The organism is Kitasatospora sp. NPDC088861 (assembly GCF_044750105.1).
Classification (GTDB): domain Bacteria; phylum Actinomycetota; class Actinomycetes; order Streptomycetales; family Streptomycetaceae; genus Kitasatospora.
The window spans coordinates 251630-366972 of the sequence record NZ_JBIVJF010000001.1 but is presented as its reverse complement, the minus strand read 5'-3'; the positions used below and the strand labels follow the sequence as shown (position 1 = coordinate 366972).

Here is a 115343-nt window from a genome sequence, read left to right as displayed (position 1 = left end):
TGGGCGTCGGCCACGATCAGCGGCGGTTGGATGACACGGATGATGGCGAGATCCGATCGGCGGGTATCCAGATCCGTGCCCGCGAGATCCGCAGCAGGCAGCGTGGCGGTATCGGCAATCTGACCGGGGGCTTCTCTGGAACCTTTGTCAGTGAACCGAGCGGTCCGGTGCACACGGGCAGCGGACACCAGTACACGGCCCCGCGGTTCTCCGGCGACGGGATGGGTGTCAACTACATCGCCGGCAAGCACTCCGGCACCGTCCGTACCAACATCGACAACAGTCGCTGCCCTGAGGACGGAGACAGGTGAGCGAAGGGGCCTACAGCTGGGTCAACGACTCACAGGGACCGCTCCACAGCGGAAGCGGACCGCAGTACAACTTCTGGCACACTACCGCGACGTCCGATCGACTGGTCAGAACGGGCACCAATCCGCTGGTGATCGCTCACCAGCACCGGTTGCGACTCAGCCGCTGGTTCGTGCCGCCGGATCGCTACGGCACCGCCGTGGAGAGGCTGGCCACCCCCGGTTCCGTTGTCCTCTTGGACGGCCCGGAAGGCAGCGGTCGCCGTGCCGCCGCCACCATGCTGTTGCACCAACTCGACCTGCCAGCGGGGAGGTTCGAAGAACTGTCGGTGGAACGCGAGGAAAGCGGCCTGGATATCGCACCGGACGACCGCTTCCTTCTCGACCTGTCCAGTACGCCCGACGACGCCTACCTGGGCGCTCAGCGCGTTCTGACCTCTTACCGGGCGGTTGTTGAACAGAACGCCGCACGCATGGTCGTCGTTCTGCCAGCCGGTCTCGGCTATCTGCTGGATGCCGAGTTCGCGCCGCTCGTCGTGCATGTAGGACGACCTCACGGGCCTGCGGTGCTCAGCCGCTACCTCCGAGTGGGCGGCATCGACTTCGTGCCTGAACATTTGAGCGTACCGGAGCTGAAACACCTGCTTCACGAGTCACCTATGCGTGAGCTGGCCAGGTTCGCGGAGATGGTGTGCCGTGCGCGGGACAGTGGCGCCTACGGCTCCGACTTCTCTGCCTGGCGGGACGAGGCGGTTGCCGTAGTCACCAATTGGACGGGCGAGGTGGCCAGGCAGGTGAGTGCCCACCGCACGGTGAAGGAGCGGGCGTTGCTACTCACCGCGGCCATGCTCAACGGTGCCACCGCTGACGCTGTCTTCCACAGTGCAGCCAGCCTACTGGCCGAGCTGCGGCACAACGGTGATGAGACACCCCGACTGGCTCAGGCCGACTTGGGCGAGCAGCTGACGTCGTTGCATATTCGGCGCGACCACGACGGCCGGGTCCGCTTCGAGCGGCTCGCATACGATGGCGCTGTACGAAACCACTTCTGGGTCAACTTCCCGGACCTGCGACAAAACTTGCGGGACTGGGTCGGCCGGTCAGTCGCGTTGCCGGAACTTACGGGCGACGACCGGACGAACCTGGTTGTGCGTTTCGCAGAGCAGTCACTCGCTGCGGGACGACCTGGCGACCTCTCCACTCTGGCTGAACTCTGGACACGATCCGGTACCTCCAGACGGTGGAACGCTGAGGCGGCGGCCCTCCTTGAGCAGGGACTCAATCACGAACGGTACGGCGCCAGGATCCGTTCGAAGATCTACGACTGGGCGGTCGGGCCAAGGCTCTCTCCAGATCTTCTACGCGTGCTGACTGGCCTGTGCCGCCACGTCATCGGCGCCAGCCACCCCGATCAGGCAGTAGTGCGGCTCCATCACTTGGCGTTGCGGTCCGGCGGTGAGGAGATCGATGTCGCTCGGGCGGAACTCCTGGAGCTGGCCAGGGCGGACCGGCGCCTCTACGAGCAACTGATCGACCGGTTGCTCGCCCGGTCAGGTACGTCGCCGACTCCCAACCTGACGCTGCTTCTCGCACTCCTCAAGCCGGCCGGGATCCTGTTCCCACCGCCGTGGCAGGCCCTTCGTGCCAGCTGGCAGGCAGTGCTGGCCTTGCCCACTGACAGCTGGGCGCCCACAGCACACCAGTGGTTGACCGCGGCAGACGGCGCGCGCGGATGGCGGAATGCATTGGACGTTGTGCTTCAGGCCGCCGAGGGCCGCCAGTCCGTTCTGAACCACCTCTACCTGATCACTCGCGACTGGGCCGTGGCAGAGACTTCGGCTCCGAATGGGTCCTCGGACTCTCGGAAGGCGACCGCCTACCGGTTTTGGCAGAAGATCGACTTCGCTCAGGGCATTGAGACCCTTGATAGTCGTCCTGGCGTACCAGAGAGGGAGCCTCGATGAATTACCGAAACAAGGCCCTACCCGTCTTCCTCGTCTTCGTCTGTGCATCGGTTCCTGCTCTGGTCGGTCGGCTGTTCAACTGGCCGGCCTGGGTGGGCATCTTTCTTGCGCTGACCGTGGCAGCTGGCCTGGGTTTGTTGGTGGTGCGTCAGAGTCCACGCCATTCACCCGTGGCAGAGCCGCTGTCGGAGCCGTTGTACATCAGGCCAAATCCTCCCGCAGAGCCGCTTCAAGAAACCCACGTGGATGGTCTGACCCTTCCGAGTGCGCTACCTGACTACGACTTCGTGTTCTCTGCCACTGTGCGTTGGCGGCCGACGCGAAGTCATCCGGACCTCCCACACGCCAGCCTGGGAAACCTTGCCGTGTCGGCTGTACTGAAGCGGGCGCAGCTCATCACCAGTCAGGAACACCCCTACCACTGGGACGCCGCCCGATACCGGTTGGTCGGATCGCTGGGTGCTGAGGCCGTCGATGCGTCGGGGCTCTTCACCGCACTGGCGACCAATGCCACGTTGACCCTGAACCAGTCTGACCGTGACCGGCTGGAGAAGTTGGCCAGGCTTCGCAAGACAGAGGACGCCTGGGAACAACACCAGCAGTACGAGCGAAACAGGCGGTCCTATATCGGCGAGGAGGTGCTGAAGAGCCCCGGTAGTGCGGTGGTGTGGTGGCTGACGCGTCACGAGGATGAAGTGGAGAAGGCAGTGGAAATGATCGGGCCTCTCGCCCAGTTGTCCGCCGCTGCGAATGACACCGAGGTGCCTGAACCGTTTCGACGTTTGGTGGCCGGTTTTCCCACCTGCGAGTCGACACCTGCGCCGGGCATCCCAGGGTATGGATCGGGTGGTCCGGAGTGCTCGGCTGAGGAGCGCGATGGAGAGACGATCCCCGTCGATTCCGTTGCTCCGTCACTGGTGGATCCGGACTCGACCGTGGTCGAACGCGTGCGCGAACTGCTGGAGGAGCTCGGGTTGGAGGAGGGATCTGTCGAGCGGGAGGTGCTTGTGCACCGGATCGCACGCTCAACGGACGCCTCCGGCCGAGTCGTGGCGGCCGAACGGATCCGACAGCACTTGTCGGGTCGGTGGGCCGGTGAGACGCGGCTCGAAGAAGAGGCATCGGCTGCGACACACCCCGCTCGCGACAAGCCCGAACAGCCGAAGACGGACTCTCGACTCGCGGACTCCGGGGGAACCGGCCCGGATCCGCGAGTTGGGTACCAAGATCGGCCGCACCTCGATGACCGCGTCGGCCAGGCATCAGACGCAGACCGAATTGGGGGGCCGAACATCGCGGACGACTACCACGACACGACCAGCGTGATCTGGGGTACCTCGTCGCGGCGTGGAGCGACCAACGAATCCAGGCCGTCACCAGATTCCGGGAGTTCCGTTGGAGAGAATCCGTTGGCGCATGGCTGAAACAGCGCGATTTAACGTGGCCCCGGCCGGTCGACGTTGGCAGGGGGCGGGATTCGAATTCGTGAGGAGCTGCCCCAGCCGCGCCTTCCCAATGTTCGTCTGGGCGTTGTCGGCGAACGTGGGCGCCCTGATCTGTTGGAGACGACTTACTGGACGTGTTCCGAACCTCGCCGGAACGGGGGTGAAGACAGCCAGGACTGGAACCACGGCGGGTCGTCCCTGCACAGCTCGGAGCTCATGTTCAGTAGGCCCGCGGGTTCATGCACGGGGGACCTGACGGATCCCCTCTGGTAGCCAGAGACCTGCGCCAGGGGTCCGCATCTGGGCAAGCCACTCGATCAGTGTGTCCTGGTTCGCTTCGTCTACGGGGTAGCTCCGCGCGTCCACCGTGGAGCGAGCGCCTGGCGACCAGGCGGAGGTGGTAGCCACCATTCCCCGGCGAGCCCCTTCAAAGATCACGTCTGCAGCCAACGCCTTGACGACCACGCGTTCGATCTTTTGGCGGGTTCGCTTGCACTGCACCAGTAGGACCGCTGGTGCATCCGCTGGTGCGTCAGGATCCCATGCGCGGACGTCCACGCCCTCGTCGGCGCGGCCGGGGCCAAGGCCTACCTTCAGGCCTTCACGGCGCAGCTTCTCTGCAACGAGTCCCTCGAACTGTCGCCAGTGCATGCAAGCCAACTCTTTGGTGTTGGCGTCGAGGTAGTCGATGAACCGCTGATCGATGAACACGCCCAGGGGCAGGGGCAGCGACTCCGAGTCGAAGAGATCGCGAAGGTCGACCCGGGAGCTGTGTTCCGTCCGCCGAACCCGGGTCCAGAGGTTGGATGTGAGACGCGCATTGACGGTTCCCATGAGCCGCAGGGCCACTGCCACTCCGTCCACCCCCCACCGCCGGGATACCTCTTCGAGGAGCGGGGCCGGATCCAGCGCGTCTCCCTGATCGTTCAGAGGTAGTTCCGGAAGGCCGTTCATGACGAACTTGAGCGCTTCGTCAAGATCGCCGAAATCCGCGAACTCCTTCAGGAGAGGAGCGATCGCCAGGGGCGAGTCCCGGACGTCGGCGGCATCCGGGTCGCCGAACGCGGTGAGGAGCGTGTGGCCGAGGTACTCCATGGCTTCGGACCGGTAGCGGTAGGTGACTTCGAGGTCATCCGGCCATAGCTCCAGCGCACCATGCGTCCTCACCGCCTGCGCGAGCTGTTCTGCGGAGACGGTCAGTCCGAGCTTGAAGCCGACGAATTCGCTCATATACTCGATGACTTCCTGCCCTTTGACCCACACGCTGCCCATATCGCCCATCTTCGTGACCGGAGCCGCTGAGATCTCGGATCCTAGGCGGATCCGGAGGCTCCCAAGACCCGATCCGGCGGTGGACCAGCCACACGGATAGTCACGCGGCTCTTGGGTCGAAACAGGAAGCGTGCGCGGCACAGCCGTTCGCCTTCAGCGCGATGAAAGGCCCGGAACAGGTGGGGAACGGCGAGCTTCCGCGGCCCGCAACGGTTGTCGCCGGGCTCAGGTCGAGGAACCTGGTTGGGGTGGCGGAAGGACGCGAAGTGGCCGGCGCCCCGGATGAGTGCGAAGTCTTGACCGGGGCGGTCACGTCGAAGAGGCGCTTGGCCGGGCGGGCTGGGTGAGCACGTCGCCGTCGCCCTGGAAGATGAAGAACGGGAGGTGGAACGTGATGCCCTCGGCCCGTTCGTCGATGGTCACGGCTTCGAGCGCAAGCGGCTCGGAGTCGGCGCCCATCAGCAGTAGCTCGACTTCGACGAGGAGCACAGCCAGGAGTGGGCCCGCCTCAGCGGTGCACTGCTCGACCGGCATGCCGACCGCTTTCCCACCCTGATCCGCGCCATCGCCGCTGGCGCTTTCGTCCCCGAGACCGTCGACCCGCTGGAGTTCGGCCTCGACCGCATCTTCGACGGCGTCCAAGCCCTCATCGACCGCGCCTAGCGAGGCCGGGCAGAACGACGAAGGCCCGGACCGTCGAAACGGTCCGGGCCTTCTGCCGGCGGAGGATACGAGATTCGAACTCGTGAGGGGTTGCCCCCAACACGCTTTCCAAGCGTGCGCCCTAGGCCTCTAGGCGAATCCTCCGTGGGAGAGCTTAGTACATGTTCGGGGGTGGTCGCGACCAGCGATCCCGTAGGCGTGAGGGTGGGGTTGCCTGTGGATCGTCGGGGCTCGGATCCGGTAGTGTGGGGGTCAGCCCCTCGTGTGGCGTTATCTCTCTGAACCCCCCCAGGGCCGGAAGGCAGCAAGGGTAAGAGGGCTCTGGCGGGTGCACGGGGGGTCTTTGCGTTCCCGGGCGGTCGCCGGGGGGCGGTGGGGGACGGCGGTGAGGCGAGGGGCGACGCGTTTGTCGGCGCGTCCCGATATCGTCGGGGGTGTGTCCCTAGCCCTGTACCGCCGCTACCGCCCCGAGACCTTCGCGGAGGTCATCGGGCAGGAGCACGTGACCGCTCCGCTCCAGCAGGCCCTGCGTAACAACAGGGTCAACCACGCGTACCTGTTCAGCGGGCCGCGCGGCTGCGGGAAGACGACGAGTGCGCGCATCCTGGCCCGCTGTCTGAACTGTGAACAGGGGCCGACGCCGACGCCCTGCGGGGAGTGCCAGTCCTGTCGCGACCTCGCGACCGGCGGGCCCGGCTCGATCGACGTGATCGAGATCGACGCGGCCTCGCACGGTGGTGTGGACGACGCGCGCGAGCTGCGGGAGCGGGCGTTCTTCGCGCCGGTCCACAGCCGCTACAAGATCTTCATCCTGGACGAGGCGCACATGGTGACCTCGGCCGGGTTCAACGCGCTGCTCAAGGTGGTCGAGGAGCCTCCGGAGCACCTCAAGTTCATCTTCGCGACCACGGAGCCGGAGAAGGTGATCGGGACGATCCGGTCCCGGACGCACCACTACCCGTTCCGGCTGGTCCCGCCGGGCACGCTGCGCGACTACCTGGCGGAGGTCTGCGGCCGGGAGGGCATCCAGGTCGAGGACTCGGTGTTCCCGCTGGTGGTCCGGGCCGGGGCCGGGTCGGTGCGTGACTCGATGTCGGTCATGGACCAGTTGCTGGCCGGCGCCGCCGAGGGCGGCGTGACGTACCAGATGGCGACCTCGCTGCTCGGGTACACCGATTCGGCGCTGCTGGACGAGGTGGTGGACGCCTTCGCCGCGCACGACGGGGCGACGGTGTTCCAGGTGATCGACCGGGTGGTCGAGGGCGGGCACGACCCGCGCCGTTTCGTCGCCGACCTGCTGGAGCGGCTGCGCGACCTGGTGATCCTGGCCACCGTGCCGGAGGCGGGGGAGAAGGGGCTGATCGACGCCCCGGCGGACCGGGTCGCGATCATGCAGGCGCAGGCGGACGCGTTCGGCTCGGCGGAGCTGAGCCGGGCGGCGGACATCGTCAACACCGGGCTGACCGAGATGCGCGGCAACGCGGCGCCGAGGTTGCAGCTGGAGCTGATCTGCGCCCGGGTGATGCTGCCGGGCGCGTACAGCGACGAGCTGTCGTTGCAGGCGCGGCTGGACAAGCTGGAGCGCCGGGCGGCGGCCGGCGGGTTCGCCGCGCCGATGGCGGTGGGGGTGCCGGTGGCGGCGCCCATGGCCGCGCCCGTTCCGGCGCCGGCGCCGGTGGCGGAGGCCGCCCCGGTGCAGGCCGCGCCGGTCGCGACGGCCCCTGCGGCGGCTCCTGTACCGATTGCGCCAGTCGCACCGGCAGCACCGGCAGCCCCCGCGGCGCCCGCCGGGCCCGCGCCGGGTGCCTGGCCGATCCCGCGCAGCTTCCCGCCGGCGGGCGGGGCCCCGGCCGCGGCCCCTGCGCCGCAGCCGCCGGCCCAGGCCGCCGAGGCCGTCGAGGCCCCGGTGTCCGCCCCCGCCCGCGCCCCCGCGGCGCCCGCGCCCGCCCCGGCCGGGCAGCCCGCCGAGCCGGCGTCGGCCGCCGCGCAACAGGGCGCGGCGCAGGTCCGGCAGCTGTGGCCGCAGATTCTGGAGGCGGTGAAGAACCGCCGCCGCTTCACCTGGATCCTGCTCAGCCAGAACGGCCAGGTGGCCGGGTTCGACGGCAGCGTGCTCCAGGTGTCCTTCATCAACGCGGGCGCCCGGGACAGCTTCGTCGGCAGCAACAGCGACGACGTGCTGCGCCAGGCGCTGACCGACGCGCTGGGTGTGGACTGGCGGATCGAGTGCATCGTCGACCCGTCCGGGGGCGGTTCCCTCGGTGGCGGTACGGCCATCGGTGGCGGTGGCCTGGGCGGTGCCGCCCCGAGCGGTGGCGGCTGGGGGGCCCCGGCCCGTCCGGCGGCCGCCGCGCCGCCGGTGCCGGCTCCGGCTCCGGTGCCCGCGCCGGTCCGGTCGCAGCCGTCCCCGCAGGTGCAGGCCGCCCCGGCGCCCGCGCCGGTCCAGGCCCCGCCGCCGGTGGCTGCGCCGCCGGCCCGTCCGGTGCGCGCGGTGGCGCCGGAGGACGACATCCCGGAGGAGGACGACCCGGACCTCAACGAGGAGGCGTTCTCCGGTCAGGAGCTGATCATCCGGGAGCTGGGCGCGACGGTTCTGGAGGAGATCCACCACCGCGGCAACTGAGCGACGGCCCGCCCCGGCAGCACGTAGGCTCGGCCGTGACGACGCGAGCGGGACTGCAAGCGGACGTGACCGCAGGCAGGACGGCGACGCAGGACAGCAAGCACGAAGCGAGGAGTGAGCCGTGTTCCCCGGTGGTGGCCAGCCCAACATGCAGCAGCTGCTGAAGCAGGCGCAGAAGATGCAGCAGGATCTCGCGCAGGCGCAGCAGGAGCTGGCGGAGACGAAGGTGAGCGGTTCGGCGGGCGGTGGCCTGGTCGAGGCCACGGTGACCGGTGCCGGTGAGCTGGTGGCGCTGACCATCGCCCCGGCGGCCGTCGACCCGGAGGACACCGAGACCCTGGCCGACCTGGTCCTGGCGGCCGTGCGGGACGCCAACCAGTCGGCGCAGAAGATGCAGGCCGAGCGCATGGGCCCGCTGACCCAGGGCCTGGGCGGGGGCATCCCCGGTCTGCCGTTCTGACCTGGGGGAGCTCCCGGACGGGGGCTCCGACCAGGCAGGTCTGAGGTCCTGAAGTTCTGAAGTTCAGACAACGGACCCATGTGATTTATGTGGGAGTCGGGCGTCGGGCGGTGTGTCCGGCGCCCGATTCGTTGGATGATGGCACCGGAGCACCACCGACCATCCGAGGGAAGGCGCGACGTTGTACGAGGGCGTGGTTCAGGACCTGATCGACGAACTGGGCAGGTTGCCCGGCGTCGGGCCCAAGAGCGCCCAGCGGATCGCCTTCCACATCCTGCAGTCCGACCCGACCGACGTGCGCCGCCTCGCGCACGCGCTGCTGGAGGTCAAGGACAAGGTCCGGTTCTGCGCGGTCTGCGGCAACGTCGCGGAGGCCGAACGGTGCCGGGTCTGCCTGGACCCGCGCCGCGACCTCGGAGTCATCTGCGTGGTCGAGGAGTCCAAGGACGTCGTCGCCATCGAGCGCACCCGCGAGTTCCGCGGCCGCTACCACGTGCTGGGCGGCGCGATCAGCCCCATCGAGGGCGTCGGCCCGGACGACCTGCGGATCCGCGAGCTGCTGGCGCGCCTCGCGGACGGCACGGTCACCGAGCTGATCCTGGCCACCGACCCCAACCTGGAGGGGGAGGCGACCGCCACCTATCTGGCCCGGCTCTGCAAGCCGATGGGCCTGAAGGTGACCCGGCTGGCGAGCGGCCTGCCCGTCGGCGGGGATCTGGAGTACGCGGACGAGGTCACCCTCGGTCGCGCCTTCGAAGGGAGACGACTTCTCGATGTCTGACCGGACGCTCGACCAGCAGCCCCACACGCCCCACCAGCCGTCCCACGGGCAGGCCCACCAGCCGGCCCCCGGACAGCCGCACGGGGAGCCGCAGAGCCACACCCCGCACATCCACGCGCACGGTTCGGAGCCGGACGACTTCGCCGTGCAGATCGCCGACTCGGTGGAGAGCTTCGTGCTCGCCGTCACCGAGGTCGCCAAGGGCGACGAGCCGGGCAGCGCGGTCTCGCTGCTGCTCCTGGAGGTCTCGCAGGTGCTGCTGGCCGGTGGCCGGCTGGGCGCCATCGAGGACGTCGTCCCGGAGGACCGCTTCGAGCCCGACGCGGGGCCGGAGCCGGACGGCGAGCAGCTGCGCGAGCGGCTGGCCGAGCTGCTCGCGCCGATCGACGTCTACCACGAGGTCTTCGACCCGTACGGCCCGCCGGAGAAGCCGAACGCCTTCCGGATCTCGGACGACCTGGCCGGCGTGGTCGGCGAGCTGCAGCACGGGCTGACCCACTACCGCGAGGGCCGGGTCAGCGAGGCGCTGTGGTGGTGGCAGTTCTCGTACCTCTCCAACTGGGGCACGACCTGCACGGCGGTGCTGCGGGCGCTGCAGTCGCTGATCGCGCACGTCCGGCTGGACAGTCCGATCGGCGCGGTGCCGGACGGAGCCGACACCGACGACGACGGGCTCACCGACGAGCAGCTGGAGCAGCAGGCCGGCGACCTGATGGCGGCGGAGCTGGGCCTCGGGCGGTAGCGCCGCCCTCCGCTGCCCGTGCCATTCCGGCACGTCCGCGCGATTCCGGCACGCCCGAACGTCGCCCCCGGCGCGCGCCGGTTTTCGGTGCGCCCCCCGGCGGTCGTCGGCCCGGCATCTGCCGGGCATCGGCCGGTCGTCGGCTGATTGTGACGAATGCCTCAGCATTCCGCGCGGAAAAGAAATCCCGCCGGATCACCGTCCGTTGATCCGCCGATTCTTCGGGGCGGTGGCGAATTGCCCGCAGACCTGCCGGTGGTGCCGCCCGTTTCGCCGACCACCTGCTGAAACGGGCGTCTCATCATATGGAAAGCGCCGGTTGTGGCACCCCTGCTCGGTAGACTGGCGCCGACCGCACAGCCCCTTTTCCCCGGGGGTGCGGGGGCCTGGTGCCCCCGGAAGACGACACAAGTCGAGGAGCGCACGTGGGCCTTGTCGTGCAGAAGTACGGCGGCTCATCCGTTGCGGATGCCGAAGGCATCAAGCGCGTTGCCCGCCGAATCGTTGATGCCAAGAAGGCCGGCCATGAGGTCGTCGTCGTGGTGTCCGCAATGGGCGACACGACGGACGAGCTCATCGAACTCGCGGAGCAGGTGTCACCGCTTCCTGCCGGCCGTGAGTTCGACATGCTGCTGACCGCTGGAGAGCGCATCTCCATGGCGCTGCTGGCCATGGCGATCAAATCGCTGGGGCACGAGGCGCAGTCCTTCACGGGCAGCCAGGCCGGCGTCATCACCGACTCCGTCCACAACAAGGCGCGCATCATCGACGTGACGCCTGGTCGCATCCGCACCGCCCTGGACGAGGGCAACATCGCGATCGTGGCCGGCTTCCAGGGCGTGTCGCAGACCAGCAAGGACATCACCACGCTGGGCCGCGGCGGCTCGGACACCACCGCCGTCGCCCTCGCCGCCGCGCTCAAGGCCGAGGTCTGCGAGATCTACACCGACGTGGACGGCGTGTTCACCGCCGACCCGCGCGTGGTGGCGAAGGCCCGCAAGATCGACTGGATCGCGTACGAGGACATGCTGGAGCTGGCGTCGTCCGGCTCCAAGGTGCTGCTCGACCGCTGCGTGGAGTACGCCCGGCGCTACAACATCCCGATTCACGTACGCTCGTCCTTCTCGGGTCTTCCCGGGACGATCGTCAGCAACGAGAACCCGCACAAGCCCGAAGGGGGCGAGATGGAGCAGGCCATCATCTCCGGAGTCGCCCACGACACGTCCGAGGCCAAGGTCACGGTCGTCGGCGTGCCCGACAAGCCGGGCGAGGCGGCCCGCATCTTCCGCGCCATCGCGGACGCCGAGGTCAACATCGACATGGTGGTGCAGAACGTCTCCGCCGCGTCGACCGGGCTGACCGACATCTCCTTCACCCTGCCCAAGGCGGAGGGCCAGAAGGCCATCGACGCGCTCGGCCGGGTCAAGGAGGGCATCGGCTACGAGTCGCTGCGCTACGACGACGCGATCGGCAAGATCTCCCTGGTCGGCGCGGGCATGCGCTCCAACCCGGGTGTCACGGCGGCCTTCTTCGAGGCGCTGTCCGCCGCGGGCGTCAACATCGAGCTGATCTCCACCTCGGAGATCCGCATCTCGGTCGTCACCCGCGCCGAGGACGTGCCGGAGGCCGTCCGCGCCGTGCACAGCGCCTTCGGACTGGACAGCGAGACGGACGAGGCCGTCGTCTACGGAGGCACCGGGCGATGACCCGGCGGCCGAACCTCGCCGTCGTCGGCGCCACCGGCGCGGTCGGCGAGGTGCTGCTCGGCCTGCTCTCCCTGCGCCAGGACGTCTGGGGCGAGATCCGACTCGTCGCCTCCCCGCGTTCGGCCGGCCGCAAGCCGGTCGTGCGCGGGGTGCCGGTCGAGGTCGTCCCGCTGGCCGAGGAGGCCTTCGAGGGGATCGACGTCGCCGTGTTCGCCGTCCCCGACGAGGTCTCCGCCCAGTGGGCGCCGATCGCGGCCGCCAAGGGCGTCGTGGTGGTCGACGACTCCGCCGCCTTCCGCACCGCCGAGGACGTGCCGCTGGTCGTCCCCGAGGTCAACGCGGCCGCGCTGCGGCTGCGCGCCCGCGGCATCGTCGCCAGCCCCGCCAGCACCACCCTCGCGATGATCGCGGCCGTCGGCGCCCTGCACGCCGAGTACGGGCTCGTTCAACTCGTCGTCGCCTCCTACCAGGCCGCCTCCGGCGAGGGCCGGATCGGCGAGGCGGCGCTGCGCGAGCAGACCGCCCTGGTGGCCGGCACCGAGGTCGGCCGACAGGCCGGCGACCTGCGTGCGGTGATCGCCGACCACGGGCCGTTCGCCGCCCCGCTCGCGCTCAACGCGGTGCCCTGGACCGGCTCCCTGGTGGACGGCGGCTGGTCCTCCGAGGAGGTCGGCATCCGTGCCGAGGCCCGCAAGATCCTCGGCCTGCCCGCCCTCAAGGTCTCCGCGACCTGCGTCCGCATCCCGGTCGTCCGCACCCACGCGCTGGCCGTGCACGCGCTCTTCGAACGCGAGGTCACCCAGGAGCACGCGCAGCAGATCCTCCGCGACGCCCCCGGGGTCGTGCTGTACGACGATCCGGCGGCCGGCGAGTTCCCCACGCCGAACGACGTGGTCGGGACGGACCCGGTCTGGGTCGGACGGGTGCGCCGGGCCCTCGACGAGCCGGCCGCGCTCGACCTCTTCCTCTGCGGCGACAACCTGCGCAAGGGTGCGGCGCTCAACCTGCTGCAGATCGCGGAGCTGGTGGCGGGTGAGCTGACGGTGACGCAGGAAGGCGCGCCGGGAGCGGCGTAGGAGAAGGCGCGGGAAGAGGCCTGGCAGGAAGCCCGGGAGAGACGCGGGAAGAGGCCTGGGAGAGGGCGCAGGAAGAGGCCTGGTAGGAGGCCTGGGAGATGGCCCGGGAAGGCCTGGAGCCGCCCGCTCCCGGGCCCGCGCGGCCCCCGATCCGGGGAGGACGTGTCCGCTCCTCGACACAATCTGTCCGGAATCCCGATGGAATCCCCTGGAGGCCTCTTCCGCCGATGCGGAAGAATGGCCCCCGGGCTGGGCAACCATGACAGGGGATCGAGTGTCCAACGGGCGTGGCGAACGTGATGGTGGGAGCAGGGGCGGGCATCCCGGCGAGAGCCGTGGTGGCCTTCCCCTCGCGCGCCCCGTGGCCGGCGAGTAGGCCGGAAGACGACCAGATGACCGCGGTCGCACCCGGTGCGGCGGGCTCCGGTGCCGGTACCGACGCGGGTACCAGCGAAGACCTGCTCACCGAGACCTACCAGGCCCACTACGGCTCCCTGCTGCGGCTCGCCGCGCTGCTCCTGGACGACCTCTCGACCTGCGAGGACGTCGTCCAGGAGGCGTTCATCCGGGTGCACGCCGCCCGGCGCCGGGTCCGCGAGCCCGAGAAGACCCTGGCCTACCTGCGGCAGACCGTCGTCAACCTGTCCCGCTCGACCCTGCGCCGACGGATCCTCGGCCTGCGCCTGCTGCCCAAGCCCATGCCTGACATGGCCAGTGCAGAAGAAGGCGCTTACGATGCGCTGGAGCGCGACCAGTTGAAGGCCGCGCTGCGTGGTCTGCAACGCCGTCAGCGGGAGGTTCTGGTGCTGCGTTACTTCGTGGACATGACGGAGGCGCAGGTCGCCGAGACCCTCGGCATCTCGCTCGGATCGGTGAAGGCCTACGGCTCGCGCGGACTCGCCGCCCTGCGCATCCAGATGGAGGCCGGGCATGGCTGACGGCGCCGGGCGGTGGCCCTCGGACGGTGAGGGCGACGGGCTCTCCGCCGAGGAACGAAGCGTCCGCGACCTGATGCGCGGCGCCGTCGCCGGCATCCAGCCCGAACCCGGCGGCCTGCCGCGGATCCGGTACGCCGTACCCCGCCGCCGGGCCGCCCGGCGCGGAGCCTGGACCGGCGCCGTCGCCCTCGCCCTCGCCGTCGCCGTCGCCCTGCCCGCCCTGCACGACGGTGAGCACCTGGGCCTGTCCGGCGGCCCCGGCTCGGCCGACGCCAGCAGCCCGGCCCCCGCCGCACCGACCGGCACCAGGGCCGGCGGCGCCCCCGGCACCGGCACGCCCTCGCGGCCCGGCCCCAGCGGCACCGGCGACACCGCGTCACCCTCCGGCACCCCCACCGCCTCACCCAGCCCCGGCGCCAGCACCACCCGCGCCGATGGCACCACCGCCCCGGCCGCCCCCGCCGCCAGTACCGGCGACAGCCCGATCACCCCGCTCTGCACCCGGGCCGACCTCGGCCAGGGCGGCGCACAGGTCGGCCCGGCCGACGCCGACGGCCGGATCCACGGCTCGTTCACCGTGTACAACGTCTCCGGCCGCAGCTGCCGGCTCGGCGGCCCCGGCGCCGTCGCCGTCACGGCGGTGAGCGGGACCGACCGCAGCCGCGTGCGCACCGCCGACCACGCCGCCGGCGACCCGGCCGGCGACCTGCCCGCGATGGACGCGGAGCCCCCCGTCCTCGCCCCGCAGGCCGGCTACCGGGTGTCGTTCGACTGGATCCCCGACCGGACCTGCCCCACCTCCGGCGGCAGCACCGCCACCACCGGCCCCACCAGCCAGGGCGGCGCCAACCAGGCCGCCGGGGCCTCCCAGGCACCCGCCGCCGCCACCGGTGCCGCCCCGGCGGCCTCGGACGCCTCGGCGGTCCCCAGCACCAACCCCCAGGCCAGCTCGTCCCCCAGCGCCGGGCCCACCAACGCCCCCAGCCCCACCGCCACCCCGACCGGCAACCCCACCACCGCGCCGGCCACCGCCACCATCGCCCACACCCCCGCCCCCGGCAGCCCTGCCGTTGCCACCGCCACCTTCCCCGTGGCCTGCGCCGGCACCCTGTACCGCGGCGGCGTCCAGGCGGTGGGCGCACCGGCGTCGCAGCCGTCGGACACGCCCCCGGCGGGCTGACGGGTTTCGCGGTCCGGCGGCGGTCAGGGGGCGGTCAGGGGGCGGTCCGGCGGCGGGCGGTCAGGGGAGGCGGTCGGGGCCGGGCGGGCAGGGTCGGACGGGCGACCAGCCGGTCCGGAGCGGCCGATGGCGGACCCCTGCGGCCGGGACGGGTGTGAGGAGTGGTTACCGTGGGGGTGTGTACCGGTTCCTCCTGACTCCGCGCTGGCTCGGCGGCACCGCGCTGGCCGTCGCGGCCGTGGCGGTGTGCGTCTGGCTGGGCTCCTGGCAGCTCGGCCGGTTCGAGGACCGGTTCTCGTCGCACCAGGAGACCAAGCAGACCGTCACCGCTTCGAGTGATGTGCGGCCGATCGACGACCTGCTCAACCAGGCCACCCCGCAGGTGACCACCGAGACCGTCGGCAAGCCCGTCACCGTGACCGGCAGCTACGACGCGGAGCATCAGCTCCTCGTCCCGAACCGGATGGTCGACGGCAAGCAGGGCTACTACGTGCTCACCCCGCTGCGCACCGCCGACGGCCGGTTCGCCGCCGTGGTCCGCGGCTGGGCGCCCGGTGCGCCCGCCGAGGGCGCGTCCGCGGCCGCGCCGCCGCCTCCCGGCCAGGTGACCGTCACCGGGCGGTTGCAGGCCGGTGAGTCCAGTGGCAGCAACGGCGCCGTGGCGGGCGGTCTGCCGGCCGGTCAGCTCGGCACGGTCAACCGGGCGGCGCTGCTCAACGCGCTCGCGTACGACGGCTGGTACGACGGCTGGGTCGCCGCCGACGCGGTGCCGGCCGGGCTGACCCCGGTGCCGACGGTCCAGCCGCAGGGCGGCGACGGGCTCACCCTGCGGGCGTTCCAGAACCTCGGCTACACCCTGGAGTGGTTCGTCTTCGGGGGCTTCGTCATCTTCATGTGGTTCCGCCTGGTGCGCCGCGAGGGGGAGGCGGAGCAGGACCGGGCCCTCGGACTGGACCCGGTCCTGGACTGACCTCCGCGGTTCGGCGCCCCTGCTCGGCCGGCCCGCCCCCGCTCGGCTGGCCCCTGCTCGGCCAGCCCCTGCTCGGCCGGCCCGCCTCAGCGGGTTGGCTTGCCGGGGACGGAGGGAGCGGACGGCAGGGCCGGGACGACCGGTGCGGTCGTCGGCTTACCGGGCGCCGTCGGGGAGGACGGCACCGGTGTCGGCGACTCGGTGAACGCCGGCTCGTCGTGGCACCGGCCGTGGCCGCCGCTCACGTCGTCGTTCGAGTCGTAGCGGTCGATGTGGTGGTGCACGGTGCGCCCGGTCTTCGTCCCCTTGGAGCCGGAGCCCTTCGACCCGGAGCCCTTCGAGCCGGACGAGCCCTTCGACCCGCTGGATCCCCTGGCGAGCTGGACCGCGTCCTCGCCCGCCGCAGGCGCGTACGCCGCCCGGGCGACGGCGGGCCCCGGCCCCGGCGCGTTCGGCCCCGCTGCGCTCGCGCGGGTCGCGGTGGCGGCCGGTGCGGCCGGTGCGGTTGGCGCGGCCGTGGTCGGCGTGGGGCCGGCCGGGGGCGGGCAGGCGGCCTCGGCGCCGTGCCCGCCCGAGCAGCCGGTGAGCACCAGGGCCCCGGCCACCGCCACCCCCGCGAGCGTCAGCAGACGCCTCACACCGTCTCCCCGTTGCCGGCCTCGGTCCCGGTCTCGGTTACGGCCACGGCCTCGGCCTCCGACGCCGCGGCGAGGTGCCGCCGGACGAAGTCGATCTCCAGCCGCAGCTGCTTGATCCGCTCCTCCACCACCAGCGACCCGTGCCCGGCGTCGTACCGGTAGACCTCGTGCGGCTTGCCCAGCTGCTCCAGCCGCCCGACGTAGTTCTCGATCTGCCGGATCGGGCAGCGCGGGTCGTTGACCCCGGCGCTGATGTAGACCGGCACCCGCACCTGCTCGACGTAGCTGAGCGGCGAGGAGGCGGTGAAGCGCTCCGGGACCTCCTCCGGGGTGCCCCCGAAGAGGGTGCGGTCCAGCGACTTGAGCGCTTCCATCTCGTCGGCGTACGCGGCGTGGTAGTCCGCGACGGGCACGGCGGCGACGCCCAGCGTCCAGCTGTCCGGCTGGACGCCGATGCCCAGCAGGGTCAGGTAGCCGCCCCAGCTGCCGCCGGTGAGCACCAGCCGGCGCGGGTCGGCGAGGCCGCTGGCGACCGCCCACTCCCGGACGGCCGCGATGTCCTCCAGCTCGATCAGGCCGACCCGCTCGTGCAGGGCGTCGGTCCAGGCCTGGCCGTAGCCGGTGGAGCCGCGGTAGTTGACCCGGACCACCGCGAAGCCGTGGTCCAGCCAGGCGGCCGGGCCGGCGGCGAAGGAGTCGCTGTCGTGGTGGGTGGGGCCGCCGTGGATCTCGAACACGGTCGGGAAGGGCCCCTCGCCCGCCCCGGCCGGACGCTGCACCAGGGCGTGCACCCGCCCGCCGGGCCCGTCCACCCAGATGTCCTCGACCGGGACGGAGCCGGGCGGCACCGCGCCGGGCGCCCGCAGCACGACCGTCCCGGCGGTGGAGCGGACGGCGGAGGGCTCGGCGGCGGAGGACCACAGGTACTCGACGGTGCCGTCCGGGCGGGCGGTGGCGCCGCCGACGGTGCCGCGCGGGATGTCCAGCCGGGTCAGCCGACCGTCGGCGAGCGTGTACGAGAACAGTTCGCTGCGCGCCTCGTACTCGTGCTCGACGAGCAGCGCCTCGGCGCCGGGGCACCACTGCGCGGAGACGTCGCCGGGCAGCTCGCGCCCCTGCTCGTCGCGCAGCGGCAGTGCGGTCTCGGCGCCGGTGGCGACGTCCCAGATCATCGGCTCCCAGCGGCCGGTGCGCTGGTGGGCCACCAACAGCCGGGTGTCGCCGTCGACCGGGGCGAAGCCGAGGCAGGCGACGCCGCGCGGCTCGTCCCGGCCGGTCACCTCGTCGAGTTCGGCGACGGTTTCGACGGTTTCGACGGGTTCGGCGGGCTCGCCCGTCGTGCCGCTCGTGCCACTCGTGCCGTCCGAGAGGCGGACGATCCGGATCGCGGAGTGCATCGCGTCGCCGTGCTCGGTGTGGTCGATGGCGAGCAGCGTGCCGTCGTAGCTGAGGTCGCCGACGCCGCCGTACTCCGCGTGCCGGTAGATCTCGACGGCCTCGGCCGCTCCGGGGCGGCGCAGGTGCAGGGTGGTGCCGTCCTCGTCGGTGGAACGTCCGACGACCACCGTGCCGTCGCGGCCGAGCGCCAGGCCGGCCGAGTAGGAGGGGGCGAGGCCGGGCACGGCCTCCTCGTCGGGGGTGCCGGCGCTGCGGTCCGCGGGCCCGCCGGCGAAGGGCTGGCGGCGCCAGACGCCGAACTCGTCCCCGTCGTGGTCGTCGAACCACCACACCCAGGCGCCGTCGGGGGACAGCTCGGCGTCGGTGGTGCCGTTCGGCCGGTCGGTGACCTGCCGGTGGGTGCCGGTGACCCGGTCCCAGGCGTAGACCTCGTAGGTGCCGGTCGCGTTGGACACGTACAGCGCCCGGTCGGGGGCGTCCTCGGCCCAGTCGGGGAGTGACACCCGTGCTGCCCTGAACCGCTGCTCCCACGCCGGTACGGCGCTCTTCTCCTCGCTCATCCGACCATCCAACCCGATCGGGGGGACAGAACGGAACGGGCGGGCGACGGAACGGGGCGGGCGGGGGACGGAACGGGGAGGGCGGGTGGCCGCAGCTCACCTGCCCGCCCCACCCGCCCCGTCCCTCCCACCCCCGTTCCCGGGATCCCGTCCGCTCCTGGGAGCCCGTCCGCTCGTGCGCGCCCGCTCGGTCCCGCTAGCCCTTCCGCGGCAGCAGCCGGACCAGGCCCACCAGCACCAGCTCCAGCGCCGCCAGCGCCGTCACGCTGCGGCCGAACGCGGCCGCCGGATCGCCTCCGCCGTAGTAGAGCAGGCCGATCAGTGCGATGCCCAGCGCCCCGCCGACCTGCTGCACGGTGGCCAGCACCCCGGCGGCCGACCCGACCAGCTGGGGCTCGACCCCGGCCAGCACCACGGAGGTCACCGGGGCGATCACCAGGCCCATTCCCAGGCCGTCCACGAACAGCCCCGGCGTCAGCCACCACACGCTCCCGCCCGGCGCGCCGTACACCGCGAGGGCGAGCAGGCCCAGCCCGACGGCCATCAGCAGCCCGCCGACGGCGATCGTCCGGGCCCCGCCGAGCCGGGCGGCGACGCGGTGGGTGGCGTTGGAGGTGAGCAGGTAGCCGAGGCCGATCGCCGTGAACACCAGTCCGGCGCCGAGCGCGTCCAGGCCGCGGCCCAGCTGGAGGTACAGGGCGAGCACCAGGAAGAAGGACGCCTGGCCGAGCCAGAAGGCGAGCTGGGCGAGCAGACCGGCGCCGAAGGCCCTGGTCCGGAACAGCCGGGTGTCGACCAGCGGGGCGACGGGGCCGGAGCCGCTGCCGGAGTCGGTGGCGGTGGCGGAGCCGGTGGCGGTGGCGCGGGTCCGGGTGCGGTGCTGATGCACCACGAAGCCGGCCAGCAGGGCGACCGCGCCGCCCAGGCAGAGCCAGGTCCACAGCGGCCAGCCCTGCGCGGGGCCCTGGATCAGCGGCAGCACCAGGGCGGTCAGCGCGGTGGTGACCAGCAGCACGCCCACCGGGTCCAGGCCCGGCCGTTGCGGGGCGCGCGACTCCGGCAGGCAGCGGCGGACCAGGGCCAGGGCGGCCAGGCCGATCGGCAGGTTGATCAGGAAGCAACTGCGCCAGCCGAGGCCGAAGAGGTCCGCCCGGATCAGCAGCCCGCCGATCAACTGGCCGAACACCGCGCCGACGCCCATGGTCAGCCCGTACCGGGCGAAGGCCCGCGCCTGCGCCGCGCCGCTGAACGCCGTCCGCAGGATCGCCAGCACCTGCGGGCCCATCAGCGCCGCCGCCAGGCCCTGCACCACCCGGGCGCCGACCAGCGCGGCGGCGGTGGGGGCGAGGCCGCAGCCCGCGGAGGCGAGGGTGAACAGGGCCAGGCCGAGCCCGAACACCCGGCGCCGGCCGTACCGGTCGCCGAGTCGGCCGGCGGTGACCAGGCCGGCCGCGAGGGCCAGGCTGAATCCGGCGATCACCCACTGGACGGCGGCCGGTCCGGCGCCCAGGTCGGCCTGGACGGACGGGACGGCGACATTGACGACGAAGAAGTCGAGGGCGGTCATGAAGGTGGCGGTCAGGACGACCGCCAGCAGGCCGCGCGGGGCGCCGGCCGCCGCCTCGGCCCCGGGCGCGGTGGTGCTCGCGGCGGTGCCGGGCGCATTGCCGGTCGCGGTCGATGGGCGGGCGGTCAGGGCGGAGCTCATCTCGGCTTCTCCTTAGTGGGGTTGGGGGGAGTGGGTCGGGGGCGGTGGGGGTCGCCCCCGACCCGTCCGGCCTGCCGTCAGGCGCCCGGGACGCGGTCCAGGAAGCCGTACACCGAGCCGATCCGCCCGTCCGGAGAGGCCACCAGGACGTCGAAGCCGATCACCACCGGCTCGGCGCCGGCCGGCCCGAGGTTCCAGGTGAACCGGGCGATGTCGTGGTGCGCGTCCACCGGGCCGAGGGTGAACTCCAGCCCGGGGAACTGGGCCTGGGCCGCGCCGATCAGCGCGTCGATCGCGTCCCGGCCGGCGACGGCGGCCAGCGGGTCGGTGTACCGGCCGTCCACGGCCCACACCTCGTCGATCAGCTTGCGGCGGGCGCCCGGGTCGGTCTCGTTCCAGACCGCGAGGTAGCGCTCGGCGAGCTGCTGGAGGGCGGTGGCGGTGATCTCGGTCATGGTCTTCTCCCGTGTCCCGGTGGGTGGTTGAGCGGCTCGTTCCCGCTGCTCACCAAGGTAGGGACGGGCCGGCGCGGGCGAATCAGTCACGTATCGGCATGGGGGTACGTAGCGTCCGGCGGGGGGTACGTAGGTGTGCTCGGCGGGCCCGCCCGCACCTGCGGCCGGGAGGGCCTCGGTAGGGTCGGGGGCATGCTGTACGGGAGGGAACACGAACAGTCCGTCGTGGCGGGACTGTTGGACGCGGCACGCGAAGGCCGCAGCGGGGTGCTGCTGCTCCGGGGCGAGCCCGGGATCGGCAAGACCGCGCTGCTGGACCACGCCGTCGGGCGGGCGGGCGAGGCGTTCCGGGTGATCCGGGCGGCGGGCGTCGAGTACGAGGCGGAACTGCCCTTCGCCGGGCTGAGCCTGCTGCTCGCGCCCGGCCTCGACCGGCTGCACGCCCTGCCCGGGCCGCAACGGCGCGCCCTGGAGGCGGCGTTTGGACTCTCCGAGGAAAGCGCCCCGGTCGACCGGCTGCTGGTCGGGCTCGCCACCCTCGGACTGCTCGCCGAACTCGCCACCGAACAGCCCCTGTTGTGCGTCCTCGACGACGCACAGTGGCTGGACGACGCCTCCCTCGACGCCTTGCTGCTGGCCGCCCGCCGGCTCCAGGCCGAAGGAGTCGCCCTGCTGTTCGCCGCCCGCACCGGCGGCGGCGCACCGGAACTCCCGACCACGGGCTTCCCCGAGCTCCGGCTGACCGGCCTGCCCGAGCCCGACGCCGCCCGGCTCCTGGACCACCGGGCCGGCCCCGGCCTGCCCGCCGCCGTCCGCGAGCGGCTGCTCGTCGAGGCGGCCGGCAACCCGCTCGCCCTCACCGAACTCCCCATCGCCGCCGGGACGCAGGCGAACACCCACGGCTCGCCGCCGCCCGCGCCCGGTGGCCTGCCGCTCACCAGCCGGCTGCTGATCGCCTTCCACGGCCAGGTCACCGGCCTGCCCCCGGCCACCCAGACCCTCCTGCTGGTCGCCGCCGCCGAGGAGACCGGCGAACTCGACGTCGTCCTGCCCGCCGCGGCCGCCCTCGGCGTCCCCGCCGAACACCTCGGCCCCGCCGAGGAATCGGGCCTGGCGAGCGTCACCCCCGACCGCCGGATCGCCTTCCGCCACCCGCTCCTGCGGGCTGCCATCCTGCAACGCGCCCCGCACCACCAGCGGCTGGCGATTCACCAGGCCATCGCCGGAGCACTGCCGGACGGCGACCGCCGCACCTGGCACCAGGCCCACGCCGCCACCGCCCCCGACGCCGCCCTCGCCGACGCGCTGGAACGCACCGCCGTCCGCGCCGAGGCCCGCGGCGCCCACGGCGGCGCCGCCGCCGCGTACGAGCGGGCCGCCCGGCTCACCCCGGACCGCGACGCCGCCACCCGCCGCCTCGTCCTGGCCGCCGAAGCCGCCACCGAAGAAGGGAAGTTGGTGCGGGCCGAGACGCTCGCCGACGAGGCCGGGGCCCGCACCGACAACCCCCTGGCACACGCACTGCTCGACCAGGTCCGGGCCACCGCGCACTTCTGGCGCGGCTCCTACCCGACCGCCTACCGGCTGCTGCTCGACGCCGCCGGCACCGCCATCGAGGCGCCACACGCCGCCCGGATGCTGTTCCAGGCCTTCCACACCGCCTGGTACGCGGGCGAGGAACCGGTGATCGCCGTCCTCGACCGGCTGGCCGCGCTACCGCTCGCCGACGACGACCCGCTCGCCCCGCTCGCCCGCCACCTGCCCGCCGCCGTACTCCCCGCCCTCGGCCGGCCCGCACCACAGCCGCCCGCCGCCCGCGACACCGCCGCGGCAGCCCGCAAGGCCGGCGCCGAAACCCCCGTCGACCTCGTCCAACTCTGCGGCGCCACCCTCATCCTCGGCCGCGACGACGAGACCGCCGAACTCGGCGGCGAACTCGTCACCGAAGCCCGCGCCAAGGGCACCATCGGTGTGATGCCCACCCTCCAGTTCTTCCTCGCCGAGGCCGAACTCTTCCACGGCCGCCACCGCGACGCCGAAGTCACCGCCACCGAAGCCCTCGCCCTCGCCCGCGACACCGGCCAGCACCAGTGGACCAGCCAACTCACCGCGCTCCTCGCCTACCTGGCCGCCCTCGACGGTGACACCGACCGCTGCACCCGGCTCACCGCCGAATCCCTCGCCACCACCGGCCCGCAGACCGCCGCCCCCGCGGCCGGCCGCCCCTGGGCCCACTGGGCACTCGCCCTGCTCGACCTCGGCCACGGCCGCGCCGGCGACGCCGCCGACCGCCTGCACACCCTCACCACCGGCCCCCACCGGCACCACGTCAGCGCCACCCGGGCCGTCCCCGACCTGGTCGAAGCCGCCGTCCGGTTCGGCACCCCCGAGCGCTCCGCCGAACCCTACGAACGCTTCGCCCGCTGGAGCGCCGCCGCCGACCGCCCCTGGACCGAAGCGCTCCGACTCCGCTGCCAGGCCCTGCTCGGCCCCGACGAACTCGCCGAATCCGCCTACCGCGCCGCCCTCGACCTCCACGAAGGCACCCACCGCCCCTTCGAGCAGGCCCGCACCGCCCTCCTCTACGGCGAATGGCTGCGCCGCTCCCGCCGCCGCACCGACGCCCGCCCCCACCTGCGCGCCGCCCTCGAAACCTTCGAACGCCTCGCCGCCCACCCCTGGGCCGCCCGCGCCCGCACCGAACTCACCGCCACCGGCACCCCGGCCCCCACCACCAGCCCCACCGGCACCCCCGACTCCCCCCTCACCCCCCAGGAACTCCAGATCGCCCGCCTGGCCGCCCAAGGCCTCACCAACCGCGAGATCGCCGCCCAACTCTTCCTCAGCCCCCGCACCATCGCCCACCACCTCTACAAGGCCTACCCCAAACTCCACATCACCTCCCGCACCGACCTCCCCACCACCCTCTGACACCCCACCCACACCAAAGGGCCCTCCCGAACACCTCCGGCAGGGCCCTGCTCTCCACTCGCCGACGCCGCACCCACCTTCGTCGCCGCCCCCCGATCCCAGGGAACTCCGCGAGGGCTGCGGCACAGGAGGGTGCTCCACACTGAGGCTCGGTCACTCAGTCGGTCACGCACAACGTTGGTCACGCACAACGCCAGAGGGCCCACCGGATTTCTCCGATGGGCCCTCTGTACTGGGTCGGGGTGGCGGGATTTGAACCCACGGCCTCTTCGTCCCGAACGAAGCGCGCTACCAAGCTGCGCCACACCCCGGTCCTGCGGTTTGTTGCTCCGTCTCCTTCGCAACGAGTAGAACTCTACCGGACGCTCGCCGAGACACGAAATCCGGTTCTTGGCGGGCGTCCGGTGCAGGTCAGCGGGGGGCCGGGGTGAGGGTGAGGAGGGTGGCCTCGGGGGGGCAGGCGAAGCGGACGGGGGTGTAGCGGTTGGTGCCGCAGCCGGCGGAGACGTGGAGGTAGGAGCGGCGGCCGCCGGCCTGGTGGGTGGAGAGGCCCTTGACCCGTCGGGCGTCGAGGTCGCAGTTGGTGACCAGGGCGCCGTAGAAGGGGATGCAGAGCTGGCCGCCGTGGGTGTGGCCGGCCAGGATCAGCGGGTAGCGGTCGGCGGTGAAGGCGTCGAGGACGCGCAGGTAGGGGGCGTGGACGACGGCGAGGGAGAGGTCGGCGTCGGGGGAGGGGCCGCCGGCGACCTCGCTGTAGCGGTCGCGGCGGATGTGCGGGTCGTCGAGGCCGGTGAATTCGAGGTCGAGGCCGCCGATGGTGAGCCGGCCGCGGGTGTTGGTGAGGTCGAGCCAGCCGGCCGCGTCGAAGCCGTCGCGGAGCTTCTCCCACGGGTTGTGGACGGCGCCGGTGATGCCGCGGCGGCCGGTGCCGTCGGCGTTGTTGAGGCCGTGGGCGCCGCTGCGCATCGCCTGGAGGTAGCGGGCCGGGTTCTTGCGGGCCGGGCCGTAGTAGTCGTTGGAGCCGAAGACGTAGACGCCGGGGAAGTCCATGAGGGGCCCGAGCGCGTCCAGGGCGGCGGGGACCCCGAGGGGGTCGGAGAGGTTGTCGCCGGTGTTGACGACGAGGTCGGGGCGCAGGCCGGCGAGGCTCTGCAGCCAGCGCTGCTTCTTGCCCTGCCCGCTCACCATGTGGATGTCGGAGACCTGCAGTACCCGGATGGGCCGGGCGCCGTGGGGCAGGACGGGGACCTCGACCCGGCGGAGCCGGAAGGAACGGACCTCGTACCCGACGGAGTAGGCGAGGCAGGCGGCGCCGGCGGCGGCGAAGCCGAGGGGAACGGAGTACAGCGGTCGCATCGCTCCATGCTCTCAGACGGTGGATCAGCCGGTGAACGTCCGGTGGCCGTGCGCGGATACGGGGCCGCAGGCGGGTCCGCTACGTGCCAGCGGGCCCGTTGCCTGCCGCCGGGCCGGTTAATGGCAAGCGACCGAACGTCGCAGGTGGGAGACTCGGGGCCATGACGACGCTCAAGGCGAAGCTGCACGAGGACCTCACGGCCGCGATCAGGGACCGGGACGAGCTGCGCTCGTCCACCATCCGGCTCACGCTGGCCGCCGTCACCAGCGAGGAGGTGGCGGGTAAGGCGAAGCGCGAGCTGTCCGATGACGAGGTGCTGAAGGTGATCGGCCGCGAGGCGAAGAAGCGCCGGGAGGCGGCGGAGGCGTTCGACACCGCCGGCCGGGTGGAGCAGGCGGCCCGGGAGCGCGAGGAGGGCGAGGTGCTGGCGGGGTACCTGCCCAAGCAGCTCTCCGACGAGGAGCTGACCGCGATCGTGGCGGACGCCGTCGCCGAGAGCGGGGCGGCCGGTCCGCAGGCGATGGGCGCCGTGATGAAGCTGGTGAAGCCGAAGGTGGACGGCCTGGCGGAGGGCGGCCGGGTGGCCGCCGCGGTGAGGGCGGCGCTGACGGGCTGAGCCCCGCCGCAAGGCCCGAAGGGCGCCAGCCGGCCAGGGCCCGGATGGCACCGTCCGCCGAGCCCGAAGGGGCGCCCTCCGAGAGTGATCTCGGAGGGCGCCCCTTCGTCGTGTCGTGCCCGGGTCGGGGCCGGTCAGCCGTTGTTGCCGCCGTGCTTGCCGCCGTTGCCGTTTCCACCGTTGCCGCCGTTGCCGCCGTTGTTCCCGCCGATGACGCCCGGCGGGAAGGTGAACCCGCCGCCGATCATCCCGCCGGCGTTGTTGCTGCCGCCGCCAGGGTTGCCCCCGCCCGGGTTGCCGCCGCCGGGGTTCCCGCCCGGGTTGCCACCGGGGTTGCCGCCCGGGTTCCCGCCCTGGGGCGGCGGGTTGCCGCCGGGCTGCTGCTGGGCGGGGTCGGCCGGCGGCGTGGCCCCGCCGGTCTGGTTGGCGTTGGGGTCGGTCTTGGGCGCCGGGTCCGGGATGTTGATGGTCTGGATCTGCTCCGGGGACGAGCCCTTGAGGGCCTGGTTCATCGCGAGCTGCCAGATCGGACCGGGGCCGTCGGCGCCGAACACCTCGTCGAAGTGCTTGCCGCCGATGTTGATGTTCTTCATCTTGACGCCGCCGGCCGGGCCGCCGAGCCAGACGGAGGTGGCCAGCGACGGGGTGTAGCCGCTGAACCAGGCGGCCTTCTTCTCGTCGGTGGTACCGGTCTTGCCGGCGATCTGCCGGCCGTCGTCGAGCTTGAGCGCGGCCGCGGTGCCCTTCTCGGTCACGTTGAGCAGGACGGTGTTGAGGGCGTCCGCGGTCTGCTCGGAGAAGGCCTGGCTGCAGGTGGTCTGCGGGACCTTGACGTCCTTGCCGTCGACCGTGCTGATCTTGTTGATCGCGATCGGGGTGCAGTACTTGCCGCGGGCCGCGAAGGTCGCGTAGACGTTCGACATGGTCAGCGGGCTGAGCTCCAGGGTGCCGAGGACCATCGAGGGGACCTCCTGGAAGGCGTCGCCCTTGGCGGACTGGGTGATGCCCAGCTTGTTGGCCATCTGCTTCATCGCGCAGAGGCCGACCTGCTGTTCCATCTGCACGAAGTAGGTGTTGACCGAGAGGGCCATGGCCTGCTTGAGCTCGTACGGGCCGATCTCGCCGGCCGACTCGTTCTTCACCGTGGCCTTGGGCTTGTCGGTGTTCCTCCAGGTGCCCGTGCAGGTGGTCATCTGCGGGTAGTCGATCTTGTTCTCGGAGGGGAACGGCTGGGTGGGCGACAGGCCCGACTCCAGGGCCGCCGCAGCGAGGATCGGCTTGAACGTCGAGCCGGTCTGGAAGCCGTTGCCGCCGCCCATCGCGGAGTCGACGTTGAGGTTGACGACGGTCTGGTTCTTGTTCGGGTCCAGGCCGTACGGGCGGGTCTGGGCCATGGCCAGGATCTTGCCGGTGCCGGGCTCCATCATGGTCGCGGCGGCCGAGACCGTGTCCGTCACGTTGACCTTCTTGGTGACGGCGTTCTGGGCGGCGGCCTGCTTGTCCGGGTCCAGCGTGGTGTAGATGTTGAGGCCGCCGGTGTCCCACAGCTTCTTGCGGTCGGCGGCGCTCTTGCCGAACGCCGGGTCCTGCTTGACCACGTGGCGCACGTAGTCGCAGAAGAAGCCCATGCCGGCCTGGGCGGTGATGCAGCCGTTCTGCGGGTCCTTGAACTTCAGGCCCAGCGGGGCGGCCTTGGCCTCCTTGGCCTGGTCCGCGGTGATGTGCTTGTTCTCGAGCATCTTGTCGATCACGACGTTGCGGCGCTTGACCGTGTTGTCGGGATAGCGCACCGGGTCGTAGGACGACGGGTTCTGCACCATGCCGGCCAGGGTGGCGGCCTCGGCGACGGTCAGGTCCTTGTTGCTCTTGCTGAAGTAGCGCTGGGAGGCGGCTTCGATGCCGTAGGCCTGGTGGCCGTAGAAGGTGATGTTGAGGTAGTTGGTGAGGATCTGGTCCTTCGACAGGTCCTCTTCCAGCTTGATCGCGACCTTGAGCTCCTGGATCTTGCGACCCAGGGTCTTGCGCTGCGCCTCCAGCACCGCGGCCTGGTCGTCGCCGGCCTTCTCGACGTTGACGTTCTTCACGTACTGCTGGGTCAGCGTCGAGGCGCCCTGCGAGGTGGTGCCGCTCTCGGCGTTCTTGCCGATGGCGCGGAGCACGCCCTTGAGGTCGACGGCGCCGTGCTCGTAGAAGCGGGCGTCCTCGATGTCGACCTGGGCGTGCCGCATGAACGGTGACATCTGGTCGGCGGTGAGGACGGTGCGGTCGCGCTCGTACACCTTGGCGATCAGGCCGCCCTTGGCGTCGAAGATCTGCGTCGCCTGGGTGAGCGGCGGGGTCTTGAAGTCGTCGGAGATGTTGGAGAAGCTCTCCGCCGTGTCCTTGGCGGTCAGCCCGATGGCGCCGACGGCGGGCAGGGCGAGGCCTGCCAGCAGGACTCCGGAGAGCACGCTGACGCCCAGGAACTTCACTCCGTGTCCCGCGATGTCGAGCGGCGACTCGCGGCGCTTATCGCGCGGAGCTCCGGTGTTGCCTGGGGGCTGGGATGCCTGGGGGCGCTTCGGTGCCATGAGGAGAACCCTACGTCGCGGAATCCCGCCCACAGGGGCAGGTGTTCCCCTACGCTTGTCACAAGCTTGCGACAGCTTCGGTGCGTCAACACCATTCACTCTTGTGAGTGCAGAGACTTGCCCGAATTGCCCGATATTAGAGGGTTTTTGAGGCAGCTGTGGCCTGCTGTACCCGTGTGAACGGTAGCGCTCCGTGATGACACGCGTGGCGAGAGTTGCCGCGCCGCGATTGACAAGGCTTGCGACCTGCGATCACTCCAACGAGTGAGCTGACCGGTACCCATAGTCCAATCGGGTCATTCGAGATTGAGCCCGGAGGGGCTGTTGCTCGCTGTCGTTCTTCCGTAACGTCCTCAACTGGCAACGGTGAATATGCCGTTGCCGCCGTGGGGGAGCCTCGATACGGGAGAGGACGGCGCCGGGATGGGCTGGGTTGACGACTGGAGTGCGCAGGCCGCCTGCCGCACGAGTGATCCGGACGAGTTGTTCGTCCAGGGGGCGGCGCAGAATCGCGCCAAGGCGGTGTGCAGCGGTTGCCCCGTCCGCACGGAGTGCCTGGCGGACGCACTGGACAACCGGGTCGAGTTCGGGGTCTGGGGCGGGATGACGGAGCGCGAGCGCCGGGCGCTGCTGCGCCGCCGCCCGACGGTCATCTCGTGGCGGAGACTGCTGGAGACGGCCCGCACCGAGTACGAGGAGTCCCTCGCGACCGGCGTGATACTGACGGACTACGCCCAGGCGGGCTGAGCACACCGGCGCGGTGCGGACCCGCGCCGTGGCAGACCGGTGCCGGGGGGCCATCGGGCTGAGGACATCGGTGCCCAGCGCACCCGTGTCCGGCGCACCCGCGCCGAGGACGTTCGCGCCGAGGACGTTCGGGCTGAGGACATCCGTGCCGACGACGTTCGCGCCGGGCGCACCGGTGTTGGGCGCCCGGGCCGGGCCGGTGCCTACGCGGTGCCGCTGAGCCGGTCCCCGATGGCGCGCAGCCCGTCCAGGTCGTGCACGTCGCCCGGCAGCGCGGCGACCTCCACGATCGGCACGTCCGGGTACACGGAGACGAAGCGGTCGCGGGTTCGGCGCTCCCGCCCCATGATCTGCATCCGTTCGGCGTGCAGCCTCAGCAGCCCGGCCGCGAGCAGTTCGGCCTCGGGCGAGGCGTGCTCCGAGCCGTTCTCCTCCAGCGCCTCGGCGGCCGCCAGCGCCCGTTCCGCGGTGAGCTGCGGCGCGCCCGAGCCGTGCACCCGGTTGAGCACCAGACCGGCCAGCGGCATCCGGTCCGCGGCGAGCCGGTCGACGAAGTACGCCGCCTCGCGCAGCGCGTCCCGCTCCGGCGCGGCCACCACCAGGAACGCCGTGCCCGGCGCCTTGAGCAGCTGGTACGTGCGGTCGGCGCGCTCGCGGAAGCCGCCGAACATCGAGTCCATCGCGCTGACGAAGGTCTGCACGTCGGTGAGCAGCTGGGCGCCGAAGATCTTGCCCAGGGTGCCGGTGATCAGGCCCATGCCGGCGTTGAGGAACCTCATCGCACTGCGGCCGCCGACCTTGGCCGGGGCGGTCAGGATCCGGATCACCCGGCCGTCGAGGAAGGAGCCGAGCCGGTTGGGCGCGTCCAGGAAGTCCAGTGCGGAGCGGGACGGCGGGGTGTCGACGACGATCAGGTCCCATTCCTCGGCATCGCGCAGCTGCCCGAGCTTCTCCATCGCCATGTACTCCTGCGTGCCCGCGAAGCCGGCCGACAGGGACTGGTAGAACGGGTTCTCCATGATCGCCTTGGCCCGTTCGGGCTCGGCGTGGGCGAGCACGACCTCGTCGAAGGTCCGCTTCATGTCGAGCATCATGGCCTGCAGCTCGCCGTTGCCGGTGACCCCCTTGACGACCCGGGGGGTGTTGTCCAGTTCGGTGAGGCCCATCGACTGGGCGAGCCGGCGGGCCGGGTCGATGGTCAGAACGACGACCTTGCGGCCGCGTTCGGCGGCCCGCAGGCCGATCGCCGCGGCGGTGGTGGTCTTGCCGACGCCGCCGGAGCCGCAGCAGACGATGATCCTGGTCCTCGGGTCGTCGATCAGCCCGTCGACGGCGAGCCGGCTGCCGGCGGCCCGGACACCGCTGCCGCCGTCGCCGACCCCACCGCTGCTACCGCCGCCGTGGGCCCGGCCGGCCCCGCCGTTCCCGCTGGTTCCGTTGGTGGTCACGCCGCCCCCTGCCGCTTCAGCTCGCCCGCCAGCCGGTACAGCCCGCCGAGGTCCACGCCCTCGCCCAGCAGCGGCAGTTCGTACGTGGGGAGCCGCAGCTGCTGGAGGTCGGCGCGCTGCTCGCGCTCCAGCTCGACCCGCTCGGCGTGCTCCCTGGCCTGCTCCAGCAGCGGGTCGAGCAGCGGCTCCACCGCCGCCCGGACCGTCTCCGGCTTGCGCGAGCGCCCGCCGAGCCCGGCCTCGCCGAGGGCCAGGGCGACCTCCTCGCGGTGGTTCCCGTCCACCGCGGCCACCGCCGCGGCGTCCAGCACCGGCGGCCGGACCATGTTGACCATCACCCCGCCCACCGGGAGCCTGGCCTCGCGCAGCTCGGCGAAGCCGTCGACCGTCTCCTGCACCGGCATCTCCTCCAGCAGGGTGACCAGGTGCACCGCGGTCTCCGGCGACTTCAGCACCCGCATCACGGCCTGTGCCTGGGTGTGTATCGGCCCGATCCGGGCCAGCCCGGCGACCTCGGCGTTCACGTTCAGGAACCGGGTGAGCCGCCCGGTCGGCGGCGCGTCCATCACGACCGCGTCGTAGCGGCGGCGGCCGTCCGGGCCCTTGCGCCGGGCCGCCTCGCAGGCCTTGCCGGTGAGCAGGACGTCCCGGACGCCGGGCGCGATGGTGGTCGCGAAGTCGACGAAGCCGACCTTCTGCAGCGCCTTGCCGGCCCGGCCGAGCTTGTAGAACATCTCCAGGTACTCGAGCAGCGCCTGCTCGGGGTCGATGGCCAGCGCGAGCACCTCGCCGCCGCCTCCGCCGCCCCCGTCGTCGGGGGGCAGGCCCAGCTGGGCGCGGGAGACCGCGGCGATCCGGCGCTCCTCGTACGGGAGGGCGGCGATGCCGAACAGCTCGGCGATGCCCTGGCGCCCCTCGACCTCGATCAGCAGCACCCGGCCGCCGTCGGCGGCGAGCGCCAGCGCCAGCGCGGCGGCCAGCGTGGTCTTCCCGGTGCCGCCCTTGCCGCTGACCACGTGCAGCCGGACGCCCTCCCAGTCGGGGTCGCGCCGGGCCGCCTGGCCGGGGGTGCGTGCCACGCTCCGTCTCCGTCCGTCTCGTGGGCCGGGGCCGCTCCGTCGGCCGGCCCGAACTACCGGTGCCCTCTCGCGAGGGTAACCAGGGAGCGCGCCGGATGCCCGGAGCACCAGGGGGGCCGGGCCTGAATCATGCCCCCTTTGTGGGCCACCTCACACGCCGGTCCGTGGGCGGCGCCGATCGCCGTGGCCGCTCGTCTAGAGTCTGGCCATGACCAAGTGGGAATACATGACGGCGCCTCTGCTCGTACACGCCACCAAGCAGATCCTGGACAACTTCGGCGAGGACGGCTGGGAGCTCGTCCAGGTCGTGCCGGGCCCGAACCCGGAGCAGCTGGTGGCCTACTTCAAGCGGGAGAAGAACGCATGAGCAAGGTCGAGGCCAAGCTCGCCGACCTGGGTCTGACCCTGCCGCCGGTGGCCGCTCCGGTCGCCGCGTACGTGCCGGCCCTGCGCTCGGGCGAGTTCGTGTTCACCTCCGGCCAGCTGCCGGTCGTCGGCGGCAAGCTGCCGAGCACCGGCAAGGTCGGCGCGGAGGTCTCCCCGGAGGAGGCCAAGGAGCTCGCGCAGACCTGCGCGCTGAACGCGCTGGCCGCGATCAAGTCGGTGATCGGTGATCTGGACCAGATCGAGCGGGTCGTGAAGGTGGTCGGCTTCGTCGCCTCCGCCCCCGACTTCACCGGTCAGCCGGGCGTGATCAACGGTGCCAGCGAGCTGCTGGGCAAGGTGCTGGGCGAGGCCGGGGTGCACGCCCGCAGTGCGGTCGGCGTCGCGGTGCTGCCGCTGGACGCCCCGGTCGAGGTCGAGCTCCAGGTGCGCGTCAAGAACAGCTGAGCGTGATCGCGAAAGGCGGGGTTGGGCCTGTCCAACCCCGCCTTCGTACGCTTAGCATCCGGGCATGGACCATCGAGCGACGACGCTCCCGATGCCGCCCGGTTGGCCCGCCCGGATCCGGGCGGTCGACTCCGGCGTGCTGACCCCGCCGGTGCCCAGGCTGGCCGCGACGGTCGTGCTGCTGCGCGACGCGGCCGCCGGGCCGCAGGCGTACCTGCTGCGCCGGCGCACCTCGATGGCCTTCGCGGCCGGCATGTACGCCTACCCGGGCGGCGGGGTGGATCCGCGCGACGCCGAGGTGGAGACGGGCTGGGCCGGACCGGCACCCGAGGAGTGGGCGCGACGGCTCGGGGTGGACGCCCGGACGGCACGGGCGGTGGTCTGCGCGGCCGTCCGCGAGACCTTCGAGGAAGCCGGCGTCCTGCTGGCCGGCCCGGACGCGGACAGCGTCGCCGCGCCGCGCGACTGGAGCGCCGAGCGGGCGGCGCTGGAGGCGCACGAGCTGTCCTTCGCCGAGTTCCTCCGCGACCACGCTCTGGTGCTGCGCAGCGACCTGCTGGGCGGCTGGGCCCGCTGGGTCACCCCGGAGTTCGAGGAGCGCCGCTACGACACGTGGTTCTTCGTCGCGGTGCTGCCGGCCGGGCAGAGCGCGGCCCTGGAGGTCGGCGAGGCCGACCGGGTGGCCTGGCTGACGCCCGCCGAGGCCGTTCTCGGCTACCGGGAGGGCCGGTTCGGGATGCTGCCGCCGACCGTGACGGTGCTGCGCGAGCTGGCGCCGGTGCGCACCGCCGCGGAGGCGCTGACCGCGGCCTCCGGGCGGTCGCTGGAGCCGGTGCTGGGCCGGGCCGAGGTCCGGGGCGACCGGATGACGGTCCGCTGGCCCGGGTACGACGAACTGACCATCGACGGGGACTTCCCCGAGGACGCCTGACCGACCGGCGCCGCCCTCGTCGGCACTGTCGCCCGACGACGCCGACGACGCCGACGACGCCGCCGAACAGACTCGAAACAGAGAGGACCGACGCCCGATGACCCACAACGCCGTGGCTCGCCGGACGGCACCCGAGCTGCCCGCCCGCCGCCTGATCCCCCGTACCCCGGCCTGCGAGAGTCCGGTCCCGTTCGTCGAGGCCCAGCGGCCGCTCGTCCGGGTCCTGCCGCTCAGGGCCCTGCACCGGCCCGGCGGGGACAACCGGTGAGCGGGCTCCTGCCGGGCGACCCGGCCGCCACCATCGACGGCGAGGCCACGGCCCGGGCGCTGTGCGTGCTGGCGCCCAACCCGTCGCCGATGACGCTGGACGGCACCAACACCTGGCTGCTCTCCGAGCCCGGCTCGGACCTCGCCGTGGTGGTCGACCCCGGCCCGCTGCACGAGGGCCACCTGCGCCGGGTGGTCGACCTCGCGGAACAGCAGGGCAAACGCGTCGCGCTGACCCTGCTCACCCACGGCCACGCCGACCACTCCGAGGGCGCGGCCCGCTTCGCCGAACTCACCGGCACCGAGGTGCGCGCGCTGGACCCGGCGCACCGGCTGGGCTCCGAGGGCCTGGTCAACGGCCAGCGGCTGGACGTCGGCGGCCTCGACCTGCGGGTGGTCGCCACCCCTGGCCACACCTCGGACTCGCTGACCTTCCACCTGCCCGCCGACGGCGCGATCCTCACCGGCGACACCGTCCTCGGCCGCGGCACCACGATGGTCGCCCACCCCGACGGCCGGCTCGGCGACTACCTGGACTCGCTGCGCCACCTGCACACGATGGCCTCCGCGCACGGTGTGCGGACGGTGCTGCCCGGCCACGGTCCGGCGCTTGCGGACGCGCTCGGCGCCGTCGACTACTACCTCGCCCACCGGGCCAACCGGCTCGCCCAGGTGGAGACCGCGGTCGAGGCCGGCTGCCGGACCGCGGACGAGGTGGTGGCCCGGGTCTACGCCGACGTCGACCGGGCGCTCTGGCCGGCCGCCGAGCTCTCGGTCCGGGCGCAGCTGGAGTACCTGGAGGAGCACGGGCTGATCCCGGGCCTCGACTGATCCCGTCGCGCGCGGGGCGGGCAACGGAACGCCGAAGGGGAATGCCGAAGGGGAACGCCGAAGGGCCCGTCCGAGCGGACGGGCCCTTCGGCGTTTACGGCGTGAAGGCGTGAAGACGTGCGCGCCGAGGTCAGCGCGAGCGGCGCGACAGCCGCTCGACGTCCATCAGCACCACCGCGCGCGCCTCCAGCTTCAGCCAGCCGCGGCCGGCGAAGTCGGCGAGCGCCTTGTTGACCGTCTCGCGGGAGGCGCCGACCAGCTGGGCCAGCTCCTCCTGGGTGAGGTCGTGGGCGACGTGGATGCCCTCCTCGGACTGCACGCCGAACCGGCGGGAGAGGTCCAGCAGGGCCTTGGCGACGCGGCCGGGCACGTCGGAGAAGACCAGGTCGGACATCACGTCGTTGGTCCGGCGCAGGCGGCGGGCGATGGCCCGCAGCAGCGCGATGGAGACCTCGGGGCGGGCGTGCAGCCAGGGCTGCAGGTCGCCGTGGCCCAGGCCGAGCAGCTTGACCTCGGTCAGCGCGCTGGCGGTCGCGGTGCGCGGGCCCGGGTCGAACAGCGACAGCTCGCCGATCATCTCGCTGGGGCCGAGGACGGCGAGCATGTTCTCGCGTCCGTCCGGCGAGGCGCGGTGCAGCTTGACCTTGCCCTCGGCGACGACGTACAGCCGGTCGCCCGGGTCGCCCTCGTGGAACAGCGACTCACCACGGGCGAGGGTCACCTCGGTCATGGAAGCGCGCAGCTCGCCGGCCTGTTCGTCGTCGAGTGCCGCGAAGAGTGCGGCGCGCCGCAGAACGTCGTCCACGTGCTTCCTCCTTCTCGGCCGTTCGGCGGGTGGGCCGTCCGGCGCAAGTTCCGTACCGTGCTCTGCATCACCAAGCATGGCGCATGTCGCTCCGATCATATGAGGAGGGGGTGTGCCGAGGTGTGCGGTGCGGGGCCATTCGTACCGGCGGGTCACCGGGTGGGGCGTCGCGGGGGCGGCACCGGGTCGAACGCGTCATCGGACGGTTCGAACAGTGAATCGCCCACCGCCGTACGGGCGTAGAGGACGCTGTGACCGGCCCGGTGGGCGCTGGTCAGACCCGCCGCGCGCAGGGCGGTCAGGTGCTGCGATACGCCGGCGGCGGACAGACCGGTGCGGCGGGCCAGCTCGGTGGTCGAGGCCGGGGAGTCCAACTCGGCCAGCAGCCGGGCCCGGGACCGGCCCAGGACGGCGGCCAGCGCGTCCGGGCGCCCGTTCGGGCGCGGCTCCCACAGGGTGGCCGCGCCGCGCGCCGGGTAGCTCAGTTGCGGCGGGTCCGGCGGTAGCACCCGGGTCAGCACCCGCGGCCAGGCGAAGGCGGACGGCAGGAGCAGCAGCCCGGCCCCGGCGCTCAGCCGGGCGACCGCGCAGTGCCGCCGCTCCAGACGCAGCGCCGCGCCGTCCCAGCGGACCGTCTCGTGCAGGTCGTCCAGCATCCGCGCGGTGCCGTGCTCGGCGGCCTGCCGGGAGCGGTGGAACACGTCCGCCTCCAGCAGGGCGCGGATCCGGGCCCAGTACGGGGCGAGCGCGAGCTGCCAGTACGCCTCGATCTCGGCGGTGAGCCGGGGCAGCTGCGCCGCCGGGTCGCGGTACAGCGGCTCCAGGACGGGCGGCAGGCGGCCGCCGGCCTCGGCGGCGAGGATGTCCAGGTCGGCGCGGACCTGCCCGGCGCCGGTGGCGGCGATCGCGGCCAGTTCGTCGGCGAGGGCGGGGGAGAAGCCCGCCGGTGCGGGGTTGAGGAAGTCGGGCAGGTGGCCGACGGCCGGGACCATGACGGCCAGCCGGCCGCGGTCGAGTCCGGTGGCGGCCAGCCGGTCGCGCACCTGGTCGGCCCAGCGGCGGTGCAGCGCGGGGACGGGGGAGTGGGCGAGGGCGCGGAGGCTGGTCACCACCTCCTGCAGGGGGGAGAGGGCGAAACGGGTCAGCGCCAGGTCGTTCGCGGAGAAGTGCAGTGCCGTCCGCATGCCGGGCCCCTCCCAGAAGATTCGGGCCCAGCTTAATCAGTGGTGACCCGCCCGGGCCGGGCCGCACGATGCGGGGGAACCGAGGCAGCACCCGACGGCACGGAAGAACGGTGACCCCGCATGTCCATTCCCCCTCAGGCCCCCACCCCCACCCCCACGCCGCGCGAGCGGGCGCTGCGGCTGCGGGAGCTCGTCGTGGACGGCCCGCTCGTCCTGCCCAACGCCTGGGACGCGGGCAGCGCCGCCGTCATCGCCTCGGCCGGCGCCCCGGCGATCGCCACCACCAGCGGCGGCGTCTCCTGGTCGCTCGGCCACGGCGACGGCCACCGGCTGGACCGGGCGCAGGCCGTCGAGGCGGCCCGCCGGATCGTCGCGGCCGTGGACGTGCCGGTCACCGTCGACGCCGAGGGCGGCTACGGGCCGACGCCCGCCGACGTGGCCGCGACCGTGGCGGCACTGGTCGGGGCGGGTGCCGTCGGCGTCAACCTGGAGGACTCGACGGCCGTCGGCGGCCCGCTGTTCCCGGTGGCCGAGCAGGCCGACCGGCTGCGGGCGGCCCGGACGGCGGCGGCCGCGGCCGGGCTGCCCGAGCTGGTGGTCAACGCCCGCACCGACGTCCTCCTGTTCGGGCTGGGCGGTCTCGACGACGTGTTGGCCCGGGCCGAGGCCTACGCCGAGGCGGGCGCCGACGGTCTGTTCGTCCCCGGGCTGCTGGACCTCGACGCCCTCGCCGAGCTGTGCGAGCGCTCCCCGCTGCCGGTGAACGCCATGGCCGTCGCGGGCGGGCCGACCGTCGCCGAACTCGCCGCCACGGGGGTGCGGCGTGTCAGCGTCGGCACCGGGCTCGCCCAGCTCGCGTACACCGCGGCGCGCCGCGCGGCCGCCGAACTGCTCGGCGCCGGGACGCTGGCGGAGCTGGACGGCGCGCTCGGCTTCGGCGAGCTGAACGGGCTGTACCGGGGCTGACCACGGGCCCGCCGGGAGCACGGCCGCTCGGCCCCGTTCACCCGGCCCGTTCACCCGGCCCGTTCACCCGCCCTGTTCACCCGCCCTGTTCACCCGGGCCGGGCTCGCCGGGCAGGGGGTCAGCCGGTGAAGCCCAGTTCGCCGAGGGTCTTCTCGATCCGGGTGCGGTGCGCCGCCTCCCAGTCGTCCAGCGTCTCGGCGGCCTCCTTGGCCAGCTTGGCGCGGGCCGCCTCCAGGGCCTCGGCACGTCGGTCGGCGGGCACCACCACGACCCCCTCCTCGTCGGCCACCACGATGTCACCGGCCGCCACCAGCACGCCGCCGCAACGCACCCGGGCGCCGTGCGTGCCGAGCTCCCGCTTGGCCCCCGGGATCGGGATCACGCCGCGGGCGAAGACCGGGAAGCCCAGCTCCCGCACCTCGCCCAGATCCCGGATCAGGCCGTCGGCGACGAACGCCACGACGCCCCGGCGCTGCGCGACGGCGCACACGTTGCCGCCGGCCAGCGCGTAGTCCAGGTCTCCCGACTCGACGACGATCACGGTGCCCGGCTCGGCCCGGTGGATCGCCGCGTGCAGCATCAGGTTGTCGCCGGGCGGGCACTGCACGGTGAACGCCGGGCCGGCCACCCGCGGCGCCCCCGCCCACAGCGGACGGATGCCGATGTCCATGACCTGGGCGCGCCCGAGCACGTCGGCCAGGGTGGTGGTGGGGATGTCCTTGAAGTCCTGGTCCATGCTTCCTCGTTCTTCGGTGGGCAGGCGGCGGCCGGCCGCCGCCGGTCACGCTAACCCGCGACGGTTCGGGCGAGGAAGGCCCTTCGGCCGGAGAACTGCACCGGCTCGGGCGCGGTGGGCTGCGTCGCCGCGCACCCGCGCACCCGCGCACCCGCGCACCCGGGCGGCCGTGCCGGACGACCGTGTCGGACGACCGTGTCGGACGGGGGTTCAGACGCGGAAGGCCGCGACGTAGCGGTGGGGGTCGCGGCGGAGGTCGGTGTCCCAGCGGGCCGTGCACTGCTCCGCGAAGGTCTGCCCGGTGCGCAGCACCTCGTCGAGCGGGTCGAGGTAGTCCAGCACCTTCGGCTGTTCCAGGCCGGCGCGAACCCGGGCCCGCAGGCCTGCCCGGGCGAGCCGGACGAGTTCCGCCGCGAGTTCACGGACCCGGTCGCCGCCGAGCAGGGTGTCCAGGCCGTCGGCGGGGAGCCGGGCCTTCGCCGCGCGGTGCTCCGCCACGCCGTGGTGGCGCAGCAGTTCCCAGGCCGCCGTCCGCGACGGGGGGTGGTAGGCGAGCCCCGCCCACAGCGCCGGTACGGCCGGGATGTGCGGGTACGGCGGGCCGTCCCCGGCCCGCAGTTCCAGGGTCCGGCGGACTCTGACGTCCGTCCAGATCTGCGACATGTGGGAGACCCAGTGGTCGAAGGTCGGCATGGTGCCGTCGTCGAAGCCCTGCCGCAGGATCTCGGCGAACGGCCGGTCGGGGGCGAGCCGGTACCGTCCGTCAGGGTCGCGGTAGTAGATCATCGGGATCCCCAGCGCCCAGTCGATGACGTCGTCGGCGGTCACGTCGGGCCGCAGCGCGGGCGGCAGGACGCCGCAGCGGCGCGGGTCCATCCGCAGCCAGTTCTGCGACCTGTGCGAGAGCAGCCCGTTCGATCGGCCGCCCTGGAGCGGCGAGTTGACGAGGAGTGCGGCGACCACCGGGGACGCGGCGGTCAGCATCCGCAGCTTCTGGGTGAAGTCCTCGTCGGACAGGTAGTCCAGGTGCACCTGGGTGGACAGCGACATCGACATGATCTTCGGGGCCCCGCTGCCGGCCTCGCCGATCCGGTCGAAGAAGTCGCGCATGACGGCACCGCGGAGCATCGGCACCCAGGAGACGGTGTCGAGCCGGTCGAAGGGGAGGTTGCCGCCGGGCAGGAGGGCCAGGCCGAAGCGCCCGACGAGTTCCGCGAGGCGCTCCATCGTGGCCCGCATGTCGTCCACGGCCGTGGCCAGGTCGGCGGCCGGGGCGGAGGAGTACTCGACCTGGCCGCCGTGTTCGAGCGTGATCTGGGCGGTGTCCGCCAGGTCCACGCCGGTCAGTCGACCGTTGTCGCGCCGGTCCGTGCCGCCCCATTCGGCGAGGACGGCCTCCAGGACGGCCCGGACGCCGTTCCTCCCCTCGTAGGGGGCGGCCAGCCCGGTCTCCGGGTCGACGATGCCGTTCTCGATCTCCAGCCCGATCCGCTCGGTCGCGGACGCCGCCGGGGCGAGCAGCGGTCCGAGGTCGTCGCGGCGCAGCGCCGCTCCCGTCGCCGGGCCGCCGCTCTGTTCGCCGGGTCGGCGCCGGGGCGCCGGTGCCGCGCTCACCCGGCCCGCAGCCGGGCGGTGTCGTCGGCGTGCTGCCCCCGGTCGATCACCTGGCCGACCACGGCCAGGGCCGACTGGGCGGCGCCCTGCATCCAGGCGTGCGCTCCGGACAGGTGCTCTCCGGCGAAGAAGATCCTCGGGTCGTCGGTCGGGTGCGGGGCGCCGAGCCCGGTCAGGTACCGGGTGTGCTCGCCGGGCGCGAGGTGGGCGAAGGCGCCGCCGCCCATGCCGACCTGGTCGTCCCAGTTCCAGTGCACGATGTCGTCCGCGTCGCGGAGGATGCCGGGGTGCAGCCGTTCCAGGCACTTCAGGACCAGCAGGTCGCGGTCGGCCGGCGGCAGGGTGGTGAAGCGGCGGGCGTTGGCCCCCCACAGGTAGGCGCCGACGAGCACCGCGGGCTCGTGGGAGCGCTGCGGGTCCCGGGCGGCCCAGCGCCGCCTGCCGACGGTGCTCCCGTTGGTCCGGCCGTCGACGGGCCGGGCGTTGTCCGACGGGTACCAGCACTGCTGGATCGGCATGTCGGTGAAGCTGCCGCCGCCGAAGATCCGGTCGTCCAGTTCCCAGCCGCGCCGCTTGGTGTGCACGAGCGTCTTCGTGCTGCTGGCGTAGCTGATGCCGCGGATCGCGTGGCGCTGGTGGTGGGGCAGGCCGGGCCGGAAGCTGATCTGGTCGAGGGCGGGGACGGGGACGCAGCAGACGACGAAGTCGACGTCCTCGGTGATCGTGCCGCCGAGGCGCCGCCCGTGCACCCGGACGCCCCGGCGGGTCAGCGAGAGTTCGTCGATCTGGGTGGACAACTGGAGGGTCCTCGGCCGCAGCCGGCGTACGAACGCGTGCACCAGGCGGTCGGTGCCGTCGACCAGTTCCACCTGGCCCGCGTGGAACAGGCCGAAGTAGTCGACGAGGACCTCCAGCAGGGAGGACTGCTCGTAGTGGACCAGGCCGCTGGCGTGGCCGAGGAGGTCCCAGGCGTCCTGTGACAGGTGCTCGTGGACGTACTGCCACAGCGACACCGAGACGAGCCGGTCGAGCGCCGGGTCGTCCCAGTGGCCGTCCAGCACCCGCCGGCGCTGGTCGGGGGTGAGCGTCTCCCAGGCGGCCGTCAGCAGCCGGTCCAGGATCCGCACCGGGTCCTGCTTCTCGGCGGCGCGCAGCGCGTACGCCGGGTGCAGCGCGTGCACCTCCTGGACGCGGGCACGACGGCCGCGCAGGTGGTAGTAGGCGTCCGGGTTGAAGTTGACGAACGGCCTGGTCCGCAGGCCGAACTGGGACACGTAGTGGAGGACGCAGTGGTGGTTCCCGGGGATGCGCATGGCGCCCAGGTCGGCGTGCGTGCCGTCCCAGAAGCGGTGCGTGCGCACCCGTCCGCCGGGTTGGTTCGACCGCTCGTACAGGACGATGCCGAAGCCCCGGCGCTGGAGCTCGTAGGCGGCGACGAGGCCCGCCACCCCGGCCCCGATCACCGCGACGCGTCCGGTGGCGCCGGTCACCGGGCGCAGCAGGCCGCTGGGAAAGGCGAAGCTCTCGTCGAACATGGGCACCTCGCGTCGTCGTAGCCCTCAGCCTGGGGCAGCCCGCCGTCGCGAGCCACCAGACCGCGCCCATCCGAAGGTCGGTCCGCGGCTCCCGCGGGCTCCGGTGATCCGCTGCCCGCCGTCGGCCGTTCGGCGTAGCCTTCGTGCATGGCAGAGAGCAAGGTCCGGGCGGCGGCGGCACCGAAGGCGAAGGCCGTGCCGGGGGTGAAGCCGGGGAAGCCGGAGTCGCACCTGGCGATGGTGCGGCGGGCGCGGCGGATCAACCGCGAGTTGACGGAGCTGTACCCGTACGCGCATCCGGAACTGGACTTCGAGAACCCGTTCCAGCTGCTGGTGGCGACCGTGCTGTCGGCGCAGACGACGGACCTGCGGGTGAACCAGACGACGCCGGCGCTGTTCGCGAAGTACCCGACGCCGGAGGACATGGCGGCCGCGAACCCGGAGGAGCTGGAGGAGGTCATCCGCCCGACCGGGTTCTTCCGGAACAAGGCGAAGTCGCTGATCGGCCTCTCGATCGCCCTGCGCGACGACTTCGGCGGCGAGGTCCCGGGCCGCCTGGACGACCTGGTGACGCTGCCGGGCGTGGGCCGCAAGACCGCCAACGTGGTCCTCGGCAACGCCTTCGGGGTGCCCGGGATCACCGTGGACACGCATTTCGGGCGGCTGGCCCGGCGGTTCGGCTGGACGGCGGAGGAGGACCCGGTGAAGGTCGAGGCGGCCGTCGCCGAGATCTTCCCGAAGTCGGAGTGGACGATGCTGTCGCACCGGGTGGTCTTCCACGGCCGCCGGATCTGCCACTCCCGCAAGCCCGCCTGCGGCGCCTGCCCGGTCGCGCCGCTCTGCCCGTCGTACGGGGAGGGCGAGACCGACCCGGAGAAGGCGCGCAAGCTGCTCAAGTACGAGCTGGGCGGGCAGCCCGGGCAGCGGCTGAGGCCGCCGGGGGACTTCCCGGGGGAGGCCGCCGCCCGGGCCGACGCCGCCGAGCACCAGGGGCGGATCGCGGACCTGGCGGTGGGCGAGTGACCCGCGAGGCACGGCGGACTCCGGAGCCGTCGGCGGTGCGGGCGGTCGAGGCGGACGGCCTGCCGGCCTGGTTGGAGCCGGTGCGGGAGGCGGCCGAGCGGGTGCTGCCGGAGCAGCTGAGCCGCTTCCTGCCGCCGGTGGAGGGCGGCCGGGCGGCGGCGGTGCTGATGCTGTTCGGCGAGGGCCCGGACGGGCCGGACCTGCTGCTGATCGAGCGGGCCCGTTCGCTGCGCTCGCACGCCGGGCAGCCGTCCTTCCCGGGCGGCGCGCTGGATCCGGAGGACGGTGACCCGGACGGCCCTGGCCCGGTCGCGGCGGCGCTGCGCGAGGCCTGGGAGGAGACCGGGCTGGACCCGGCCGGGGTGCAGGTGTTCGCGGTGCTGCCGGCGCTGTACATCCCGGTCAGCCGGTTCGTGGTGACGCCGGTGCTGGGCTGGTGGCGCGAGGAGTCGCCGGTGCGGCCGGTGGACCAGGGCGAGACCGGCGCGGTGTTCCGGGTGCCGGTCGCCGATCTGGCCGACCCGGCGAACCGGGTGCGGCTGCGCCACCCGTCCGGGCACGTGGGGCCGGCCTTCGCGGTGGCCGGGCGGCTGGTCTGGGGGTTCACGGCCGGGGTGATCGACCGGGTGCTGCACCACGGCGGGCTGGAGCTGCCCTGGGACCCGTCCCGGATCGTCGACCTCTCGGACGAGGCGCTGGCCCTGGTGCAGGGCGATCTCGACCACTCCCGGGCGCTGCCCGGCGGCGACGCCGGTCCCACGTGAGGGGCCGTCTGCACGGCCGGGCCGCGGGCCGTGGGAGGGTGTCCGGGTGAACGTCCTGGATGTGCTGCTGATCGCCGCTGCCGTGGCATTCGCCGTGTCGGGCTACCGGCAGGGCTTCGTCGTGGGTGTCCTGTCCCTGGTCGGCTTCCTGGGCGGCGGCCTGCTGGCCGTCCAACTGCTGCCGCTGCTGCTCGACCACCTCAGCCCGGGCACGACGGCCTCGGTGGTGGCCGTGGTGGTGGTGATCGTGTGCGCCGCGATCGGCCAGGCGGTCACCGCGCACTTCGGCTGGAAGCTCCGGGGCCACATCGGCCGCCGTCCGGCGCGGGTGCTGGACGCGACCGGCGGCGCGGCCGTGAACGTGGTCTCGATGCTGCTGGTGGCCTGGCTGATCGGCTCGGCGCTGGCCGGGGCGTCGCTGCCGACGGTGTCCAAGCAGGTCCGCTCCTCGGCGATCCTCGGCGGCGTGCAGAACGCGCTGCCCGACGACGCGCCGAACTGGTTCTCGGACTTCTCCAAGGTGCTGGCCCGCAACGGCTTCCCGCAGGTCTTCAACCCCTTCGAGCACGAGCCGATCACCCAGGTCGACACCCCCGACCCGGCGCTGGCCGGCAGCCCGGCGGTGGCGCGGGCCAAGCAGAGCCTGGTCAAGGTGGTGGGCACCGCCACCTCCTGCAGCAAGACCCTGGAGGGCAGCGGTTTCGTCTTCGCCCCGCACCGGGTGATGACCAACGCCCACGTGGTCGGCGGGGTCGACGAGCCGACCGTGCAGATCGGCGGGGTCGGCCAGCTGTACGACGCGACGGTGGTCCGCTACGACTGGCAGCGCGACATCGCCGTCCTGGACGTGCCCAAGCTGAACGCGCCCCCGCTGTCGTTCGCGGGCGAGGCGAAGACCAACGACAGCGCGATCGTGGCGGGCTTCCCGGAGAACGGCGCCTTCAACGTCCAGCCGGCCCGTATCCGCGGCCGGATCCAGGCCAACGGCCCGGACATCTACCACCGCGGCCAGGTGGTCCGCGACGTCTACTCGGTCCGCTCGCTGGTCCGCCAGGGCAACAGCGGCGGCCCGCTGCTCACCCCGGACGGCCAGGTCTACGGCGTGGTGTTCGCCAAGTCGCTGGACAGCGCCGACACCGGGTACGTGCTGACCGCGGCCGAGGTGCGGGAGGACGCGGAGAAGGGCGGCACCGCGAGCACCCGGGTGGACACCCAGGGCTGCGCGCTCTGACCGGGCCCCGGGGCGCTCCGACGCGCCGGATCCGACGATCCGATATCCGTCACACCGTCAGTCCGCCCTGGTAGCCTCTGCCGCGCTCACCCGTTCGGCTCAACCGGGCGCCGTCCCGGAGTGAGTCTTACGGGAGGTCGTGGTAGTCCGATGATGGGTCACTCGCACGCGGTCAGTGGGGCGATGCTGTACGCCGCCTCCGCACCGTTCCTGCCCCCGCTGCTGCTGCACACCACGCTGCAGCCGGCGGACATACTGATGGGCACGGTGCTGTGCGCGGGGGCGGCCCTGCTGCCGGACCTCGACCACCACGACGGCTCGATCGCCAACTTCCTGGGGCCGATCTCCAAAGCGCTCTGCCGCTTCGTGGCCTGGGCCTCCGGCGGGCACCGGCACGCCACCCACTCGCTGCTGTTCGTCGCGCTGATGGGCGCCGGCACCTGGGCGGGCGTCACCTACCTGGGCCGCAACTTCACCCTGGTGCTGACGTTCTTCCTGATCGCGCTCGCGATCCGGGCGCTGCGGCTCTGCCCGCCGGGGGACGGCCCGGAGAGCTGGATCACCGTCATCGGGCTGTCCGCGCTCGGCACCTTCGGGATGAACACCTGGATGCCGAACTCGCCGGGCTGGCTGCCGTACGCGGTGGCGCTGGGCACCCTGGCGCACCTGCTGGGCGACTGCCTGACCAAGAAGGGCGCGCCGCTGCTCTGGCCGCACAAGGAGCGCTACGAGGTGGTGCTGATCAAGCGCAGCGGCAACAACGTCGAGACCAAGGTGCTGGTGCCGATCATGTCGGTGGCGACCTTCGTCCTGCTCTGGTTCACCGCGGTGTCGCCGACGATCGTGAACTGACCGTCCCGCCTGACCGGCCGAACCGATCGGCCGGCCGACCCGGCCGACCCGGCCGACGGGACCGACCGGCCGGATGACGCGGCGCGAGGCCTCAGGTCTCGCGCCGCAGTCGTGCGCCGACCCAGCGGGCGCGCCGGCCGAGGATGCGGGGGATGCCGAGCTGCCGCTGCGCCGGGCGCGGACGGCGGTCGGGGCCGTCGTAGCCGAGGTCGTCCGCCCAGTCGGGGCGGTGGGCGGAGCGTTGGGAGCTGTTGTGGCGTCGGGCGCGCGGGGCGCCGCCGCGATCGGGCATCCAGGTCATACCGGAATGGATGCCCCTGGGCCGGTGGGGGTAACCGCCGGGCACGCGTCGAAATTGGCCTATGCGGTTGTCATATGTGCGTCAGATCAAGGGAGTTGGGACCAAGGGCCCTTCCCGCCCGGCCCCTTCGCCGCTCCTGCACCGTCACTCCTTGTGACGGCCGACCCAGTCCAGCAACTCCGCGGTGAACTGCTCCGGGGCCTCCTCGTGCGGGAAGTGCCCGACTCCCGGCATCAGCCGCCAGCGGTACGGCGCCGCCACGTACTCGCCGCCGCCCAGCGCGGTGTGCGACAGCAGCACCGGGTCCGCCGCGCCCTGGACGTGCAGGGTCGGCGCCGTGATCGGCTTCTTCATCCGCCGGGCGAACTGGATGCCGTCCGGGCGCGCCATCGAGCGCAGCAGCCAGCGGTACGGCTCGATCGAGCAGTGCGCCGTGCTGGGGATCTGGATGGCCTGCCGGTACGCGTGCACCGCCTCCTCGTCCAGCCGGTTCGGACCGGCCCAGGCGTCCAGGTAGCGGCCGACCAGCGCGGCGTCGTCGGCCACCAGGCGGCGTTCCGGTATCCACGGCCGCTGGAAGCCCAGCACGTGCTCGAAGGCGGCCGCCTGGCGGCGGTCGGTCAGCAGGGCCCGGCGCAGGTCCCGGGGGTGCGCGGCGGAGACCACGGTGAGGCTCTGGATCACCGACGGGCGCATCACCGCCGCCACCCAGGCCAGCGTGCCGCCGGCGGCGTGCCCGACCAGGTGCGCCCGGCGTTCGCCGAGCGAGCGGATCACCCCGGTGATGTCCAGGGCGAGGTTGCCCGGGTCGTACCCGCGCGGGGTGCGGTCGCTGCCGCCGATGCCCCGCAGGTCGAGCGCCACCGCCCGGTAGCCGGCCTCGGCGAGCGCGGTCAGCTGGTGGCGCCAGGCCCACCAGTACTCGGGCCAGCCGTGCACCAGCAGCACCAGCGGGCCCGAGCCCAGCTCGGCGATGTGGAACCGGGCGCCGTTGGCCGCGAGGTCGCGGTGCGTCCACGGGCCGCTCTGCCGGACGCTCCAGGCCTCGGCGCCGCCGTCGGGGGCGGTGTCGGGGGTCTCCTCGGCGGGCTCCCCCCCGGGTGCCAGGTCGGGTCCGGAGTCGGCGGACGGCTGCGCGGGCACGGGCTTCTGGTCAAGCGGCATACCGAGAGCGTGTCACATCCGTGCGCCGGACGGCGCCCGGTACTCGCTCCCGGCGGGTCCGGGCGGGCGGCTGTGCGCCGCCACCGGAAGGGCCGTTACGGGATGCGGCCCAGGGCCCGGTCGATCTCCTCCTTGGTGGCCGGGCGCGGCCGGGCGTTCTTCAGCACGTCGGCGGTCTTCTGGGCGCCCTCGATGGTGCGGTGCGGCTTCTCGATCCGCTTGAACGAGCGCCAGGCCATCAGCCCGAGCAGCACCGCGAGCAGCAGGTAGGCGCCGGCCACGATGAGGAACGACCAACCGAGCGACAGGCCCAGCGCGTGGATGCCGAAGGCCGCCGCGGCGCTCAGCATCGGGACAGCGGCCAGCGCCACCACGGCGGCGACGCCCAGCGAGACGCCCCCGGAGACGCCGCGCTTGACGTCCGCCCGGATCTCGGCCTTGGCGAGCGCGATCTCGTCGTGGACCAGTGCGGACAGGTCGGCGGTGGCCGCCGCGAACAGCTGCCCCACCGAACGCTCGCCCTCGTAGGGCGCCCGGCCGTTGCTGGACGGGTCTGCGGCTCCTGCGGGCATCAGCGGTTCTCCTCTGCGGCTGTGCGGCGTGACGCCGCCGCGTGGTGCGGTTCGGGGGGCCGGAGGGGCCCGGAGGCGTCAGTGGACTGTCGACAGCTCAGAATCATGCCCCTACCGGTCAGTCGCACACCACTCCGGGGCCCCGCCGGGGGGACGTGTCCGGGCGCTGCCGGGCCGCCGGCGGGCCTCAGCGGGGCTTCTCCGGCCCCTCGCCGTCGGGCCGAGGGGCGAGTTCGGCGGTCCGGGCCCGCCAGGCCGGGTCGTCCTCCTGGTAGACGTCCGGGACGCCGTCGCCGTCCACGTCCCGGTCCTCCTCCTCGCACAGCTCGCGGTAGTGCCGGTTGCGGAGCTTGAGCAGCACGGTGGCCACCGTCGCGCAGAGCAGCGAGCCGACCAGGACGGCCGTCTTGGAGAGGTCGGCGAGGGCCAGGTCGTCGCGGAACGCCAGTTCGCTGATCAGCAGCGAGACGGTGAAGCCGATGCCCGCGAGCACCGAGACCGCGAACATGTCGGCCCACTTGAGCTTCGGGTTCAGCTCGGCCCGGGTGAACCGGGCGGCCAGCCACGTGCCGCCGAATATGCCCACCGTCTTGCCGACCAGCAGGCCGATGACGATGCCGAGCGGCGTGGCCTGGGTGAACACCTCGCGCAGCGTCGGGCCGGAGATCGTCACCCCGGCGGCGAACAGCGCGAACACCGGAACGGCCAGGCCGGCCGAGAGCGGACGGACCAGGTGCTCGATGTGCTCGCCGGGGGAGTGCTGCTCGTCGCCCTCCCGGTGGCAGCGCAGCATCAGACCCATCGCGACGCCCGCGACCGTGGCGTGGATGCCGCTCTCGTGCATCAGCGCCCAGTTCACGACGGCCAGCGGCACGAACAGGTACCAGCCGTGCACCCCGCGCCGGTGCAGGAACCAGAACAGCACCAGGCCGGCGAAGGCCAGGCCGAGCGCCCAGAACTTGATGCCGGAGCTGTAGAAGACCGCGATGATCAGGATCGCGATCAGGTCGTCCACCACGGCGAGGGTGAGCAGGAAGGCGCGCAGGGCGGACGGCAGGTGGCTGCCGACCACGGCCAGCACGCCGAGCGCGAAGGCGATGTCGGTGGCGGTCGGGATGGCCCAACCGCTGGGGTGACCGCCGCTGCCCGAGTTGACGAGGGCGAACAGGATCGCCGGCAGCGCGACCCCGCAGACGGCGGCCACCACCGGGAGCAGCGCGGCGCTCGGGGTGCGCAGCTCGCCCGCGACGAACTCGCGCTTGAGCTCGATCCCGGCCACGAAGAAGAAGATCGTCAGCAGGCCGTCCTTGGCCCAGTTGCCGAGGGTGAGGTCGAGGTGCAGCGGGGCGGACGGCCCGACGGTGTAGTCGAGGACGCTCTCGTACGCGTGCGGCCAGACGTTGGCCCACACCAGTGCGACCACGGCGGCGAGCAGCAGCAGGATGCCGCCGACGGTCTCGGTGCGCAGGGCGTCGGTGATGAACGTCCGCTCGGGCAGGGACAGCCGGCCGAGCAGCTGCCGGCGGCGGGTCGTCGGCTCGTGGACGGGCGGCTGTTCGGTCACGAGGACCTCCTGAGGGGCTGGGAGCGGCAACGGATGCACGTGTGGTGCAGTTGCCGACCAGACTTCCCGGCGCGCCCTGTGACGCTCGGATTCCCGTTCAGGGATCTTGATGCGTCGTTAACAGTCTAGGGGATCGTTCGGGTGACATCCGGATTGTCCTATTAAAGGACTTAAGCCCTGAGGGGTGGTTCTGCACTCCGGAGGAGCAGTGGCACGGCACCCGAATGGCCTAGGCCGCTCGCAGACGGGTGAACGCGGCCCTGTCGTCCCTGTCGTCCTTGTCGCCTCTGCGGGTTCTGTGGTCTCTGTCGTTCTTGCCGTCGGTCGCCGGCGCCGCCCGGCCCCGGCCGCCCCGCTGGCACACCCCGGCGGCCGACCGGAAGCGGGCTTCGGACTCACGGCATGGCTGTGCCCCGGGCGGTGACCACCGCCCGGGGCACGCTTCACCGTGTCGGCCGGCTCAGCCGTTGCCACCCGCCGGCGGCAGCTGGGCCTGGATCTGGCTCATCACCGTGCTGTCGGCGAGGGTGGTGGTGTCACCGACCTCGCGGCCCTCGGCGATGTCGCGCAGCAGACGGCGCATGATCTTGCCGGAGCGGGTCTTCGGCAGCTCGCCGACCACCTTGACCTGCTTCGGCTTGGCGATCGGGCCGAGCGTGCGGCCGACGTGCGCGCGCAGCTCCTCGACCAGCTCCGGGCTCTCGGTGGCGCCGCCGCGCAGGATCACGAAGGCGACGATGGCCTGGCCGGTGGTGGCGTCCGCGGCGCCGACCACGGCGGACTCGGCCACCGACGGGTGGCCGACCAGGGCCGACTCGACCTCGGTGGTGGAGATGTTGTGGCCCGAGACGAGCATGACGTCGTCGACCCGGCCGAGCAGCCAGATGTCGCCGTCCTCGTCCTTCTTGGCGCCGTCACCGGCGAAGTAGCGGCCCGCGAAGCGCGACCAGTAGGTGTCGATGTAGCGCTGGTCGTCGCCCCAGATGGTGCGCAGCATGGACGGCCACGGCTCGGTGAGCACCAGGTAGCCGCCGGAGCCGTTCGGGACCTCGTTGGCCTCGTCGTCGACCACGGTGGCCGCGATGCCCGGCAGGGCGCGCTGGGCCGAACCCGGCTTGGTCTCGGTGACGCCCGGCAGCGGGCTGATCATCATGGCGCCGGTCTCGGTCTGCCACCAGGTGTCCACGATCGGGGTCCTGCCGGCGCCGATGTGCTCGCGGTACCAGATCCAGGCCTCGGGGTTGATCGGCTCGCCGACGCTGCCCAGCACCCGCAGCGAGGACAGGTCGAACTTCGCGGGGATGTCGTCGCCCCACTTCATGAAGGTGCGGATCGCGGTCGGCGCGGTGTAGAGGATCGTCACGCCGTACTTCTGGACGATCTCCCAGAACCGGCCCTGGTGCGGGGTGTCCGGGGTGCCCTCGTAGATGACCTGGGTGGCGCCGTTGGAGAGCGGGCCGTAGACGATGTACGAGTGGCCGGTGACCCAGCCGATGTCGGCGGTGCACCAGTAGACGTCGGTCTCCGGCTTGAGGTCGAAGACCGCGTGGTGGGTGTAGCTGGCCTGGGTGAGGTAGCCGCCCGAGGTGTGCAGGATGCCCTTGGGCTTACCGGTGGTGCCCGAGGTGTAGAGGATGAACAGCGGGTGCTCGGCGTCGTGCGCCTCGGGGGTGTGCTCGGTGGACTGGCGCGCGGTGATCTCGTGCCACCAGACGTCACGGCCCTCGGTCCAGGAGATGTCCTGCCCGGTGCGGCGGATCACCAGGACGTGCTCGACGCCGTCGACCTTGGTGAGCGCCTCGTCGATGGCCGGCTTGAGCGCGGACGGCTTGCCGCGGCGGTAGCCGCCGTCGGCGGTGATGACGAGCTTGGCCTGGGCGTCCTCGATGCGGGAGGCGACGGCGTCGGCGGAGAAGCCGCCGAAGACCACCGAGTGGGTGGCGCCGATCCGGGCACAGGCGAGCATCGCGACGACCGCCTCGGCGATCATCGGCAGGTAGACCGCGACCCGGTCGCCCTTGCGGACGCCGAGCTCCAGCAGCGCGTTGGCGGCCTGCGAGACCTCGTCCTTGAGCTGGGCGTAGGTGATCGAGCGGCTGTCGCCGGGCTCACCCTCGAAGTGGATCGCGACCCGGTCGCCGAGTCCGGCCTCGACGTGGCGGTCGACGCAGTTGTAGGCCACGTTGAGCTTGCCGTCGGCGAACCACTTGGCGAAGGGCGGGTTGGACCAGTCCAGCGTCTCGGTCGGCTCGACGGCCCAGCTGAGGCGGCGGGCCTGCTCGGCCCAGAAGCCCAGGCGGTCCTCGGAGGCCTGCGCGTACGCGGCCGCGGTGACGTTGGCGGCGGCGGCGAGCTCTGCCGGCGGGGCGAATCGCCGCTCCTCCTTGAGCAGGTTGGCCAGGCTCTCGTTGCTCAACGCGCACTCCTCATCGAGTCATGATCGGAGACGATCCCGTGCGTGGGGATTGTCCCGTGTGTCCCAGCGCACAGCTCACCAGGCGAATGGGGCACTTGACAAGAGCCTCCGGGTAATTGGTGTAGACCTTTGACCGGCAGTCGAACGGACCATCGTACGGCGTACCGCCTCTGGGCGGTGCGCCGTACGACGGCCGGAGGGCCCGCGCCCCGGCCCGCCCGGCGGGGACGCGGGCCCGGCTCTCAGGCGGCCAGCCGGGGGCCGTCCTCGGCGCCGTCGGCGGGAACCCGGCCATCTTCATTCACCCGTTCGGGCGTGTCGCCAGCCGGCGACCCGGTCGGCGGTGCCCCTGGCGCTGCCCGGCCGGCCGTGGTTCCGGCCGCTGCCGTCCCGATGCGCGCCTCGATCGGACTGAACGTCCCCTCGGCCCGGTCGAGCACGTAGGCCTGGGCGGTCGCGAAGTCGAAGTACATCCCGACCAGTCGCAGGGTGCCCTCCTCCACCCGGCGCTCCACGGCCGGGTTGGCCAGCAGCTGGTCCAGCTGCTGGACCACGTTGGTGATGCAGAGCTGCTCCACCAGGTCCACCACCGGCCGCGCGTCGAACCCGGCGGGGACCCGGCGGAGCCGGTCCAGCGAGCCGCGGCCGTTGCGCAGCCAGCGGGCCAGCGGGGTGGGCGGCCCGGGGCGCTCGTGCACGCCGTCCAGCAGGGCCTTCATCGCGCCGCAGCCGGAGTGGCCGCAGACCGTGATCGAGCCGACCTCCAGGACCTCGACCGCGTACTGCACCGCGGCCGCCACCGAGTCGTCGGCCGCGCCGGGCTCGTACGGGGCCGGCACCAGATTGCCGACGTTGCGGACGGTGAACAGGTCCCCCGGGCCGCTGTTGGTGATCATGCTGGTGACCATCCGGGAGTCCGCGCAGGTCAGGAAGAGCTGGGAGGGCGTCTGCCCCTCCCGGGCCAGGCGGGCGAGTTCGGGCCGGATCAGCGGGGCGGTGTGCTGCTGGAACACCCGGACGCCGTCCAGCAGCCGGCCGTGCGGGTCCTCCTGCTGCTCGATGCAGTGGTGGCCGACCCAGGGCGTCCAGGCCCGGCAGCGGTGCGGACCGGGTGAACTGCCCGCCCGGACGGTGCCGTCGGGGTCGAGCACCTCGTCGTCCCTGCGGCGCGTCACCATCGAGACCCGGCCGCCCGCGGCCTGGTGGCCCGTCCGCCAACTGTGCAGCGTCTCGTACGCGGCGTGGTCCAGGAAGGAGCCGTCGTGGACCACGGTTACCTCGGCGCCGGAGGGGATCCCGGCCAGCGCCCGGCTCAGCCGGGGCACGGCGGTGAAGGTGAGCGGCCCGTGCGTCTGGACGGTGACCACGCCGGCCGGGCCGGCCAGCACGTCCACGTGGGCGCGGGTCAGCCGGTAGAGCGCGAGCAGCACGGCGGTGCCGGCGCCGAGCGCGACGCCCCACAGCACGCCGAGCGCCACCACGGCGAGCACGGTGGTCAGGTAGACCGGGAACTCGCGGTGCCGGTGCACGTTGCGGATGTGCGCGAAGCTCACCATCTGCAGCCCGACCACCAGCACCAGCGCGGCCAGCGCGGCCAGCGGGATCCGGCGCAGCCCGCCGGTCAGTGCCAGTGCGGCGGCGAGCACCCAGACGCCGTGCAGCACCGAGGACCACCTGCTCTGGCCGCCGGCCCGCACGTTGGCGGTGCTGCGGACGGCGCCGCCGGCGACGGGAAGCCCGCCGACCAGCCCGCTGACGATGTTGGCCAGGCCCTGGCCGCGCAGTTCGCGGTCGAGGTCGCCGGTGCGGCGGGACATCCGGTCGACCGCGACGGCGGACAGCAGCGACTCCACGCTGGCGACGGCGGTGACGGTCAGGACGGCGGCCAGCACTCCGGCCAGCGGGCCGTGCGGCAGCGCGGGCACGAGGGCGTGCGGCTGCCAGGCGGGCAGCCCGATGTGGGCGAGCCGCAGGTCCAGGGCCAGGGCGAGCGCGGTCGCGGTGGCGACGGCGGCCAGCGGGCCCGGCACCTTGGCCAGCCTGGCGCCGAACTCGCCCGCGCGGCCGGGGAGTCGGCCGAGTCGGGGCCAGCCCAACAGGACGGCCGCGGTCACCGATCCGGCCAGCAGCGCGGGCGGGTGCGGCCCGGCCAACTGGCCTGGCAGCGCGAGGAGGTTGGCGATCGCGGAGCTCTGCGGGGAGCCGCCGAGGACGACGTGCAGCTGCGCGATGGCGATGGTGAGCCCGACCCCGGCCAGCATGCCGTGCACGATGGCGGGCGAGACGGCGAGCGCGGTCCGGGCCACCCGGCGCACGCCGAGCAGGAGTTGGAGCAGCCCGGCGGCCAGGGTGATGGCGCAGGTGGCCCGCCACCCGTACTGGACGATCAGTCCGGCGGTGATCACGGTCAGCGCGGCGGAGGGGCCGCTGACCTGGAGCGGGGTGCCGCCGAACAGCCCGACGACGATGCCGCCGACGGCCGCGGCGGCGAGGCCGGCGGTGAGCGGGGCGCCGGTGGCGAGTGCGATGCCGAGGGAGAACGGCACGGCGATCAGGAAGACCACCAGGGAGGCTGAGAGGTCCTGGGCCCAGCGGGCCTTGGTGCCGGGGCCCGGTGGCGCGTGGTCGGTGGTGTCGGAGGCGATGGGGGCGCTGGAGATGTCGAGGGTCATTGTCTTCCCGTCTGTCCGGGGGAACGAACGCAGTCAGGTCCGGCGGTGAGTCCGGGGTGGGGCTCCGGGGCGGATCGGCTGTCGTGGGTCGCGACGGTGTGGCGGGATGGCGTGGGCGCGGCGGGGAGTGCGGGTGTCACCGGCCGGACCTCGACCATCAGGGCCCGCCAGGGACCTGGGCGAGGTGCGGGACGTCTCGCCGAGGGCCGTCGGGACGGACCATCAAGACTCGGTAAACCGAGGGTAATGAAAGCTTTGCACAGCGTCATTCCGGGAGGGAAGGGGAAAACCCCCCGATTCACCCCATTGGGTGGTGTTCGAACCGCTGGGAATCTGCTGGCGGAGCCGGGGACGGCCGGGCGTTCGGTGGCGCCGGGCGGTCCGGACGTGCGGAACGGGCCGTGGCCCTCCCCGGGGAAGGGGGGAGGGCCACGGCCCGTTCGGGCGGAGCGGCGTCAGGCGCGCGCACCCGCCGGGGCGGGCCGCTCGCCGCCGACCCCGCCCAGCACGAAGGCCTCGTCCACCTGGGTCGCGAGGTCGACGCCGACCTTGGCGTTGGCCCAACTCTCCGCGTTGCGCACGTGGAAGAGCACGGCCTGCTCGGTGTAGCGGCGTACGTCCCGCTGCCCGTACGCGGACTCGGCCTCGGCCCGCAGCTCCTCCAGGACGGCCCGGTTGGTCGGCTCCAGCGACTTCAGCGGCGGCTCGGCGCCCTGCTCCAGACGGCGCACCCAGTCCGAGTGCCCGAAGGTGGTGAGCAGGTCGTCGCCGACCTCCCGGCGCAGGAACGCCAGGTCGTCCGGGCCCTGCACCTTGTTGCCGATCACCCGCAGCCGGACGCCGAAGTCGCGGGCGTAGTCCTTGTACTGGCGGTAGACGGAGACGCCCTTGCGGGTCGGTTCGGCCACCAGGAAGGTCAGGTCGAAGCGGGTGAACAGGCCGGAGGCGAAGGAGTCCGAGCCCGCCGTCATGTCGGTGACCAGGTACTCGTCGGGGCCGTCCAGCAGGTGGTTGAGCAGCAGTTCCACCGCGCCGACCTTGGAGTGGTAGCAGGCCACCCCGAGGTCCTCCTCGGTGAAGGCGCCGGTCGCCAGCAGTCGGACCGATCCCTCGTCCAGGGCGATCGGGCGGGCGCAGGCGGCGTAGACCGGGTTCTCCTCGACGATCCGCAGCAGGCGCGAACCCCGGCCGGGCGGCGTGGTCTTGATCATCTCGTCGGCCGAGCGGATCAGCGGGTTGCTGCCGCGCAGGTACTCCTTGATCTCCGGCAGGTGCGCGCCGAGCGAGGGCAGCTCCGCGGCCTGGGCATCCGTCAGACCCAGGGCCGGGCCCAGGTGCTGGTTGATGTCGGCGTCGACGGCGATGACCGGCCGGCCCGCGGCGGCCAGATGGCGGATGAACAGTGCGGACAGCGTGGTCTTCCCGCTGCCGCCCTTGCCGACGAAGGCGATCTTCATCTGGGACTCCGGCTCTCGCTCTGGGCCCGCGCTCGGGGGGCCACCTGCTCAGGGGCCGCACATGCCGAGGCGCCCTAAGTGGAAATAGTTATCGTCTCCGATAGTGGCCATGCTAGCCGGGGTTTGGGCCTCCTCGGCGGAGGGAAGTGAGGATTGCCTCTAATGGGTGATCCGGGGTTGCTGTTCCGGGAGGGGGCGGCTGTTCATTACTCTCGGGTAGGTGAGCACTGGAACAGATCCCCTCGCCCCGCTGGCCCAGCTCCCCGGGGTGCCCGACGCCGTGGCCGAGGTCCGCAAGGCCGTCGACCGGCTCTACGGCCACCGGGTGATGCGCCGCCGCGCGGCCGAGGTCACCTCCGAGTCCGCGCTGCGCGGCGCCCGCGCGTCGGCGGCGCTGGCCGGGGCCGACTGGCCGCTGGAGGAGGTCCGGCGCCGCAGCGACTTCAGCGCGGACCCCGAGGCTCGGACGGTCGGCGCGGCCCTGCGGATCGCCGCCGAGGCCGGCCAGCTGCTCAGCATCTGGCGGCACTCGCCGCTCCAGGTGCTGGCCCGGCTGCACCTGCTCGCCGTCGGCGACGGCGAGCCGTCCGCCGGGCGGCCCCGCCGCGCGGGCGAAGGCGTCGAGGACCTGTTCCCGCTGGGGCTCGAGCCGGTGGAGAGCGTCGAGGTCGTCCAGGTGGACGAACCGCTGCCCGCGCTGCCGCCCGCCCCGGGTGCCGAGGAGGTCGCGGCCCGGCTCGACCAGCTCTCCCGACTGCTGGTGGCGCGCGCCGAGGGCCAGGGCGTGGGGACGCCGGCCCTGGTGGTCGCCTCCGTGGTGCACGGCGAACTGCTCGCGCTGCGGCCGTTCGGCGCGTACAACGGCGTGATCGCGCGGGCCGCCCAGCGGATCGTGCTGCTCGCCGAGGGGCTCGACCCGAAGTCGATCTGCCCGGCCGAGGTCGGGCTGGCGGAACTCGGCACCGACGCCTACCGGCGGGCCCTGGCCGGCTATCTGGCGGGCACGCCCGAGGGGATGGCGGCCTGGATCGCGCACTGCGGGCGGGCGCTGCGGCTCGGGGTGCGGGAGAGTACGGCGGTCTGCGAGGCGATGCAGCGCGGGATGGTCTGAGCGGGCGGGGGCCGCGGGGGCGGCGCGGGCGGGGACCGCGGGCGCTTCTGGCGCTTCCGGCACGAAGATGCGGCGGCACCCGATCCTGCCTGGTGCCGCCGCTGGTGCAGATACCGGGTGACCATGCATGCACCGGAAGTGCTGATCAGACGGGGATCCTGCCCGTTCGTCTGGTCCAGCGGCCCGACAGCGGGTCGGCTGCATGTGGGTGCTCGGATACCTGAACACGCGGTCCGTGGGGCCTTAACTGCGTTGTCGGTTTGACCTCTTCGGGTCCTGACCGGGTCTCGCGGGCCGTGCTTCATTTGTATCGCGTTTCGGGCGAAAGGGGAACCCGAAAAGAGAACTCTGTGCTGATTGTCTGATTTGCCCTGCGCTGCGGGGCCTGCGGTTGCCCGCGTTGCGGGGCCCGAGGCGGGCGGTTCAGGCCTCCGGGCGGCGCCGGTGGGCCAGGTACCAGATGACCCCGGCGGTCACGGCCGCCGTCCCGATCGCCACGGCCGTCAGCACCGAGCCGCTCGGCGCGGAGAACTCCGGGAGCCGCCGCCGCAGTTCCACCGGCCGGTCGAAGACCAGCACCGGCCACTCCCGGGCCTGCGCCTCCTTCCGCAGCGCGCGGTCGGGGTTGACCGCCGACGGGTGGCCGACGGCCTCCAGTAGTGGCAGGTCGGTGGAGGAGTCGCTGTAGGCGTAGGACGCGGCCAGGTCGTAGCCCTCGGACTCGGCCAACTCCCGGATGGCGGCAGCCTTGTTCTCGGCGTAGGCGTAGTACTCGATCTCGCCGGTGTAGCAGCCGTCCTCGACCTTGAGCCGGGTGGCGATCACGTGGTCCGCGCCGAGCAGCGCGCCGATCGGCTCGACCACCTCGGAGCCCGAACTGCTGACGATCACCACGTCCCGACCGGCCGCGTGGTGCTGCTCGATCAGTGAGGCGGCCTCGTCGTAGATGATCGGGTCGATCAGGTTGTGCAGCGTCTCCGCGACGATCTCGCGGACCTGCTGGACGTTCCAGCCCCGGGTGAGCGAGGAGAGGTACTCGCGCATCTTCTCCATCTGGTCGTGGTCCGCGCCGCCGACCAGGAAGACGAACTGGGCGTACGCGCTGCGCAGTACGGCCCGACGGTTGATCAGACCGCCCTGGTAGAACGGGCGGCTGAAGGCCAGCGCGCTCGACTTGGCGATGATGGTCTTGTCCAGGTCGAAGAAGGCCGCCGTGCGCGGCCCGCCCGGCCCGGGGCGAACGGGTGAGCGGGTCTGCGCGGGCCCGGTGGCCTCGCCCGGGGACTCGTCGGCGTGGTCGTCGGCGTTCTCGGTGGTGTCCACGGGAACCGAGGATAGAGGGAGCCGCAAAACAGGCCGCCATTCGGTGTACTCGTGGGCGTGCGGGTTTGTGTTTCTGGCCGCTCGGGTACACCATGGAAGTCACGGATCGTTCGCGACCGTGCTAACCCGGTCCGGCTCCTCCCCCCCGAGTCGGGCCGTGGATAGACGACCCCCGCTCTCCCCCCCGGCGGGGGTCGTCGCACGTCCGGGGCCATTTTTGGGCCCTGAAGGCCCCTCGCGGCGAGCGCCGCGGCCGCCCTGCCGACGGTGTACGGGGGGTGTCGACACCCTGGTCCACTGACCACCTTTCGTCACTCTGCGTCGCTGTTTGCTCATGGCTGCCCGTGGCTCTTCGGCTGGTTCCGATCGGTGGGCAGAGCTGCTGCGGCGGGGTGCCCGAGGGGGCGGCCGGGAGGGTCCGTCGGGTGGCCGGCGAGGGTGCGACGGGCTTCCGGTTCACATCCGTGATCCCCGATCGTCAATTCTTTGACGATAAATCCCTCGCCCGGGTGAACGTTTTCCTCCACAGCCCACGAGTTATCCACAGGTATTCGCATCGTGGATGACGGAATCCCGATCTCCCCCCACCGTGATGGTCGGCGGCGGTCGCCGGGCGGATCTCACCTCCCTCTCTCCCACGAGGTCTGCCGGGCGGCCGTTCGCCGGAACCGTCCGACGTGCGCCCCGGACCGCCCCTGGCGGCCGGGGGCGCAGAGGGGAGCCCACCATGTCGACGCCGATCGCCGACCACGCCACCACCGAAGGGCCCGGGGCCAGCGGCCCGCTCGTCGTCACCGAGGACGAGGGCCTGGCCGAGCACCTGCTGCGGCTCTGCGCGGCCGCCGGCACCGAACCGAGGCTGATCCGGGGCGCACCACCGCCGCGCGAGCTCTGGGAGGGCGCCTCACTGGTGCTCATCGGGGACGACCAGGCCGCCCGGTGCGCCGGGCTCGGCCGGCGCGGCGGGGTGCTGCTGCTCGGGCTGGACCTCGACGACGCCGGGGTGTGGGTCAGAGCCGTCCAACTCGGCGCCGAACACGTGCTGTTCCTCCCCGACGCCGAGGCCTGGCTGCTCGACCGGATCGCCGACGCGGCCGAGGGCGCCGGCTCCCCGGCGCTCACCGTCGCCGTGCTCGGCGGCCGGGGCGGGGCCGGAGCCTCGACCCTGGCCTGCGCCCTCGCGGTCACGGCCGCGCGGGCGGGGCGGCGGACGATGCTCATCGACGGAGATCCGCTGGGCGGCGGCCTCGACATCCTGCTCGGCGGCGAGGCGGCCCGCGGGCTGCGCTGGCCCGATCTGGCCGGCTCGCGCGGGCGGGTCAGCGGGGTCGAACTGGCCAGGGCGCTACCGGTGCTCAAACGGCTCTCCGAGCTCTCCTGCCTGTCCTGGGATCGCGGCGACACCCTGACCGTGCCGCCGGAGGCCATGCGCAGCGTGCTGGCCGCCTCCCGGCGGCGCGGTGGGCTGGTCGTCGTCGACGTGCCGCGCCATCTCGACGCGGCCGCCGGGCAGGCTCTGGAGCAGTCCGACCTGGCGCTGCTGGTGGTGCCGGCCGAACTGCGCGCGGTGGCCGCCGCCGACCGGGTCGCGGCGGCCACCCGGATGCGGCTCGGGGACGTCCGGGCGGTGGTGCGGTCGCCGCGCACCTTCGGACTCCCGGCCCACCGGATCGCCCGCGGGCTGCGACTGGAGCTCGCGGGGGAGTTGGAGCCGGAACCCGGCCTGGCGGAGGACGTCGAGAAGGGCGTCCCGCCCGGAATCCGGGACGGCGGCCCGCTCGCGCGCTTCTGCGAGACCTTCCTGGACGAGGTGCTGCCGCCGGTGCCGGCGGTCGGAGGAGGTGTGTACTGATGGTCCGTCTGCGTAGAACAGGCCCCACCGTGCGGGCGGGGGGCGGTCCGAAGAGCCGGGGCGAGGGTGCGCGGGAGCACCGGTCGCTCATGAGCGTGCCGCCGCCCGGCGGGTCACCCGAAGCGCCGCGCCACCCCTGCCCGTACGGGCGCACCGCCCGGGAGGAGCGGACGGCGGAGCTGGTGGACGCGGTCCGGCTGCGGCTGGCCGAGTCGGGTGCCGCCCCGACGGTGGGGTCGGTCGCGGCGGTGCTGCGGGCCACCCGGCCGCCGCTCGGCGGGGACGAAGTCCTGGACACCGTGCGCTCGCTGCGTGCCGAACTGGTGGGTGCGGGCCCGCTGGAGCGGCTGCTGGCGGCGCCCGACGTCACGGACGTCCTGGTGAACGGTCCGGACGAGGTGTGGGTCGACCGTGGCGGCGGCCTGCACCGGGCCGCCGGAATCCGGTTCGCCGACGCCGAGGCGGTACGGCGGCTGGCCCACCGGCTGGCCACCGCGGCCGGGCGGCGGCTGGACGACGCGCGGCCCTGGGTGGACGCCCGGCTGCCGGACGGCACCCGCCTGCACGCCGTGCTGCCGCCGATCGCGGCCGGCTGCACGCACATCTCGCTGCGGGTCTGCCGGCCCCAGCCGTTCACGCTCGACGAACTGGTGGCGGGCGGGGCGCTGCCGCCGGAGGGCGCCGGCCTGCTGGCCGGCATCCTGCGGGCCAGGCTGTCGCTGCTGGTGTCCGGCGGGACGGGCACGGGCAAGACCACGCTGCTCGCGGCCCTGCTCGGCCTGGTCGGGCCGGAGGAGCGGATCGTCATCGCGGAGGACTCCGCCGAACTGCGGCCGGCCCATCCGCACGTGGTCCGGTTGCAGAGCAGACCGCCCAACCAGGAGGGGCTGGGTGAGCTCACGCTGCGGGACCTCGTCCGGCAGGCGCTGCGGATGCGTCCGGACCGGCTGGTGATCGGAGAGGTCCGCGGGGCCGAGGTGTCGGACCTGCTGGCCGCGCTGAACACCGGGCACGAAGGCGCATGGCTAGCGCAACCGTACATGTAATGTGCGGGGCCGCATGGGGGCGGTCAGCTACTCGCCGTCCCACCTGCCAGGCTCCACGGCCACAGCGTCCGTGACGGTCCGCAGAAACGCCGTGTGGCCCGACTCTGCGGTGTGCTGGCCGATGGCCCGGGTGAGCGCGTCCATGTCGGCCGGAGTGCCGTCCGTGCTCCACATGCACAACCCCTCACCGTCGGTGCAGCGGGCGACCCCGACCGGGGCCGTTTCCGGGTTGTGCCTGACGTGGTACTCCCGGAAGCGGAATTGCTGCCTGACGGTCACTCCGCCACCTCCTCAGCGCTCATGGTGTCGTCGGCCGCCACGTCGTCCCCCATGAGCTCAGAGACCGGCTCGCACCCCCTGTGCGCGGGCAAGTAGGCCGACCGGGGCGGATGGGCGGCGAAGTAACCGCACTGTGGGCCGTGCTCGCGGCGGGATTCGGTAGTCACAACTCACCACCTCCACGGGGGACTTCACACACGGGGACGTGCTGCCGCCGCAGAATCGCAACATCCGTCAGCGCCGGCTCATCCCGGTACCAGCCACCCCCGGGAAGGCTGACACGCAGAGCAGCGCTCGCCATGGCGTCCAGCCGGATGCACTCGGCGCACTCCCGCTGCGCCGTTGGCTTGGCAGTCGTCTCAGGCAGCATTGGTCAGCCCTTGGGAGACGGAACGGCCCAGAACCGGGCCCGGCGCGCTGCCCTCGGTCTTCCCCTTGTCCGGACAGGTCTCGCTGCCGCACTCGCAGAACGGCCAACCGTTGGGCGTGCCACGGACGCCACCCCGCGACTTCTCGAAGAACAGCGGGTCATAGTCCGCCTGAATAGCCGCCATCTCCGCCGGACTGACCGTCCTTCGACGCCGGGTCGGAGTACTGGGTTGCGCTGCTGCGGGCATGACTGGCTCCCGTGGCTCACGGATATCTCTGGATGAGAGATCAACGTAAGACCCTGCGGGGCCGCTAGCCAGGATCTTTCCTGTTACCGAAAGAACTCGTCTCGGATGCCCTCAACCATGGTCCGCATCTCGTTCCCGTGGACAGCTACGGCGTCGAACTGAGCAAAGGTCGAGAGGTATACCTGAACGTCCTTCGGGTCACGCGTGGTGATCTCTGAGTGGAACGTCTCAACAATCACTAGCCGGTCGTCGTGGGCGCTGAAACAGGTCATCGGGAAGTTGGGCATCTGTCGGTCGAGAGGTACAACTCCGATGGTGACATTGGGGAGTCGGGACAGAGATACAAGCCTATCCATCTGCGTGCCCATAATGGCCGGCGCTCCAATGCGCCAGCGCAGCACGTGTTCGCAGATGACGAAATGAAACGACCTACGCGTGTCATAGAGCGCTGTCTGCCGCTCAAGTCGTGCGGCAATAGATTTTGCCTTGGCTTCGTCGGTCAGCTCGGGCTTCATCGCGAACAGCGCAGAGACGTATTCGGCGCTTTGGAGTAGGCCAGGGATCAACTGGCCCTGAAATAGCTTGAGAGTGCCCGTCTGGGCTTCTATGGCCCGGATGGCTTGTTGGTGCTTCCAGTGGCCCATGCGGCGCAGCTCACGCCATGCCGTGGCCTCTGTGGCTGCCGACCTGGCTTGGGCCAGGAACTCCGCTTTGGCGGCCTCTGACACCCCGATTGCCGTCAGGATCAGCTCTACGTCCTGCACGGTGGGCAGCACTCGGCCATTCTCGATCTTCGACAGCTTGGCCGGAGACATGGAAGCCCTACGGGCAATGGCCTCTGCGGTCTTATCCGCAGCGATCCGAAGTGCCCGCAGGGCCGTCCCCAAGCCGTGCTGCTGCTCCTCGCTCAAGCGGCTACGTAATCCGCGAAGGGAACGGCATGAGCCAGGGCAATATCCCGATACCGGCGATACTCGTCCAGCCGGTCATCCGGGAGCAGCTCGCCGCCAATAAACTGTCCGGCCTCGGTATAGTGCATTCGGTAGATCCGAGCATCATCGAACAGCCAGAAGTCGTGATTTGGCAGCCCAGCGACAGCCTGTCGTGCCGTGTCGATGATTCCGATGGACTCCCCGGCCTTGATGTTGCCGGGATACGAAGCCATCTGATAGCGCAAGTAGTCGCTCAGCGGAGAGCTGAGGACGTGCACTCGGCCAACCTGCTTTCCGAGGTCAGTCATGGATCGCACCCATGGATTATCTGAGCGCTTCGCTGGCAGTCCTTTGCCTGACAGAAAGTCGGAGAATTCCTGTCGCTCTGCGTCCACGTCATACTCGGCCAGCGTCTCCAATCGGAACGCCGTCCGATCGAATGTCTGAAACAGTCGGCCGAAGTCCTCACCCCTGAGCACGGAGGTGCGCCTCCAGTCGCGTGCGGAAGTAGTTATCCAGCACCGCTTCGGGGACCTCGACCGCCGACTCACCTGCGGGCAAGTTCAGCTCCGCCAGTCGCGCCGGGTCAGTGATCACGTAACCCTGAACCACGTACTTCCCCTCCTCGGTGCCCCACAGCGTTGGGCACGTCCCATCGTTGCAGGACCCTTCCCCGGACAGCCAGCGCAGCATCATGTGCCCCCTTGCGTCGTAAGTGGTTCCTGTCTCGTTCGATGCTCCCGAGACGCCGGGACCATCGTCAAGGACCAGGGCTTTCCAAGACAGGAAAGGTCAGCCGGACCGCCGATACCCCCCGGTCATAAATTCGCGGCGGCGTGCGCGAGCATGGGGGCCGGGTCCCCAAGGCTCATGCGCCCAGAGATTGACCCACCCCCCGGTACCCCACTGACCAGCAAAAAAACGCCACCACACCTAGCGTGCGTGCGGCGAGCTGGGGCCGGGATCGCCGAGCAGCACGGTGCCGAACTTCCGCAGCGCCTACGCCCCGCCAAGCTCCCGCGCAAACGCTCCGATCAGCCATGCGAGAGTTTTCCCTCCCTGCCGCTCAGAAGCGGAGAAGGAGGGGAGTCACCCCCCTGGGGGCAAGCAGCGTGACGGACGGTCATCACGGACAGGCGTTCCACAAACGATGGTTAGTGGAACGGTCGCACCGGACCCCTGATCGGGACTCAGATGCGTTCCAAAAGTCGTTCCAGAACATGCCTCGAACCCCTTGTGTTTCGGAACGAGTTTTGGAACGATCGGGGCATGACGACGAACAAGACCACCGGCCACCTGATCGGCTACGCCCGAGTCTCCACCGACGACCAGGACGCACAGCTCCAGCACGACGCGCTGACCGAAGCCGGCTGCACCCGAATCTTCACCGACAAGGCCAGCGGGAAGAACACCGACCGCCCCGAGCTTGCCGCCGTTCTGGACTACCTCCGCCCCGGCGACACCCTGGTCGTCTGGAAGCTCGACCGATTCGCCCGCTCCCTCATCGACCTTGTGACCACCGTGGACGCCCTCACAGCGCGCGGGATCGGCTTCAAGGTCCTGACCGGCGCACTGGCCAGCATCGACCCGAACACGCCGGACGGACGGCTCATGCTCCAGGTGGTCGGCGCCATGGCCGAGTTTGAGCGCAGCCTGATTCAGGACCGCACCCGCGCCGGACTGGAAGCCGCCAAGGCACAGGGGCGGACCGGCGGACGACCCAAGGCCATGACCCCGGACATGCTCGCCGCCGCACAGCGCCGCAAGGCCGCCGGAGAGTCCTACGGCGAGATTGCCAAGGCGCTCGGGGTCGGCAAGGGCACCGTGCACCGGGCACTGACCGCCGAGTAGGCGCAGCAAGCCACAGAGGACCACCTACCGGCTTCGTAGGTGGTCCTCTGGCTTTCCCCCGGGCTCAGCCCGCCACGGGGCTACGTGGCGACAGGGGCCGGATCAGATGTGGCGGCGACCACTCGTCCAACAGCTGATCTTTCTTCGACGCGTTGCACAGCACGCAGACCACGCGCATGTTCGCCACCGTCGAGAGCCCGCCCCGCGATATCGGCTCCAGGTGATCAATCACGCCCCCTTCGGGCAGCGGAGCGGAGCAGTGGAAGCACCCGGCGTCCCCATGCGCGGCACGCACCTTCCGTTGCAGCGTGACCCGGCGGGCTACCGTGCGCTGCACCTTCTGACACGAACTGCAAACCCCGTCACGGAACTTGAGGATCACTGGCTTCCCGCAACGGCGGCATGACACCGGCTCGGGCTTGGTCCGGGCACGCTTGCGTACGTGCTCAGCGGCACGGCGGCACTGGTCCGAGCAGTAGGACCGGTCGTTGTTCGCCGACAGCCCCACGGGATTCGAGCACTTCGGACCCTGGCAGGGCTTCTGGGCAGCCTCATGGCGCCTGTTCTCCGCCAGCTTCCGGCGGTCGGCCCGGCGCGACTCGTCTACCTCCGCAGCGCACGGCACGCAGTACTGCGCCCACGCCTCCCGGCCGTGCGGTTGCTCGCAGCGGTAGCAGCGGGGAGCGTCAGCGGCAGCACGCACCGCCTCACGCGCACGACGGGCCGCAACCTGCAACCGAGCCGACTCGACACACAGCGCCGCGCCACACGTCGCACGGTCGGTACGGGGGCGCGGAGCACCACACTCTGAGCACGTCGCGCGCGTATCCTCCAGGGCCGACAAGCGAACCCGCCTTTCCATTTTTGTTGATCATGAAGCGTCCCAGCGAGAGCGCCACGGGCCAGCAACCGCAAGGGCCAGGGCCGCATAGCGAACCGGGGGCAAAGAAGCAAAGCAGCGCATAGCAGACCCCACCCCCCAAACGACAGTTCGTCATACCCCCGACGAAACCGTGACCGAAGTGCGGGTGTCACACGTGACCCTAACCGGCGCCCCCGACAGCAACCCCGCAGGTCACACACGCTGCCAGGAACGCTGAACAGCCCACCACCGGATTTCCCGGGGCAGGCCGGCGGGCGGCATGGCCAGCGGGTACGAGCCGAACGGCTGCACAGCCGCCTGCGGGCATGAAGAAGCCCCGCCGGACCACGAGGGCCAGACGGGGCTAGGGGGACCGCTATGGGGCGGCTAGGGGCTACTCCAGTTCATCTAGCGCTATAGCTGCCAGCTCGGCTTCCGCAGGATCAAGCTCACGCCACCATGCCGGGCCCTCGAAGGCAATCGACAGCCGCGACGGGTCGAACCGCTTAGGTGCCTTCGGTGCCGGAGGTGATATCACCACCCGTGCACCCAGGTCGGTGAGCAAGCCCCGTCGCCCCTCCTCCTCATCCCGCCGGTTCCACTCGTCCGAAACGGTGCCCCCAGCGTCAACCCAACGCCCTTCGGCATGTTCGGCTTCCGCGCGCAGTTCTGCTTCTCGGCGCTCAAGCGCGTTCAGTTGCCCGATGGCGATCCGCGCTGCCGCCCCGTCGGGGGAAAGGTGCACCAGGTTCCCCGCCAAACGCTCAATCTGCGTTGTCACCTCGGAGAGTTGGAGTACCGCGCTGCCGTCGGGCTCCAGCCAGCGCCTCAGGTTGAACCGACCGAACCGCTTCAGGTACTCGGCGGTCACCATCGCTTCGACTGGCCCGGCCACAATCACGTTCGGCCTGTGGGTGCCCTGCTTGCCGACACCAGCGCGGCAGACATAGGTGCTGTAGTCCTTCCCGCCTACTTCTCGGCGCTGGCGGTACATCGGCCCGTCGCACTCAGAGCAGCGCGCCACGTGGAGCAGGAGTGCCTTGCCGCTGCGCTCTACGCCGCGTCCCTTGGCCTTCTGGTCGATGACAGCGCGCACAGCAGACCACGTCGCGCCGTCCAGGATGGCGGGACCGGCAGAGACGGGCTGTCCCTCAGCGTCCAGGACCGGCTGATTGGTCAGCGCCCCTCGCTTGGAGCCCGGTGCGGCCTGGACAAGCCAGCCACGGACGGCAGGCGTGTAGAGCACATCCCGCAGGGTCGTCGCGTGCCACCGCTGACCCCTCAGCTTGCGTCCGTCGCGCTGCCGGGCGTGCTCAGCGGGGGGCAGCACGCCCCGTGCGTTAAGGTCCCGAGCCAGGCCGGTCAGCGACGCCCCGTGGTTGATGAGCTGTTCGGCACACTCGCGGACGACGCCAGCGGCGGTCTCATCGATGGCCCAACGCTTGTTGTTCACCGGTCCTTCGACCGCGAAGCCGTACGGTGCGAGGCCCCCCAGGTGGTTGCCGCGCGCCCGGAAGTGATCTTTAGATGCCTGGATGCGGGAAGTGATCATGTCCCGCTCGTACTCGGCGAATGCAGCAAGCACGTTGATGATGATCGATGCGTTCTCTGGCGACACCACACCGTCAGCCGTGACGATCGTCGTCCGGGTGGAGTCCGCAGCCCTCAGCAAGCGCTGAAACTCCAAGACACTCCGGGCGTACCGGTCCAGCTTCGCGGCCAGCACGTAGTCAGCGCGGGGGAGCCAGGCCAACACCTCGCGCATGCCGGGCCGGTCTTCCAACTTCGTCGCGCCCGATACGTTGGTGTCAGTCGCAACGTGGATCACTTCCCATCCGCGCTGTGAGGCGTATGCCTTGCAGGCGCTGATTCGGTGGTCAGGTGCCTCCTCAGCGAACAGCCGGGACAGACGGTCGTATATGACGACGGTTGGCATGGTGGCCCTTCTCTCGGTCGGATTGGGCCACGGCCCGGTGCAGTGTACGTGCACGGTTATGCGGTTCACTCGGGCGGCTGCGGCACGGTGCACGCCAACACGGCGGCGGACGTGCCGGTCCGGCTGGAGGCGTTGGGCTCGCTCGCCGGGCTCGACCGGCCCGCGCTGCACAGCCAACTCCGGGCCGCGCTCGACCTGGTGGTGCACCTGGTCAGGGAGCCGGGCTCGGGGCGCCGCCGGGTGGCGGAGATCCACACGCTGGCCGCCGGCCGTGACGGGCTGGCCGTCACCACCCCGGCGGTGGAGTTCCCGGTGGTGGGCGGTCTGGTCCCCGGGGCGGGCTGGGAGCGACTGGTCGGGCTGCTGGCGGTGCGCGGGGTGTCGCTCGCGGCGGGGCCGACGTGACGGCGGCGGTGGCCGGGTTGGCGGGTGCGGGGGCGCGGGCGGTGGAACTCGCGTTCGTCCTGCTGCTGGGCGGGTGTGCGGCGGGCGCCCTGACGCTGCTCGGGGCGTGGAACAGGAAAGACCGACGACCGGGAGGTTCCTGACGTGATGGGTGATCAGAGTTCTTTCTGCTGGGTATTGGTGCTGTGCCTGGTGGCCCTCGCTGCGTGGCGTGCGGTGCAGGAGCAGCTGCCGGGTGGGCGGCGGTACAGGCTGGTGCTGGCCGGCAGCGGGCCCCCGCCCGTTCCGGTGCCGGGCCCGCCGGCGGTGACCGCGGGGCGCGCTCGGCCGCGACCGTCCGACTGGCGGGCGACCGAACTGTTGCTCCTGCCCGCGGGGTTGGCCGTCGGGCAAGCGACCTCCTCGCCGCTGCCGGTGCTCGCCGCCGGGCTGGCCGTACTGCCGCTGCGGCGGTGGCGGCTGCGGCGGCGCGTGACGGTGGAGGCCGGGCGGCGGGCGGCCGCCGTGGTGGAGCTCTGCGCAGGGCTGGCAGGGGAGTTGCGCAGCGGGGCGACGCCGGAGCAGGCGTTGCACCTGGTCACGGCCCGCCTCGCGGCCGACCCGGACGGGCTGCGCAGGCTCGGCGAGGAGCCGGTGGCGCGGCTCGCGGCGGGCCGGTACGGCGGGGACGTGCCCGCCGCGCTGCACCTGCTCGCCGAACTGCCGGGCGGGAGCGGCGCGTCGGCGATCGCGGCCTGCTGGCGGGTCGCGTCCGACAGCGGGTCGGGGCTGGCCGTCGCGCTGGACCGGGTGGCGGAGGCGCTGCGCGGCGAGCGGGCGCTGGCGGAGGAGATCGCTGGGGAGCTGGCGGGCCCGCGGACCACGATCGCCGTCCTGGCCGCTCTGCCGGCCGCCGGGCTGCTGCTGGGGGCGGCGCTCGGGGCCCGGCCGGTGGGCGTCCTGCTGCACACGCCGGCCGGGCTGGGGTGCCTCGCTGCGGGGGCGGCACTGGAGGGGCTGGGCGTGCTCTGGACAGCGCGCATCGTCCGGGCGGCGGCCCAGGGCGCCTTGGAGGCGCCCCGGCGAGCTGCCGGGGTGCGGGGCACTGGTGGCGGCGGGAGCTGCGGGCTCTCACGGGTACGGGCGCGGGTGCGGACACGGGCGGAGGTGGTGTCGGGGTGAATCGGGGAGTCGGGTGGGTGGTCGTCGGGGCTCCGGTGGTGGTGGTCGGCGTGGTGCTGGTGCGCGGGTGGGCGCGACAGCGGCGGGCGCTCGGCCGGGTGTTGGCGCGGGTGTCGCCGGGGGCGGGGGTGGGGGCGTCGGCTTCTGGTGGCGGTGGCGGTGGCGGTGGCGGTGGCGGTGGCGGTGGCGGCAGTGGCGGGCGGTGGCGGCCCGTGGCCCTGGCGGTGGGCTCCGGGGCCGGCGCGGCGGTGCTGCTCGGCGGCGCCGTCGGGGTGGTCGTCGGGGCGCTGCTTGCGGCGGGTGTGCACCGGTGGTCGGCCCGGGTGCGGTCCCCGACGGAGCGGCGGGCGGTCCTGGAGGAGGAACTGCTGACCAGGCAACTCCCGCTGAGTGCGGAGCTGTTGGCGGCCTGCCTCGGTTCGGCGGCCTCACCCTCGGCAGCGGTGTCGGCGGTCGGCCGGAGCGTGGGGGCACCGATGGGGCCCCGGCTGGTCGCGATCGGTGCCGAACTGGCCCTGGGCGCACCGCCGGAACTGTGCTGGAGCCGTCTGGGCGAGCAGCACCCGTCGCTGGCCCCGCTGGCGCGCTGCCTGGTCCGGACGAGCCTCGGCGGGGCTCCGGCGGCCGGGCCCTTGATCGGGCTCGCGCAGGGGCGGCGGACGGCGGCAGCCCGGGCGGCCCACGCCCGGGTCCGCCGGGCGGGGGTGCTCGCCACCGCTCCGCTCGGGCTCTGCTTCCTCCCGGCCTTCGTCCTGATCGGCGTGGTGCCGGTCGTCATCGGCCTCACCACCCGCTTCGCCCAGGGCGGGTGAACGAGGGCCGCGCCAAGCGGATCGGCGGCGGATCCGTGGGCAGCGGCGTCGGCGGCAGCCGCGTAGACGGCACCGGGGGCATCGGTACGGCGGGGGCATCGGTATTTCGTATTTCGTATTTCGGAGACAGGAGAGATTCATGACCGCAGTGATCGCAACGAGGCCCGGCAGCGGGCTCGCGCTCCGGCACGCGCCCGGGGTATGGCGGCGCAGGAGCCGCTGGGCGGCCCGCCGGATGCGCGGGATGGCCCGGAGCCGGGGCCGGTCGGACGCCGGGATGACCACGGCGGAATATGCCGTCGGCACCTTGGCCGCGTGTGCCCTCGCGGCCGGGCTGTACAAGGTGGTGACCAGCGCGACCATCATGGGGGCGCTGACCGATTCACTGGAACGGGCGCTTCATGCGACCTAGCGACCGTCCACGAACTCCCGCCTGCGCGGCGGCGTTGGGGAGCGGGTCTCGTCGCGTTGCCGTAGGCCGCCCGGCGGCCCCCGGCCTTCGGCCGGGAGGTGCCCCCACCGCGTCCTGCCCCTCCGCCGCCGTTCGGTGCACGCACCCCGACGCCGCCGCGCACCGCCTCCGGGCGGATGGCGTGAGGCCGAGGGCTCACCCCGGCCTGGCGGCGGCACGTGGTGGTGGGCGGGCGTGGTCGCTGCGGCCGGGCCGGCGCGGCGATGCGGGCTTCGTCACGGCGGAGACCGCGGTGGCCCTGCCAGCGCTCGTCCTGCTCGCGGCGATGCTGATCTGGGGCGTGCTGGCGGCGGCCGCGCAGATCCGCTGTGTGGACGCGGCCCGGGTCGGGGCCAGGGCGGCCGCACGCGGGGAGGCGGACGCCGCCGAACTCGCCCGCGCGGCCGCGCCGCCGGGGGCTCAGGTACGGGTGGTGATGGCGGCGGAGGTGGTGCGGGTGGAGGTGGACGCGCCGTGCGGGGCGCCGGGCAGGCTCGGCGGGCTGCTCGCGGTACGGCTGGGCGCGACCGCGGTGGCGGCGCGGGAGGACACCCTCGTAGGGGTCACGGGAAGTGCGGGAATCGCGGGAGGTGGTGGTTCATGGCCGGCCTGACCGGGGTGCGGTCAAGGGCGCGGCGGTGGGCGAGAACGCGTACCGCCCGGGTGGCCGCCGTCGGCGGGCGCGGGCCGGACGCCGGTTCGGCGACGGTCTGGCTGCTCGCCCTGGCGATGCTCGGCACGGCGGTCTTCGCCGGGACGATCGCGGTCGGAGCGGTGGTCGCCGCGCGGCACCGGGCCGAGTCGGCCGCCGACCTGGCGGCGCTCGCGGCCGCGGACCGGCTGCTGCTGGACCCGGACGGCGGGTGCGGGCGGGCCGAGGGGATCGCCGCCGCGCAGGGCGCCGGCCTGGTGTCCTGCACGGTGGACCGGACGGGGGACGCCGTCGAGGTGGTGGCCGAGGTGACGGTCAGTGGGCTGCCGGCGCGTCTGTCGGTCGGTCCGGCGCGGGCGAGGGCGCGGGCCGGGCCGGTGCGGGCCGCGATCACCGCCGCCGAGGACGGCCTCGGCGGGTCGACCGGCGGGTCGGCGGCGGGCTCATGAGCCGGTCGGCGGCCCAGCGTCCGCGCTCGGCTCGGGCTTCGCCCCGGAGTTCGTCTCCGAGTCCTTCTCGGAGTCCGTCCCGTGGTCCGCTTCGGAGCTCGCTGAGGGGCCTGTGGAGGGGCCTGCTGAGGGGTCCGCCGTCCCGGAGCCTGCCGTCCCGGAGCCTGCTTCCCCGGAGCCTGCCGTCCTGGGGGCGCCGTCCAGCAGGACGTCCAGCAGTTGGACGGCCGCGGCCTTGTCCAGCGGTTCGTTCCCGTTGCCGCACTTGGGTGACTGGACGCAGGACGGGCAGCCGCGCTCGCACTCGCAGGAGGCGATCGCCTCGCGCGTGGCCGTCAGCCACTCGACGGCCCGCTGGAAGCCGCGTTCGGCGAAGCCGGCCCCGCCCGGGTGGCCGTCGTAGACGAACACGGTGGGCAGTTCGGTGTCGGGGTGCAGCGGGACGGAGACGCCGCCGATGTCCCAGCGGTCGCAGGTGGCGAACAGCGGCAGCAGGCCGATCGAGGCGTGTTCGGCGGCGTGGGCGGCGCCGGGCAACTGGTCGAGCGGAAGGTCCGCGTCCAGCAGCTGGTCCTCGGTGACGGACCACCAGACCGCGCGGGTGCGCAGCGTGCGGGGCGGCAGGTCGAGCTTGCTCTCGCCCATGATCTCCCCGGTGGAGATCCGCTTCCGGAGGTAGCCGACCACCTGGTTGACCACCTCCACCGAACCGAAGCTGAGCCGGCCCTCGCCCCAGGCAACGGTGGTGTCGGTGTCGAGCACGGAGATGGAGGTGATGTCGCGGGCGGCCGTGGTGTACGGCGGGTCGGCCGGCTCGACCAGGGCGACCGAGTTCTCCAGGTCGAGTTCCCGGACCAGGAAGGTGCGGCCCTGGTGCAGGTGGACGGCCCCGGTGTGGACGGTGGTGTGGGCGGCCGCGGCGTCCACCGTGCCGAGCAGTCGGCCGGTGTCGGCCTCGACGATCTGCACCGGGCTGCCGCCGCTGCCGCGCAGGTCGACGGCGTCGGCCGCGCGTTCGCGGCGGGTCCAGTACCAGGAGCCGTCGCTGCGCCGGCGCAGCAGGCCGCGCCGTTCCAGGACGAGCAGCAGCGGTGCGGTGGAGGGGCCGAACAGCTCCAGGTCGGCGTCGGTGAGCGGGAGTTCGGCGGCTGCCGCGCACAGGTGCGGCGCGAGCACGTGGGGGTTGTCCGGGTCGAGCACGGTGGCTTCGACGGGCGCCGCGAACAGCGCCTCCGGGTGGTGCACCAGGTAGGTGTCCAGCGGGTCGTCCCGGGCGATCAGGATGGCCAGCGCGCCCTGGGCCTCGCGGCCCGCCCGCCCGGCCTGCTGCCAGAGCGAGGCCCGGGTGCCGGGGTAGCCGGCCATCAGGACGGCGTCGAGGCCGGAGACGTCGACGCCGAGTTCGAGGGCGGAGGTGGAGGCGAGTCCGAGCAGTCGGCCGGTGTGCAGCGCGCGTTCCAGGGCCCGGCGTTCGTCGGCGAGGTATCCGCCGCGGTAGGCGGCCACCCGGTCGGCGAGCGGTCGGCCGAGCTGGTCCTGGGTCTGGAGGGCGACGAGTTCGGCGGCCCGGCGGGAGCGGACGAAGACGACGGTGCGGGTCTGGCGCTCGACCAGGTCGGTCAGCAGGTGCGCGGCCTCGGCGGTGGCCGTGCGGCGGACGGGCGCGCCGTGTTCGCCGACGTTCTCGGTCAGCGGCGGCTCCCAGAGGCCGAAGACCATCGGCCCGCGCGGCGAGGCGTCCTCGGTGACCGCCCGGGCGGGCAGGCCGGTCAGACGCTCGGCGGTGGCGGCCGGGTCGGCGGTGGTGGCGGAGGCGAGCAGGAAGGTGGGTGACGAACCGTATCGGGCGCAGACGCGGCGCAGCCGCCGGAGGACCTGGGCGACGTGTGAGCCGAACACGCCCCGGTAGCTGTGGCACTCGTCGACGACCACGTAGCGCAGCACCTTGAGGAAGGAGGCCCAGCGGGCGTGGGCGGGCAGGATGCCGCGGTGCAGCATGTCCGGGTTGGTGAGCACGTACGAGGCGTACTGGCGGACCCACTCGCGTTCCTCGGGCGGGGTGTCGCCGTCGTAGAGGGCGGGTCGGACCCGGGGCGGGGCTAGTTCGGCGGCCCGGCGGCGCTGGTCGGCGGCGAGCGCCTTGGTCGGGGCGAGGTAGAGCGCGGTGGCGCCGCGGCCGTTGCGGGCCTCGGTGCCCTCCAGCAGGTCGCTGAGGACCGGGGCCAGGTAGCCGAGCGACTTGCCCGAGGCGGTCCCTGTGGCGATCACCACAGTCTGACCGCTTTTGGCCAGTTTCATCGCTTCTGCCTGGTGCGCCCAGGGCTGCTCCACGCCGACGGCGAGCGCGGCGGCCACGATCTCGGGCCGGATCGACTCGGGCCACGGCGCATAACGCGCAGGTCGGGCGGGAAGGTGCTCCGTATGGGTGAGCCGGTCGGACCGCCCCCGGCTGGTGGACAGGGTCGTGAGCAGTGCCTCGGGCAGGCTGTGTCGGGGCGGCATGAGGACCCAGTGTGTCACCGGCGTGACGGAGAATCGTCGTAAGCCATCGTGCGGGCATGGTCGCAGGTGGTTGAATGTGGCCGTGACGGCCGGATGGCCGTGGGTCGCAGCGCCGAGGCTTGCCACGTGTGGCTGGGCGCGCCCGGGCTCGCGACCATGCGGTGGCGGCCGGCCGGCCGAGGATCGCACATGACGTAGCAAGGCAAGGTGCTGGAGGTTCCGTGGACCTGTCCCTGTCGACCCGTTCAGTCGGCGATCGTACGGTCGTCGAGGTTGGCGGCGAGATCGATGTGTACACCGCCCCGAAGCTGCGGGAGCAGCTGGTCGAGCTCGTCAACGACGGCAAGTACCACCTCGTCGTCGACATGGAAGGCGTTGACTTCCTCGACTCGACCGGCCTCGGTGTGCTGGTGGGCGGTCTGAAGCGGGTGCGTGCCCACGAGGGCTCGCTGCGCCTGGTCTGCAACCAGGAGCGCATCCTGAAGATTTTCCGCATCACCGGCCTGACCAAGGTCTTCCCGATCCACACCTCGGTGGACGACGCGGTCAACGCGACCGACTGACGCGGCCGGGCCGGCCCGTGCCCGTGGAGGCCGGCCCGTTCGTCCCACGCGTCCGGGGTGCCGGGGCCTGCGGGCCCCGGTGCTTCCCCGGCCGCCCCGGGGCCGGTTCCGCCGGCCCGCAGGGGCCGCATCGTCGGCCCCGGTCGGAGCACCCCGAAGGGGAGAGATGGCAACCGTCGAACTTCGATTCAGCGCGCTTCCGGAGCACGTGCGAACGGCCCGGCTGGTCGCCGCGGCCGTCGCGAGACGGGCCGGGGTCGACGAGTCGGTGCTCGACGAGGTACGGCTCGCGGTCGGTGAGGCCTGCTCCCGCGCGGTCGGCCTGCACCAGCGCGGCGGCATCGGCGGCACGGTCCGGGTCGCGTTGACCGACCAGGAGAAGCGTTTCCTCATCGAGGTCGAGGACGAGGCCGGCCCCGCCGCCGTCCCGACCCCCGGCGCCGCCGAGGAGGCGGACCCGGACGAGGACACCCTCGGCCTCGCGGTGATCACCGGCCTGGTCGAGGACCTGGAGGTCACCAACGGCACGGACGGCGGCCTGATCCGGATGAGCTGGCCGGTCTCGGTCGAGTCCGTGGTGGTCTGAGGGCCCCGACCTTCGGGGTGCCTCGTGCGCCCCGGGTGGTCCGGGTGTCGGTCCAGTCCTCCGGGACGCGTTGACACGTTGTTGAACCTGGCGGTTCGTTGCTTCCGGCACGACCGGGTCCGATCGGTGATCGGACCTGTCGTGACAAGGAAGGCGCTCCGGGCCAAGCTGCCGATCAGCTCCTCGGTGAGCACCTGGGGCGAAGAGGTCTGCTTCGGCACGCCGGTCAGCGTGCCGCGCGCCGTCCGGCCCGGCCCGGCCCGGCTATCCGAACCGCCCGATCCGCGTCGAGCGCGCCTGAGCGGGGCCGGGCACCCGGTGGGGACAACCCGAGGTCCGGGAACCGGGCGCCAGTCGGCGGACATCGGCCGTGTAGGTTCGACGACCGAAGACGACCGAAACCGAAAGGCCTCTCCCGGTGAACAAGCGACTGCTGGCCGTACCCGTCCTCGGCGCGCTGCTCGCGTTCGGTGCCGTCGGCTGCGGCGACGACAACGGCAAGCAGCTGGAGTCCTGGGCGTCGAACGTCTGCGGCTCGGCCAAGGACCCGATCGTCCAGGCGCAGGCCGCGCTCGCCGACACCGCCCAGGTGAAGACCGGCGAGACCCCGACCGAGCTGCAGAAGCGGCTCTCGACGGACATCGGGCGGCTGGCCAAGACCAACCAGGACATCGCGGCGGCCATCACCGCGGCCGGGGTGCCCAAGGTGAAGGACGGCGCGAACCTGCAGAAGGACGCCGTCGCCGAGTTGACCAAGGCGGCCGACGGCTATCAGGACATCCAGAAGAAGCTGGACGCCGTGACCAACACCGACCAGTCGAAGTTCGCGGACGGCCTGCGCAGCATCTCGGACCAGATCCAGCAGCTGGCCTCGCTGTCCACGCAGGCGCAGGGCAAGCTGCAGCGCGGCGACCTCGGTGCGGCCATGGCCAAGCAGGACGGTTGCAAGCCCGCCGCCGCGGCCCCGGGCGGCGCGTCCGCCACCCCGAGCGCCGGGGCGCCCGGCGGGACGCCCGCGCCCGGCGCGACGGACGGCGCGAGCCCGTCGACCGCCCCCTCCGCGGGCACCGACACCACCCCGGCGAGCCCGCCCGCCGCCCCGCCGACCACCCCGACCACCCCCGTGCCCAGCACGAGCTGAGCCCGGGGCCCGTCGGGCCGGACCCTCCGACGCCGGTCCGGAGGGTGCCCGACCCCGCCCCCGACCCACCCCCGACCCCCTCGACCCGCCCCGGACCCGGCGGCCGCCCGGTCCGGGGCGGGGGACAATGGCGGGGTGATCAGTAGCCCCGTTCTCGACCAGACCCGCCTCGCCAAGTTGCGTGAGGCGCTGCTCGCCGCCTCGTTCACCGCCGATGGCTGCCTCGACCTGCTCGGGCCCACCGGCTATGCGGCGTTGGCCCGTAGCGAGGCCGTGCCGGCGCTGCGGGCGACCAGGGGCGGCAGCCCGCTGGAGACGCTGGTCCGGCTGTTCCTGCTCCAGCAGCCGGTGCCGTACCGGGTGGCCGCGGCCGCGCTGCCGGTCGAGGACTGCCTGGCCGACGGCTGGCTGCGCTCCGACGGTGAACTGGTGTGGGCGACGGTGGACGTCCGGCCGTACGCCAACGAAGTGGCCGGGATGGACAGTTCGGACGCCTGGGTGGTGTCCGACCTGGGCTGCGCGGTGGGTGGCGCGGGCGGCATCGGATCCGGCGAGACCGCGCACGGGGTGGCCCGCAAGGACCTGGTGCTCGGGGTCGGCGGCGCGTCGACGACGCTGGCCAACATCACCGTGCGCCGTCCGGTCCGGTCCGCGCTGGACCTCGGTTCGGGTTCCGGCGTGCAGGCGCTGCACGCGGCCCGGCACGCCGGGCAGGTGACCGCCACCGACCTGAACCCTCGCGCGCTGCGCTTCTCCGAGCTGACCCTCGCGCTGTCCGGTTTCGAGCGGCGGGAGGCGCTCGCCGGCAGCCTCTTCGAGCCGGTCGGGGAGCGCCGGTTCGACCTGATCGTCTCCAACCCGCCGTTCGTGATCTCGCCGGCCGGCCGGTTCACCTACCGCGACGGCGGCATGGCCGGCGACGACCTGTGCCGCAGCCTGGTCCGCTCGGCCGCCGACCACCTGGAGCCGGGCGGCTACTGCCAGTTGCTCGCCAACTGGCAGCACGTCAAGGGCGAGGACTGGCACGAGCGGCTGGCCGGCTGGGTGGCGGGCACCGGGCTGGACGCCTGGATCGTCCAGCGGGAGGTCCAGGACGTCGCCCAGTACGCCGAGTTGTGGCTGCGGGACGGCGGCGATCACCGCGGTCCGGGCGGCGACTACCAGGCCCGGTACGGCGAGTGGCTGGACGCCTTCGAGGCGGGCCGGGTCGAGGGCATCGGCATGGGCTGGATCACCCTGCGGGCGAGCGGCGCGGAGCGTCCGACCGTCCGGGTGGAGGAGTGGCCGCACCCGGTGGAGCAGCCGCTGGGCCCGCACATCGAGGAGTGGTTCGACCGGCAGGACTTCCTGCGTTCGCACGACGACGCGGGCCTGCTCGCGACCCGTTACGTGCTGGCCGACGAGGTGGTCCAGGAGCAGGTCGGCGAGCCGGGCGCGGAGGACCCGGAGCACGTGATCCTGCGTCACAACCGGGGCATGCGGCGGGCCACCAAGGTGGACACGGTGGGTGCCGGTTTCGTCGGGGTCTGTGACGGTTCGCTGTCGGCGGGCGAGATCGTGGACGCCATCGCGCAGTTGCTCGGCGAGGACCGGGTGGTCCTGCGGGATCGGGTGCCCGAGTCGCTGCGGCTGCTGACCGAGCAGGGGTTCATCCGCCCGGCAGGCTGACCCGGCGCACCTGGCCCGGCGCCCTCGGGGTGGCGCCCCGGCGCGGTGCCCCTGGCGGGGGCGGTCGGCGCCGGTTCACCTTCCCGTGCCCCCCGGTTCGTCCGGCGGTCTCCGGTCGGCCGCCGCGCGTTGGCCCCCTGCTGCGAGGCTCTGTCCACAGGCTGTGGACAGAGCTGGGGAGCCGGGGGCCAGGGGTGGACACGACGACGGCGACGGTGGGCGGGCTGGTGCTCGCCCTCTTCGGTGGCGTGCTGCTGCTCTGGTGCGCCGCCGAGGTGCGCCTGCGCCACCGGGTCCGCCGCTCGGGGGCGTCGGCGGTGGCCACGGTCGTGGCCGAGGACGAGGCGCACGGTCAGCTCGACAGCGCCCCGCTGCTCTCCTTCTCCGTCCTGCCCCCGGTCGAAGGAGCCGGGGCGGGCCGGATCGCCGAACTGGTGCTCACCCGTCCGCGCGGACACACCCCGCTGCGCCGTCCGGACCGCTTCACTCCGGGCGCCCCGGTGCGGATCTGCTACGACCCGCGCCGCCCGAGCCGGGTGGTGCTGGCGGCCGGGGAGGTCCGCCGGGCCGCCGTCGCCGACCTGCTGTGGAGCGTGCTCGGCATGGGCTGTCTGGCGGCGGGCGCCGGGCTGCTCGCGGTGGTCAACGGCTGAATCCGGGGCGTACGCCCGACCCCGGTCAGGCTTGCCGGGAACCGGTGGCCGGCGCTCTGCGGAGGCCCCGCCGCGGCCCTCCGCGGGGCCGTCGATATTCCGTTGACAGATTTTGAAATCCGTCATTCCATCCTCCGGAACCCGCCGAAGCCCCCCTCCACGGGGCGCGAACCTCCGTCATCGGGTTACCGTTCGAGTGGCGTCGGTGAGCCCGGCAAAGTGAAAACGCGGGATCCTTCCGTTTGACAAGGGTGGCCGGGGTACGGTCACACTCCGCTGGTGGGGTCGTCGTACAGCGGCAGCCCCGGGACGGTGGAGGGGTCGGGCGGAGCGCAGCCCGTGCTGCCGGCGCCGACCAGCCCACATAAGGACCGGGAGAGAAGAGCGAAGGTGTCCCCGAGCAGCGAGACCGCGCACGGACAGCGACTCGTCATTGTCGAGTCGCCGGCCAAGGCGAAGACGATCAAGGGCTACCTGGGCCCCGGCTACATCGTCGAGGCGAGCGTCGGGCACATCCGCGACCTCCCCAGCACCGCGGCGGAGGTCCCGGACAAGTACACCGGCGAGGTGCGCCGCCTCGGGGTGGACGTCGACCACGACTTCGCCCCCATCTACGTGGTCAACGCGGACAAGAAGTCCCAGGTCAGCAAGTTGAAGTCGCTGCTCGCGGAGTCCGACGAGCTCTTCCTCGCCACCGATGAGGACCGCGAGGGCGAGGCCATCGCGTGGCACCTCCAGCAGGTGCTCAAGCCCAAGGTGCCGGTGCACCGGATGGTCTTCCACGAGATCACCAAGACGGCGATCCAGGAGGCGGTGGCCAACCCGCGCGAGCTCAACCAGCGCCTGGTCGACGCCCAGGAGACCCGCCGCATCCTCGACCGCCTCTACGGCTTCGAGGTCTCGCCGGTGCTGTGGAAGAAGGTCATGCCGAAGCTGTCGGCGGGCCGGGTGCAGTCCGTCGCGACCCGGCTGGTGGTCGAGCGCGAGCGCGAGCGGATCGCCTTCCGCACCGCCTCGTACTGGGACCTGGTCGGCACCTTCGGCACCGGCCGCACCCCGGCTGACGCGGCCAACCCGGAGACCCTCGGCGCCCGGCTCTCCTCGGTGGACGGCAAGCGGATCGCCACCGGCCGCGACTTCGGCTCGGACGGCCGGCTGAAGGCCGGCAGCGCCAACACGCTGCACCTGGACGAGCAGGCCGCCCGGCAGCTGGCCGCCGCCCTGGAGCAGACCGCGTTCAGCGTCCGCAGCGTCGAGTCCAAGCCCTACCGCCGCTCGCCGTACGCGCCGTTCCGCACCACCACGCTCCAGCAGGAGGCCAGCCGCAAGCTGGGCTTCGGCGCCAAGCGGACCATGCAGGTGGCCCAGAAGCTGTACGAGAACGGCTTCATCACCTATATGCGCACCGACTCCACCACGCTGTCGGAGACCGCGATCTCCGCCGCCCGCGCGCAGGTCACCCAGCTGTACGGCGCCGACTACCTGCCGGACGCCCCGCGCACCTACGCCAGCAAGGTCAAGAACGCGCAGGAGGCGCACGAGGCCGTCCGCCCCTCCGGCGACCGCTTCCGTACCCCCGCCGAGACCGGCCTGACCGGCGACGACTTCCGGCTCTACGAGCTGATCTGGATGCGCACCGTCGCCTCCCAGATGAAGGACGCGGTCGGCCAGTCGGTGACCGTCAAGGTCGGCGGCGCGTCCGCGGACGGCCGTGACGTCGAGTTCTCCGCCTCCGGCAAGATCATCACCTTCCACGGCTTCCTCAAGGCCTACGTCGAGGGCGCGGACGACCCGAACGCCGAGCTGGACGACCGCGAGCGCCGGCTGCCGCAGGTCGTCGAGGGCGACCCGCTGGCCGCCGAGCAGCTCACCCCCGAGGGCCACGCCACCAAGCCGCCGGCCCGCTACACCGAGGCCTCGCTGGTCAAGGAGCTGGAGGACCGGGAGATCGGTCGCCCCTCCACCTACGCGTCGATCATCGACACGATCATCCAGCGCCGGTACGTGTTCAAGAAGGGGACGGCGCTCGTCCCGTCCTTCCTCTCCTTCGCCGTGGTCAACCTCCTGGAGAAGCACTTCGGCCGGCTGGTCGACTACGACTTCACCGCCAAGATGGAGGACGACCTCGACCGGATCGCGGCCGGCGAGGCCAAGTCCGTGCCGTGGCTGAAGCGCTTCTACTTCGGCGAGGGCGACGGCCACGCGACCGGCGGCGCCGCCGAGGCCGGCAACGGCGACGGCGACCACCTGGGCGGCCTGAAGGAACTGGTCACCGACCTCGGCGCGATCGACGCCCGGGAGATCAGCTCGTTCCGGATCGGGGACGGCATCACCCTGCGGGTCGGCCGCTACGGCCCGTACGTCGAGCGCGCCTCCGACGTCGAGGGCGAGCCCGGCCAGCGCGCCGACATCCCCGACGACCTGCCGCCGGACGAGCTCACCGTCGAGCTGGCCGAGGAACTGCTGGCCAAGCCCAGCGGCGACTTCGAGCTCGGCCCGGACCCGGTCAGCGGCAACATGCTGGTCGCCAAGGACGGCCGCTACGGGCCCTACGTGACCGAGATCCTGCCCGAGGGCACGCCCAAGACCGGCAAGAACGCGGTCAAGCCGCGCACCGCCTCGCTGCTGAAGACGATGTCGCTGGACGCCGTCACCCTGGAGGACGCGCTGCGGCTGCTCTCGCTGCCGCGTGTGGTCGGCGCCGACGCCGAGGGCGTGGAGATCACCGCGCAGAACGGCCGCTACGGTCCGTACCTCAAGCGCGGCACCGACTCCCGCTCGCTCACCAGTGAGGAGCAGATGTTCACGGTCACCCTGGAGGAGGCCCTGGCCATCTACGCCCAGCCCAAGCAGCGCGGCCGGGCCGCCGCCGCCCCGCCGCTCAAGGAGCTGGGCACCGACCCGGTCAGCGAGCGCCCCGTCGTGGTCAAGGACGGCCGCTTCGGACCGTACGTGACCGACGGCGAGACCAACGCCACGCTCCGCAAGGACGACGAGGTCGAGACCATCACGCCGGAGCGCGGCTACGAGCTGCTCGCCGAGAAGCGGGCGCGCGGGCCGGTGAAGAAGACGGCGAAGAAGGCCCCGGCCAAGAAGACGACCGCCAAGAAGGCGACGGCGACCAAGACCGCGGCCACCAAGACCGCGACCGCGAAGAAGACCGCCGCCAAGAAGACCGCGACGAAGGCGACCACGGCGAAGAAGACGGCGGCCAAGAAGACCGCCGTCGGGAAGGCCGCGGCCACCGACGAGGGCTGATCTCCTCCGGATCCTCCGACAGGGGCGCCGTCGGTGCCGCTGCCAGCGCCTTCGCCGGCGTCTCCGCCAGTGCCTGCCAGTGCCTGCCAGTGCCCGCCAGTGCCCGCCAGTGCTCACGGGCCCGCGACCCCACCCCGGGGACGCGGGCCCGAGGCCGGTCGGACGGTGTGCGCGGAACGTCACAACCCGGTGATGAGCGGGATCCGGAACCCCGTTCATCTCATTCCGGTCAACCTCAGCCCGCTACGCTGACCGTATGACGAGCGAGGAGCAGCCCACCCCCAGCGCCGCCCCGGCCGCCCGCGACGCCACGTCCGGGCTGCCCGAGGTCGCGCCAGCCGGGACCCCGGTCGACCGGGCTCGCGCGCTGCTGCGGACGCGCCCCTACCGGCGCCTGTGGACCACCCAGCTGATCGGCGGCACCGCCGACCGGCTCGGCCTGCTGGTGCTGCTCGCGCTCACCGTGATCGCCGTCGCCCTCGGCGGCCGGTTCGGCGACCTGCCGCGCAGCCTCGCCTTCGCCGTCACGGCGGTCCTCGCCGTCCGGCTGGCGGCCACCGGGCTGGTCGGCGTCGCGCTGCTCGGGCCGGTGCACCGGCTGGTCGCCGGCCGGCTGGACCGGCGCTGGACGCTGTTCGGTGCCGACGCGCTGTGCGCCCTGCTGATCGGCCTCGCACCCTGGTGGACCGTCTGGCTGGGCTTCGGCCCGAAGCCCTCCGTCGGCGCCGCCTACGTCCTGCTCACCACGGTGTTCGTCACCGGTGCCGCCGAGCGGGTCCGGGGGATCGCCAAGGACGCCGCCGTCCCGGGCCTGCTGCCGCCCGCCGATCCGTACGCCCCCGCCGCCGAGCAGCGGCCCGCCGCCGCCCACCTGGACACCGTCCGGAGCATCGACCGCTTCATCGGCTGGGCCACCCTGCCGCTCGCGGCCGCCGGCCTGGTCGCCCTCACCCTGCTGAACAACATCGGCGCGGCGCTCGGCTCGGACTGGCTCCGGGCCCACCAGCTCACCCTCGCCGCGCTCGGCGCGGCCGGCCTGTTCGCCGCCTCGGCCGCCCGCGACTACCTCCAGCAGCTGCCCGTCGGCCCGGTGGCCGTCGCCCCGCACTCGCCGCTGCAGGGCCTGCGCGCCCCCACCGACGCCACCCCCGGCCCCGCGCTGAGCAAGGGCCGAACCGGCAGCGCCCCGTACTTCACCTTCGCCGTCGCCGCCGGGTACGCCTCGATGGCCGGCGTCGCCGCGCTCGCGGTGCTCACCGCCGCCGAGCACCGGGCCGGGCCGATCGGCTACGGCCTGCTGGTCCTCGCCGCCACCGCGGCGCCCGCCCTCGGCTCCCGGCTCACCCGGGCCACGCTGCCCGCGCTCTCGCGCCGCCGCCTGCTCGCGCTGGCGCTGCTCACCGAGGGCGTGGCGCTGATCCTGGCCGGGCTGGTGCTGGACTTCGTCCTCGTCCTGGCCCTCACCGTGCTGGCCGGCCTCACCGCCGGGATCGTCGTCTCCGCCGGGCGCACCCTGCTCGGCCAGGAGGTCGAGGAGGCCCGGCTGCCGAAGGTCACCGAGCACCTGTACGCGGTGCTGCGGGTCGTGGTCGGCGCCGCGCTGGTCGTCGTCCCGCTGATCGCCGCGGCGTACGGGGACGTCGAGTACGGCACGGTCGAGCCCGGCTCGTTCACCTTCATCCACGGCGGCGCGGCTCTCGCCGTCGCCACCTCGGGGCTGCTCACGCTCGTCCTCGCCGCCGTCGTCCTGCTGCGGACCGACGACCGGCGCGGCACCGCGCCCTTCGGCCGGGACCTGGTCGACGCGGTGCGCGGCGCCGTCGGCCCGGCCCCGCGCCAGGGCGCCGGCACCGGCTTCTTCATCGCCCTGGAGGGCGGCGACGGCGCAGGCAAGTCCACCCAGGCCCAGGCGCTCGCCGAGTGGATCCGCGGCAAGGGGCACGAGGTCGTGCTCACCCGCGAGCCCGGCGGCAGCCCGGTCGGCCAGCGGCTGCGCGGCCTCGTCCTGGACGTCGGCAACACCGGCCTGTCGCACCGCGCCGAGGCGCTGATCTACGCCGCCGACCGGGCCGAGCACGTCGAGAACGTCATCCGGCCGGCCCTCGCCCGCGGCGCCGTGGTGATCACCGACCGGTACATGGACTCCTCCATCGCCTACCAGGGCGCCGGGCGCGACCTGGCCGCCACCGAGGTCGCCAGGATCTCCCGCTGGGCGACCGGCGGGCTGCTGCCCGACCTGACCGTCGTCCTGGACGTCGACCCGACCAGGGCCCGGGAGCGCTTCACCGAGGCGCTCGACCGGCTGGAGTCCGAGCCCACCGAGTTCCACCAGCGGGTCCGGGCCGGCTTCCTCGCCCTCGCGGCCGCCGACCCGGCGCGCTACCTGGTCGTCGACGGCAGTCAGGCCCCCGGCTTCGTCACCACCGCGATCCGGCACCGGCTCGACCGCGAGCTGCCGCTCTCCGAGCAGGAGAAGGCCGCCCGCGCGGAGCAGGAGCGGCTCGCCCGCGAAGAGGCCGAGCGCCGCGCCGCCGAGGAGGCCCGCAAGAAGGCCGAGGCCGAGGCCGCCGAGCGCAAGCGGCAGGAAGTGCTGGCGCAGCTGCGGGCCGAACAGGCCGAGCAGGAGCGGCTGGCCAAGGAGGAGGCCGAGCGGGCCGCCGCCGAGGCCCGGCGCAAGGCCGAGGAGGAGGCCCGCCGCCGGGCGGAGGAGGAAGCCCGCCGCCGCGCCGAGGAGGAGGCCAAGCGGAAGGCCGAGGAGGACGCCCGGCTGGCGGCGGAGGCCGCCGAGCGCAAGCGCCTCGCCGACGAGGCGGCCGCCCAGGCGGAGCTCCAGCGGCAGCGCGAACTCCAGCGCGAGGAGCAGCGCCGCCGGGCGGAGGAGGCGCTGCAGCGGGCCGAGGAGGCCCGGCTGGCGCAGGCCGCCGCGCTCGCGGCCGCGGCTGCGGCGGCGCAGACGACGGCGGATCGGGCGGCGGCGGGTTCGGCCGGTCCGGCGGGTTCGGCGGGTTCGGCGGGTTCGGCCTCAGGCTCGGCTGCTGGTCAGGCTGCTGGTTCGGTTCCTGGGGATGCCGTGACCACCGAGCTGCGGGCCGTCCGGGACGTCCCGGGGGCGGGGCCCGTGGGCACTCCCGGGCCTGGTGGGACCGACGAGGCGACGCGGGAGCTGTCGCTGCGAGACACCCGGGCGGCCGTCCGGGCGGCGGAGGCCGCCGACGAGACCGCCCAACTGCCGGTCGTCCCGCCGACCGCCGTGGACGAGACGGCCGTGCTGCCGAAGATCACGGAGGAGGCGGACCGGACCGCGGTGCTGCCGCGGATCGAGCCGGGGCGTCCGGCGCCGGAGCGTCCTGTGTCGGAGCGCCCGGCACCGGGTCGGGTGGAGCCGGGCCGTGCGGGGGCGGGTCGTACCCAGGCGGGCCGTACCGAGGACCGGGTGCCGCCGGGGCTGTGGCGCGAGGAGCCGGTGGACAGCACCCGCGAGCTGCCGGTGGTCGGCGACGAGCCGCAGCCCGCCGACGAGTCGCAGGCCACCGCCGAGCGACCCCGGCCGGAGTGGGCCGAGGAGACGCCGATGGACGACCTGCCGAGCCTCACCGACACCCTGCTCGGCTCGCGTGACGAGTGGTCGCGCTGGAATCACGGCGGCCCAGCCCCGCAGGACCCGCGTGGCGGCCAGGACCGGCCCGCCCCCGGGGGCGACCAGGGCGAGGGCGGCGGCAAGGGCAAGGGCCGTCGCTGGGGCCGTCGGGGCTGACCTCGGGCTGCGGCGGTACGGACGCCGGCAGGACAGCGGTACGGACGACGGGCGGCGTCGTCGGGGTGGAGAGCCCCGGCGGCGCCGCCCGTCGCCTTCGGCGTCGGGGCGCCTCCTTCGGTGGTGGGCACCCCGGAGGGCGCCGTGGCTGTCGGAGCGGACACGTATGCTCGACGGCGGGGAAGAGGCGCCGGGAGCGCTGCCGTACGGAGCTTGGGAGCAGCAGTGGCCGTCTGGGACGACCTGGTGGGCCAGGAGCGGGTGGTCGAGCAGCTGACCGCCGCCGCCCGGTCGGCCGGGGCGACGATCGCGGCCGGCCGCGGAGCCGGCCCGCAGCCGGGCGGGAACGCCTCCCTGATGACGCACGCCTGGCTGTTCACCGGCCCGCCCGGGGCCGGGCAGGTCACCGCTGCGCGCGCGTTCGCCGCGGCCCTCCAGTGCACCAGCCCGGACCTCGCGCTCGGCGGTACGCCCGGCTGCGGGTTCTGCGACGGCTGCCACACCGTGCTGGCCGGCAGCCACGCCGACGTCAAGTACGTCCGGACCGACGGCCTGTCCATCGGCGTCGGCGACATGCGCGAGCTCGTGCTGCGCGCCTCCAGCTACCCGACCGGCGGCCGCTGGTCGGTGATCCTGGTCGACGCCGCCCACCGGCTCACCGAGGCCGCCGCGAACGCGCTGCTCAAGGGCGTGGAGGAGCCCTCCCCGCGCACCGTCTGGCTGCTCTGCGCCCCCTCCGTCCAGGACGTGCTGCCGACCATCCGTTCGCGCTGCCGCCTGCTCGTCCTGCGCACGCCCACCGCCGAGGCCGTCGCCGACATGCTGGTCCGCCGCGACGGCGTCGACCCGGAGACGGCCCGGCTGGCCGCGCTCGCCGGGCAGGGCGACGTCGGGCGCGCGCGCCGCCTCGCCGTCGACGACCAGGCCCGCACCCGCCGCGCCGAGGTGCTGCGGATCCCGCTGGAGGTCGCCGACATCGGCGGCTGCCTGGCCGCCGCCCAGCGCCTCGTCGACACCGCCAAGGCCGACGCCGAGGCGCTCGCCGAGACCCAGGACGCCAAGGAGACCGACGACCTGAAGGCCGCCTACGGCGCCACCGAGGGCAGCAAGGCGCCGCGCGGCATGGCCGGGGCGGTCAAGGAACTGGAGAAGCGGCAGAAGAGCCGGGCCACCCGCACCCGCCGGGAGACCCTCGGCGTCGCACTGCTCGACCTGCTCGGCTTCTACCGGGACGTGCTCGCGCTGCAGCTCGGCTCCAGCGGCACCCTCGCCAACGAGGACCAGCGGCAGGCCCTGAACCGGGTCGCGCAGGAGGGCCCGCCGGAGAGCACGCTGCGCCGGATCGAGGCGGTGCTCGCCTGTCGGCAGGCGTTGGACCGCAACGTGGATCCGCTGCTCGCCGTCGAGGCGATGACGGTGGCGCTGCGCGCGGGCTGAGCTGAACCGCGCTGCCGGGCCGCCGGGCCGTCGGGCCGTTCGGGGTGGGCCCGTCGGGCTGAACGCCCGGCGTAGGCCTCCCGGAGCCGTCCCGTTGTCCCACCTTCGAGTGAATGATCGATACGCGCCGGGCACACCCGCGTGTGACCGTCCGCCCGTTGTGCACGCTGGGGGCCGACTGTGCCCCGGTGCCGGGGCCGTCGCCCCCGTACGGCACCGGGTCCCGTCCGGCGCCGGCCCTCCTCCCGAGGCGGTGCGTCCCATGGTTCGTTCGCTCCTCGTCATCCCTCTGCTGATGGCCGCGCTGGGCGGGATCTGGCTGGCCCGCGGCGCGCTCCAGCGCTGGCGCGACCTGCGCGCCGCCGCGACCTACGAACTGGCCGGTGAACGCTGGCCGATGCTGGTGCGGGCGGCCGGAGCGATGATCTGCGGGGTCTGCGTCACCGCGTTGACGCTGCTCACGGCGCTCGGGGCGTTCGGCGGCCTGACCCCCCGCGGCCAGGAATCGGACCGGGCCGAGCCGGTGGTCGACGCGGCGGGTACGGGCCAGGGCGGGGGACCGGCGGTCCGGCAGCAGCCGGCGCCGCCCGTCGTGGCGGAGCCGGCCGCGGCCTCCGCCGCCGTGAGCCACTTCGACGGTGTCGGCCAGCCGGGCGGCGGCGAGCTGCTGCAGTCCGCCGTGCCCGGTCCGGACGGGCAGCCGCGCACCGTCCGGGTCTGGCTCCCGCCGCAGTACGCCAAGGAGCCGAACGCGCGCTTCCCCGTCGTCGTGATGCAGGCGGCCACCCCGCGCAAGACCGCCGACGCCGAGGTCCCGGACGTCTTCGAGGGCCTCACCGCAGCCCTGCAGACCGGCCGCGCCCGCCCCTTCATCCTGGTCGCCCCCGAGGCGCCGAACGGCACCGCGCACCCCTGCGACCTGGTCGCCGCCGCGCCGGCCGCCGTCGCCGACGACGAGACGCTGCGCGCCGCCATCGCCGCCTCGTTCCGCATCCTGGCGCCCGGCCCGGCCTCCTGGGGCACCCTCGGCGTCGAGGGCGGTGCGCCGTGCGCCGCCGCCGCCGGGCTGTCCCGCCCCGACCTGTACGGCGCCGCCGCCGCGGTGTCCGGCCGCTACGACGCCGCCGCGCTCACCCAGGCCGGCGCTGAGGCCCCGGCCGGCAGCGCGGCGAAGCTCCTGCTGGCCGCCGCCAAGGCCGACACGGCCGGGCTGGACGCGGCCCGCAAGCTCCAGGCCGCGCTCACGGCCGGGGCCGGACCGGCGGCCAAGGCCGAGGTGAAGATCTCCGACAACGTGCAGGACTACACCCCCGACCGGGAGCGGATGCGGCTCGTCCGGCAGGCGGCGCAGTACCTGGCCGACGCGCTGGCCAAGGCGTCCTGAGCCGCCGTCCCGGACGGGGCGTCGCCGCCCGGTGCCCGTAGCGGGTGCCGGGCGGCGTGCTGTGGTGCAATGCGAGTCGGGTCGCCGGGCGACGACCCTGGGTGACGATCGAGAGGGCTCGGATGATCGCGAGGGGTCGGATGAGGGCCACCGGGCGGGTACTGGCGGCGGCGCTCGCCGTCGGGCTGCTGGCGGGCGGGTGCGGTGCGGGTTCCTCGGGTTCCTCGGGTTCAGCGGGTTCGTCCGGGGCGGGGGGCGCCGGGCCGTCCAGCCCGGCCGCGCCCGGGGTCACGCCGCTGGAGCCGCTGCCCGCCGCCGTCCCGGCCGGGCTGGCCCCGTACTACGCGCAGCGGCTCGACTGGCAGCCGTGCGACGGCGGATTCGAGTGCACCGCCTTCCGGGTGCCGCTGGACTACGACCGCCCCGGCGACGGTGACCTCACCCTGGTGGCGGCCCGCGCCACCGCCGTCCCGGCGGGCTCGGGCTCGGGCTCGGGCTCCGAGGAGGGGACCGGGGGAGGCCGGCTCGGCTCGCTGCTGCTCAACCCCGGCGGGCCCGGCGGCTCGGCGGTCGAGTACCTGGAGGCCACCGCGCGGACGTACGACAGCGGCGTGCGCGCCCGGTACGACCTGGTCGGCCTCGACCCGCGCGGGGTCGGCCGCAGCAACCCGGTCACCTGCCTGAGCGGCGACCGGATGGACGCCTACACCGCCGTCGACCTCACCCCCGGCGACCAGCACGGAATCGACGCCCTGGTCGCCGCCGACAAGGAGTTCGCCGAGGGCTGCCGCCAGCGCGCCGGGGCGGCGCTCGGCCACCTCGGCACCGTCGAGGCCGCCCGCGACATGGACGTGCTGCGCGCCCTGCTCGGCGACGAGCGACTGAACTACGTCGGCAAGTCCTACGGCACCTTCCTCGGCGCCACCTACGCCGGGCTCTTCCCCGGCCGGGTCGGGCGGCTGGTGCTGGACGGCGCGGTGGACCCGTCGCTCGACTCGGTCACCGGCAACCGCACCCAGGCCGGCGGCTTCGAGACGGCCTGGGCCGCCTTCGCCAAGGACTGCGCCAAGCACGAGGACTGCCCGCTCGGCCGCACCGAACAGCAGATCGGCGAGCAGCTCACCGCCCTGCTCGCCACCGTCCAGGCCAGCCCGCTGCCCAGCACCGACCACGGCCGGCGACTCACCGAGGCCCAGGCGACCACCGGCGTCATCCAGGCCATGTACGCCGACTTCCTCTGGCCCAAACTGCGCACCGCGCTCACCGACGCCAAGGCCGGCGACGGCACCAGCCTGCTGAGGCTCTCCGACTCCTACTACGGGCGCGAGGCGGACGGCTCGTACCCCAACCTGATGTTCGCCAACACGGCGGTGAACTGCCTCGACCTGCCCGCCCCGTTCGCCGGGCCGGAGGACGTCCAGCGCGCCGTGCCGGACTTCGAACAGGCCTCGCCGCACTTCGGCCGCGACATGGCGTGGATGGCGCTGGCCTGCACCTACTGGCCGGTCCGGGCCACCGGCACGGCGCACACCATCCGGGCCGCCGGCGCCGCCCCCATCGTCGTCGTCGGCACCACCCGCGACCCGGCCACCCCGTACGCGTGGGCCCAGGCGCTGGCCGGGCAACTGGAGTCCGGACGCCTGCTCACCTACGACGGGGACGGCCACACCGCGTACGCGCACCACGACGCCTGCGTGGACGGCGCGGTCAACCGCTACCTGCTGGCGGGCGAGGCACCGGAGCCGGGCGCGCGCTGCACCCGGTAGGCGGGATGGTTTCCGCTTCAACCGACCGCCGGTGCGACGTTACGATGAGCGCCCCCCGCCCTCATCCCCTCCCCTCCCCGGAGCGCACCGTGCTCGGAGTCAACGACCTGGCGACGTACGTCCTCGGCGCCCTCGTCATCGTCCTACTGCCCGGCCCCAACTCCCTGTACGTGCTGTCCGTCGCCGCCCGCAAGGGCATCCGGACCGGCTACCAGGCCGCCGCCGGCGTCTTCGTCGGCGACCTCACCCTGATCAGCCTCACCTCGCTGGGCGCCGCCTCCCTCCTCAAGGCCAACCCGGCCGTCTTCGCCGTGGTCAAGCTCGGCGGCGCCGCCTACCTGCTCTGGATCGGCTACGGCATGCTCCGCGCCGCCCGCCAGCTCTGGCGCGAACGCCGGACCGCCGACAACCCCGACAACCCCGCCGCCACCGCCGAACCGGCCGCCGAACCCGTCGAGCGCCCGTTCCGCCGCGCCCTGGTGATCAGCCTGCTGAACCCGAAGGCGATCCTCTTCCTGCTCTCCTTCTTCACCCAGTTCGTCGACCCGGCCTACGGACAGCCGGCCCTCTCCTTCGGCCTGCTCGGCGGCATCCTGCAGACCTTCAGCGTGCTCTACCTCTCCCTGCTGATCTTCGCCGGCACCACCCTCGCCACCGCCTTCCGCCGCCGCCGTCGCCTCTCCGCCACCCTCACCAGCGGCGTCGCCGTCCTCTTCGCCGGCTTCGCCGCCAAACTCGCCGTCTCCTCCGCCTGACCCCCACCCCCGCCAACCGGGTGTGGATCACCCGCGAAACCTGTGTAGACTGGCCCGCGTTGCCACCACGCGTGACAACGGCGCCGCCTTAGCTCAGCTGGCCAGAGCAACGCACTCGTAATGCGTAGGTCGCGGGTTCGAATCCCGCAGGCGGCTCTGTAGAAGCCCCAGGACTCACTCGCCGTGACCTGGGGCTTTTGCGTGCGTGGGGTGGAGTGGGGCGGGGATCAGGGGGCGGGCCAGTCGGCCCAGGTGGCGGAGGTCATGGTGACCAGGACGGTGCGGTCGCCCTTGTAGGGGGCTCGACCGTGGCTGGCGAGGATGTTGTCGACGACCATGACGTCGCCCTGTGTCCAGTCGGGGGCGAGGGTGGTGCGGTCGAAGGCGGCGTGGATCTCGGCCAGGGTGTCGGCGTCGATGGGGCTGCCGTCGCCGAAGTAGGCGTTGCGCGGCAGGTTCTGCTCGGGGAAGACGGCGAGGAGGGCCTCGGTGGTCTTCGCGGGCAGTGAGCCGATGTGGAAGAGGTGGGCCTGGTTGAACCAGACGGTCTCGCCGGTCACCGGGTGCCGGGTGAGCGCCGGGCGGACCTGGCTGGTGCGCAGTAGGTCGCCCTCCCACTCCCAGGCGATGCCGTTGTCGCGGCAGTAGGCCTCGATGTGCCCGCGGTCCTCGGTCTGGAAGGCCTCCTGCCAGGAGAGGCCGATGCCGTCGTGGTAGGCACGGGTGTAGCGCACGCCGAGGGCGGAGAACTTCTCGACCAGCTCGGCCGGGAGCTCGGTGAGGACGGTGCGGCTGTCCGCGACCGGGGTCTGGCCGCCGGTGCTCGGGGTGCGGGTGGCGAGGAAGAAGAGGTGGTCCGGCCAGCGCGAGGAGTAGGAGCTCTCGTTGTGCTGGGGGATGCGCTGGTCGGCCGGGTACTCGGTGGAGGTGTAGACGCTGCCGGCGACCCGCGAGCGCGGGGTGGAGCGCTCGGTGTACTCCAGGGCGCCGCCGCCGAGGACGGCGGCCACGCCGGCCAGCTCGTCGGTGGAGGCGACTGCGGCGCCGATGAGCCTCAGCGAGCCGTGGCGCAGGGTCAGTCGGCGTAGTTCGGGGCGGTGGGCGAGCAGCCACTCGCCGCGCTCCGTCCGGTCGGGAACGGCGGCGACGGGCTGCACCGTCCCGCTCTCTTCGAGGAAGGACACTTCAAGATCCGTACGCGATCTCGTCACGGCGGCTTCACCTCGTCTGTGCGGTGGTGTCGGGGATCGGGAACGCTGTCATCTTCGCCGCGTGGCCGCTGCCGGGGACAGGCGATTAAGAGAGGCCCGAAAACGTCTGGCGAACGCGGGGCCGGGGCCGCGGTGGGGCCGCGGACCCGGCGGTGGGCCGAGGGCTACCGGCCGGCCAGGACGGACCGGCCGTGGGGCGCGTTCCGGTGCGGCGCCGTGCCCGGGGGGTGGGCCAGGAGACGGGTGCCGCCGTTCAGCAGGGAACGGCCCAGGGGAGTCACGGTGTGCAGGACGAGGTTGCGGGTGCGACGGGTGGCGATCAGGCCGGCCGCCCGCAGGACCGAGGTGTGCTGGCTGACGGCGGCGTTGGAGACGCCGACGCGGTCGGCGAGTTCGCCGTTGGTGCTGCCGTTGAGCAGGGCCTCCAGCAGGGCGGCCCGGGTCTTGCCGACGAGGCTGGCGAGGGCCTCGCCCTGGGCGGGGTCGAGCGGCCGCTCGGCCTCACGGGTGCCGAGCACGGCGTCCCCGCGGGAGTCCGGGCGTATCGGGAAGACCAGGGCCGGGGCCGGTTCGGCCTTGACCACGGTGGCGTGCGGCGGGACCACGGCGGGCGCGGTCAGGAACAGCGACGGCGTGATGAGCAGGCCGCGGCCGCTGAGCTCGATGGTCTCGTCCCGGTCGTCCTCGACCTCCAGAACCGGTGCCCGCCAGTGGACGCGCGGGTGCAGGGCCTGGAGCAGCGTCTCGACTCCGGAGGCGCTCATGATCTGCCGGTAGGCGTCGGTGTCGCGGACCAGCCGGGCGTGGATGGCCTGCCAGTACGGGAGGACGGCGATCGTGCCGAACTCCTGGACCAGGCCGTCCGGTCCGGAGGGGAGGTCCTCACCGGTGGTTCGTTCCGGAAGCCGCGGTAACGGGTCGGACGGATCGTCCACCTGCGGTGGCGGAGCGCCGAGCAGATCCCAGATGGTCCGTCCGGAAAGGTCGAAGCGGTGTATCAGACGCTGGAGCTCTTCTCGGCTCCGTACGCTGTTGGTGACTGTCTGATGCCATCTTCGGAAGTAACCACCCGAGTTCTTCGACCAGTTGTCCAAGGCGAACGCCGCCTCGGCCTCGGCTGTCGGTGGTCCGGCGACCCGGACGCGGACGAGGTCCTCCATGGAAAAGACGATGCGGCTCACGAACGTGTTCCCCTTCCCCCGAAGAGAACTCGGCCACGCGGACGTTCGGCCGAAGTTCCCCCTCATTCGACTGGGGGCAATCATCGCCGTTCGCCGGCGCGCCGGGGTATCCCCCGTTCGGGAGATCCGCAGGATCGGGCCAGGGGGTCGCACTCGGTGACAGGAAGGGTGGGGGCGGTGGAGGTGCGGCGAACAGAGGGTGTTCTACCTGGGTGTCGTCCCTATCCCTCACCCCGCTGCATGGTGCCGCCCTCCCAGGCCCAGGCGGCGATCTCGACCCGGTTGCGAACCTTCAACTTCGTCTGGACGCTGGCCAGATGGGACTTGACGGTGGAGAGGGAGATGGCCAGCGTCTCGCCGATCTCCTGGTTGGTGCGGCCGCGGGCGACCAGCCGGGCCACGTCCAGTTCCCGGTCGGTCAGGACGGTCGGGGAGAGCGTCGTCGCGGCGGCCTGGGCCGCCCCGGGCCCGGCGGCGGAGAGCCGCTTGAGCAGCCGCACGGTGACGGCGGGGGAGACCATCGCGTCGCCGGCGGCGACCGCGCGGACCGCCTCGATCAGCAGGGTCGATCCGCTGTCCTTGAGCAGGAAGCCCTGGGCGCCGCCGCGCAGCGCGCCGTAGACGTACTCGTCCAGGTCGAAGGTGGTGACCACGACCACCCGCAGCGGGTCGCTCACCCCGGGGCCGGCCAGCAGCCGGGTGACCTGCAGGCCGTTCAGCCGGGGCATGCTGATGTCGACCAGGCAGACGTCGGGCCTCAGCCGGCGGGCGAGTTCGACGCAGGTGGCGCCGTCGGCGGCCTCGCCGAGCACCTCGATGTCGGGCTGGCTGTCGAGGATCAGCCGGAAGCCGGTGCGGACCATGTCCTGGTCGTCCGCGATGAGCACCTTGATGGTCATGCCGGCATCCTCCGAGTGCTGGGGTCCGTGTTCCTCACGGGGAGCAGGGCCGTCAGCTCCCATCCTCCCGCATCGTCCGGGCGCTCGGTGAGCGTTCCTCCGACCGCCCGGACGCGCTCCTGGAGCCCGAGGAGGCCGAGGTCCTGCTGTCCGAGGTGGGGGACACGCAGACCCTTGCGGGCCGTTCCCCCGCGCGGCGGTCCGCTGCGCACGGTGGCCTCCAGGGTGGACGGGCCGAGGCCTATCCGTACGGTGACCCCGGTGGCGTCCGGGGCGTGCCGGCGCACGTTGCTCAGGCCCTCGGTGATCACCCGGTGCGCGGTGGTGGCGATCTCGGGGGCGAGCCGGGCGGTGAGCGCGGCCTCGTCCAGTTGCAGGTCCACCGAGGCGCCGCCCCGGCGGAAGGACTCCACCATGACGGGTATGTGCGCGATGCCCTGCCCCGAGAGCGGCGAGGCGGCGGCCAGGTCGGTGCCCTCGCGCAGCATGGTGACCAACTGCCGCATCGACTCCAGGGATTCGCTGCCGGCCTGCTCGATGTCGTCGAAGATCGGGACGACTTCCTGTGGCGCGGTCTGCCAGATCGCCCGGCCGGCCTGAGCCAGCACGATGATGCCGGTGACGTGGTGGGCGACGAAGTCGTTGAGGTCGTTGGCGAGGTCGATCAGTTCGTCGCGGCGAACCTGTTCCACCGCCCGGAGCCGGCGGGTGTCGGCCGCGCGCAGGTAGCAGCCGAGGGCGATCGCGACGCCGGCGACGATGGCCAGCAGCACGACGGTCAGCACCGTCCCGGAGGTGCTGCGGGAGACCCGTGCGGCCAGCCCCAGCAGGGCGATCACCAGGGCGGCGCAGGTGCCGAGGACGGCGGCGCGGGCGCGGATGTGCCGGGCGGTGGTGATCAGCAGGAGGCTGAGCGCGAGCAGCTCCATCAGCCCGGGGGAGTCCTGCTCGGTGCCGCGGACGAAGCCCACGGCGGACCAGACCAGCGACCAGAGCGCGGCCGCCCCGGCGCGCAGCTCGGGCCGGCCGCGCGGGCCGAACAGCACCAGGGCGGCCGGGACCAGCCCGGCGAGCGGCAGCAGTGGTCCGGCGGTGTCCAGACTCATGGCCAGGTCCAGCAGCCACAGCACGCCGAACCCGACCGCCAGGGCGGCCCGGGCGGCGCGCGGCAGGGTGGACACCGGCGTCGCCGGGGACGCCTGGTCCGGGGCCGGTTGGGCGAGGAGGTCTCGGAGGCTGGGGAGCCGCACGGGCCGGCCTTTCGGGTCGGTGGAGTCGGACGGTCGATCAGGGAACGGGAGGCCGGAAGGTCGCGGGGGAGCGGGTAGGTCGGGCGGTCGGTGCCGTCGGCTGGCCGGGGACGGTCGGAGCGGCGCCCGGACGGGAGTGCCGGGCGCCGCTCGGGCCTGGGGCCGGGGCCGGCCGGGCCTGTCCCGGAGGGCGGTGGTTCAGCGGTTGGCGCGCCGTACGGAGTCCACGCCGAGAGCCAGGGCGGCCAGTAGCACCGCGGCGGCGGCCACCGCGGCCGTGCCCGGGCCCTTGCCCTCCGCCACGCCGAGGAAGTCGACCTCGGGGATGCGGTTGAACATCGCGTACCAGAGCAGCGGGTAGAGCGCCTGGAACAGCCGGGGACCGCGGCTGACGATCCCGCAGAGCATCGCCAGGGCGGGCACCACCAGGGCGCCGACCAGGGCGGCGACCGCCGCGCCGGTGTCGCCGGAGGCGATCAGCCGGACGATCGGCACCGCGGTGACGGCCAGTGCCACGGCGATCCCGGCGAGCAGTCCTGCCAGCAGCCGGCGGCCTGCGGCCGGGCAGGCGGCGAGCAGGTCGTCGATGCTCCCGGCGCCGGCGTGGTTGCCCATCCGGGACCAGATGAGCACCGGCCAGAGCACGGTGAGCGGCAGCACCGGGTGGAGGACGTTCCCGCTCGGGACGAACGCGGCGAGCACGGCCAGGGCCAGCGTGCCCAGCCACCACCAGCGCATGCCCTGGAGCAGGACGCGTACCTCGCCGACCAGTGTGGGCAGGAAGGACGAGCCCATCCGGGGCGGCGTCAACAGGGACGGGTCGAGGCCGAAGGAGGTGCCCGCGCCGGCGGCCGGCTCCTCGGCGTGGTCGGCGTGCTCGGCACCGGTCCGGTCGGCCGCGCCCTTGGCGCCCGGGACCAGCGCGCCGACCGCGCCGATGGCGGCGGACGGGTCGAAGCGGCGGAACCAGAGCACCGACAGCAGCGCGGCCACCAGCGAACCGGCCACCAGCAGCGCGGCGTTGGCCAGCAGGCCGCCGCCCAGATCGCCGAGACCGAGGCCCTGCCAGTCGAAGGTGACCGGGGTCTTGTCGTCGGAGGTGAGGCCGACGCCGAAGCGCACTGCCTCGGCCGGGTGCCCGGCCGCCGAGATCGCCTGGCGCATCGACTCGCTGATCCGTTCCATGCTCAGCAGGTCGTACGCGCCGGAGGCCTGGGAGGCCATGATGCCGACCAGCCAGACCACGAACCAGATCAGCGCGCCGACGCCGCCGCGCAGGCCCGGCAGGGTGTCGAAGAGCACCGCGCAGGCCGCGACGAGGGCCAGCAGCGGGAGCGTGATCAGGACGAAGGGCAGCAGCAGGCGCACGACGTCGACGTGGTACGACTCGCCCTTGACCAGCTGCACGCCGAACGCGGTCACCGCGAGGGCGAGCAGCATCGAGCCGAGCACCAGCAGGTTGCTGCAGAACTTGCCGAACAGGTACGAGGGTCGGGTCATCGGCGTGGCCGCGAGGATCTGGCCGACGCCGTTGCGCTCGTCTTTGGGGACGGTGCCGCGGGTGATGTTGAAGCCGGCCAGCGCCAACCAGACAGCGCCGCCGAGCGCGGTGACGGTGCCGACGTAGCCGCTGGTGTACAGGCCCCGGTAGCCGCTGATCTGGAAGACCTGCCAGGTCGAGGAGCCGACCGGGGCGGCCAGCAGGCCCAGGGCGAGCGTGCCGAGCAGGACCACCAGGTAGGCGGGACGGCGTCGGCGCTCCCGGAAGTCGGCGAGGGCGAGCGCGGTGACGGTGCCCGCCATCAGCGCACCACCGCCTGCGGGACGGCCGGAGCCGGGGCGGAGGTCAGCAGCAGGTAGGCGTCGTCGAGCCCCGGCGGGACCGGTTCGGCGTGCTGGGCGGGCGCGTGCGGGGAGATCACCCGGGCGCGAACGCCCTGCGGGGTGCGGGTGGTGCCGCCGAGGACGAACCGCGAGCGTAGGGCCGGGATCTGGTCGGAGGCCACGGTGAGCTCCCAGACCGAGCCCTCGGCGAGCCGCAGGAGCTCCTCCGGGGTGCCGTGGTGGATCAGCCGGCCCTTGCCCATGATGGCGATCCGGTCGGCGGTGGCCGCCACGTCGGAGACGATGTGGGTGGAGAGGATCACGATCCGCTCGGAGCCGAGGCCGGTGAGCAGGTTGCTGAACCGCATCCGCTCCTCCGGGTCGAGGCCGACGGTCGGCTCGTCGACGATCAGCAGCTGGGGGTCGTTGAGCAGCGCCTGGGCGATGCCGACCCGCTGGCGCATGCCTCCGGACATCGAACCGAGCCGCTGCTTGGCGGCTCCGGAGAGGTTGACCAGGTCGAGCAGCTCGGTGATCCGGGCGTTCGCGGAACGGCCCTGCAGCCCCTTGGCCGAGGCCAGGTAGGAGAGGAACTCGCGGGCGGTCAGCTGCGGGTAGACGCCGAAGTCCTGTGGCAGGTAGCCGATGGTGCGGCGCAGCGGGCCGGGGTTCTCGGCGATGTCGGTGCCGTTCCAGAACACCCGGCCGGAGGTCGGCTTGGTGACGGTGGCCAGGATTCGCATCAGGCTGGACTTGCCGGCGCCGTTGGAGCCGAGCAGGCCGAGCACGCCGGGGCGCAGGGTCAGCGAGAAGGAGTCCACCGCTCGCTTGCCGCCGCGGTACTCCTTGGTCAGATCGGTGATCTGGAGTTCCATCGCTCAGTCCTTCGTGTTGACGCGGACGACACCGACCTTGGAGGCGACGGTGATGGCGTGGGCGGAGTTCGGGTCCTCGCCGACCTCCACGTGGGGGTTGGACGAGCCGGCCTTGGCCTCGACGTGGTAGCGGGTGCCGTCCTCGGGGACCCGCACGGTGATGCTGCCGGTGTCGGACTCGGCCTTGACCTTGTCGGGCGCCTTGACGAAGGTCAGCTTCACGCTGCCGTTCTCGTTGGCGACGTCCACGTCGGCGGAGGAGAGGCCGCTCGCGTCGACCTTGCCCTTGTCGGTGCGGACGGTGAGCGGCGCGGCGAGGCCGTCGAGGTCCACCGAGCCCTGCTCGGTCTTCACGTCGAGCTTGCCGTCGATGCCCTTGGCGGTGATGCCGGCCGATCCGCTGCCCTGGACGGTCACGGCCACGCCCTTGGGGACGTGCACGGTGTACTGGGCCTTGCAGTTGAGGACGATGCCGCTGCACTTGCCGGACAGCTTGAGGGTCTCGCCCTCCAGCGTCCAGGCGGCGTTGCCGTCCTTCGCGGCCTGGCCGGCGAGCCTGCGGTCGGCCCTGAGGGTGGTGCCGTCGGCGGGCACCAGGGTCACATCCTTGTCGGTGTCCACGGTGAGGTGCGTGCCCTGGAAGCCGAAGTCCTTGGAATCGTTGCGGGGTTGGGCGTCCAGGTCGTCGCTCACACCGCAGCCCGTGAGTGCGATGGCCAGTGCGGAGATCGGGGCCACCCAGGCCAGCTTGGCGGTCGACATTTTCATACCCGTCATGCTCCCGGCGGGGCCGGGGCGGCGACATCCGCCTTTCGGGAGAGATCGGCGGGGCGTCTCGTTCCTTTGGCCGAGGACGCGCTCTCGTTCTTTCGGCCGGGGCGGCACGGATGAACGGACGGGGGTGGACCGGGGGTTCACTATACGAATTCCCCGGGGAAAGAGCGCCCGCCCGGCACGGGCCGGTGAAGGCCGTGCCGGGCGGGCGGGGAAGGGGTGTTCGGAAGCGGTTGTCGCGGGCCGTCGGCTCCGACCTCAGATCAGCACGGTCCGCTTTCCGGTGACGGCGCTGATTCGCCGGGCGTCGCGGGTGAGATTGACCCGCTTGAGCCAGCGGTCGGTGCCGTCGAAGCGGCAGCGGAAGGACTCCCGGCCGTGCACCACCCGGAAGTTGTCGACGAAGACCAGGTCGCCGGGGGCGAGCGAGATCCGCTCCACGTGCTCGCCGAGGACGGCCTGGACGGTCTCCACGGCTTCGGCGGCCGCGTCGTCGCCGGGCAGCGGGCGCATGAAGTCGATGTCGAAGCGCAGGTAGGGGGCGTTCGGGGGGCCGAACAGCACGGCGCCGAGCTGCGAGCCGTCGCCGGCGCTGTCGGGCAGCGAGCCGAGGTTGTGGGAGTCGTCCGGGAGGAACAGGAAGCGCTCCTGGAACAGCACCTCGCGGACGTTCTGAGGCAGGTCGAGTGCCTCGGCGCGGACGTAGGTGGTGCCCACCTGGGTGGGGTTGCGCAGGCACAGCAGGGCCACGTAGTCGCTGCGGCAGGGGTGGAAGACGTCCTCGGTGTGGAAGTTGAGTTCCCTGGTGCTGCTGGCGCTGGTCAGCGAGTTGTCGTCCTCGGGGGTGGGGCAGACGTCGTGGACCAGCCGGCCGGCCTGCTGGCTGGTCCAGCCGAACGGCTCGGCGAGCCCGGCGCCGACCAGGGCCAGCACGCCTTCCTCGTGCCAGCCCGCGCCGAGCTTGGCGGCCGGTTCCCAGCCGAGCGGGGTGGGCTCCAGGTCGGCCCGGACCGGAAGGTTGGAGACCACGGTGATGGCCTCCTCGCCGGTGCGGGTCGCGGCGAGGAAGGTCCGCAGCCGCTCCGGCAGCCGCTGGGCGGCGCCGGTGGCAGCCGCGGACATCCGCGAGGGGTCCTGGTCGCCGTTCAGGGACTCCAGGAATTCATCGGCGAGAACCGCGATCTCGTCGCGCTCTTCATCGTGCAACCGCAGCGTGGACACCGCTTTCCTTTCTTTCGCGTCGGTGCGCCCTGGGGGTTTCCGGTCAGGACGCGGTGGAGCGTGGGCGGAGATCGTTCCAGTTGCTCTCGATGTAATGCAGGCAGTCCTCCCTGGAGTCCGGTCCGTACGTCGACGACCAACCGTCTGGAACGTCGAGGAAATCCGGCCAGAGGCTGTGCTGGTTCGCCTGGTTGACCAAAACCCGGAAGGTGCCTTCGGCATTCTCGAACGGGTTTCCCATTCGTCTCTCCCTGAACTGGTGTGGGGCCGGCACTGGCACCGCTCATGCTGGGAAGGGGTTCGGCGTGCTGACAAGCTCGTTAAGTCAGGCCTTAAATCGGAAAACGGACCCTTCGACTTCGCTTCGCCGAATGCCTGCGGCGGACCGGTAAATCGCGCTGACCTGCGGTTATCGTGCCCTGCTTAAGGAGCTGGAGCCTGCTGTTGGTTCCGGTCGAAACTGATGTCACCTGCCGGAAACCGAACAGGAGGCATCCATGTCGATCACTGAAGTGGCGATACCCGGAGCAAAACTGACATCGGCCGACATCTACAACTCGGCGGTGGCATCCTGGGCAATTGCCGCAGCCTGGGAGGTGGGCGCGCTCGACGAGCTGAACGGCGCCGCCTCTCTGGATGCGGAGGAACTGGCGGAAAAGCTCGGGCTGGACCCGGTCGCGTCCCGCGGGATGTTCCAGGCGCTCGCCTCGGTCGGAGTCGTCACCCGTGATGGCGGCACGATCAGCCCCGGCCCGATCTTCGACGAGGTGAACACCTACCGGTCGTACTTCCACTGGCTCAGCCGGGGCTGCTCCGGTCTTTACACCGAAATGCCCTCGGTGCTCCGAAAAGAGAACCGGGTCGGCTCCTTCTACCACCGGGACGGCGCGGCCATCGGCTACGCCTGCCGCGAGCTGTCCTCGTTCTCGTTCGACCCGGCGTTCTGGGCCGCGATGGACCGGCTGCCGTTCGACTTCAAGGTCGCCGCCGACCTCGGCTGCGGCAGCGGCGAGCGGCTCATCCAGATCGCCAACCGCTACCCGGGCACCCGCGGCCTCGGCCTCGACATCGGCCTCCCGGCCGTCGAGATGACCACCCGTGAGGTGGCCAGGGCCGGCCTGTCCGACCGCATCACCGCTCTCCAGGCGGACGCTCGCGACCTGGCCCCGCATCCCGTCTTCGCGGAGGTCGAGCTGCTCACCTGCTTCATGATGGGCCACGACTTCTGGCCCCGCGAGAACGCCGTCAAGTCGATGCGCACCCTGCGCGAGCGGTTCCCCAACGTGCGCCGCTTCCTGCTGGGCGACACCACCCGCACGGTCGGCTACCCGGACCGCGGGATCCCGCTGTTCAACCTCGGCTTCGAGTCCGCCCACGACCTGATGGGGGTGTACGTGCCCACCCTGGACGAGTGGTACGGGGTCTTCGAGGAGACCGGCTGGAAGCTGGCCGGCGAGCAGCGGATCGAGTCGCCCGCCGCCTCCGTCGTCTTCGAGTTGGAGTGACCCCGACACCATGACGACCACCTCGGCACCCCCCACCAGGAGCGTCGACCCGGCCAGCGCCGGCGGGCTCGGCCGGCTGCTGCACCGACTGATCCGCTGGCACACCGTCCCCGGAGCCCAACTCGCCCTCCTGCACCAGGGCGTGACCTCGGTCGTGACGGCCGGGGAGGAGTGCTACGACAGCGGTCGGCCGGTCACCGCGGAGTCCCGGTTCCCGGTCGGCTCGCTCACCAAGCCGTTCACCGCCGCGCTGCTGACGACCCTGGCGGACGAGGGCGAGGTGGACCCGGACGCCCCGCTCGGCGGGCAGTTCCGCGAGTTCGCGGCGCTGCCCGGGGTGCTCGGGAGCGAACTGGCGCTGCGGCACCTGCTCACCCACACCGGCGGACTGCCCGGGAGCCACCCCGCCGAGCAGCCGCCGGCCGACCGCGACCAGTACCTCAGGGAGGCCGCGGCGGCCGTGGTCTGCCCGCCGGGCACGGCCTTCTCCTACTCCAACGTCGGGCTGGTGGCGGCCGGCCGGGTCGCCGAACTGGCCCTCGGCATGCCGTGGGAGGAGGCCGTCACCTCGGTCCTGCTGCGTCCGCTCGGCATCCGCGCGGCCTTCGTCACCGGCTCGGGCGCCGCCGCCGGGCACGTCCCCGGGCACGCCGCGCAGCCGGCGTACGGTACCGCCCGCCCGGTGGCCCAGCTGCTGCCGCCGGTGGAGGCGCCGGCCGGCGCGCTCGCGCTCGCCGCCGCGGACCTGCTGCGGTTCGGCACCCTGCTCGCGGACGAACCGGTGCGCCCGCGAGGGCCGCTGCTGCCGCCGCCCCGGGTCACCGAGACGATGCGCCGGATCGAGCCGAACACCGACGCGTTCGGCCTGGCCGACGCTTGGGGCCTCGGCCTCGCGCACTACCTGGCCCCGGACGGCCGGACCTGGGTCGGTCACGACGGCACCGGCGACGGCACCTCCTGCCACCTGCGGGTCGACCCGCAGGAGGGCACGGTCGTCGCGCTGACCACCAACGCGGGCACCGGACTCGCGCTCTGGGACGACCTGCTGGCCGAACTGGGCGGGGCCGGGATCGAGGTCGGCAGTCACCCGTTCACCCGGCTGCGCGGCGACGCGCCGCCGGCCCCCGACCACCTCCTCGCCGACTGCGCGGGGACCTACCGCAACGGCGCCACCGAGTACCGCCTGGTCCATGACCCGGACGGCCTGCGGCTCGACCAGGGAGGCCGACCGTTCGCCCGGCTCGCCGTCCGGTCGGACCTGGCGTTCTCGGTCGTCGAGCTGACCACCGAGCGGACCGGCTACACCGGCCGCTTCCACCGGGACCCGGACACCGGGCGGATCGACCGCATGCAGGTCGGCGGGCGCCTGGCGGCCCGGTGGTGAGCGGCGGCGCACGGCAGTAACCAGCGTGTTCCGGACTCCCGCGACCCGCGGGAGTCCGAAGCCGTCGTCGGACCGGACGGCCGGGCGGCTGAACGGGCAGAGCAGACCGAAGGGCAGGAGACACAACCATGTCGCACGAGGCGGCTTCCCCGGACGCACGGCTCATCACTGGTACCGACCCGGCGTCGGCGGAGGCGGCAGGGTGGCACGCGGGACCGCCGGCGCCCGCCGCCGGCACCCTGCCCGAGCTGCTGCGCCGGCAGGTCGAGCGGGCCCCGAGGGCGCCCGCCCTGGTGTCCGGGGTCGGCACCCTCTCGTACGCCGAGCTGGACAGCCGGACCAACCGGCTGGCGCACCTGCTGATCGACCGGGGCGTCGGCCCCGGCAGCATCGTGGCGCTCGGCATGGCCCGCGGCGCGGATCTCGTGCTGGCGGCCATCGCCACCACCAAGGCCGGCGCCGCCTACCTGCCGGTCGATCCGGCCTACCCGGCCGAGCGGGTCGCCTACGTCCTCGCCGACGCCTCGCCGCGGCTGCTGCTCACCAACGGCGCCGGTTCGGTCCGGGCCGTCGACGGCCCGTCGGCCGTGCTGGACCTCGCCGACCCGGCCGTCGCCGAGGCGCTGGCGGGCTGCCCGGACACCGACCCGGCCGCGGCCGGGAAGGTCGGGCCGGGACACCCGCTGGACGCCGCGTACGTCATCTACACCTCCGGATCCACCGGGCGCCCCAAGGGCGTGGCCGTGCCCCACCACGGCCTCGCCGCCCTCACCGCCCAGCACGTCGCCCAGCTGGCGGCCGGCCCCGGTTCCCGGGTGCTGCAGTTCGCCAGCCCCAGTTTCGACGCCTCGGTGTTCGAACTCTCCATGGCGCTGCTCACCGGCGGCACGCTGGTCCTGGCCGATGCCGCGCGGCTGGTACCCGGTCCGGCCTTCGCCGACCTGCTGGCCGAACTGCGGATCACCCACGTCACCCTGCCGCCTGCGGTGCTCGCCACCCTGCCGGACGGGGCGGTCCCGGCCGGCGTCACCGTCGTCACGGCCGGCGAGGCCTGCTCCGCCGCGGTCGCGGCCCGTTGGGCGCCCGGCCGGCTGATGGTCAACGGGTACGGGCCGACCGAGTCCACCGTCTGCGCCACCATGAGCGACCCGATCCCCGGGGACGGCACCGCCCCCGACATCGGACGCCCGGTGACCGGCACCCGGGTGCACGTCCTCGACGAGTGGCTGCGGCCGGTCGCCCCCGGCGCCGTCGGCGAGCTGTACGTGGCCGGGGACGGGCTGGCGCTCGGCTACCTGGGCCGCCCCGGTCTGACCGCCGAGCGCTTCGTCGCCGACCCGTACGGACCGGCCGGCGGCCGCCTCTACCGCACCGGCGACCTCGCCGAGTGGACCGCGGACGGCGTGCTGCGCTACCGCGGCCGGACCGACGACCAGGTCAAGATCCGGGGCTTCCGGGTCGAGCTGGGCGAGGTCGAGGCCGCCGTGCTGACCCACCCGGCCGTCGCCGAGGCCGCCGCCGGAGCACCCGAGGACGAGCGCGGCCACCGCCGACTGGTCGTCCACGTTCGCGCGGAGGCGGGCCTGGCCGCGCCCACCCGGGCCGAGCTCGCCGCCCACCTGCGCCGCACCCTGCCCGAGCACCTGCTGCCCTCCGCGGTGGTCCCGGTCGGGCACTTCCCGCTCAACCCCTCCGGAAAGGTGGACCGCGCCGAACTGCCCGCGCCGGACTGGACCGGCCGCGGGGTCGCCCACGTGCCGGCGAACGGCCCGGTCGAGAAGGCCGTGGTCCGGATCTGGGAGGAGGCCCTCGGCACCACCGGTGTCGGGACCACCGACGACTTCTTCGACCTCGGCGGCGACTCGCTGCTGGGCGCCCGCGTCCTGGCCCGGCTGAAGGCGGAGTTCGGCACCGCACCGAGCCTGCGCGAGCTGTTCGCCGCGCCGACCGCGGGCGCGGTCGCCGCCCTGGTCGGACCGGCCGGGCACATCCCCGCCCCGGTCGGGGCCGTCGCGCGCGACGGCGCGCCGCGTGGCCGCGGCGGCACCGTGCCGATGTCCTTCGCCCAGGAGAGCCTCTGGTTCCTTCACGACGCCGCCCCGGCCCTGGCCGGGTACGGCGCCGCGGTCGGCATCGAGCTGGCCGGCGAACTGGACGACGCGGCGCTGCGCGCCGCCTTGGGCGCGGTGCTCGCCCGGCACGAGGTGCTCCGCACCACCTTCCGGGCCGGCGAGCACGGCGGCGTGCAGGTGGTGCACGAGCCCGGCGAGCCCGCGCTCGACGTGGTCGACCTCACCGCGCTGTCGGCCGGGAAGGCGGCGGACGAGCACGAGCGACTGCTCGCCGAGGCGACGGCCCGTCCGTTCGACCTGGTGGCCGGGCCGCTGCTGCGCGCCCTGCTGATCCATCTGCCCGGGCGGCGGCACGTGCTGGTGCTGGACCAGCACCACATCGTCACCGACGGCTGGTCCACCCGCGCCCTGCTCCGGGAGCTCTTCGAGCTCTACGGCCGGGCCGTGCACGGGCCGCTCGGCCCGGTGGCGCCGGCGCCCGACCAGTTCGCCCGCCACGCCGCCGACCAGCGCGAACGGGCCCGGGCCGGCGCCTGGGACGCCGACATCGCGTACTGGCGCGAGCGGCTCGCCGACCTGCCGCCGCTCGACCTGCCCGCCGACCGGCCGCGCTCGGCGGCCCGCACCGGCGCCGGCGCCCTGCACCGGTTCCGTGTCCCGGCCGAGCTGGCCGCCGGGCTGCGCGCCCTGTCCCGGGCCCGTCGGGCCACCGTCTTCATGACGCTGACCGCCGCCGTGCACGTCCTGCTGGCCCGGCACAGCGGCCAGCGCGACTTCGCGCTCGGCATCGCCACCGCCGGCCGCCGCGACGGCGTGGACGACGACACCCAGGGCTTCTTCGCCAACCTGGTGCCGCTGCGCACCGCGCTCGACCCCGCCCGGCCGTTCGGTGAACTCGTCGACGCCGTAAGGGAGTCCACCCTGGTCGCGGTCGAGCACGGCGAGGTGCCGTTCGACCGGCTGGTCGAGGCGCTGCGTCCGGTCCGCGAACCGGGCCGGATGCCGCTGGTGCAGGCCGCCGTCACCTACCAGGAACCGCTGCTGCGCCCCGGGGCGGCGGCCGCCGGGCTCGACCTGGCCGAGGCCGAACTCCCGCGATCCTCCTCGCGGTTCGACCTGCTCTTCGAGTTCTGGAACCACGGCGACACGCTCGGCGCCGGCATCGAGTACAGCACCGACCTGTTCACCGCTGCCACGGTCGCCCGGCTGGCGGACCACCTGCTCGGCCTGCTCCGGTCGGCCGTCGCCGACGCCGGCGCGCCCGCCGGGGAGCTCGCCCTGGTCGGCGCGGAGGACGCCGGGGCCCGGCGGGCCCGGGCCGACTGGCACGACACCGAGACCACCTACCCGCGCGAGGCCCGGGTCCACGAGCTGTTCGAGTACGTCGCCCGGCTCCGCCCGGATGCCGTCGCCCTGGTGCACGAGGAGACCGCCGTCCGCTACGGCGAGCTCAACACCCGGGCCAACCGGCTGGCCCGCCGACTGGCAGCCGCCGGGGTCGGGCGCGGCACGCTCGTCCCGGTCTGCGCCCGGCGCTCGCCAGGGATGGTCGTCGGGCTGCTGGCGGTGCTCAAGGCCGGCGGCGCCTACGCGCTGCTCGACACCGGCCTGCCGGTCGAGCGGCTGCGGCTGATGATCGAGGACCTGGCCGCGCCGGTCGCACTCGTCGGGGCCGACGCCGAGGCGACCGTCCGGGCGGCCTGGCCCGCCGCGGGCGACCCGGTCCTGCTGTCGCTCACCGACCCGGCCACCGACGCCGAGGACGACTCCGACCCGGCCGTCCCGGGCAGCGCCGAGGACCCGGCGACGGTGATGTTCACCTCCGGCTCCACCGGTCGGCCCAAGGGTGTGCTGGCGGCCCACCGCGCCACCGTGCGCACCTTCGTCGGCACCGACTACGCCCGGTTCGGGCCGGACGAGGTGGTTCTGCAGTCGGCGCCGATCTCCTGGGACGCGTTCTCCCTGGAGCTGTTCGGCGCGCTGCTGCACGGCGCCCGCTGCGTTCTCCAGCCGGCCCCCACGCCCGAGCCGGAGGCGATCGCCGAGCTCGTCGAGCGGCACGGCGTCACCACCCTGTGGCTGTCCTCCAGCCTGTTCAACGTGATGGCCGAGGAGTACCCGGGCGTCTTCGGGACGCTCCGCCAGGTGCTGACCGGCGGCGAGGCGGTCTCGGTCGAGCACGTCGGCCGGGTGCTGCGCCGCCACCCCGGGCTGCGCCTGGTCAACGGCTACGGACCGGTGGAGTCCATGGTGTTCGCCACCACCCACCGGATCACCGAGCGGGACCTGGAGCGGGCCTCGGTGCCGATCGGCCGCCCGCTGGCCAACACCCGGGTCCACCTGCTGGACCAGGACGGACGGCCGGTGGCGGACGGCGTGCCCGGCGAGCTGTACCTGGCCGGCGACGGCCTGGCGATCGGCTACCTCGGCCGGCCCGAGCTGACCGCCGAGCGGTTCGGCCCCGCGGTCTTCGACCCGGCCGAGCGGCTCTACCGCACCGGCGACCTGGCCCGGATGCTGCCCGAGGGCGTGCTGGAGTTCCTCGGCCGGGCCGACGACCAGGTCAAGGTGCGCGGCTTCCGGATCGAGCCCGGCGAGATCGTCGCCGCCCTGCTGCGGCTGCCGGAGCTGGCCGACGCCGCCGTCCTGGCACTGCCGGACGGCGCGGGCTCCAAGCGCCTGGTCGGCTACCTGGTGCCCCGGGCCGCCGAGCAGCGCCCGGACACCGCCGCGGTGCGCGCCGCGCTGGCGCAGCACCTGCCCTCGTACATGGTGCCGTCCGCCTTCGTCACGCTGCCGGCGCTGCCGCTGAACGCCGCCGGGAAGCTCGACCGGGCCGCCCTGCCGGTGCCCGAGGCCGACGCCGGGCGGGCCTACCTGGCGCCGCGCGACGAGAAGGAGCGGCTGCTCGCGGAGACCTGGGCCCGACTGCTCGGCGTGGAACAGGTCGGTGTCGAGGACAACTTCTTCGAGCTGGGCGGGGACTCCATTCTCACCATGCGGGTCGCCGCCCGGGCCCGCGCCGAGGGGCTCTCCCTGCGCTCCGGCGACGTGATGCGGCATCAGACCGTCGCCGCACTCGCCGCCGTGGCGGTCTGGGCCCGGGACGAGGCGCCCGCCGCCGAACAGGGCCCGGTCGAGGGCGAGCTGCCGCTCACCCCGATCCAGCGCTGGTTCCACGGCACCGACCCGGCCCGGCCCGGGCACTTCGACCAGACCGTCCGGGTCGAACTGGCCCCCGGAGTCGACGAGTCGGCCCTGGAGCGGGCGCTGCGCGCCCTGTTCGCGCAGCACGACGCCCTGCGGCTGCGCTTCACCGGGGCCGTCGGCCACCACGCGCCCGGCCCGGGCGGCCCCCTGCTGCACGTCGTCGATCTGGCCGGCCTGCCGGTCGACGAGCAGGACCGCCGGATCGACGACACGGCCGAGCGGGTCGAGGAGTTCGACCTCGCGGAGGGCCCGCTGTTCGGTGCCACCCTGCTGCGCGGCGACACCGGGCGCCCGGACGTGCTGGTGCTGGCGGCCCACCACCTGGTGGTCGACGGCGTCTCCTGGCGCATCCTGCTGGAGGACCTCGCCGACGCCTACCGGCAGGCCGCGGTCGGCCGGGAGGTGCGGCTCGGCGCCAAGACCACCTCGTTCCGGGCCTGGGCGCTCGACCTCGAAACCCGCACCGCCGCCGGAGAGTTCGAGCCCGAGCGGGCGTACTGGGACGGCGTGCCGGACCCGGCGACGCCCCGGCTGCCGCGCGACCGGGCAGGCTCCAACACCGCGGCTTCGACCCGCACGCTGACCGTCCGGCTGACCGCCGCCGAGACGGACGCGGTGCTCCGGGAGCTCCCGGCCCGCTACCGGGGCGGCCCGGACGACGTCCTGCTGAGCGCGCTCGGCACCGCGCTGGCCGCCTGGACCGGCCTGCCGAAGGTGCTGGTGGACCTGGAGGGCCACGGCCGGACCGAACGGGACGGCACCGACCTGTCCCGCACCGTCGGCTGGTTCACCGCCGTGTACCCCGTCGCCCTCGACCTGCCCGACCCGGCCGCCGGCTGGCCGGCCGTGCTCAAGTCCGTCAAGCAGCGACTGCGGGACGTCCCCGGCGGCGGCCTCGGCCACGGCGCGCTGCGCGACGCGGCCGCCCACCGCACCGAGCGCGACCGCGCGCCCGAGGTGAGCTTCAACTACCTCGGGCGCTTCGAGGAACTGCCCGAGGGCGGCCCGTTCGAGGCGGGCACCCGGCCACGGATGTGGCTGCGGCAGTCCCCGGAGTCGGTCCGTCCCCACCTGCTCGACGTCATCGCCGTCCTCGGCGACGGCGGCGCCCTGGAGCTGCTCTGGCAGTACTCCGACCAGGTGCACGAGGAGGCCACCGTACGGCGCCTCGCCGAGGCCACCGCCGACGCGCTGCGCGCGCTGGCCGCGCACGCGGGCGAACCCGGAGCCGGCGGCCGGACCCCCTCGGACTTCCCGCTGCTGCGGCTGGACCAGGCCGCGGTGGACCGGCTGGCCGGTGACGGCCGAGCGGTGGCGGACCTCTACCCGCTCACCGCGATGCAGGCCGGCATGCTCTTCCACTCGTTGGAGGCCGCCGCCGAGACCGGCGGTCAGGACGCCTACTTCGCCCAGTTCGCCTTCGTGCTGGACGGCGTGGACCGCGTCGACCTGCTGGAACGCGCCTGGCGCAGCACCGTCGACCGAACCCCGGTGCTGCGCACCACGGTCGCCGACACCGGGGCCGGCGGGTTCGTCCAGCGGGTGCTGCGGACCGTCCCCACCCCGCTGACCGTGCTGGACTGGAGCGGACTGGACGAGGCCGGACGGGCCGAGGCGTTGGAACGGCTCTTCGCCGCCGACCGCGCGCTCGGCGTGGACCTGGCCGACGGCCCGCTCACCCGGCTCACCGCGGCCCGGCTGGACAGCGGCTCGTTCCACCTGCTGTGGACCTTCCACCACGCGCTGCTGGACGGCTGGAGCCTCTACCAGGTGCTCTCCGACCTGTTCGCCGAGTACGCGGCGCTGCGCGCCGGCCGGCCGTCCGCCGCCGTCGAGCGGCCGCCGTTCCGCGACTACGTGGCCTGGCAGCTCGCTCGGGACACCGACGAGGCGCAGCGGTACTTCACCGAGCGGCTGGCGAGCCTGACCACCGCCACCCCGCTGCCCTTCGACCGCAGGCCGACCGGCGAGCACCGGGTCAGGTCCTCCGCGCGGCTGCGGGTGGAACTGCCGGCCGAGCTGTCCGCCCGGGTCTACCGGGCCGCGCGGGACCGACAGGTCACCGTGAACACGGTGGTCCAGGGCGCCTGGGCGCTGCTGCTGTCCCGGCTGTCCGGGCAGGGCGACGTCTGCTTCGGCGCGACCGTCTCCGGCCGCCCCAACGACCTCGACGGCGCGCCGGACATGGTCGGGCTGTTCATCGGCACCCTGCCGGTCCGTGCCCTCGCGGACCCGCGGGCCGAGCTCGGGCCCTGGCTGCGCGAGCTCCAGCAGGAGCAGGTGCGGGCCCGCGTCCACGAGCACCTGCCGCTCACCGCGATCCAGGCCCGCAGCGGGATCGCCGCCCCGGCCAGGCTCTTCGACAGCGTGCTGGTCTTCGAGAACTACCCGGTGGACGACGCCGCGCTCACCGTCGGCGGCCTCGCCCTGCGCGACGTGAGCGCCGACGCCGAGACCACCAACTATCCCGTGGCGGTGGGCGTCTACCCGACCGAGCGGCTGACCTTCTCGTTCGCCTACGACCCCGCCCTGTTCGACGAGCGGACGGTGCGGACCTTCGCCGACCGGCTCGGTCTGCTGCTGGGCGGCATGGCCGAGCCGGAGCGGGACGCACCGACCCGGCTGGTGGACCTGCCCTGGCTGACCGAGGACGAGCTGCGGCGGCACCTGACCGGCCACGACGACACCGCGGTCGTCGTGGACCGCACCACCGTGCCGGAGCGGATCGCCGCCCAGGCCCGGCGCACTCCCGCGGCGCTCGCGCTGACCGGCCCCGACGGCCGCCTCGACTACGCCGACCTGGCCGCGCGCTCCGACGCGCTGGCCGCCCGGCTGCGCGCCGCCGGGGTCGGCACCGAGGACGTGGTGGCCGTCGCCATGCGGCCCTCCGCGCTGCTGGTGGTGACCCTGCTCGCGGTGTGGAAGGCCGGCGCCGGATACGTGCCGCTGGACCTCCAGCACCCGGCCCGGCGGCTCGGCGCCCTGCTCGCCGAGTGCGGTCCGGTGCGGCTGCTGGCGGACGCCGAGGGCGCGGCGGCTCTGGACGGCGAGGCGCCGGCCGGCTGCCCGGTCGACCTGGTGGACCTGGCGGGCCTGGCCGGCCCGTACGACCACACCGGGGTCGTCCGACCCGCCCCGGCGGACACCGCGTACGTGCTCTACACCTCCGGTTCGACCGGCACCCCCAAGGGCGTGGTCGTCGAGCACGCCTCGCTGGCGCACTACCTGGCCCACGCCGCCGACGCGTATCCGGGCCTGCGCACCTCGGCCCTGCTGCACTCCTCGATCGCCTTCGACCTCACCGTCACCGCGCTGTGGACCCCGCTGACCCAGGGCGGCACGGTCGTGGTGTCCCCGCTGGAGCCGGACGCGCTCGCCGAACTGGCCGCCGCCGGCACCGCGGTGGGCTTCGTCAAGGCGACGCCCAGTCACCTCCCGCTGCTGGAGCGCCTGCCCGACGTGGCGGCCGGCTCGGCCGACCTGGTGGTCGGCGGCGAGCAGTTGCCCGGCGAGAGCCTCGCCGGCTGGCGGGCCCGGCACCCCGGCAGCGCGGTGATCAACGAGTACGGGCCGACCGAGGCGACCGTGGGCTGCATCGTGTACCGGGCCGAGCCCGGGCAGCCGCTCGCCCCGGGCGCCGTCCCGATCGGCCGGCCGATCCGCAACACCCGGGTCCACCTGCTCGACGGCACGCTGCGCCCGGTGCCCGACGGCGTCACCGGCGAGCTGTACCTCGGCGGCGACGGCCTGGCCCGCGGCTACCGGGGCCGTCCGGCGCTGACCGCCGAGCGGTTCGTCGCCGCCCCGTTCGGTGCGCCCGGCGGCCGGCTCTACCGCACCGGCGACCTGGCCCGGCGCCGCGCCGACGGCGTGATCGAGTACCTGGGCAGGGTCGACGACCAGGTGAAGGTGCGGGGCTTCCGGATCGAACTCGGCGAGGTGGAGAGCGCGTTGACCCGCCACCCGGGCGTCGCCGCGGCCGCTGCCACGGTCGCCGACGGGGTGCTCGGTGGGCACGTGGTGACCACCGGCGGCCCGGACGCGCCGGACGCGGCCGAGCTGCGCCGCTTCCTGGCCGGGCTGCTGCCCGAGCACATGGTCCCGGCGGGCTTCGCCTTCGTCCCGGCGCTGCCCCTCACCCCCAACGGCAAGGTCGACCGGGCGGCGCTCGGCCGACCCGCGGAACGGCCCGCCGAGCCCGCGGCACCGGAACCGCGGGAGCTGCTGACGCCCACCGAGCAGGCCCTGGCGGACATCTGGTCGGACGTCCTGGAGGTGGCGCAGGTCGGCCCGGACGACGACTTCATCGGCCTGGGCGGGGACTCCATCCGGAGCCTGGGCGTGATGGCGAGCGTCCGCAGGGCGTTCGGGATCTCCCTGTCGCCGCGGGAGGTCATGACGGCCCGGACCGTCTCCGAGCTGGCGGCGCTCATCGAGGACAAGGTCCTGGCGGACATCCTGGCCGCCGAGGGACTGGCGGACACCGGCACGAGCAGCGAGGCATGAGGAGCATGAGCATGAACGGTCCCACGTCCCGGCCCGACCGACTGTCGGCGCTGCCGCCCGAGGTGCGCGAGAAGCTGCTGCGGCGGCTGGCCGGCCGGGGAGCGGCCCCGGACGCGCCCGGAGCGCCCGCCGCCGCGGCGGACGCCGCGATCGGCGCCGGTCCGCGCCCGGAGGAGGTCCCGCTCTCCTCCGGCCAGCAGCGGCTCTGGTTCCTCAGCAGCCTCGCCCCCGAGGGCAGCGAGTACACCAGCGCCTTCGGCCTGCGGCTGACCGGTCCGCTCGACCGGGACGCGCTGGCCCGGGCGGTGGACCTGGTGGTGGAGCGGCACGAGGTGCTGCGCACCAGCTACCGGGTCGAGGGAGACCGGGTGCGCCAGGTCGTCCACCCGGCGGCGTCCGGGGTGCTGCGCCTCGCCGAGCCCGCCGCCGATGCCGGGGAGCCCGATGCCCGGGAGCCAGGTGCCGGGGAGCCCGGTGTTGCGGCCGTCGTACGGGCCGAGCTCGCGACGCCCTTCGACCTCGCGCGGGGTCCGCTGCTGCGTGCCCTGCTGCTGAGGTCCGCACCGGAGCGGCACGTGCTGCTGATCACCGCCCACCACAGCGTCATCGACGGCTGGTCCTCGGGCGTGCTCTTCGACGAACTCGGCTCGGCGTACGCGGAGTTCGCCGCCGGACGGACGCCGCGCCCGGAGCCGGTCGCGGTCCAGTACGCCGACTACGCGCTCCGGCAGCGCGAGTGGCTGACCGGGCCCGGGGTGAAGGCCGGGCTCGACTACTGGGAGAGCAGGCTGCGCGGCGCCGAGCCGCTCGGCCTGCCCACCGACCGCCCCCGCCCGCCGGTTCGCGACACGGCCGGCGCCGTGCTGCGGCTGGCCGTGCCCGCCGCGACGACCGCGCGGCTCAAGGACCTCGCCCGGCGCGAGGGCACCACGCTGTTCCCGGTGTTGCTGGCCGGCTACCAGCTGCTGCTCGCCCGGCTCTCCGGGCAGCCGGACGTCACCGTCGGCACCGTCACCACCGGCCGCGGCCGGCCCGAACTGGAGCGTGCCGTCGGCTTCTACGCCAACACCGTCGCGCTGCGCACCGCGGTGGACGAGGAGGAGCCGTTCGCGGCGCTGCTCGCCCGGGTGCGGGACGGCGTGCTGGACGGCTTCGAGCACGACCAGGTGCCGTTCGACCGGCTGGTCGAGCTGCTGGAGCCGGTCCGGGACCCGAGCCGCACCCCGGTGTTCCAGACCATGATGGTGCTGCAGAACGCGTTCGGAGCCCCGCTCGCTCTGCCCAAGGTGGCCGTCGAGCAGCTGGAGCTGCCGCGCTGGGAGGCCACCGTCGACCTCGGGCTGGAGTTCGAGGAGCGCGACGGCGAGCTGGACTTCGGCCTGTCGTACAGCACCGCGCTGTTCGACGAGCGGACCGTCCGGGCGCTCGGCGAGCGGCTGGTCGCCCTGTTCGAGGCGGTCGGCGAGCGGCCGGACACTCCGTTGCGCGCGCTGCCGCTGGTCTCCGCCGAGGAGGCGGCCGAGCTGCGCCGCGGCTGGGACGCGGCGGCTGCCACCGCCGACGACGGCCCCGCCACCCTGGTCCGGGCCTTCGAGCGGCAGGCCGCCGCCACCCCCGGCGCGCCCGCCCTGGTGTTCCGGGACGAGCGGCTCGGCTTCGCCGAACTCAACGGCCGGGCCAACCGGTTGGCGAGCCACCTGCGGGCCCTGGGGATCGGCGCGGAGAGCCTGGTGGCACTGGTGCTGCCGCGCTCGACCGACTTCGTGGTCGCGCTCTGGGCGGTGCTCAAGGCCGGCGCGGTGTACGTGCCGATGAACTCCGAGGAGCCCGCCGAGCGGATCGCCGACCTGCTGCGCGGCATCCGGCCCGCGCTGGTGCTCGGCACCGGGGAGCTCGCGGACGCGGTGCCCGCCGAACTGCCCCGGCTGCTGCTGGACGAGCCCGCCGTGGTCGCCGCCGTCGCCGCCCGGGACGGGCACGACGAGCCCGCGGCCGCCCCGGCCCCCGGGGACGCCGCGTACGTCATCCACACCTCGGGCTCCACCGGCCGGCCCAAGGGCGTGGTGGTCGAACACCGCTCGCTGGCCAACCTGTTCGCCCGCCAGCGGGACGATCTGTTCCGGCCCGCAGCGGCCCTGCTCGGCCGCCCGCTGAGGGTCGCGCTGACCACGGTGCCGACCTTCGACGCGTCCTGGAACCCACTGATGGCGGTGGCCGACGGCCACACCCTGCACCTGGTGGACAGCGAGACCCGGCTGAACGCCGACGACCTGGTGGCCTACGCGCGGCGCGAGCAGGTGGACCTGTTCCAGCTCACGCCGTCCTTCGCCCGCCCGGTGCTCGACGCCGGTCTGCTCGCCCCCGCCGCGCCGCACCGGCCCGCCGTGCTGGTGCTCGGCGGGGAGGCGGTCGGCGAGGAGCTGTGGCGCGAGTTGGCCGCGACCCCGGGGCTGACCGCCCACAACTTCTACGGGCCGGCCGAGTGCACCGTCGACACCCTCGCCGCCCGGGTGGACACCGCCCGCGCGCCGGAGCTCGGCCTGCCGGTGCGCGGCACCCGGGCCTACGTGCTGGACGCGCACCTGCGCCCCGTCCCGGTCGGCGTGCGCGGCGAGCTCTACCTGGCCGGACTGCCGGTCGGGCGCGGCTACCTGCACCGGGCCGCGCTGACCGCCGAGCGCTTCGTCGCCGACCCGTTCGGCCCTGCGGGCACCCGGATGTACCGCACCGGCGACCTGGTCCGCCGCACGCCGGACGGGCGGCTGGAGTTCGCCGGCCGCGGCGACGACCAGGTCAAGATCAACGGCGTCCGGGTGGAGCCGGGCGAGATCGAGGCGGCGCTGCGCTCCCACCCCGCGGTGGACGACTGCGCG

87 protein-coding genes, 3 tRNA genes, 1 other RNA gene and 1 pseudogene (2 of these 92 running past the window's edge) are annotated in these 115343 nt (G+C 73.3%); 52 read left to right on the top strand and 40 right to left on the bottom strand.

Translation table 11 applies throughout. The features are described from left to right. The 3 genes in view from ACIP37_RS01545 to ACIP37_RS01535 are tightly spaced (each overlapping or abutting the next) and all read left to right on the top strand, a layout consistent with a single transcriptional unit that may run on beyond the window. Positions 1 to 311: the 3' end of a toll/interleukin-1 receptor domain-containing protein gene (locus ACIP37_RS01545; protein ID WP_363627828.1), read on the top strand. Its footprint begins 481 nt before the window's first position; the window shows 311 of its 792 coding nt (coding positions 482-792); the start codon falls outside the window, past its left edge; it ends in the stop codon at positions 309 to 311. Next, complete coding sequence (locus ACIP37_RS01540) at positions 308 to 2272, top strand: hypothetical protein (protein ID WP_363627827.1); 1965 nt, start codon at positions 308 to 310, stop codon at positions 2270 to 2272. Before ACIP37_RS01545 ends, ACIP37_RS01540 begins: the two co-directional genes overlap by 4 nt. Then, positions 2269 to 3696 carry a hypothetical protein gene (locus ACIP37_RS01535; RefSeq protein ID WP_363627826.1) on the top strand — a complete coding sequence of 476 codons (1428 nt, stop codon included), beginning with the start codon at positions 2269 to 2271 and terminating at the stop codon, positions 3694 to 3696. Before ACIP37_RS01540 ends, ACIP37_RS01535 begins: the two co-directional genes overlap by 4 nt. 258 nt (positions 3697 to 3954) lie before the next feature. Here ACIP37_RS01535 and ACIP37_RS01530 read toward each other — a convergent pair whose 3' ends face one another. From ACIP37_RS01530 to ACIP37_RS01520, 3 genes are all read right to left on the bottom strand, one after another. Then, positions 3955 to 4989 carry a restriction endonuclease gene (locus ACIP37_RS01530; RefSeq protein ID WP_400843061.1) on the bottom strand — a complete coding sequence of 345 codons (1035 nt, stop codon included), beginning with the start codon at positions 4987 to 4989 and terminating at the stop codon, positions 3955 to 3957. A gap of 309 nt (positions 4990 to 5298) precedes the next feature. After that, the gene (locus ACIP37_RS01525) at positions 5299 to 5631 is read right to left on the bottom strand and encodes a hypothetical protein (RefSeq protein WP_363627824.1); all 333 of its coding nucleotides are present in this window, start codon (positions 5629 to 5631) and stop codon (positions 5299 to 5301) included. 80 nt (positions 5632 to 5711) lie between these two features. Then, a tRNA-Ser gene (locus tag ACIP37_RS01520) sits at positions 5712 to 5796 on the bottom strand. Positions 5797 to 5906: 110 nt separating this feature from the next. On the opposite strand from ACIP37_RS01520, the gene ffs reads away from it, so the two are divergent. The 10 genes from ffs (at position 5907) to ACIP37_RS01470 (ending at position 16128) form a co-directional block, all read left to right on the top strand. Then, positions 5907 to 5997, top strand: an RNA gene (gene ffs / locus ACIP37_RS01515) — signal recognition particle sRNA small type. A gap of 91 nt (positions 5998 to 6088) precedes the next feature. Next, the gene (locus ACIP37_RS01510; protein WP_400804026.1) at positions 6089 to 8275 is read left to right on the top strand and encodes a DNA polymerase III subunit gamma and tau; all 2187 of its coding nucleotides are present in this window, start codon (positions 6089 to 6091) and stop codon (positions 8273 to 8275) included. Between the two features lie 121 nt (positions 8276 to 8396). Then, positions 8397 to 8735, top strand: coding sequence for a YbaB/EbfC family nucleoid-associated protein (locus ACIP37_RS01505; protein WP_063348649.1), 339 nt, complete (start codon positions 8397 to 8399; stop codon positions 8733 to 8735). A 181-nt stretch (positions 8736 to 8916) separates the two neighbouring features. Next, positions 8917 to 9516 carry a recombination mediator RecR gene (gene recR / locus ACIP37_RS01500; protein WP_363579725.1) on the top strand — a complete coding sequence of 200 codons (600 nt, stop codon included), beginning with the start codon at positions 8917 to 8919 and terminating at the stop codon, positions 9514 to 9516. Further along, on the top strand, positions 9509 to 10258 hold the full coding sequence (locus tag ACIP37_RS01495; RefSeq protein ID WP_363579724.1) for a DUF5063 domain-containing protein: 750 nt from the start codon (positions 9509 to 9511) through the stop codon (positions 10256 to 10258). The genes recR and ACIP37_RS01495 overlap by 8 nt, the downstream gene beginning before the upstream one ends. 425 nt (positions 10259 to 10683) lie before the next feature. Next, positions 10684 to 11964 carry an aspartate kinase gene (locus ACIP37_RS01490; RefSeq protein ID WP_063348651.1) on the top strand — a complete coding sequence of 427 codons (1281 nt, stop codon included), beginning with the start codon at positions 10684 to 10686 and terminating at the stop codon, positions 11962 to 11964. Then, on the top strand, positions 11961 to 13040 hold the full coding sequence (locus ACIP37_RS01485) for an aspartate-semialdehyde dehydrogenase (RefSeq protein ID WP_363579723.1): 1080 nt from the start codon (positions 11961 to 11963) through the stop codon (positions 13038 to 13040). The genes ACIP37_RS01490 and ACIP37_RS01485 overlap by 4 nt, the downstream gene beginning before the upstream one ends. A gap of 392 nt (positions 13041 to 13432) precedes the next feature. Then, positions 13433 to 13978, top strand: a complete 546-nt coding sequence (locus ACIP37_RS01480; protein ID WP_363579722.1) for a SigE family RNA polymerase sigma factor — start codon at positions 13433 to 13435, stop codon at positions 13976 to 13978. Continuing rightward, positions 13971 to 15158 carry a hypothetical protein gene (locus tag ACIP37_RS01475; protein WP_400804019.1) on the top strand — a complete coding sequence of 396 codons (1188 nt, stop codon included), beginning with the start codon at positions 13971 to 13973 and terminating at the stop codon, positions 15156 to 15158. Before ACIP37_RS01480 ends, ACIP37_RS01475 begins: the two co-directional genes overlap by 8 nt. A 178-nt stretch (positions 15159 to 15336) precedes the next feature. Continuing rightward, complete coding sequence (locus ACIP37_RS01470) at positions 15337 to 16128, top strand: SURF1 family protein (protein ID WP_363579720.1); 792 nt, start codon at positions 15337 to 15339, stop codon at positions 16126 to 16128. Positions 16129 to 16214: 86 nt separating this feature from the next. On the opposite strand, the gene ACIP37_RS01465 is transcribed toward ACIP37_RS01470, so the two are convergent. The 4 genes from ACIP37_RS01465 to ACIP37_RS01450 form a co-directional block, all read right to left on the bottom strand. After that, positions 16215 to 16766: a hypothetical protein gene (locus ACIP37_RS01465; protein ID WP_363623025.1), complete on the bottom strand. Its 552-nt coding sequence runs from the start codon at positions 16764 to 16766 to the stop codon at positions 16215 to 16217. Then, complete coding sequence (locus ACIP37_RS01460) at positions 16763 to 18724, bottom strand: S9 family peptidase (protein WP_400843057.1); 1962 nt, start codon at positions 18722 to 18724, stop codon at positions 16763 to 16765. The genes ACIP37_RS01465 and ACIP37_RS01460 overlap by 4 nt, the downstream gene beginning before the upstream one ends. A 196-nt stretch (positions 18725 to 18920) precedes the next feature. Next, positions 18921 to 20432 (bottom strand): MFS transporter, encoded by a 1512-nt coding sequence (locus ACIP37_RS01455; protein WP_400804011.1) that lies wholly within the window; start codon positions 20430 to 20432, stop codon positions 18921 to 18923. 77 nt (positions 20433 to 20509) lie between these two features. Further along, positions 20510 to 20887, bottom strand: coding sequence for a nuclear transport factor 2 family protein (locus tag ACIP37_RS01450; RefSeq protein WP_371518052.1), 378 nt, complete (start codon positions 20885 to 20887; stop codon positions 20510 to 20512). Between the two features lie 192 nt (positions 20888 to 21079). Here ACIP37_RS01450 and ACIP37_RS01445 point away from each other — a divergent pair, with 192 nt between their 5' ends. Further along, on the top strand, positions 21080 to 23818 hold the full coding sequence (locus ACIP37_RS01445; protein ID WP_400804009.1) for an AAA family ATPase: 2739 nt from the start codon (positions 21080 to 21082) through the stop codon (positions 23816 to 23818). Positions 23819 to 24055: 237 nt separating this feature from the next. On the opposite strand, the gene ACIP37_RS01440 is transcribed toward ACIP37_RS01445, so the two are convergent. Further along, positions 24056 to 24129: transfer RNA gene (locus ACIP37_RS01440), tRNA-Pro, on the bottom strand. A 100-nt stretch (positions 24130 to 24229) separates the two neighbouring features. Next, positions 24230 to 25174, bottom strand: coding sequence for a metallophosphoesterase (locus ACIP37_RS01435; RefSeq protein ID WP_363579697.1), 945 nt, complete (start codon positions 25172 to 25174; stop codon positions 24230 to 24232). A gap of 161 nt (positions 25175 to 25335) precedes the next feature. On the opposite strand from ACIP37_RS01435, the gene ACIP37_RS01430 reads away from it, so the two are divergent. Beyond that, positions 25336 to 25791, top strand: a complete 456-nt coding sequence (locus ACIP37_RS01430) for a GatB/YqeY domain-containing protein (RefSeq protein ID WP_363627816.1) — start codon at positions 25336 to 25338, stop codon at positions 25789 to 25791. A 134-nt stretch (positions 25792 to 25925) separates the two neighbouring features. Here ACIP37_RS01430 and ACIP37_RS01425 read toward each other — a convergent pair whose 3' ends face one another. Beyond that, a complete protein-coding gene (locus ACIP37_RS01425) occupies positions 25926 to 28361 on the bottom strand; it encodes a transglycosylase domain-containing protein (protein ID WP_400804006.1) in 2436 nt (811 codons plus the stop codon). A gap of 423 nt (positions 28362 to 28784) precedes the next feature. On the opposite strand from ACIP37_RS01425, the gene ACIP37_RS01420 reads away from it, so the two are divergent. Continuing rightward, positions 28785 to 29108, top strand: a complete 324-nt coding sequence (locus ACIP37_RS01420; RefSeq protein ID WP_030240986.1) for a WhiB family transcriptional regulator — start codon at positions 28785 to 28787, stop codon at positions 29106 to 29108. 203 nt (positions 29109 to 29311) lie between these two features. Here the strand turns inward: ACIP37_RS01420 and ACIP37_RS01415 are convergent, their stop codons facing one another. Beyond that, a complete protein-coding gene (locus ACIP37_RS01415; RefSeq protein ID WP_363579928.1) occupies positions 29312 to 30430 on the bottom strand; it encodes an ArsA family ATPase in 1119 nt (372 codons plus the stop codon). A 122-nt stretch (positions 30431 to 30552) separates the two neighbouring features. Further along, entirely contained in the window at positions 30553 to 31635 is a 1083-nt protein-coding gene (locus ACIP37_RS01410) for an ArsA-related P-loop ATPase (protein WP_363579694.1), read from the bottom strand. 208 nt (positions 31636 to 31843) lie between these two features. Here ACIP37_RS01410 and ACIP37_RS01405 point away from each other — a divergent pair, with 208 nt between their 5' ends. From ACIP37_RS01405 to ACIP37_RS01385, 5 genes are all read left to right on the top strand, one after another. Then, complete coding sequence (locus ACIP37_RS01405) at positions 31844 to 32002, top strand: DUF4177 domain-containing protein (RefSeq protein ID WP_094743074.1); 159 nt, start codon at positions 31844 to 31846, stop codon at positions 32000 to 32002. Then, positions 31999 to 32466 carry a RidA family protein gene (locus tag ACIP37_RS01400; protein WP_063348662.1) on the top strand — a complete coding sequence of 156 codons (468 nt, stop codon included), beginning with the start codon at positions 31999 to 32001 and terminating at the stop codon, positions 32464 to 32466. Before ACIP37_RS01405 ends, ACIP37_RS01400 begins: the two co-directional genes overlap by 4 nt. A 64-nt stretch (positions 32467 to 32530) precedes the next feature. Then, positions 32531 to 33397: an NUDIX hydrolase gene (locus tag ACIP37_RS01395; RefSeq protein ID WP_363579693.1), complete on the top strand. Its 867-nt coding sequence runs from the start codon at positions 32531 to 32533 to the stop codon at positions 33395 to 33397. Positions 33398 to 33494: 97 nt separating this feature from the next. Then, positions 33495 to 33665, top strand: coding sequence for a hypothetical protein (locus tag ACIP37_RS01390; RefSeq protein WP_363579692.1), 171 nt, complete (start codon positions 33495 to 33497; stop codon positions 33663 to 33665). Beyond that, positions 33662 to 34495 carry an MBL fold metallo-hydrolase gene (locus ACIP37_RS01385; protein ID WP_350881968.1) on the top strand — a complete coding sequence of 278 codons (834 nt, stop codon included), beginning with the start codon at positions 33662 to 33664 and terminating at the stop codon, positions 34493 to 34495. The genes ACIP37_RS01390 and ACIP37_RS01385 overlap by 4 nt, the downstream gene beginning before the upstream one ends. 130 nt (positions 34496 to 34625) lie before the next feature. Here ACIP37_RS01385 and ACIP37_RS01380 read toward each other — a convergent pair whose 3' ends face one another. Together ACIP37_RS01380 and ACIP37_RS01375 are read right to left on the bottom strand one after the other, a co-directional pair. Beyond that, entirely contained in the window at positions 34626 to 35300 is a 675-nt protein-coding gene (locus tag ACIP37_RS01380) for a Crp/Fnr family transcriptional regulator (protein WP_030240972.1), read from the bottom strand. 152 nt (positions 35301 to 35452) lie between these two features. Continuing rightward, positions 35453 to 36484, bottom strand: a complete 1032-nt coding sequence (locus ACIP37_RS01375) for a winged helix-turn-helix domain-containing protein (protein WP_363579690.1) — start codon at positions 36482 to 36484, stop codon at positions 35453 to 35455. A 120-nt stretch (positions 36485 to 36604) separates the two neighbouring features. Between ACIP37_RS01375 and ACIP37_RS01370 the strand changes: the two genes are divergently transcribed. Further along, positions 36605 to 37450, top strand: coding sequence for an isocitrate lyase/phosphoenolpyruvate mutase family protein (locus tag ACIP37_RS01370; RefSeq protein WP_400803999.1), 846 nt, complete (start codon positions 36605 to 36607; stop codon positions 37448 to 37450). A 119-nt stretch (positions 37451 to 37569) separates the two neighbouring features. On the opposite strand, the gene ACIP37_RS01365 is transcribed toward ACIP37_RS01370, so the two are convergent. The 3 genes from ACIP37_RS01365 to ACIP37_RS01355 form a co-directional block, all read right to left on the bottom strand. Beyond that, on the bottom strand, positions 37570 to 38187 hold the full coding sequence (locus ACIP37_RS01365; protein ID WP_363579688.1) for an RraA family protein: 618 nt from the start codon (positions 38185 to 38187) through the stop codon (positions 37570 to 37572). Between the two features lie 210 nt (positions 38188 to 38397). Beyond that, positions 38398 to 39801 (bottom strand): glutamate-cysteine ligase family protein, encoded by a 1404-nt coding sequence (locus tag ACIP37_RS01360; protein WP_400803995.1) that lies wholly within the window; start codon positions 39799 to 39801, stop codon positions 38398 to 38400. Beyond that, a complete protein-coding gene (locus ACIP37_RS01355) occupies positions 39798 to 41336 on the bottom strand; it encodes a flavin monoamine oxidase family protein (protein ID WP_400803993.1) in 1539 nt (512 codons plus the stop codon). Before ACIP37_RS01355 ends, ACIP37_RS01360 begins: the two co-directional genes overlap by 4 nt. Before the next feature lie 147 nt (positions 41337 to 41483). Between ACIP37_RS01355 and nth the strand changes: the two genes are divergently transcribed. The 4 genes from nth to ACIP37_RS01335 all read left to right on the top strand — a co-directional run bounded on the left by nth (position 41484) and on the right by ACIP37_RS01335 (position 45206). Then, positions 41484 to 42359 carry an endonuclease III gene (gene nth / locus ACIP37_RS01350; protein ID WP_363579685.1) on the top strand — a complete coding sequence of 292 codons (876 nt, stop codon included), beginning with the start codon at positions 41484 to 41486 and terminating at the stop codon, positions 42357 to 42359. After that, on the top strand, positions 42356 to 43123 hold the full coding sequence (locus tag ACIP37_RS01345; protein ID WP_400803990.1) for an NUDIX hydrolase: 768 nt from the start codon (positions 42356 to 42358) through the stop codon (positions 43121 to 43123). The genes nth and ACIP37_RS01345 overlap by 4 nt, the downstream gene beginning before the upstream one ends. A gap of 46 nt (positions 43124 to 43169) precedes the next feature. After that, a complete protein-coding gene (locus ACIP37_RS01340) occupies positions 43170 to 44354 on the top strand; it encodes a MarP family serine protease (protein ID WP_363579683.1) in 1185 nt (394 codons plus the stop codon). A 150-nt stretch (positions 44355 to 44504) separates the two neighbouring features. Beyond that, positions 44505 to 45206 (top strand): metal-dependent hydrolase, encoded by a 702-nt coding sequence (locus ACIP37_RS01335; RefSeq protein WP_363579682.1) that lies wholly within the window; start codon positions 44505 to 44507, stop codon positions 45204 to 45206. Positions 45207 to 45297: 91 nt separating this feature from the next. Here the strand turns inward: ACIP37_RS01335 and ACIP37_RS01330 are convergent, their stop codons facing one another. The 7 genes from ACIP37_RS01330 to ACIP37_RS01300 all read right to left on the bottom strand — a co-directional run bounded on the left by ACIP37_RS01330 (position 45298) and on the right by ACIP37_RS01300 (position 55352). Then, the gene (locus ACIP37_RS01330; protein WP_063348672.1) at positions 45298 to 45507 is read right to left on the bottom strand and encodes a hypothetical protein; all 210 of its coding nucleotides are present in this window, start codon (positions 45505 to 45507) and stop codon (positions 45298 to 45300) included. 144 nt (positions 45508 to 45651) lie between these two features. Next, positions 45652 to 46671 carry an alpha/beta hydrolase gene (locus ACIP37_RS01325; RefSeq protein WP_363579681.1) on the bottom strand — a complete coding sequence of 340 codons (1020 nt, stop codon included), beginning with the start codon at positions 46669 to 46671 and terminating at the stop codon, positions 45652 to 45654. A gap of 95 nt (positions 46672 to 46766) precedes the next feature. Beyond that, the gene (locus ACIP37_RS01320; RefSeq protein WP_063348673.1) at positions 46767 to 47243 is read right to left on the bottom strand and encodes a phage holin family protein; all 477 of its coding nucleotides are present in this window, start codon (positions 47241 to 47243) and stop codon (positions 46767 to 46769) included. 187 nt (positions 47244 to 47430) lie between these two features. After that, on the bottom strand, positions 47431 to 48807 hold the full coding sequence (gene nhaA / locus ACIP37_RS01315; protein ID WP_363579680.1) for a Na+/H+ antiporter NhaA: 1377 nt from the start codon (positions 48805 to 48807) through the stop codon (positions 47431 to 47433). A 460-nt stretch (positions 48808 to 49267) separates the two neighbouring features. Then, complete coding sequence (gene acs, locus ACIP37_RS01310; protein ID WP_363627812.1) at positions 49268 to 51223, bottom strand: acetate--CoA ligase; 1956 nt, start codon at positions 51221 to 51223, stop codon at positions 49268 to 49270. A 242-nt stretch (positions 51224 to 51465) separates the two neighbouring features. Further along, entirely contained in the window at positions 51466 to 53895 is a 2430-nt protein-coding gene (locus ACIP37_RS01305) for a SulP family inorganic anion transporter (protein ID WP_363627811.1), read from the bottom strand. A 455-nt stretch (positions 53896 to 54350) separates the two neighbouring features. Further along, positions 54351 to 55352, bottom strand: coding sequence for an ATP-binding protein (locus ACIP37_RS01300; RefSeq protein WP_363587429.1), 1002 nt, complete (start codon positions 55350 to 55352; stop codon positions 54351 to 54353). A 220-nt stretch (positions 55353 to 55572) separates the two neighbouring features. On the opposite strand from ACIP37_RS01300, the gene ACIP37_RS01295 reads away from it, so the two are divergent. Further along, complete coding sequence (locus ACIP37_RS01295) at positions 55573 to 56463, top strand: oxidoreductase (RefSeq protein WP_400803982.1); 891 nt, start codon at positions 55573 to 55575, stop codon at positions 56461 to 56463. Between the two features lie 423 nt (positions 56464 to 56886). Here ACIP37_RS01295 and ACIP37_RS01290 read toward each other — a convergent pair whose 3' ends face one another. Continuing rightward, positions 56887 to 57786: an HAD-IB family hydrolase gene (locus ACIP37_RS01290; RefSeq protein WP_363587425.1), complete on the bottom strand. Its 900-nt coding sequence runs from the start codon at positions 57784 to 57786 to the stop codon at positions 56887 to 56889. A 727-nt stretch (positions 57787 to 58513) separates the two neighbouring features. On the opposite strand from ACIP37_RS01290, the gene ssd reads away from it, so the two are divergent. Together ssd and ACIP37_RS01280 are read left to right on the top strand one after the other, a co-directional pair. Then, positions 58514 to 59638 (top strand): septum site-determining protein Ssd, encoded by a 1125-nt coding sequence (ssd, locus tag ACIP37_RS01285; protein WP_400803977.1) that lies wholly within the window; start codon positions 58514 to 58516, stop codon positions 59636 to 59638. 89 nt (positions 59639 to 59727) lie between these two features. Then, a pseudogene (locus tag ACIP37_RS01280) lies at positions 59728 to 60657 on the top strand (TadA family conjugal transfer-associated ATPase); the annotation flags it as partial. A 1006-nt stretch (positions 60658 to 61663) separates the two neighbouring features. Here ACIP37_RS01280 and ACIP37_RS01275 read toward each other — a convergent pair. From ACIP37_RS01275 to ACIP37_RS01265, 3 genes are read right to left on the bottom strand one after another with little or no spacing between them, the layout of a single operon-like run. Next, a complete protein-coding gene (locus ACIP37_RS01275) occupies positions 61664 to 62491 on the bottom strand; it encodes a helix-turn-helix domain-containing protein (RefSeq protein WP_400843053.1) in 828 nt (275 codons plus the stop codon). Beyond that, the gene (locus ACIP37_RS01270; protein ID WP_400843050.1) at positions 62488 to 62991 is read right to left on the bottom strand and encodes a DUF6879 family protein; all 504 of its coding nucleotides are present in this window, start codon (positions 62989 to 62991) and stop codon (positions 62488 to 62490) included. The genes ACIP37_RS01275 and ACIP37_RS01270 overlap by 4 nt, the downstream gene beginning before the upstream one ends. Beyond that, on the bottom strand, positions 62978 to 63205 hold the full coding sequence (locus ACIP37_RS01265) for a hypothetical protein (RefSeq protein WP_400843047.1): 228 nt from the start codon (positions 63203 to 63205) through the stop codon (positions 62978 to 62980). The genes ACIP37_RS01270 and ACIP37_RS01265 overlap by 14 nt, the downstream gene beginning before the upstream one ends. A gap of 576 nt (positions 63206 to 63781) precedes the next feature. Here ACIP37_RS01265 and ACIP37_RS01260 point away from each other — a divergent pair. Next, positions 63782 to 64363: a recombinase family protein gene (locus ACIP37_RS01260; RefSeq protein WP_400843044.1), complete on the top strand. Its 582-nt coding sequence runs from the start codon at positions 63782 to 63784 to the stop codon at positions 64361 to 64363. Positions 64364 to 64427: 64 nt separating this feature from the next. On the opposite strand, the gene ACIP37_RS01255 is transcribed toward ACIP37_RS01260, so the two are convergent. Next, on the bottom strand, positions 64428 to 64745 hold the full coding sequence (locus ACIP37_RS01255) for an HNH endonuclease (protein ID WP_400843041.1): 318 nt from the start codon (positions 64743 to 64745) through the stop codon (positions 64428 to 64430). 874 nt (positions 64746 to 65619) lie between these two features. Further along, a complete protein-coding gene (locus tag ACIP37_RS01250) occupies positions 65620 to 67161 on the bottom strand; it encodes a recombinase family protein (protein ID WP_400843038.1) in 1542 nt (513 codons plus the stop codon). An 87-nt stretch (positions 67162 to 67248) separates the two neighbouring features. On the opposite strand from ACIP37_RS01250, the gene ACIP37_RS01245 reads away from it, so the two are divergent. From ACIP37_RS01245 to ACIP37_RS01220, 6 genes are all read left to right on the top strand, one after another. Further along, positions 67249 to 67566 (top strand): hypothetical protein, encoded by a 318-nt coding sequence (locus ACIP37_RS01245; protein WP_400803954.1) that lies wholly within the window; start codon positions 67249 to 67251, stop codon positions 67564 to 67566. Positions 67567 to 67944: 378 nt separating this feature from the next. Then, a complete protein-coding gene (locus ACIP37_RS01240) occupies positions 67945 to 68727 on the top strand; it encodes a type II secretion system F family protein (protein WP_400843035.1) in 783 nt (260 codons plus the stop codon). 17 nt (positions 68728 to 68744) lie between these two features. Continuing rightward, entirely contained in the window at positions 68745 to 69539 is a 795-nt protein-coding gene (locus ACIP37_RS01235; RefSeq protein ID WP_400843032.1) for a type II secretion system F family protein, read from the top strand. Between the two features lie 139 nt (positions 69540 to 69678). Then, the gene (locus ACIP37_RS01230) at positions 69679 to 69951 is read left to right on the top strand and encodes a DUF4244 domain-containing protein (protein WP_350882009.1); all 273 of its coding nucleotides are present in this window, start codon (positions 69679 to 69681) and stop codon (positions 69949 to 69951) included. 292 nt (positions 69952 to 70243) lie between these two features. Then, entirely contained in the window at positions 70244 to 70603 is a 360-nt protein-coding gene (locus tag ACIP37_RS01225; RefSeq protein ID WP_400803943.1) for a TadE family type IV pilus minor pilin, read from the top strand. Continuing rightward, positions 70591 to 71091, top strand: a complete 501-nt coding sequence (locus ACIP37_RS01220; protein WP_400803940.1) for an Rv3654c family TadE-like protein — start codon at positions 70591 to 70593, stop codon at positions 71089 to 71091. Before ACIP37_RS01225 ends, ACIP37_RS01220 begins: the two co-directional genes overlap by 13 nt. Here ACIP37_RS01220 and ACIP37_RS01215 read toward each other — a convergent pair. Further along, positions 71086 to 73593 (bottom strand): DEAD/DEAH box helicase, encoded by a 2508-nt coding sequence (locus ACIP37_RS01215; RefSeq protein WP_400803937.1) that lies wholly within the window; start codon positions 73591 to 73593, stop codon positions 71086 to 71088. The two genes, ACIP37_RS01220 and ACIP37_RS01215, sit on opposite strands and share 6 nt — an antisense overlap. A gap of 221 nt (positions 73594 to 73814) precedes the next feature. On the opposite strand from ACIP37_RS01215, the gene bldG reads away from it, so the two are divergent. The 12 genes from bldG to ACIP37_RS01155 all read left to right on the top strand — a co-directional run bounded on the left by bldG (position 73815) and on the right by ACIP37_RS01155 (position 90714). Then, positions 73815 to 74156: an anti-sigma factor antagonist BldG gene (gene bldG, locus ACIP37_RS01210; RefSeq protein WP_049659132.1), complete on the top strand. Its 342-nt coding sequence runs from the start codon at positions 73815 to 73817 to the stop codon at positions 74154 to 74156. 166 nt (positions 74157 to 74322) lie between these two features. Continuing rightward, positions 74323 to 74742: an ATP-binding protein gene (locus ACIP37_RS01205; RefSeq protein WP_363587411.1), complete on the top strand. Its 420-nt coding sequence runs from the start codon at positions 74323 to 74325 to the stop codon at positions 74740 to 74742. Positions 74743 to 75160: 418 nt separating this feature from the next. Beyond that, positions 75161 to 75883, top strand: a complete 723-nt coding sequence (locus tag ACIP37_RS01200; protein ID WP_400803932.1) for a hypothetical protein — start codon at positions 75161 to 75163, stop codon at positions 75881 to 75883. A gap of 135 nt (positions 75884 to 76018) precedes the next feature. Next, positions 76019 to 77551: a methyltransferase gene (locus tag ACIP37_RS01195; RefSeq protein ID WP_400803930.1), complete on the top strand. Its 1533-nt coding sequence runs from the start codon at positions 76019 to 76021 to the stop codon at positions 77549 to 77551. A gap of 194 nt (positions 77552 to 77745) precedes the next feature. Beyond that, positions 77746 to 78204: a DUF3592 domain-containing protein gene (locus ACIP37_RS01190; protein WP_400803925.1), complete on the top strand. Its 459-nt coding sequence runs from the start codon at positions 77746 to 77748 to the stop codon at positions 78202 to 78204. A 390-nt stretch (positions 78205 to 78594) separates the two neighbouring features. Then, complete coding sequence (gene topA / locus ACIP37_RS01185) at positions 78595 to 81462, top strand: type I DNA topoisomerase (RefSeq protein ID WP_363627800.1); 2868 nt, start codon at positions 78595 to 78597, stop codon at positions 81460 to 81462. 256 nt (positions 81463 to 81718) lie between these two features. After that, a complete protein-coding gene (tmk, locus tag ACIP37_RS01180; protein ID WP_400803918.1) occupies positions 81719 to 85216 on the top strand; it encodes a dTMP kinase in 3498 nt (1165 codons plus the stop codon). Between the two features lie 225 nt (positions 85217 to 85441). After that, on the top strand, positions 85442 to 86653 hold the full coding sequence (locus ACIP37_RS01175) for a DNA polymerase III subunit delta' (protein ID WP_363627900.1): 1212 nt from the start codon (positions 85442 to 85444) through the stop codon (positions 86651 to 86653). A gap of 262 nt (positions 86654 to 86915) precedes the next feature. Further along, the gene (locus ACIP37_RS01170) at positions 86916 to 88037 is read left to right on the top strand and encodes a hypothetical protein (RefSeq protein ID WP_400803916.1); all 1122 of its coding nucleotides are present in this window, start codon (positions 86916 to 86918) and stop codon (positions 88035 to 88037) included. 140 nt (positions 88038 to 88177) lie between these two features. Further along, on the top strand, positions 88178 to 89803 hold the full coding sequence (locus tag ACIP37_RS01165; RefSeq protein ID WP_400803913.1) for an alpha/beta hydrolase: 1626 nt from the start codon (positions 88178 to 88180) through the stop codon (positions 89801 to 89803). A gap of 89 nt (positions 89804 to 89892) precedes the next feature. Then, positions 89893 to 90558 carry a leucine efflux protein LeuE gene (gene leuE / locus ACIP37_RS01160; RefSeq protein ID WP_400326991.1) on the top strand — a complete coding sequence of 222 codons (666 nt, stop codon included), beginning with the start codon at positions 89893 to 89895 and terminating at the stop codon, positions 90556 to 90558. Positions 90559 to 90640: 82 nt separating this feature from the next. Continuing rightward, positions 90641 to 90714, top strand: a tRNA-Thr gene (locus tag ACIP37_RS01155). 71 nt (positions 90715 to 90785) lie between these two features. Here the strand turns inward: ACIP37_RS01155 and ACIP37_RS01150 are convergent. From ACIP37_RS01150 to ACIP37_RS01110, 9 genes are all read right to left on the bottom strand, one after another. Then, the gene (locus ACIP37_RS01150; RefSeq protein WP_400803909.1) at positions 90786 to 91742 is read right to left on the bottom strand and encodes a TauD/TfdA family dioxygenase; all 957 of its coding nucleotides are present in this window, start codon (positions 91740 to 91742) and stop codon (positions 90786 to 90788) included. A gap of 191 nt (positions 91743 to 91933) precedes the next feature. Next, a complete protein-coding gene (locus ACIP37_RS01145; RefSeq protein WP_400843029.1) occupies positions 91934 to 92704 on the bottom strand; it encodes an ArsR/SmtB family transcription factor in 771 nt (256 codons plus the stop codon). A 467-nt stretch (positions 92705 to 93171) separates the two neighbouring features. Then, positions 93172 to 93849, bottom strand: coding sequence for a response regulator transcription factor (locus tag ACIP37_RS01140; RefSeq protein ID WP_363623107.1), 678 nt, complete (start codon positions 93847 to 93849; stop codon positions 93172 to 93174). Continuing rightward, on the bottom strand, positions 93846 to 95099 hold the full coding sequence (locus ACIP37_RS01135; RefSeq protein ID WP_400803903.1) for a sensor histidine kinase: 1254 nt from the start codon (positions 95097 to 95099) through the stop codon (positions 93846 to 93848). Before ACIP37_RS01135 ends, ACIP37_RS01140 begins: the two co-directional genes overlap by 4 nt. 198 nt (positions 95100 to 95297) lie before the next feature. Further along, the gene (locus tag ACIP37_RS01130; protein WP_400803900.1) at positions 95298 to 96902 is read right to left on the bottom strand and encodes an ABC transporter permease; all 1605 of its coding nucleotides are present in this window, start codon (positions 96900 to 96902) and stop codon (positions 95298 to 95300) included. Next, on the bottom strand, positions 96902 to 97798 hold the full coding sequence (locus ACIP37_RS01125) for an ABC transporter ATP-binding protein (RefSeq protein WP_363623113.1): 897 nt from the start codon (positions 97796 to 97798) through the stop codon (positions 96902 to 96904). The genes ACIP37_RS01130 and ACIP37_RS01125 overlap by 1 nt, the downstream gene beginning before the upstream one ends. Before the next feature lie 3 nt (positions 97799 to 97801). Continuing rightward, positions 97802 to 98566 (bottom strand): DUF4097 family beta strand repeat-containing protein, encoded by a 765-nt coding sequence (locus ACIP37_RS01120; RefSeq protein ID WP_400326935.1) that lies wholly within the window; start codon positions 98564 to 98566, stop codon positions 97802 to 97804. A 264-nt stretch (positions 98567 to 98830) separates the two neighbouring features. Continuing rightward, entirely contained in the window at positions 98831 to 99793 is a 963-nt protein-coding gene (locus ACIP37_RS01115; protein WP_400803896.1) for a TauD/TfdA family dioxygenase, read from the bottom strand. Between the two features lie 43 nt (positions 99794 to 99836). Further along, positions 99837 to 100034 carry an MbtH family protein gene (locus tag ACIP37_RS01110; protein ID WP_400803893.1) on the bottom strand — a complete coding sequence of 66 codons (198 nt, stop codon included), beginning with the start codon at positions 100032 to 100034 and terminating at the stop codon, positions 99837 to 99839. A 256-nt stretch (positions 100035 to 100290) separates the two neighbouring features. Between ACIP37_RS01110 and ACIP37_RS01105 the strand changes: the two genes are divergently transcribed. From ACIP37_RS01105 to ACIP37_RS01090, 4 genes are all read left to right on the top strand, one after another. After that, entirely contained in the window at positions 100291 to 101298 is a 1008-nt protein-coding gene (locus tag ACIP37_RS01105) for a class I SAM-dependent methyltransferase (protein WP_363623121.1), read from the top strand. A 10-nt stretch (positions 101299 to 101308) separates the two neighbouring features. Further along, positions 101309 to 102682: a serine hydrolase domain-containing protein gene (locus ACIP37_RS01100; protein WP_400803890.1), complete on the top strand. Its 1374-nt coding sequence runs from the start codon at positions 101309 to 101311 to the stop codon at positions 102680 to 102682. Positions 102683 to 102810: 128 nt separating this feature from the next. Next, the gene (locus tag ACIP37_RS01095) at positions 102811 to 112470 is read left to right on the top strand and encodes an amino acid adenylation domain-containing protein (protein ID WP_400803887.1); all 9660 of its coding nucleotides are present in this window, start codon (positions 102811 to 102813) and stop codon (positions 112468 to 112470) included. A gap of 11 nt (positions 112471 to 112481) precedes the next feature. Continuing rightward, positions 112482 to 115343, top strand: the beginning of a protein-coding gene (locus ACIP37_RS01090; RefSeq protein ID WP_400803884.1) for an amino acid adenylation domain-containing protein. 9555 nt of this gene lie beyond the right edge of the window; only the first 2862 of its 12417 coding nucleotides appear in the window; it begins with the start codon at positions 112482 to 112484; the stop codon falls past the right edge of the window.

What these genes read in the sequence shown, in the direction of transcription:
- ACIP37_RS01535 (WP_363627826.1), top strand. Translation starts at nt 2,269, where the DNA reads ATGAATTACCGAAACAAGGCCCTACCCGTCTTCCTCGTCTTCGTCTGT.
- ACIP37_RS01530 (WP_400843061.1), bottom strand. Translation starts at nt 4,989, where the DNA reads ATGGGCAGCGTGTGGGTCAAAGGGCAGGAAGTCATCGAGTATATGAGC.
- ACIP37_RS01495 (WP_363579724.1), top strand. Translation starts at nt 9,509, where the DNA reads ATGTCTGACCGGACGCTCGACCAGCAGCCCCACACGCCCCACCAGCCG.
- ACIP37_RS01485 (WP_363579723.1), top strand. Translation starts at nt 11,961, where the DNA reads ATGACCCGGCGGCCGAACCTCGCCGTCGTCGGCGCCACCGGCGCGGTC.
- ACIP37_RS01480 (WP_363579722.1), top strand. Translation starts at nt 13,433, where the DNA reads ATGACCGCGGTCGCACCCGGTGCGGCGGGCTCCGGTGCCGGTACCGAC.
- ACIP37_RS01475 (WP_400804019.1), top strand. Translation starts at nt 13,971, where the DNA reads ATGGCTGACGGCGCCGGGCGGTGGCCCTCGGACGGTGAGGGCGACGGG.
- ACIP37_RS01460 (WP_400843057.1), bottom strand. Translation starts at nt 18,724, where the DNA reads ATGAGCGAGGAGAAGAGCGCCGTACCGGCGTGGGAGCAGCGGTTCAGG.
- ACIP37_RS01455 (WP_400804011.1), bottom strand. Translation starts at nt 20,432, where the DNA reads ATGAGCTCCGCCCTGACCGCCCGCCCATCGACCGCGACCGGCAATGCG.
- ACIP37_RS01450 (WP_371518052.1), bottom strand. Translation starts at nt 20,887, where the DNA reads ATGACCGAGATCACCGCCACCGCCCTCCAGCAGCTCGCCGAGCGCTAC.
- ACIP37_RS01445 (WP_400804009.1), top strand. Translation starts at nt 21,080, where the DNA reads ATGCTGTACGGGAGGGAACACGAACAGTCCGTCGTGGCGGGACTGTTG.
- ACIP37_RS01435 (WP_363579697.1), bottom strand. Translation starts at nt 25,174, where the DNA reads ATGCGACCGCTGTACTCCGTTCCCCTCGGCTTCGCCGCCGCCGGCGCC.
- ACIP37_RS01430 (WP_363627816.1), top strand. Translation starts at nt 25,336, where the DNA reads ATGACGACGCTCAAGGCGAAGCTGCACGAGGACCTCACGGCCGCGATC.
- ACIP37_RS01425 (WP_400804006.1), bottom strand. Translation starts at nt 28,361, where the DNA reads ATGGCACCGAAGCGCCCCCAGGCATCCCAGCCCCCAGGCAACACCGGA.
- ACIP37_RS01420 (WP_030240986.1), top strand. Translation starts at nt 28,785, where the DNA reads ATGGGCTGGGTTGACGACTGGAGTGCGCAGGCCGCCTGCCGCACGAGT.
- ACIP37_RS01405 (WP_094743074.1), top strand. Translation starts at nt 31,844, where the DNA reads ATGACCAAGTGGGAATACATGACGGCGCCTCTGCTCGTACACGCCACC.
- ACIP37_RS01400 (WP_063348662.1), top strand. Translation starts at nt 31,999, where the DNA reads ATGAGCAAGGTCGAGGCCAAGCTCGCCGACCTGGGTCTGACCCTGCCG.
- ACIP37_RS01395 (WP_363579693.1), top strand. Translation starts at nt 32,531, where the DNA reads ATGGACCATCGAGCGACGACGCTCCCGATGCCGCCCGGTTGGCCCGCC.
- ACIP37_RS01390 (WP_363579692.1), top strand. Translation starts at nt 33,495, where the DNA reads ATGACCCACAACGCCGTGGCTCGCCGGACGGCACCCGAGCTGCCCGCC.
- ACIP37_RS01375 (WP_363579690.1), bottom strand. Translation starts at nt 36,484, where the DNA reads ATGCGGACGGCACTGCACTTCTCCGCGAACGACCTGGCGCTGACCCGT.
- ACIP37_RS01370 (WP_400803999.1), top strand. Translation starts at nt 36,605, where the DNA reads ATGTCCATTCCCCCTCAGGCCCCCACCCCCACCCCCACGCCGCGCGAG.
- ACIP37_RS01365 (WP_363579688.1), bottom strand. Translation starts at nt 38,187, where the DNA reads ATGGACCAGGACTTCAAGGACATCCCCACCACCACCCTGGCCGACGTG.
- ACIP37_RS01355 (WP_400803993.1), bottom strand. Translation starts at nt 41,336, where the DNA reads ATGTTCGACGAGAGCTTCGCCTTTCCCAGCGGCCTGCTGCGCCCGGTG.
- nth (WP_363579685.1), top strand. Translation starts at nt 41,484, where the DNA reads ATGGCAGAGAGCAAGGTCCGGGCGGCGGCGGCACCGAAGGCGAAGGCC.
- ACIP37_RS01335 (WP_363579682.1), top strand. Translation starts at nt 44,505, where the DNA reads ATGATGGGTCACTCGCACGCGGTCAGTGGGGCGATGCTGTACGCCGCC.
- ACIP37_RS01330 (WP_063348672.1), bottom strand. Translation starts at nt 45,507, where the DNA reads ATGACCTGGATGCCCGATCGCGGCGGCGCCCCGCGCGCCCGACGCCAC.
- ACIP37_RS01325 (WP_363579681.1), bottom strand. Translation starts at nt 46,671, where the DNA reads ATGCCGCTTGACCAGAAGCCCGTGCCCGCGCAGCCGTCCGCCGACTCC.
- ACIP37_RS01320 (WP_063348673.1), bottom strand. Translation starts at nt 47,243, where the DNA reads ATGCCCGCAGGAGCCGCAGACCCGTCCAGCAACGGCCGGGCGCCCTAC.
- ACIP37_RS01305 (WP_363627811.1), bottom strand. Translation starts at nt 53,895, where the DNA reads ATGACCCTCGACATCTCCAGCGCCCCCATCGCCTCCGACACCACCGAC.
- ACIP37_RS01300 (WP_363587429.1), bottom strand. Translation starts at nt 55,352, where the DNA reads ATGAAGATCGCCTTCGTCGGCAAGGGCGGCAGCGGGAAGACCACGCTG.
- ssd (WP_400803977.1), top strand. Translation starts at nt 58,514, where the DNA reads ATGTCGACGCCGATCGCCGACCACGCCACCACCGAAGGGCCCGGGGCC.
- ACIP37_RS01265 (WP_400843047.1), bottom strand. Translation starts at nt 63,205, where the DNA reads ATGCTGCGCTGGCTGTCCGGGGAAGGGTCCTGCAACGATGGGACGTGC.
- ACIP37_RS01260 (WP_400843044.1), top strand. Translation starts at nt 63,782, where the DNA reads ATGACGACGAACAAGACCACCGGCCACCTGATCGGCTACGCCCGAGTC.
- ACIP37_RS01250 (WP_400843038.1), bottom strand. Translation starts at nt 67,161, where the DNA reads ATGCCAACCGTCGTCATATACGACCGTCTGTCCCGGCTGTTCGCTGAG.
- ACIP37_RS01230 (WP_350882009.1), top strand. Translation starts at nt 69,679, where the DNA reads ATGACCGCAGTGATCGCAACGAGGCCCGGCAGCGGGCTCGCGCTCCGG.
- ACIP37_RS01220 (WP_400803940.1), top strand. Translation starts at nt 70,591, where the DNA reads ATGGCCGGCCTGACCGGGGTGCGGTCAAGGGCGCGGCGGTGGGCGAGA.
- ACIP37_RS01215 (WP_400803937.1), bottom strand. Translation starts at nt 73,593, where the DNA reads ATGCCGCCCCGACACAGCCTGCCCGAGGCACTGCTCACGACCCTGTCC.
- ACIP37_RS01205 (WP_363587411.1), top strand. Translation starts at nt 74,323, where the DNA reads ATGGCAACCGTCGAACTTCGATTCAGCGCGCTTCCGGAGCACGTGCGA.
- tmk (WP_400803918.1), top strand. Translation starts at nt 81,719, where the DNA reads ATGACGAGCGAGGAGCAGCCCACCCCCAGCGCCGCCCCGGCCGCCCGC.
- ACIP37_RS01170 (WP_400803916.1), top strand. Translation starts at nt 86,916, where the DNA reads ATGGTTCGTTCGCTCCTCGTCATCCCTCTGCTGATGGCCGCGCTGGGC.
- ACIP37_RS01165 (WP_400803913.1), top strand. Translation starts at nt 88,178, where the DNA reads ATGAGGGCCACCGGGCGGGTACTGGCGGCGGCGCTCGCCGTCGGGCTG.
- ACIP37_RS01140 (WP_363623107.1), bottom strand. Translation starts at nt 93,849, where the DNA reads ATGACCATCAAGGTGCTCATCGCGGACGACCAGGACATGGTCCGCACC.
- ACIP37_RS01130 (WP_400803900.1), bottom strand. Translation starts at nt 96,902, where the DNA reads ATGGCGGGCACCGTCACCGCGCTCGCCCTCGCCGACTTCCGGGAGCGC.
- ACIP37_RS01125 (WP_363623113.1), bottom strand. Translation starts at nt 97,798, where the DNA reads ATGGAACTCCAGATCACCGATCTGACCAAGGAGTACCGCGGCGGCAAG.
- ACIP37_RS01120 (WP_400326935.1), bottom strand. Translation starts at nt 98,566, where the DNA reads ATGAAAATGTCGACCGCCAAGCTGGCCTGGGTGGCCCCGATCTCCGCA.
- ACIP37_RS01110 (WP_400803893.1), bottom strand. Translation starts at nt 100,034, where the DNA reads ATGGGAAACCCGTTCGAGAATGCCGAAGGCACCTTCCGGGTTTTGGTC.
- ACIP37_RS01105 (WP_363623121.1), top strand. Translation starts at nt 100,291, where the DNA reads ATGTCGATCACTGAAGTGGCGATACCCGGAGCAAAACTGACATCGGCC.
- ACIP37_RS01100 (WP_400803890.1), top strand. Translation starts at nt 101,309, where the DNA reads ATGACGACCACCTCGGCACCCCCCACCAGGAGCGTCGACCCGGCCAGC.
- ACIP37_RS01095 (WP_400803887.1), top strand. Translation starts at nt 102,811, where the DNA reads ATGTCGCACGAGGCGGCTTCCCCGGACGCACGGCTCATCACTGGTACC.